This window comes from Hwanghaeella sp. 1Z406 (assembly GCF_048892425.1).
In the GTDB taxonomy this organism is placed as follows: Bacteria; Pseudomonadota; Alphaproteobacteria; order UBA8366; family Aestuariispiraceae; genus Pacificispira.
Genome location: NZ_JBLZHU010000005.1, coordinates 57,672 through 173,014 on the forward strand (window position 1 = coordinate 57,672; position 115,343 = coordinate 173,014).

108 protein-coding genes, 1 tRNA gene and 1 pseudogene (2 of these 110 cut by a window edge) are annotated in these 115,343 nt (G+C 54.9%); 54 read left to right on the top strand and 56 right to left on the bottom strand.

Features of this window, described 5'->3' with window-relative positions; genetic code table 11:
* The 9 genes from ACOSDR_RS11395 to ACOSDR_RS11435 all read left to right on the top strand — a co-directional run.
* Positions 1-298 carry the 3' portion of an alpha/beta fold hydrolase gene (locus ACOSDR_RS11395; protein ID WP_420731327.1) on the top strand. It extends 482 nt beyond the left edge of the window, so the window shows 298 of its 780 coding nt (coding positions 483-780); its start codon lies off the left edge, out of view; its stop codon occupies positions 296-298.
* 35 nt (positions 299-333) lie between these two features.
* Positions 334-1,689 (top strand): amidohydrolase family protein, encoded by a 1,356-nt coding sequence (locus ACOSDR_RS11400; protein ID WP_420731329.1) that lies wholly within the window; start codon positions 334-336, stop codon positions 1,687-1,689.
* Positions 1,690-1,940: 251 nt separating this feature from the next.
* On the top strand, positions 1,941-2,453 hold the full coding sequence (locus tag ACOSDR_RS11405; protein WP_420724934.1) for a sigma-70 family RNA polymerase sigma factor: 513 nt from the start codon (positions 1,941-1,943) through the stop codon (positions 2,451-2,453).
* Positions 2,454-2,579: 126 nt separating this feature from the next.
* Complete coding sequence (locus ACOSDR_RS11410; protein ID WP_420731331.1) at positions 2,580-3,599, top strand: FecR family protein; 1,020 nt, start codon at positions 2,580-2,582, stop codon at positions 3,597-3,599.
* 171 nt (positions 3,600-3,770) lie between these two features.
* Positions 3,771-4,583 (top strand): secretin and TonB N-terminal domain-containing protein, encoded by an 813-nt coding sequence (locus ACOSDR_RS11415; RefSeq protein WP_420731332.1) that lies wholly within the window; start codon positions 3,771-3,773, stop codon positions 4,581-4,583.
* Between the two features lie 9 nt (positions 4,584-4,592).
* Positions 4,593-6,308, top strand: a complete 1,716-nt coding sequence (locus tag ACOSDR_RS11420; protein ID WP_420731500.1) for a TonB-dependent receptor — start codon at positions 4,593-4,595, stop codon at positions 6,306-6,308.
* 31 nt (positions 6,309-6,339) lie between these two features.
* Positions 6,340-7,563: a PepSY-associated TM helix domain-containing protein gene (locus ACOSDR_RS11425; protein ID WP_420731334.1), complete on the top strand. Its 1,224-nt coding sequence runs from the start codon at positions 6,340-6,342 to the stop codon at positions 7,561-7,563.
* Positions 7,560-7,772 carry a hypothetical protein gene (locus ACOSDR_RS11430; protein ID WP_420731335.1) on the top strand — a complete coding sequence of 71 codons (213 nt, stop codon included), beginning with the start codon at positions 7,560-7,562 and terminating at the stop codon, positions 7,770-7,772. The genes ACOSDR_RS11425 and ACOSDR_RS11430 overlap by 4 nt, the downstream gene beginning before the upstream one ends.
* A gap of 245 nt (positions 7,773-8,017) precedes the next feature.
* Positions 8,018-9,190: an acyl-CoA dehydrogenase family protein gene (locus ACOSDR_RS11435; RefSeq protein ID WP_420731336.1), complete on the top strand. Its 1,173-nt coding sequence runs from the start codon at positions 8,018-8,020 to the stop codon at positions 9,188-9,190.
* Between the two features lie 44 nt (positions 9,191-9,234).
* On the opposite strand, the gene ACOSDR_RS11440 is transcribed toward ACOSDR_RS11435, so the two are convergent.
* From ACOSDR_RS11440 to ACOSDR_RS11475, 8 genes are all read right to left on the bottom strand, one after another.
* Complete coding sequence (locus ACOSDR_RS11440) at positions 9,235-9,594, bottom strand: cupin domain-containing protein (RefSeq protein ID WP_420731338.1); 360 nt, start codon at positions 9,592-9,594, stop codon at positions 9,235-9,237.
* Positions 9,595-9,679: 85 nt separating this feature from the next.
* Complete coding sequence (locus ACOSDR_RS11445; RefSeq protein ID WP_420731339.1) at positions 9,680-10,786, bottom strand: mandelate racemase/muconate lactonizing enzyme family protein; 1,107 nt, start codon at positions 10,784-10,786, stop codon at positions 9,680-9,682.
* Entirely contained in the window at positions 10,783-12,420 is a 1,638-nt protein-coding gene (locus ACOSDR_RS11450) for a GMC family oxidoreductase (protein WP_420731341.1), read from the bottom strand. The genes ACOSDR_RS11445 and ACOSDR_RS11450 overlap by 4 nt, the downstream gene beginning before the upstream one ends.
* On the bottom strand, positions 12,417-13,247 hold the full coding sequence (locus ACOSDR_RS11455; protein WP_420724925.1) for an ABC transporter permease: 831 nt from the start codon (positions 13,245-13,247) through the stop codon (positions 12,417-12,419). The genes ACOSDR_RS11450 and ACOSDR_RS11455 overlap by 4 nt, the downstream gene beginning before the upstream one ends.
* Positions 13,244-14,161, bottom strand: a complete 918-nt coding sequence (locus tag ACOSDR_RS11460; protein WP_420724924.1) for an ABC transporter permease — start codon at positions 14,159-14,161, stop codon at positions 13,244-13,246. Before ACOSDR_RS11460 ends, ACOSDR_RS11455 begins: the two co-directional genes overlap by 4 nt.
* A gap of 2 nt (positions 14,162-14,163) precedes the next feature.
* A complete protein-coding gene (locus ACOSDR_RS11465) occupies positions 14,164-15,249 on the bottom strand; it encodes an ABC transporter ATP-binding protein (protein ID WP_420731343.1) in 1,086 nt (361 codons plus the stop codon).
* Positions 15,250-15,369: 120 nt separating this feature from the next.
* Entirely contained in the window at positions 15,370-16,428 is a 1,059-nt protein-coding gene (locus tag ACOSDR_RS11470; RefSeq protein ID WP_420724922.1) for an ABC transporter substrate-binding protein, read from the bottom strand.
* A gap of 137 nt (positions 16,429-16,565) precedes the next feature.
* Entirely contained in the window at positions 16,566-17,975 is a 1,410-nt protein-coding gene (locus ACOSDR_RS11475) for an NAD(P)/FAD-dependent oxidoreductase (RefSeq protein ID WP_420724921.1), read from the bottom strand.
* A gap of 206 nt (positions 17,976-18,181) precedes the next feature.
* Here ACOSDR_RS11475 and ACOSDR_RS11480 point away from each other — a divergent pair, with 206 nt between their 5' ends.
* From ACOSDR_RS11480 to ACOSDR_RS11510, 7 genes are all read left to right on the top strand, one after another.
* Positions 18,182-19,081, top strand: a complete 900-nt coding sequence (locus tag ACOSDR_RS11480) for a LysR family transcriptional regulator (RefSeq protein ID WP_420724920.1) — start codon at positions 18,182-18,184, stop codon at positions 19,079-19,081.
* A 168-nt stretch (positions 19,082-19,249) separates the two neighbouring features.
* Positions 19,250-19,768, top strand: coding sequence for an RNA polymerase sigma factor (locus tag ACOSDR_RS11485; protein WP_420731344.1), 519 nt, complete (start codon positions 19,250-19,252; stop codon positions 19,766-19,768).
* Positions 19,769-19,881: 113 nt separating this feature from the next.
* A complete protein-coding gene (locus ACOSDR_RS11490) occupies positions 19,882-20,871 on the top strand; it encodes a FecR family protein (protein ID WP_420724918.1) in 990 nt (329 codons plus the stop codon).
* A gap of 117 nt (positions 20,872-20,988) precedes the next feature.
* Complete coding sequence (locus ACOSDR_RS11495; RefSeq protein WP_420724917.1) at positions 20,989-23,403, top strand: TonB-dependent receptor domain-containing protein; 2,415 nt, start codon at positions 20,989-20,991, stop codon at positions 23,401-23,403.
* Positions 23,404-23,471: 68 nt separating this feature from the next.
* A complete protein-coding gene (locus ACOSDR_RS11500) occupies positions 23,472-24,194 on the top strand; it encodes a ferredoxin--NADP reductase (protein WP_420724916.1) in 723 nt (240 codons plus the stop codon).
* A gap of 12 nt (positions 24,195-24,206) precedes the next feature.
* A complete protein-coding gene (locus ACOSDR_RS11505) occupies positions 24,207-25,568 on the top strand; it encodes an MATE family efflux transporter (protein ID WP_420724915.1) in 1,362 nt (453 codons plus the stop codon).
* Between the two features lie 255 nt (positions 25,569-25,823).
* Positions 25,824-27,323, top strand: a complete 1,500-nt coding sequence (locus ACOSDR_RS11510; RefSeq protein WP_420724914.1) for a CoA-acylating methylmalonate-semialdehyde dehydrogenase — start codon at positions 25,824-25,826, stop codon at positions 27,321-27,323.
* A 56-nt stretch (positions 27,324-27,379) separates the two neighbouring features.
* Here ACOSDR_RS11510 and ACOSDR_RS11515 read toward each other — a convergent pair whose 3' ends face one another.
* Positions 27,380-28,231 (bottom strand): helix-turn-helix domain-containing protein, encoded by an 852-nt coding sequence (locus tag ACOSDR_RS11515; RefSeq protein ID WP_420731346.1) that lies wholly within the window; start codon positions 28,229-28,231, stop codon positions 27,380-27,382.
* A 195-nt stretch (positions 28,232-28,426) separates the two neighbouring features.
* Here ACOSDR_RS11515 and ACOSDR_RS11520 point away from each other — a divergent pair, with 195 nt between their 5' ends.
* From ACOSDR_RS11520 to ACOSDR_RS11530, 3 genes are read left to right on the top strand one after another with little or no spacing between them, the layout of a single operon-like run.
* Positions 28,427-29,938 (top strand): glutamine synthetase family protein, encoded by a 1,512-nt coding sequence (locus ACOSDR_RS11520; protein ID WP_420731348.1) that lies wholly within the window; start codon positions 28,427-28,429, stop codon positions 29,936-29,938.
* A 25-nt stretch (positions 29,939-29,963) separates the two neighbouring features.
* A complete protein-coding gene (locus tag ACOSDR_RS11525; protein WP_420731350.1) occupies positions 29,964-31,301 on the top strand; it encodes an aromatic ring-hydroxylating oxygenase subunit alpha in 1,338 nt (445 codons plus the stop codon).
* The gene (locus ACOSDR_RS11530; RefSeq protein ID WP_420731352.1) at positions 31,301-31,894 is read left to right on the top strand and encodes an aromatic-ring-hydroxylating dioxygenase subunit beta; all 594 of its coding nucleotides are present in this window, start codon (positions 31,301-31,303) and stop codon (positions 31,892-31,894) included. The genes ACOSDR_RS11525 and ACOSDR_RS11530 overlap by 1 nt, the downstream gene beginning before the upstream one ends.
* A gap of 133 nt (positions 31,895-32,027) precedes the next feature.
* Here the strand turns inward: ACOSDR_RS11530 and ACOSDR_RS11535 are convergent, their stop codons facing one another.
* The gene (locus ACOSDR_RS11535) at positions 32,028-33,011 is read right to left on the bottom strand and encodes an AraC family transcriptional regulator (protein ID WP_420731354.1); all 984 of its coding nucleotides are present in this window, start codon (positions 33,009-33,011) and stop codon (positions 32,028-32,030) included.
* Between the two features lie 138 nt (positions 33,012-33,149).
* On the opposite strand from ACOSDR_RS11535, the gene ACOSDR_RS11540 reads away from it, so the two are divergent.
* A complete protein-coding gene (locus ACOSDR_RS11540; RefSeq protein WP_420731355.1) occupies positions 33,150-34,034 on the top strand; it encodes an NmrA family NAD(P)-binding protein in 885 nt (294 codons plus the stop codon).
* 308 nt (positions 34,035-34,342) lie between these two features.
* On the opposite strand, the gene ACOSDR_RS11545 is transcribed toward ACOSDR_RS11540, so the two are convergent.
* Positions 34,343-35,449, bottom strand: coding sequence for an ABC transporter substrate-binding protein (locus ACOSDR_RS11545; RefSeq protein ID WP_420724907.1), 1,107 nt, complete (start codon positions 35,447-35,449; stop codon positions 34,343-34,345).
* Between the two features lie 129 nt (positions 35,450-35,578).
* Complete coding sequence (locus tag ACOSDR_RS11550) at positions 35,579-36,394, bottom strand: HalD/BesD family halogenase (protein WP_420731356.1); 816 nt, start codon at positions 36,392-36,394, stop codon at positions 35,579-35,581.
* 260 nt (positions 36,395-36,654) lie between these two features.
* On the opposite strand from ACOSDR_RS11550, the gene ACOSDR_RS11555 reads away from it, so the two are divergent.
* From ACOSDR_RS11555 to ACOSDR_RS11575, 5 genes are all read left to right on the top strand, one after another.
* Positions 36,655-37,509, top strand: a complete 855-nt coding sequence (locus ACOSDR_RS11555; RefSeq protein ID WP_420724904.1) for an ABC transporter permease — start codon at positions 36,655-36,657, stop codon at positions 37,507-37,509.
* A 3-nt stretch (positions 37,510-37,512) separates the two neighbouring features.
* Complete coding sequence (locus ACOSDR_RS11560; protein ID WP_420724903.1) at positions 37,513-38,283, top strand: ABC transporter permease; 771 nt, start codon at positions 37,513-37,515, stop codon at positions 38,281-38,283.
* Between the two features lie 18 nt (positions 38,284-38,301).
* Entirely contained in the window at positions 38,302-39,387 is a 1,086-nt protein-coding gene (locus tag ACOSDR_RS11565) for an ABC transporter ATP-binding protein (protein ID WP_420731357.1), read from the top strand.
* Positions 39,388-39,442: 55 nt separating this feature from the next.
* Positions 39,443-40,354 (top strand): NAD(P)-dependent oxidoreductase, encoded by a 912-nt coding sequence (locus tag ACOSDR_RS11570; protein WP_420731359.1) that lies wholly within the window; start codon positions 39,443-39,445, stop codon positions 40,352-40,354.
* Between the two features lie 180 nt (positions 40,355-40,534).
* Positions 40,535-41,176, top strand: a complete 642-nt coding sequence (locus tag ACOSDR_RS11575) for a TetR family transcriptional regulator C-terminal domain-containing protein (protein WP_420731361.1) — start codon at positions 40,535-40,537, stop codon at positions 41,174-41,176.
* 65 nt (positions 41,177-41,241) lie between these two features.
* Here the strand turns inward: ACOSDR_RS11575 and ACOSDR_RS11580 are convergent, their stop codons facing one another.
* From ACOSDR_RS11580 to ACOSDR_RS11590, 3 genes are all read right to left on the bottom strand, one after another.
* Entirely contained in the window at positions 41,242-42,759 is a 1,518-nt protein-coding gene (locus ACOSDR_RS11580) for a tripartite tricarboxylate transporter permease (protein ID WP_420731363.1), read from the bottom strand.
* Between the two features lie 3 nt (positions 42,760-42,762).
* On the bottom strand, positions 42,763-43,236 hold the full coding sequence (locus tag ACOSDR_RS11585; RefSeq protein WP_420731364.1) for a tripartite tricarboxylate transporter TctB family protein: 474 nt from the start codon (positions 43,234-43,236) through the stop codon (positions 42,763-42,765).
* Between the two features lie 131 nt (positions 43,237-43,367).
* On the bottom strand, positions 43,368-44,339 hold the full coding sequence (locus ACOSDR_RS11590) for a Bug family tripartite tricarboxylate transporter substrate binding protein (RefSeq protein ID WP_420724897.1): 972 nt from the start codon (positions 44,337-44,339) through the stop codon (positions 43,368-43,370).
* 248 nt (positions 44,340-44,587) lie between these two features.
* On the opposite strand from ACOSDR_RS11590, the gene ACOSDR_RS11595 reads away from it, so the two are divergent.
* From ACOSDR_RS11595 to ACOSDR_RS11605, 3 genes are all read left to right on the top strand, one after another.
* Entirely contained in the window at positions 44,588-45,457 is an 870-nt protein-coding gene (locus tag ACOSDR_RS11595; protein ID WP_420731365.1) for a fumarylacetoacetate hydrolase family protein, read from the top strand.
* An 80-nt stretch (positions 45,458-45,537) separates the two neighbouring features.
* Positions 45,538-46,239 (top strand): GntR family transcriptional regulator, encoded by a 702-nt coding sequence (locus ACOSDR_RS11600; RefSeq protein WP_420724895.1) that lies wholly within the window; start codon positions 45,538-45,540, stop codon positions 46,237-46,239.
* 12 nt (positions 46,240-46,251) lie between these two features.
* Positions 46,252-46,902, top strand: a complete 651-nt coding sequence (locus ACOSDR_RS11605; RefSeq protein ID WP_420731366.1) for a polysaccharide deacetylase family protein — start codon at positions 46,252-46,254, stop codon at positions 46,900-46,902.
* 274 nt (positions 46,903-47,176) lie between these two features.
* Here ACOSDR_RS11605 and ACOSDR_RS11610 read toward each other — a convergent pair whose 3' ends face one another.
* A complete protein-coding gene (locus ACOSDR_RS11610) occupies positions 47,177-48,748 on the bottom strand; it encodes an FMN-binding glutamate synthase family protein (protein ID WP_420731367.1) in 1,572 nt (523 codons plus the stop codon).
* Between the two features lie 278 nt (positions 48,749-49,026).
* Between ACOSDR_RS11610 and ACOSDR_RS11615 the strand changes: the two genes are divergently transcribed.
* Entirely contained in the window at positions 49,027-49,527 is a 501-nt protein-coding gene (locus ACOSDR_RS11615; protein WP_420731368.1) for a hypothetical protein, read from the top strand.
* 381 nt (positions 49,528-49,908) lie between these two features.
* Here the strand turns inward: ACOSDR_RS11615 and ACOSDR_RS11620 are convergent, their stop codons facing one another.
* The 4 genes from ACOSDR_RS11620 to ACOSDR_RS11635 all read right to left on the bottom strand — a co-directional run bounded on the left by ACOSDR_RS11620 (position 49,909) and on the right by ACOSDR_RS11635 (position 55,206).
* Entirely contained in the window at positions 49,909-51,540 is a 1,632-nt protein-coding gene (locus ACOSDR_RS11620) for an ABC transporter ATP-binding protein (protein ID WP_420731369.1), read from the bottom strand.
* Positions 51,541-51,554: 14 nt separating this feature from the next.
* A complete protein-coding gene (locus tag ACOSDR_RS11625; protein WP_420731370.1) occupies positions 51,555-52,430 on the bottom strand; it encodes an ABC transporter permease in 876 nt (291 codons plus the stop codon).
* 10 nt (positions 52,431-52,440) lie between these two features.
* Entirely contained in the window at positions 52,441-53,406 is a 966-nt protein-coding gene (locus ACOSDR_RS11630) for an ABC transporter permease (RefSeq protein WP_420724890.1), read from the bottom strand.
* Between the two features lie 183 nt (positions 53,407-53,589).
* On the bottom strand, positions 53,590-55,206 hold the full coding sequence (locus ACOSDR_RS11635; protein ID WP_420731371.1) for an ABC transporter substrate-binding protein: 1,617 nt from the start codon (positions 55,204-55,206) through the stop codon (positions 53,590-53,592).
* 205 nt (positions 55,207-55,411) lie between these two features.
* Between ACOSDR_RS11635 and ACOSDR_RS11640 the strand changes: the two genes are divergently transcribed.
* Positions 55,412-56,848, top strand: a complete 1,437-nt coding sequence (locus tag ACOSDR_RS11640) for an amidase (protein WP_420731372.1) — start codon at positions 55,412-55,414, stop codon at positions 56,846-56,848.
* A complete protein-coding gene (locus ACOSDR_RS11645; protein WP_420731373.1) occupies positions 56,845-57,882 on the top strand; it encodes a histone deacetylase family protein in 1,038 nt (345 codons plus the stop codon). Before ACOSDR_RS11640 ends, ACOSDR_RS11645 begins: the two co-directional genes overlap by 4 nt.
* A 69-nt stretch (positions 57,883-57,951) precedes the next feature.
* Here the strand turns inward: ACOSDR_RS11645 and ACOSDR_RS11650 are convergent, their stop codons facing one another.
* The 17 genes and pseudogenes from ACOSDR_RS11650 to ACOSDR_RS11730 form a co-directional block, all read right to left on the bottom strand.
* Positions 57,952-58,605, bottom strand: coding sequence for a TetR family transcriptional regulator C-terminal domain-containing protein (locus tag ACOSDR_RS11650; RefSeq protein WP_420731374.1), 654 nt, complete (start codon positions 58,603-58,605; stop codon positions 57,952-57,954).
* A 150-nt stretch (positions 58,606-58,755) separates the two neighbouring features.
* The gene (locus ACOSDR_RS11655; RefSeq protein WP_420724885.1) at positions 58,756-59,607 is read right to left on the bottom strand and encodes an amidohydrolase family protein; all 852 of its coding nucleotides are present in this window, start codon (positions 59,605-59,607) and stop codon (positions 58,756-58,758) included.
* 11 nt (positions 59,608-59,618) lie between these two features.
* Positions 59,619-61,214, bottom strand: a complete 1,596-nt coding sequence (locus ACOSDR_RS11660; protein ID WP_420724884.1) for a phytoene desaturase family protein — start codon at positions 61,212-61,214, stop codon at positions 59,619-59,621.
* Positions 61,204-62,868: a class I adenylate-forming enzyme family protein gene (locus ACOSDR_RS11665; RefSeq protein ID WP_420731375.1), complete on the bottom strand. Its 1,665-nt coding sequence runs from the start codon at positions 62,866-62,868 to the stop codon at positions 61,204-61,206. The genes ACOSDR_RS11660 and ACOSDR_RS11665 overlap by 11 nt, the downstream gene beginning before the upstream one ends.
* A 69-nt stretch (positions 62,869-62,937) precedes the next feature.
* Positions 62,938-64,428: an aldehyde dehydrogenase gene (locus ACOSDR_RS11670; RefSeq protein ID WP_420731376.1), complete on the bottom strand. Its 1,491-nt coding sequence runs from the start codon at positions 64,426-64,428 to the stop codon at positions 62,938-62,940.
* A gap of 34 nt (positions 64,429-64,462) precedes the next feature.
* A complete protein-coding gene (locus tag ACOSDR_RS11675) occupies positions 64,463-65,854 on the bottom strand; it encodes an aminotransferase (RefSeq protein WP_420731377.1) in 1,392 nt (463 codons plus the stop codon).
* Positions 65,855-66,689: 835 nt separating this feature from the next.
* Positions 66,690-67,580, bottom strand: a complete 891-nt coding sequence (locus tag ACOSDR_RS11680) for a DUF5677 domain-containing protein (RefSeq protein ID WP_420731378.1) — start codon at positions 67,578-67,580, stop codon at positions 66,690-66,692.
* Positions 67,581-68,339 (bottom strand): DUF6339 family protein, encoded by a 759-nt coding sequence (locus ACOSDR_RS11685; RefSeq protein ID WP_420731379.1) that lies wholly within the window; start codon positions 68,337-68,339, stop codon positions 67,581-67,583.
* A complete protein-coding gene (locus tag ACOSDR_RS11690) occupies positions 68,336-69,169 on the bottom strand; it encodes a hypothetical protein (protein WP_420731380.1) in 834 nt (277 codons plus the stop codon). Before ACOSDR_RS11690 ends, ACOSDR_RS11685 begins: the two co-directional genes overlap by 4 nt.
* A complete protein-coding gene (locus ACOSDR_RS11695; protein WP_420731381.1) occupies positions 69,166-71,064 on the bottom strand; it encodes a hypothetical protein in 1,899 nt (632 codons plus the stop codon). Before ACOSDR_RS11695 ends, ACOSDR_RS11690 begins: the two co-directional genes overlap by 4 nt.
* Before the next feature lie 8 nt (positions 71,065-71,072).
* Positions 71,073-71,303: a hypothetical protein gene (locus ACOSDR_RS11700; RefSeq protein ID WP_420731382.1), complete on the bottom strand. Its 231-nt coding sequence runs from the start codon at positions 71,301-71,303 to the stop codon at positions 71,073-71,075.
* A gap of 107 nt (positions 71,304-71,410) precedes the next feature.
* Positions 71,411-71,830: a very short patch repair endonuclease gene (locus tag ACOSDR_RS11705; RefSeq protein WP_420731383.1), complete on the bottom strand. Its 420-nt coding sequence runs from the start codon at positions 71,828-71,830 to the stop codon at positions 71,411-71,413.
* The gene (locus ACOSDR_RS11710) at positions 71,827-73,380 is read right to left on the bottom strand and encodes a DNA cytosine methyltransferase (RefSeq protein ID WP_420731384.1); all 1,554 of its coding nucleotides are present in this window, start codon (positions 73,378-73,380) and stop codon (positions 71,827-71,829) included. Before ACOSDR_RS11710 ends, ACOSDR_RS11705 begins: the two co-directional genes overlap by 4 nt.
* Entirely contained in the window at positions 73,377-73,556 is a 180-nt protein-coding gene (locus ACOSDR_RS11715) for a type II toxin-antitoxin system Phd/YefM family antitoxin (protein WP_420731385.1), read from the bottom strand. The genes ACOSDR_RS11710 and ACOSDR_RS11715 overlap by 4 nt, the downstream gene beginning before the upstream one ends.
* Before the next feature lie 364 nt (positions 73,557-73,920).
* The gene (locus ACOSDR_RS11720) at positions 73,921-74,055 is read right to left on the bottom strand and encodes a hypothetical protein (protein ID WP_420731386.1); all 135 of its coding nucleotides are present in this window, start codon (positions 74,053-74,055) and stop codon (positions 73,921-73,923) included.
* A gap of 15 nt (positions 74,056-74,070) precedes the next feature.
* Positions 74,071-74,343, bottom strand: coding sequence for a conjugal transfer protein TraD (locus ACOSDR_RS11725; protein ID WP_420731387.1), 273 nt, complete (start codon positions 74,341-74,343; stop codon positions 74,071-74,073).
* A 10-nt stretch (positions 74,344-74,353) separates the two neighbouring features.
* A pseudogene (locus ACOSDR_RS11730) lies at positions 74,354-74,422 on the bottom strand (hypothetical protein); the annotation flags it as partial.
* 346 nt (positions 74,423-74,768) lie between these two features.
* On the opposite strand from ACOSDR_RS11730, the gene ACOSDR_RS11735 reads away from it, so the two are divergent.
* The 3 genes from ACOSDR_RS11735 (at position 74,769) to ACOSDR_RS11745 (ending at position 78,491) form a co-directional block, all read left to right on the top strand.
* The gene (locus ACOSDR_RS11735; RefSeq protein ID WP_420731388.1) at positions 74,769-75,659 is read left to right on the top strand and encodes a MobA/MobL family protein; all 891 of its coding nucleotides are present in this window, start codon (positions 74,769-74,771) and stop codon (positions 75,657-75,659) included.
* A 115-nt stretch (positions 75,660-75,774) separates the two neighbouring features.
* A complete protein-coding gene (locus ACOSDR_RS11740; protein ID WP_420731501.1) occupies positions 75,775-77,532 on the top strand; it encodes an AAA family ATPase in 1,758 nt (585 codons plus the stop codon).
* Entirely contained in the window at positions 77,523-78,491 is a 969-nt protein-coding gene (locus ACOSDR_RS11745) for a recombinase family protein (protein ID WP_420731389.1), read from the top strand. Before ACOSDR_RS11740 ends, ACOSDR_RS11745 begins: the two co-directional genes overlap by 10 nt.
* 51 nt (positions 78,492-78,542) lie before the next feature.
* Here ACOSDR_RS11745 and ACOSDR_RS11750 read toward each other — a convergent pair.
* Positions 78,543-78,632, bottom strand: a tRNA-Ser gene (locus tag ACOSDR_RS11750).
* 358 nt (positions 78,633-78,990) lie between these two features.
* Here ACOSDR_RS11750 and rplU point away from each other — a divergent pair.
* The 8 genes from rplU to rlmH all read left to right on the top strand — a co-directional run bounded on the left by rplU (position 78,991) and on the right by rlmH (position 85,096).
* Positions 78,991-79,494: a 50S ribosomal protein L21 gene (gene rplU / locus ACOSDR_RS11755; RefSeq protein ID WP_420731390.1), complete on the top strand. Its 504-nt coding sequence runs from the start codon at positions 78,991-78,993 to the stop codon at positions 79,492-79,494.
* 26 nt (positions 79,495-79,520) lie between these two features.
* Positions 79,521-79,787, top strand: a complete 267-nt coding sequence (gene rpmA / locus ACOSDR_RS11760; protein WP_420724879.1) for a 50S ribosomal protein L27 — start codon at positions 79,521-79,523, stop codon at positions 79,785-79,787.
* Between the two features lie 138 nt (positions 79,788-79,925).
* Positions 79,926-81,014 carry a GTPase ObgE gene (obgE, locus tag ACOSDR_RS11765; RefSeq protein ID WP_420731391.1) on the top strand — a complete coding sequence of 363 codons (1,089 nt, stop codon included), beginning with the start codon at positions 79,926-79,928 and terminating at the stop codon, positions 81,012-81,014.
* 24 nt (positions 81,015-81,038) lie between these two features.
* A complete protein-coding gene (proB, locus tag ACOSDR_RS11770) occupies positions 81,039-82,199 on the top strand; it encodes a glutamate 5-kinase (RefSeq protein WP_420731392.1) in 1,161 nt (386 codons plus the stop codon).
* Positions 82,200-82,207: 8 nt separating this feature from the next.
* Positions 82,208-83,491 carry a glutamate-5-semialdehyde dehydrogenase gene (locus ACOSDR_RS11775; RefSeq protein WP_420731393.1) on the top strand — a complete coding sequence of 428 codons (1,284 nt, stop codon included), beginning with the start codon at positions 82,208-82,210 and terminating at the stop codon, positions 83,489-83,491.
* A 39-nt stretch (positions 83,492-83,530) separates the two neighbouring features.
* Positions 83,531-84,175 carry a nicotinate-nucleotide adenylyltransferase gene (locus ACOSDR_RS11780; protein ID WP_420731394.1) on the top strand — a complete coding sequence of 215 codons (645 nt, stop codon included), beginning with the start codon at positions 83,531-83,533 and terminating at the stop codon, positions 84,173-84,175.
* On the top strand, positions 84,168-84,599 hold the full coding sequence (gene rsfS / locus ACOSDR_RS11785) for a ribosome silencing factor (RefSeq protein ID WP_420724874.1): 432 nt from the start codon (positions 84,168-84,170) through the stop codon (positions 84,597-84,599). The genes ACOSDR_RS11780 and rsfS overlap by 8 nt, the downstream gene beginning before the upstream one ends.
* A gap of 38 nt (positions 84,600-84,637) precedes the next feature.
* The gene (rlmH, locus tag ACOSDR_RS11790) at positions 84,638-85,096 is read left to right on the top strand and encodes a 23S rRNA (pseudouridine(1915)-N(3))-methyltransferase RlmH (protein ID WP_420724873.1); all 459 of its coding nucleotides are present in this window, start codon (positions 84,638-84,640) and stop codon (positions 85,094-85,096) included.
* Between the two features lie 25 nt (positions 85,097-85,121).
* Here the strand turns inward: rlmH and ACOSDR_RS11795 are convergent, their stop codons facing one another.
* The 3 genes from ACOSDR_RS11795 to ettA all read right to left on the bottom strand — a co-directional run bounded on the left by ACOSDR_RS11795 (position 85,122) and on the right by ettA (position 87,561).
* Positions 85,122-85,463 carry a HigA family addiction module antitoxin gene (locus tag ACOSDR_RS11795; protein ID WP_420724872.1) on the bottom strand — a complete coding sequence of 114 codons (342 nt, stop codon included), beginning with the start codon at positions 85,461-85,463 and terminating at the stop codon, positions 85,122-85,124.
* A gap of 9 nt (positions 85,464-85,472) precedes the next feature.
* Positions 85,473-85,811, bottom strand: coding sequence for a type II toxin-antitoxin system RelE/ParE family toxin (locus ACOSDR_RS11800; protein WP_420731395.1), 339 nt, complete (start codon positions 85,809-85,811; stop codon positions 85,473-85,475).
* 64 nt (positions 85,812-85,875) lie between these two features.
* Entirely contained in the window at positions 85,876-87,561 is a 1,686-nt protein-coding gene (ettA, locus tag ACOSDR_RS11805) for an energy-dependent translational throttle protein EttA (RefSeq protein WP_420724871.1), read from the bottom strand.
* Positions 87,562-87,801: 240 nt separating this feature from the next.
* Between ettA and ACOSDR_RS11810 the strand changes: the two genes are divergently transcribed.
* The 3 genes from ACOSDR_RS11810 (at position 87,802) to ACOSDR_RS11820 (ending at position 90,299) form a co-directional block, all read left to right on the top strand.
* Complete coding sequence (locus ACOSDR_RS11810) at positions 87,802-88,452, top strand: hypothetical protein (protein ID WP_420724870.1); 651 nt, start codon at positions 87,802-87,804, stop codon at positions 88,450-88,452.
* A complete protein-coding gene (locus ACOSDR_RS11815) occupies positions 88,449-89,198 on the top strand; it encodes a hypothetical protein (RefSeq protein WP_420724869.1) in 750 nt (249 codons plus the stop codon). Before ACOSDR_RS11810 ends, ACOSDR_RS11815 begins: the two co-directional genes overlap by 4 nt.
* A gap of 108 nt (positions 89,199-89,306) precedes the next feature.
* On the top strand, positions 89,307-90,299 hold the full coding sequence (locus tag ACOSDR_RS11820; RefSeq protein WP_420731396.1) for a DMT family transporter: 993 nt from the start codon (positions 89,307-89,309) through the stop codon (positions 90,297-90,299).
* Here the strand turns inward: ACOSDR_RS11820 and ACOSDR_RS11825 are convergent.
* The gene (locus ACOSDR_RS11825; protein WP_420731397.1) at positions 90,267-90,836 is read right to left on the bottom strand and encodes a DinB family protein; all 570 of its coding nucleotides are present in this window, start codon (positions 90,834-90,836) and stop codon (positions 90,267-90,269) included. The genes ACOSDR_RS11820 and ACOSDR_RS11825 overlap by 33 nt on opposite strands.
* 78 nt (positions 90,837-90,914) lie before the next feature.
* On the opposite strand from ACOSDR_RS11825, the gene hspQ reads away from it, so the two are divergent.
* The 7 genes from hspQ to ACOSDR_RS11860 all read left to right on the top strand — a co-directional run bounded on the left by hspQ (position 90,915) and on the right by ACOSDR_RS11860 (position 96,889).
* Positions 90,915-91,334, top strand: a complete 420-nt coding sequence (gene hspQ, locus ACOSDR_RS11830) for a heat shock protein HspQ (protein WP_420724866.1) — start codon at positions 90,915-90,917, stop codon at positions 91,332-91,334.
* A 19-nt stretch (positions 91,335-91,353) separates the two neighbouring features.
* Positions 91,354-92,967 (top strand): acyl-CoA synthetase, encoded by a 1,614-nt coding sequence (locus ACOSDR_RS11835; RefSeq protein ID WP_420731398.1) that lies wholly within the window; start codon positions 91,354-91,356, stop codon positions 92,965-92,967.
* Positions 92,968-93,048: 81 nt separating this feature from the next.
* Positions 93,049-93,783, top strand: a complete 735-nt coding sequence (locus ACOSDR_RS11840) for a tetratricopeptide repeat protein (RefSeq protein ID WP_420731399.1) — start codon at positions 93,049-93,051, stop codon at positions 93,781-93,783.
* A gap of 258 nt (positions 93,784-94,041) precedes the next feature.
* A complete protein-coding gene (locus tag ACOSDR_RS11845) occupies positions 94,042-94,731 on the top strand; it encodes a corrinoid protein (protein ID WP_420724863.1) in 690 nt (229 codons plus the stop codon).
* 77 nt (positions 94,732-94,808) lie between these two features.
* A complete protein-coding gene (locus tag ACOSDR_RS11850) occupies positions 94,809-95,477 on the top strand; it encodes a DUF1638 domain-containing protein (RefSeq protein WP_420724862.1) in 669 nt (222 codons plus the stop codon).
* Between the two features lie 12 nt (positions 95,478-95,489).
* Positions 95,490-95,792, top strand: coding sequence for a virulence factor (locus ACOSDR_RS11855; protein WP_420724861.1), 303 nt, complete (start codon positions 95,490-95,492; stop codon positions 95,790-95,792).
* Positions 95,793-96,118: 326 nt separating this feature from the next.
* Entirely contained in the window at positions 96,119-96,889 is a 771-nt protein-coding gene (locus tag ACOSDR_RS11860) for a hypothetical protein (RefSeq protein ID WP_420731400.1), read from the top strand.
* A 1-nt stretch (position 96,890) separates the two neighbouring features.
* Here ACOSDR_RS11860 and ACOSDR_RS11865 read toward each other — a convergent pair whose 3' ends face one another.
* The 3 genes from ACOSDR_RS11865 to ACOSDR_RS11875 all read right to left on the bottom strand — a co-directional run bounded on the left by ACOSDR_RS11865 (position 96,891) and on the right by ACOSDR_RS11875 (position 101,846).
* Positions 96,891-97,745, bottom strand: a complete 855-nt coding sequence (locus tag ACOSDR_RS11865) for a D-amino-acid transaminase (RefSeq protein ID WP_420724859.1) — start codon at positions 97,743-97,745, stop codon at positions 96,891-96,893.
* Positions 97,746-97,812: 67 nt separating this feature from the next.
* Positions 97,813-98,301 (bottom strand): GNAT family N-acetyltransferase, encoded by a 489-nt coding sequence (locus tag ACOSDR_RS11870; protein WP_420731401.1) that lies wholly within the window; start codon positions 98,299-98,301, stop codon positions 97,813-97,815.
* Complete coding sequence (locus tag ACOSDR_RS11875; protein WP_420731402.1) at positions 98,298-101,846, bottom strand: indolepyruvate ferredoxin oxidoreductase family protein; 3,549 nt, start codon at positions 101,844-101,846, stop codon at positions 98,298-98,300. The genes ACOSDR_RS11870 and ACOSDR_RS11875 overlap by 4 nt, the downstream gene beginning before the upstream one ends.
* 231 nt (positions 101,847-102,077) lie before the next feature.
* Here ACOSDR_RS11875 and dcd point away from each other — a divergent pair, with 231 nt between their 5' ends.
* Complete coding sequence (gene dcd, locus ACOSDR_RS11880; RefSeq protein WP_420724856.1) at positions 102,078-102,656, top strand: dCTP deaminase; 579 nt, start codon at positions 102,078-102,080, stop codon at positions 102,654-102,656.
* Positions 102,657-102,741: 85 nt separating this feature from the next.
* Positions 102,742-103,722: an NAD-dependent epimerase/dehydratase family protein gene (locus ACOSDR_RS11885; RefSeq protein ID WP_420731403.1), complete on the top strand. Its 981-nt coding sequence runs from the start codon at positions 102,742-102,744 to the stop codon at positions 103,720-103,722.
* A 29-nt stretch (positions 103,723-103,751) separates the two neighbouring features.
* Here ACOSDR_RS11885 and ACOSDR_RS11890 read toward each other — a convergent pair whose 3' ends face one another.
* From ACOSDR_RS11890 to ACOSDR_RS11940, 11 genes are all read right to left on the bottom strand, one after another.
* On the bottom strand, positions 103,752-104,060 hold the full coding sequence (locus ACOSDR_RS11890) for a hypothetical protein (protein WP_420731404.1): 309 nt from the start codon (positions 104,058-104,060) through the stop codon (positions 103,752-103,754).
* 399 nt (positions 104,061-104,459) lie between these two features.
* A complete protein-coding gene (locus tag ACOSDR_RS11895) occupies positions 104,460-105,317 on the bottom strand; it encodes a helix-turn-helix domain-containing protein (RefSeq protein WP_420731405.1) in 858 nt (285 codons plus the stop codon).
* Between the two features lie 52 nt (positions 105,318-105,369).
* Positions 105,370-106,290, bottom strand: coding sequence for a methylenetetrahydrofolate reductase (locus tag ACOSDR_RS11900; RefSeq protein WP_420731406.1), 921 nt, complete (start codon positions 106,288-106,290; stop codon positions 105,370-105,372).
* A 38-nt stretch (positions 106,291-106,328) separates the two neighbouring features.
* A complete protein-coding gene (locus ACOSDR_RS11905; protein ID WP_420731407.1) occupies positions 106,329-108,395 on the bottom strand; it encodes an ASKHA domain-containing protein in 2,067 nt (688 codons plus the stop codon).
* A gap of 44 nt (positions 108,396-108,439) precedes the next feature.
* Positions 108,440-109,348, bottom strand: coding sequence for a dihydropteroate synthase (locus ACOSDR_RS11910; protein WP_420724851.1), 909 nt, complete (start codon positions 109,346-109,348; stop codon positions 108,440-108,442).
* 209 nt (positions 109,349-109,557) lie between these two features.
* Positions 109,558-110,442 (bottom strand): homocysteine S-methyltransferase family protein, encoded by an 885-nt coding sequence (locus tag ACOSDR_RS11915; RefSeq protein ID WP_420731408.1) that lies wholly within the window; start codon positions 110,440-110,442, stop codon positions 109,558-109,560.
* 4 nt (positions 110,443-110,446) lie between these two features.
* Complete coding sequence (locus ACOSDR_RS11920; protein WP_420731409.1) at positions 110,447-111,313, bottom strand: methylenetetrahydrofolate reductase; 867 nt, start codon at positions 111,311-111,313, stop codon at positions 110,447-110,449.
* Entirely contained in the window at positions 111,310-112,275 is a 966-nt protein-coding gene (locus ACOSDR_RS11925; protein WP_420731410.1) for an ArsR/SmtB family transcription factor, read from the bottom strand. The genes ACOSDR_RS11920 and ACOSDR_RS11925 overlap by 4 nt, the downstream gene beginning before the upstream one ends.
* Positions 112,276-112,450: 175 nt before the next feature.
* The gene (locus ACOSDR_RS11930) at positions 112,451-113,191 is read right to left on the bottom strand and encodes a hypothetical protein (RefSeq protein ID WP_420724847.1); all 741 of its coding nucleotides are present in this window, start codon (positions 113,189-113,191) and stop codon (positions 112,451-112,453) included.
* 98 nt (positions 113,192-113,289) lie between these two features.
* A complete protein-coding gene (locus ACOSDR_RS11935) occupies positions 113,290-113,883 on the bottom strand; it encodes a sarcosine oxidase subunit gamma (RefSeq protein WP_420724846.1) in 594 nt (197 codons plus the stop codon).
* A protein-coding gene (locus tag ACOSDR_RS11940) for a sarcosine oxidase subunit alpha family protein (protein WP_420731411.1) crosses the window boundary here: on the bottom strand, positions 113,876-115,343 show its 3' portion. The gene runs 1,565 nt beyond the window's last position; only the last 1,468 of its 3,033 coding nucleotides appear in the window; the start codon falls outside the window, past its right edge; it ends in the stop codon at positions 113,876-113,878. Before ACOSDR_RS11940 ends, ACOSDR_RS11935 begins: the two co-directional genes overlap by 8 nt.

Sequence of the window (115,343 nt, forward strand, 5' to 3'; positions counted from 1 at the left end):
TACGACAGCCTTCGTGCGCGAGAGTTTGATGCGCCAGGATGCGGCGGGATATGCCCATCATTGTGAGGCTTTGTCGACTATGGAGCCTGCAGATCACAGCGCCATCCGCTGCCCGACCCTTCTGATCGCTGGTGATGCAGATCCGGTTGCCCCTGTTGCAATGGGAACGGCGCTGAAGAACCGGATTGCGGGCGCACGGTTGGAAGTGCTGCCCAATGTTGGGCATTGGATGATGATTGAGGCGCCGGCGCGGTCATCCGCCCTGTTGCTGGAAACATTGGAGGCCGCCCAGGCCTGAGCCTGAGGGGACCCCGTTAGAAAGGGAGAGAAATCATGGCAGAGAACCGGTTCAGTGGCTGGGGCGGCAGGGGTGGCGATGCTGCTGCAGGTCCCTCTGATATAGTCTTCGGCAATGTTCAGATCCTGGATGGATCGGGTGAGCCACCCTTTTCAGGGGAGGTCACGGTATCGGGCAATCGCATCAAATCCATCACCCGGACGGGCAGTGGCTTTGGCGGCAGCCTGAACAGTTGGTCGACCACTGGCAGCACCCGGATCGACGGGCGTGGCATGACCCTGATGCCAGGGCTGATAGACGCGCATCTGCATCTCAGCTGGAACAATGCGCCGGGGATCAATCCCATTCAGATGATGCCGATTGAAGAGCATATGCTCAATTGCGTCTATATGTCCAAAATTGTGCTGGATGCCGGTTTTACGGCTGGCTGCGGGGCGGCGGCAGCTAAGCCACGTTTGGATGTGGTGATCCGTGACGCCATTCGGTCCGGCAAGGTGCCGGGCCCACGCTATACCGCCGCCGGGCCGGAGCTTACTTCTGTCGGGGGCCTGGGGGATGCATCCCTGCCGCATATTGATCATGAAGGCCTTAACCTGGGCATTGTGGTATCGGGCGTTGAAGACATGCGCCGCAATGTAAGAATTTTGATGAAATGGGGCGTTGATACGATCAAGCTGAACCTGTCGGGGGAAGAGATTACCGGCATGGGGGCTGAAGAAAATCAGTTCACCGATGACGAAATCAAGGTCGCCTGTGATGAGGCCCGCAGCCGGGGACGCCGCCTTGCCGCCCATGCCAGGTCCAAGGAATCAATCAAGAAATGCGTTCAGTTTGGTATTCACAATATCTATCACGCCTCGTTCACCGATGAAGAAGCGCTGGATATGCTGGAAGCCAATAAGGACAAACATTTCGTCGCGCCGGGCCTGGCCTGGTTGTTGAATACAGCCCGCAATGCAGGGGAATTTGGCATTAAACCCGGTACACCGATTACCGATGCCTATGAGCGTGAGTTGGAACATGCCGTCGAGTCCATGCAGAAAATGCGCAAGCGGGGTATCCGGGTTCTGATCGGCGGTGATTATGGCTTCGCCTGGACGCCGCATGGCACGAATGCCAAGGATATTGAATATTTTGTCGATCTGATTGGCATGACCCCGATGGAGGCGATTCAGTCTGCCACCCAGCTGGGCGGCCAGATCATGGGCATGGGCAACGAGCTGGGTCAGATCAAGGAAGGTTATCTGGCAGACATGCTTCTGGTCGATGGGGACCCGTTGCGCGATGTTCGGATATTGCAGGACAAGAAGCGTATTGTGGCGATCATGCAGGATGGAAAATTTCATCGTGCGCCCAGTAATCAGGCCCAGGGAATGTTACTCTCAGCCTAAACGCGTTCCTAAACTGAATTCTTCCGGTCGGCACGACAGATATCGGTGTGCCGTGCGGTGTCCCAATGTTCAATCGCCGGACGCGGTGCGGATGGTCCGTCCGTATATAGGGCTGTTGCATTGCGAGATATGTACCGCTACAAGATTAATTTGCGAATGATTATTAGTATTAATACGCTCGATTTCTATCAGGCTGACAGTTGGGTCACAGGCTGTCCGTCGCGTTCAGGATCGATAAAGGATCGTTCAGTTTGGGACAGAATGCCAATATACAGGACCTTTTTCTAACGCATAGGGCGGCACTGGTCGATTATGCGTCTGGATTAACCGGCAATCGCGCCAATGCGGAAGATCTGGTCCAGGAAGCCTGGATGCGCCTGTCCCAGGCGACCGACCGGCGGCGGCTGGATGAACCCCGAAATTATCTGTATCGGATCGTGCGTAACCTGGCGATTGATGGTCATCGTAAAACCGCGCGGGAACAGCGGACCCTGTTAAACCAGCGCGACGATGGTCAGGGGGGGCACGACGCACCGTCAACGGCAACGCCAGAAACGATTGCCCTGTATCGGGATCAGCTTTCGCAGGTTCAGGATGCGATGGCGGAATTGCCCAGGCGAACCCGCATTGCGCTGGAAATGCACCGTATTGGTGGGTTCAAACTGCGCGAGATTGCTGCCACCTTGAACATATCCCTGCCAATGGCGCATATATTGGTTGCAGAGGGTGTAGACCATTGCAAGCGACGCTTGGGGTGGCCTTGATCCTGTAACTCAATTATTTTCTAGAAAATACCGCATGGTAACCGTCCTTTATCAATGGATGGCTTCATTTATCACAGGGTCGGCGCTCGCCCGGCTTCCGTCAATTGCCGCAGTTTGAGGAACAGCATGACCGACGACCCGCCCCAAGCACTGGAAACCGCGTCACGGGAGGCGACAAACTGGTTGATCCTGTTGCAGGACGACCCGGACGACCCCGATTTGCAGAAAGCGTTTTCGGCCTGGTTAAATGCCTCTCCTCTTCATTCCAAGGCCTGGCAGGCGAGCGGACAGGTCGACATTATGATTCGTGACACCCCACCGGTATTCAAGGAAGTTTGGGGACACCAGAAGACCCTGGCAAAATCAGCGACCGATGCAACGGTTGGCAGGCCTATGAGATCCGTCAGAAACCAAAACCGCCCGCACCGTGGCTGGGGGTCCTTGGTGGGGCTTGCGGTGGCGGCCTGTCTGTTGCTCGCATTTCTGCCAACCATTTCAAGGGAGCTTCAATCTGATTACGTGACTGGTACGGCTGAAACACGCATCGTCACATTGCAGGATGGCAGCACGGTCACGATGGCACCGGAAACATCCCTTGCCATTGATTTTACGACAAAGGAGCGCCGTATAGATCTGCTTTCCGGCAGTGCTTACTTCTCGGTCGAAAAGAATTCTGACTGGCCATTCCGCGTTCTCAGTGGTGACCTCGTCACGACGGTCACGGGAACGCAATTTTCGGTTCGCTTGAATGATTACGGGAATACGGTCGCGGTAAGTGAAGGCAGTGTGCGGATTGACTATCACTCAGCCACCCAAACGGTTTCTGAAACCCTGATTGCGGGCCAATCTGCGTCTATTGACCGATTGGGGGCGGTTGCGTTGCGGGTAATTTCCCCGTCTCAGGTCGCGGCATGGCGGGAAGACCGACTTGTTGTTCAGGACGAACCGTTGGGCGCGGTCCTTGATCAATTACAGGATTATCTTCCCGGCGCTGTGATCCTGGCCAATCCGGGTCTGGCAGATCGACCGATCACAGGATACTACAGTCTTACCGACCCGGAAAATGCGGTTCGGGCGGTCGCCCTGGCGCATAACCTGACGCTGTGGCGTGTCACGCCCTGGTTTCTGATTTTATCCGAAAAATAAAAGAATCTTTTAAAATCAACAGTATATAAATTTTCCAAAAGTTTTTTTTAGAAAGGCGCTCTCGGCCATCGTCTCTGCAGGAGAACAATGGAAATAAGACGCATTCGCACAGCCATCGCCATGCGAAGACGATCTGTTTCTGCCAATCAGAATTAAGACCGGAGAGATACAATGGCGATAAACTGTGCGTGCAATATCCGCAAAAACCGGAGTTTGAGAGTCAGCGCCCTATTGGTGACGACGGCGCTGGTTGCCGTGCTGAGCCATGGCCCAGTGGCAGCACAAGAAGCCCGACCGCAGGGTTTACAGACTCAAAAACAGTCATTTGCCGCTTCTCAGGCCCCGTTGTGGGGCATGACACCGTTGCAGTTGGCCCAGGCCGACACCGGATCTGTTCAGAACTATGATATTCCGGCACAGCCTTTGGCCAGTGCGCTGGCCGTATTCGGGCAACAATCCGGGCTTCAGGTGACGGTGGATGGAGCCCTTGTGCGCGGTATTCAATCCCCTGCTGTGACGGGCGAAATGACCTCAGACGAGGCCGTGGCGACGCTTTTGGCCGGCAGCGATCTGACCTATCGCATGGTCGATGGATCGACCATCGCCATCGAAAAGCGTGCCGAACAAACGGGATCAACGATCTTGCTGGATCCCGTTACGGTAGCGGGAACTGGAACCTCCCCCCTATCCGACATCGAGAATCTGCCCAGCCCTTATGCCGGTGGCCAGGTGGCGCGGGGCGCCCGGATCGGGGTGCTGGGAAATCAGGACATGATGGAAACGCCGTTCAGCGCGACCGGGTATACAGAGCAGGCAATCCGCAATCAGCAGGCGGAATCAATTGCGGATGTGATGGCCAATGATCCATCGGTTCGAAGCGGGTATGGTTTTGGGAACTTTTCAGAACTTTTTGTGGTGCGTGGTTTCCCATTGGCCATGGAAGATGTGTCGATGGACGGGCTGTACGGGACGACACCTCGGTAGATCGCCAATATCGACGCCTATGAACGGGTGGAAGTGTTTCGGGGGGCCAGTGCCTTTGTGAACGGTATCCCGCCGGGAAGCACCGGGACGGGGGGCACTATTAATCTGGTGCCAAAGCGTGCTGAAGACACACCGATAACCTCTCTGACCGGTAAATATGGAATGACGTCAGAATTTGGCGGGCATGCAGATGTTGGTCGCCGGTTTGGGGCTGACAATGCGTTTGGCATGCGCGTCAATCTTTCTTCACGACAAGGCGAAACTGCAATTGACGACGAGGAACGCACCTCTCGCCTTGCCTCTGCGGCCTTGGATTATCGCGGTGAAAAGGTGCGATTGACCCTGGATACGCTGCTGCAATCACAGCGGATCGACAAGGGGCGCCCGGTCGTCAATGTCAGTTCGTCGGTCATTCCCGACGCGCCTGATGCGAATACCAATTATGGGACAGACTATTCCTTTTCTAACCTGGAAGATCGCTTCATCCAGATGCGGGGTGAATATGATGTGCTGGACTCGCTGACCCTGTATGGCGCGGTTGGCTATCGCTTTATGCGAGAGGACGGAATTTATGCCAGCCCAACGGTGACGAATGTTGCCGGGGATGCCACAATCGGGCGATTGGACGTTCCGCGTGAGGATCAGACCTTAAGCGGTCAGTTTGGGGGGCGTGCTCAGGCGGAAACCGGTGATGTCACCCATCAGATGAATGCGGGCATGTCCGCTTTCCACACGGTCAATCGCAACTCCTTCGTTTTCGGGTCAAGTCAAAATACGAACATCTATAATCCAGTCAGCGTGTCCATTCCCAACGCGACATCCACCGGTGGGGACCTGCAGGACCTGCCAAAAGTCAGTGAATCCTGGCTCAGAAGCTATTTCGTCTCGGACACGCTGGGATTTGTTGACGATCAAGTGCTGGTCACGCTGGGCGCGCGACACCAGACCGTCAAGGTGAAGGGCTATAACCGGACCAGCCTTCGGGAAACGTCGAATTACAATGAATCCAAATTATCCCCAGTTGTCGGCCTGGTGATCCGTCCAACGGAACAGATTTCACTCTATGCCAACAGGATCGAAGGTTTGGCCCAGGGACCAACCGCACCGACCACGGCGGCAAATACTGGCGAGGTCTTCCCCCCCTATGTCTCTGTACAATATGAAGCTGGGGTGAAATTGGATTATGGGACAATCGGTGGGTCAGCGGCTGTGTTCCAGACCAGCCAACCCAGCGGGATCACCGATCCGACCACAAATGTCTTTGGCATTGATGGTGAACAGCGAAACCGAGGCATCGAACTATTAGCCTTTGGGGACCTGACCCCGGATATCCATCTTCTAGGCGGCGTGACCTATACCCAGGCCGAATTGTCCAAAACGGCGGGTGGCACCAATGATGGCAATTTCGCAGTCGGTGCGCCACAATATCAGGCCAATATGGGTGTCGAATGGGACCTTCCCTATCTCAGCGCAACCACACTAAGCGCCCGGATGATCTATACCGGAACGCAATATCAGGATACGGCGAATACAAAGCGGGTTCCCGAATGGTCGCGGTTGGATATCGGCGCGCGCACGACCCAGACCTTTGACGGTCAGGACGTTACGTTCCGGGCGAATATCGAAAACGTGACGAACAATGCCTACTGGGCTTCCGTGCAGGGTGGATATCTAACGCAAGGGGCGCCGCTGACAGGGAAACTCTCGGTCTCCACCAATTTCTGATGGGGTAAGAGGGAAGCCGGAGCAGCCGCCAATGTCTAACCGTTCGCTTAAAGTCTGGATCTGGTTGCATAAATGGACCAGCCTTGTCTGCACAGTATTCATGTTGATGCTGTGCCTGACAGGCCTGCCGCTGATCTTTCATGACGAGATCGAAAGTCTTCTGGAAGAGGATCAGGCCCTGCCTGAAATGCCGGCCGGAACGCCTTTGAAGTCTTTGGACGAGGCTTTGCAGACAGCATTGGATACTTATCCGGGAGAGCGTGGCCTGTTCATGAGTTTTGATGTTGATCGACCGGTCGTGAATGTCACGACCGGTCCGGTGGCGCGATCGACGTTGGAACAGATGCACATCACCTCAATCGATTTGCGCAGCGCGGAAATCGTCGGTGCGATTACCGATGACGGGATCATGCACTTCATTCTGGACCTGCATACCGATATGTTCCTTGGGCCCTGGGGGGAATATTTCCTGGGCCTGATGGGGTTCCTTATGATCCTGGCGATTGTTTCTGGCGTGGTTGTCTATACACCCTTCATGCGGCGGCTGGATTTTGGGACGCTGCGCGTTCGCGGTAGGCGGGATTCCGCAGCACTGGCTGGCGATGTAAAGACGACATCCCCGACAGGTGGCACATCAGTTAAGCGTGTGGCCCGAAAGACATGGTTGGACCTTCATAACCTCTTGGGCATCGTGACCATGATGTGGCTGACTGTTGTTACGGTGACTGGAATAATCCAGACGATATCAACGCCCCTGGTTGATCTGTGGCGTTGGCAACAGCTTTCAGAACTAACACAGATCTATGGCGGTAAAGAAACGCCAGACACTTTTTCTTCACTGCATGAGGCGGTTGAGACCGCAAAATCTGCAAGTCCCGGCATGCGCCCGCAATTCGTCGCTTTTCCAGGCGTCCGGTTCAGCAGTGACCACCATTACGCGGTCTGGCTGCGTGGCGCGACGCCAGCAACCAGCCAATTGCTGACACCGGCCCTGATAGATGCGGAAACGGGCGAATTCACCGCGATGCGCACAATGCCCTGGTATATGACGGCGCTTCGATTGTCCTCTCCGCTGCATTTCGGGGATTATGGTGGGATGCCGATGAAGGTCCTGTGGGCCATATTGGATATCCTGGCCGTCGTCATTCTGGTCAGCGGATTGTATCTGTGGTTGGGAAAAATGAAGACGGTGCGCCCCGAAACAGAGACCAAATCATCTGCTCATTCCGCCCAGTTTTCCGGAAGTCGGTCATGAAGCACCGTCGCATTACCGCCAAAACCAATTGGCAGATTTTCGCAATCCCGTTGCTCTTAGCGATTTTGACACTGGTTGGTCTCATCGCGGGATTGCTGGATGATGGGCTGTTTGACGTATTGTCCTGGGCGGGCCTTTTCTTTCCAGTTGCCGCCATTTTATGGGCTTTCAAATATCGTCGCATAACGAGCGAGAAAGACGGCAGTTAAGGTTAAAATCGCGACGGTTTCTGAGCACCGGGGCAACGGGGCCATGCCGAAGGTCGGTCTGTTATCTGGCCGGTGCTTCATTCATTCTGTCCAATGTTACACGATACAAGTGCAACCAGAATTTTAAATGCACCATAAGGGTTTAGCTTTTTGTCCTATATGATGGTCTGCCTTGTTTCGGCTTTTCTTGAGCTTTCTGTAACCGCATGATGCGTGGGAACCGTTCCAAGAGGTAAGAGGATTCCATGCAGTTTAAATCCCTCAATGAGAATGAAGAGATTGTTCAGATCCGAGAGAGCATCGGTAGGCTGTGCCAAGAGTTTCCGCCTGAATATTGGCGCGCGCTGGACAGGGAGTCGGCTTATCCCAGCGATTTTGTTAAGGCGCTGTCTGACGCTGGATATCTGTCGGTTTTGATTCCTGAAGAATATGGTGGTTCTGGCATGGCGCTGTCCGGGGCCGTTGCAATCCTCGAGGAGATTCAGAGGCAAGGGGGCAATGGCGCCGCCTGTCATGCTCAGATCTATATGATGGGGGCGGTCCTGCGGCATGGAAATGACGAGCAGAAGCAGCGCTATCTCCCTCAGATTGCGTCTGGAGAGTTGCGCCTTCAGGCATTCGGGGTCACGGAACCGACCAGTGGCACCGATACGCTATCCCTGCGCACCTTTGCGCGTCGTGAGGGGGATCATTACATCGTCAATGGTCAGAAGGTTTGGACCAGCCGCGCTGAACATTCAGATCTTATGCTGCTGTTGGTGCGGACAACCCCGAAAGAGGACGTTAAGAAACGCTCTGACGGATTGTCCGTCCTGATCGTCGATATGCGTGAGGCAAAGAAGGATGGCATGACCATTAAGCCGATCCGCACGATGATGAATCACTCAACGACAGAAGTCTTTTTTGAAAATGTTAAGGTCCCTGTCGAAAACCTGCTGGGCGAAGAGGGGAAGGGGTTTCGCTATATCCTGTCTGGCATGAATGCTGAACGCATCTTAATCGCGGCGGAATGCATTGGGGATGCGAAATGGTTCCTGGAAAAGGCATCGGCCTATGCCTGCGAACGGGTCGTGTTCGGGCGCCCAATCGGCCAGAATCAGGGCATCCAGTTTCCTTTGGCAAAGGCCTATGCGCATATGCGAACCGCCGAATTGATGGTCCATCACGCCGCTGGTCTGTATGAGGCTGGCGCAGACTGTGGCGAAGAGGCGAATATCGCCAAGATGCTGGCCGCAGAGGCGTCCTGGATGGCAGCAGAAGCCTGTGTTCAGACACATGGCGGCTTTGGCTTTGCCGAGGAATATGACATTGAGCGCAAGTTCCGGGAGACGCGTCTGTATCAGGTCGCGCCGATATCCTCGAATTTGATCCTAAGTTACCTGGCGGAGCATGTGCTTGGCATGCCCCGTTCCTACTAGGTGGGATCGATTGAGCCCGGCGGTCTTTCAGGCTGAACCGAAACTTATGCCACCGCGTTGATCACATACAGTTTCCGGATATGGGTATGGATCGTCCATTCGCCGGTCCAGCCCAGCGGAAGGATCAGCAGGTCACCTGGGCCAAGGTCGCGCTGACCGCTGCCGTCACTATTCTTGACGGTCGCAGTCCCCGAAATGATGTGACAGTATTCTGCTGATTTCGTGCGATCCGCGGTAAAGACACCTGGCGTGCATTCCCATACGCCAATATGCGTCAACCCATCGGCGGAGGTCCAAAGCGGGGCGGAAGCTTCCTTTTGGCCAGGCGTTATAGTCGTCGGCTTCGGGGAGAATTCACCAACTGGCTGACCGGCCAAATCGGCAAATGTTTTCAAATCGATCATGATGGGTCCTTGAAGTATGCGAAGAAGGTGAGACGGACGTCCAACGCTATTTCTACAGTTTTTCGGTATTACAACAATGCTTAATCTAGGCCTCCAACTTGGTGACCTGATAGGTTGCGCGGGCCAGCCAGTCCGGGTTGATTTCAACACCCCAGCCCGGCGCGTCAGTAACCGTCGCCTTGCCATCCGTGATGGTATAGGGGGATTCCACGAACAGGTCGTATTGCCAGGGATAGTAATCCGCTTCCTCAATGGAGAATTCCAGATATTTTCCGGCATTGGGAATGGCCCGTAACAAATGCATGGTAAACAAGGTCACCAGGGACAGATTGGCGCAATGGGGCGTGCAGGGCAGGCCAGCTTCCGCCCCCATGGCGGCAACTTTCAGAATGCGTTCCATCCCACCCATATACATGACGTCTGGTTGGATGATGTCGACGGCGCGCATGGCGATCATGCGCTTCCAATGGTGCAGGTCCCAATCCTGTTCCCCACCGGTCACATCGATAGACAGGGCCTTTGTGACCTCGGCAGTTTGTTCCATTTCCCAATAAGGGCAGGGTTCTTCAAAATGGCTGACGCCATTGTCTTCCAGCATCGCGCCCAGCTCTATCGCGCGGGCGGGGGAATAGCAGGAATTGGCATCGACCAACAGGGTTGCGGACTCGCCCAAGGCTTTGCGGACCGTTGGCACAATTTCTTCGCTGCGTCCTGGCCATTCATCCTTGTCATGACCGCATTCTGACCCCACCCGGAATTTGAACGCATCAAAGCCATGGGCATCCTGAAGGCGCTTGAACCGTGCGGCCTCATCCTTGGGCGTGATGTCGCGCTTCATAGAGGATGCATAGGCGCGGATTGTCCCGGCACTGCCGCCCAGCAATTCAACGACCGGCTTACCCGCCTGCTTGCCGCGCCAATCCCAGATCGCCGTGTCCAAGCCACCAATTGCGCGATAAATATAGGAACCTGGAAATTTATGTTCCCGTTCTGGAATCTCTGACACCAGAACGCCCAGATCGCCGGTGTCGCGCCCTATGGCCCACCGTGCAACCTGTCGATGGAAGACCTGGGCTGTGATATCGGCATTATAGGTCGATACCTGTCCCCATCCGGTCGATCCGTCTTCTGTAGTCAGCCGCGTGAAGGCGACGGCTGGAATGCTGAAGGTTTCCAGTTTGGTGATTTTCATGATCGGACATCCTCTAAGATCATCGCAGCCCCCTTAGCCCCAATCATCATGGCCGATGCATTGGTGTTGCCAGAGACAATATTGGGAAAAATTGATGTATCAACAACGTGAAGGCCTGACAGGCCATGGACGCGTAATCTTGAATCAACGACGGCACTGGCAGCATCCGGGCCCATGCGACAGGTGCCGCTGGGATGATAGACGGTTCCACTGCGTCGTCTGATATCTGCAATCATGTCCTCATCGCTCTGACAGTCTGGGCCCGGCAAAAGCTCTTCCTCAATCAAGGACGCCATGGCGGGCTGGGCTGCAATTTCCCTGACAAGTTTGACGGCCTTCAGCATCTCCTGCACGTCGCGCTCATCATCATAGGGATTTGCGACTATGCGCGGTGGGACTGTCGGATCGGCGGATGTAATCTCAAGATATCCCCGACTATAGGGATGGCAATTCGACAGGCCGATGGAAAAGCCGGGATAGGGATCAGGCGTCAGTAAGGGACGCTCCCCCTGTTTTGGCTTCAGGGTTGAAAGTGCTTGCAGGTACAGCTGCATGTTCGGTCTCGGTTTGGCTGGATCGGTTTTAAAAAAACCGCCTGCTTGATTGATGCTTCGGCTCAGGGGGCCGGTGCGTGTCAGTATATATTGCAGACCAACCCACAGTTTGCCCCACCAGGGTCGCAGAATAGTATTCAATGTGGGGATGTTTGCGCGGTAGGTATAGTTTATGCCGACATGGTCCATCAGGTTGGCGCCGACATGGGGCTGGTCCAGCACTGGTGTAATGCCGTGTTTACGCAGCAGTTCTGCCGGTCCGACCCCAGATAATTGTAGCAATTGCGGGGAATTGATCGCGCCTGCCGATAGGATGACGGATCGCCCGGCCCGCAGTGTACAATCCGTGCCGTTCTTGCGATAGGTCACGCCGACCGCATGGGTGCCGTCAAAATCAATGCGTGTCGTCAAGGCCCCGGTGATCACGGTTAAATTCTTGCGGCCCATAGCGGGTCGCAGAAACGCTTTCGCAGCGGAATGCCGGCGACCGTTCTTTGTCGTTACCTGGTAAAAGCCCACCCCTTCCTGGTTGGCGGCGTTAAAATCCGGATTGAATGGTAATCCGACGCCATCCGCCGCCTGGAAATAAGCAGCACATAGAGGGTGTGCTTTATGATCCGCCCGGGAAACAGATAGTGGCCCCGCCGCACCGCGATAAGCATCGCCGCCAGCCTCGAAGGTTTCCAGTCCTTTAAAGAAGGGCAAGACCGACTGCCAATCCCAACCGGGATTTCCAGCGGATGCCCAATCATCATAGTCTTCCTTTTGCCCACGGATGAAGACCATTGCATTGATGGAACTGGACCCGCCCAACAGCTTGCCACGGGGCCAGTAATCCGAACGTCCGGCAAATCCGTCGCTCGGCTCTGTCCTGTAACACCAGTTGACGGTCTGGTCATAGAACAACTTGCCATATCCCAAAGGAACAGCGACCCAGAATCTGCGATCCGTTCCGCCCGCCTCCAGAATACAAACTGAATATTTCCCATTCTCCGACAGGCGATTGGCCAGCACGCATCCTGCTGAACCCGCCCCGACTATGATAAAGTCATAGTCTGCTGCACTTGTTTCTGGGATCACTTTGAACTCTTTGTATCGGTTTTGCCAAACAGCAGCGCAATGGTCATCAGCAGGGATGTTACGACGATCATTATCGTGGAAATCGAGGCAATGGTCGGATCGATCTGATCGCGCAAGGCGTTGAACATGTTTCGAGTCAGCGTCGGATTGTCCCCGCCAGAGATGAACATCGCGATCACCACTTCATCGAAAGATGTCAGAAAGGACAGCAATGCCGACGTGATCACGGCGAACCGGATTTGTGGCAGCGTGATGGTCAGGAAGGCCCACCAGCGCGCGGCCCCCAAACTGCGCGCCGCCATTTCCAAATTCATGTCGTAACTTTTCAGGGCAGACGCTGTGACGATCAGCACCAGCGGCAATGCCAATAAGGAATGCGCCAATACCAGCCCCGTCAGCGTGTACAGGATTTGCAGTTTCACATAGATGTAGAAGGTGCCAATCGCGATCAGGATCAGGGGCACCATCATCGGTGTGATCAGCAGGATGAACACGATCTTGCTGACCTTTTTGCTGGAATTGTGCAGACCATAGGCGGCCAGCACCCCAATGGGGGTTGCCACCAGCATTGTCAGAAAGGCGGTCAGAAAGGACGTTACTGTCGCAGACATCCATTCTGGAGACCCAAAGTAGTTTTCATACCATCGGCTGGAAAGGACCCTGGGCGGGAATTCCAGATACTGAGAATCTGAAAATGACATCGGGATAACAATCAGCGTCGGCGCCACCAGAAGGATCATGATGATGGTGGAGAAGACATAGAGCCACAGGCGCTGTCTTACCGTAATTTGAGTGTCTGAGACCGAACGGTTTAACCAGTTTCTCATCCGACGCCACTCCCCGCCATTCTGTCAAATCCCAGGAAGCGACCGGCAAACCACAGGATCAACATTGTCAGCAGCAGCAAGATGACGCCCAGCGCACTTGCCGCTCCCCAATTCACAAAAAGCTCAATATTGGATGCGATTTTCATGGAGACCATGATGACTTTCCCGCCACCTAATACCGCTGGTGTCACAAAGAAACCAAGGCACAGGACAAAAACGATCAGCGCGCCTGCAAAAAGCCCGGGTGTCGATAAGGGGAAGAACACGGTCCAGAAAATTCGAACAGGGGATGCCCCCAGATTGGACGCGGCATTCAAATAGCTGCGATCAATTGCTTTCATGGAATTGTACAGGGGCAGGACCAGAAACGGCAGCATGATATGGACCATGCCAATCAGCGTTCCCGTCATGTTATGCACCAGTTTGATCGGCTCTTCCCACAACCCCAACTGGATCGCCCAATCATTGACCAGGCCTTTGCGCTGTAACAGGACCAGCCAGGCATAGGTGCGCACCAGCAGGGATGTCCAGAATGGCAGTAAAACCGTGATCAGACACAGGGATGCAAGGCGGCTTGGCAGTTGCGATAGAAAATATGAAAACGGATATCCGATCAGGATACACAATCCTGTGCTGAGCAGGCTGACCTGGAATGTGGTGATGAAGATGCGATAATAGGATTTGCTCTCTATCATGCGCGAATAATTCTCAAGCGAGAATTCACCACTTGCACCAATGAAAGAGACGGAGAACAGCCATCCGACTGGCAGGACCAAAATAATCAGAACCAACAGCAGGGCGGGGGAGCATAATCCAAATTGGGTGAATTGCTCCCACCATGCATTCCGTTTCAGAACGCCTGCGTTCAGGTCCTGACCTTGTGGGGATGTGTCTGAAATGCTGCTGGCTGTCATCGTTACGCCTCCGCCGCAGAAATCAGGATAGTATCTTCACGCTCCAGATATAACTTTATGGGCGCGCCGACTTTCGGTAAGGCAGATAGGGTGGATGATCGAATGACACCCCGTAAACTGACGGATTGTCCATCGGGCAGGGTTGCGTATAGGGCGAAACTGTCGCCCTGATAGACAACATCACTGACAATGCCTTCAAAACTGTTGCTGCCATCCGACATGGTTCCGGTTTGAATTTTCAGGCGTTCCGGGCGGATCATCAGCAGCAGGTCGCCGTCCGGCAGGGCGTGATCAATCTTAAGAACCGTTCCTGCGTAAGAGGCTGTATTGCCCGACCGCGTGACCGGCAGAAAGGCAGAATCCCCAATGAAATCTGCGACAAAGCGATTGGCGGGCTGGTCATAGATCCGGTCCGGGGTGTCGACCTGCATCAGCTTGCCATGGTTCACAACCGCAATACGGTCGGACATGGTCAGCGCTTCCCGTTGATCATGGGTAACATACACTGTCGTCATGCCCAATTTTTCATGCAGGCGGCGCAGTTCAATTTGCATATGATCGCGCAGCTTCTTGTCCAGTGCGGACAGCGGTTCATCCATCAACAGAATTTGGGGTTCAAAAACGATGGCCCGGGCAAGCGCGACACGCTGCTTTTGTCCGCCCGACAGCTGTTCGACACGGCGTTCGCCGTAACCACCCAACTGAACCGTTTCCAGCGCCCATTCACAGCGCTTCTCAATCTCGTCCTTTGATATACCGCGCACACGCAGCGGATACCCGATATTGCCTGCAACCGTCATATGCGGAAACAGGGCATAGCTTTGGAAAACCATTCCGACATCGCGCAGATGCGGGGGCATGTGGATGACTTCCTTATCCCCAAACAAAACGCTGCCGCAATCGGGTCTGGTGAAGCCGGCCAGGACCATCAACAATGTTGTCTTGCCGGATCCAGACGGTCCCAACAGGGTCAGGAACTCGCCCTCTTTAATATCCAGATCAACCGCATCCAGGGCCTTTGTGCGACCATAGGCTTTGGTCACGCCGCGGATCGTGATGGGCAGAGCTTCTCTGTCTTGATTGGTCACACGCAAACTCCCTTTAGGCGAAATGGTCTCTTAAACGCGCAGTCTTTAAGCGGTGCGTTTATGCAGGAAAAGGGGGTGCGGATGTCCAACCAGACAGCCGCACCCTAATCCATGCTTACCTTATTCTGTCAGCATTTCTTGATATTTTTCAGCCGCAATGGTTTCCCATTTTTCGTACCATTCCAGGCTGATTGGCAGCTGTTTGGCCGCATTGTCTGGATGTGACGGCAGCGCCATAGCAACATCCGCATCGATTGTACCCAGATCATAGGCGGCCTTGTTGGTTGGGCCGTAGGTGATGTATTTGGGCAGGTTGGCCTGATATTCCGGTTTGGAGATTTCAGCCAGGAACTTCATCGCCAGATCTTTGTTTGGCGCACCTTTGGGGATGGCGAAACAATCGTAATCCAGCAATGCCTGATTAAAGGTATAGGATACTTTGGCGCCATCCGCTTTCGCGACATCAAAGCGACCATTCCAACCGGTGGTCATGTCGACTTCACCGTCTTTCATCAACTGTGCCTGTTGCGCACCAGAGGACCAGAAGACCGCGATGTGATCCTTGATGGTGCGGATCTTGTTAATGGCGCGTTCGATCCCTTCTTCTGAATCCAGGACCTTATAGACATCTTCCATAGGCACCCCATCGGCCATCAAGGCGGGCTCAAGAGCACCGGCAACCTTGCCACGATAGGCGCGTTTGCCAGGGAATTTTTCAGTGTCAAAAAAGTCGGCCCAGCTCTTGGGACCATCTTCGCCATAAGTTTCCGTGTTCCAGGCGGCTACCACGGAGAAGACATCACCGCCGACGCAATATTTGTCATAAGTTCCCGGATAGAAGGAGGAAACGTCGATCACGGAGTAATCCAGTGGCTCTAACAGGCCTTCCACGCCAGCGCGCGCAGCACTGCCGGACCCGCTGACAACGATATCCAGCGTAACTGCGCCGGTTCCGACTTGCAGGCGCACATCGGACATACCGCCGTAGGTTTCTTCCTTGACCGTAACGCCCATCGCTTCACTTGCCGGAACGAACAGCGCCTTGCTCTGGGATTCCTGATATGACCCACCCCATGACGCGATCGTCACTGTGTCCTCAGCATAAACGCTGCCGGTGATTGCCGAACTGGCCAGCAGAGCCGCTGCCGCACTGGCCAAAATAATCTTGTGTTTCATCATACTACTCCTCTGTGTTAGATCGGCGGTACGACAGCCGTCCCCCGATTTCTTATTCGCCGCCGCTTGTTCAGATCCCGAAAGATTGGTGCGTCGACTTCCTTAAATCCCAATCCCGCATTTTGCAGACTGGGAGACTTTTACCGACCCAAAGGGGCCGCGTGACGTTTGGCCTTTTCACTGGCGCGTGTATCGCACCAACGATACCAGGCGACTGTCGCTGGCAGAAACCAAGGCGTTCCATAGTAAAGGGGGCGTGTCGGGAATGGCAGATCATCAAACGCAGTTTTGCCAGACTCTAGACCCAGAATCCGCTTGCCGGTCCGCATGCCCAGATAGCTGGCCATGGAAACACCGGACCCGCAGTAACTGGCCGCGTAATACATCCCGTCATGCCGCCCGCAATGGGCCAATGTATCAAAACTATACGCAACTGTTCCCGCCCAGCTGTGCGAAATCCTGTAATTCCGCAGTTCCGGGAATATGCGGGTCATATCCTTGTACAAAGCCGGTGCGCTGAGTTTTGGATCGGTTTCCCGCGCACTGACGCGACCGCCAAAGACAATTCTGCGACGGTCTGGCGACGCGCGATAATAATAGACAACGCGGCACGTGTCGCTGGCAATCCTGTTTTTAGGGAATAATTCATTGACCAGCGATTCTGGAAGGACGTCTGTCGCGATGATATAGCTGCCAATCGGTATAATACGACGCCGCAGCCAGGGTAGAACTTTTCCAGAATAGCCATTGGTTGCGACGACAACATCGCGGGCCATCAGGGTGCCGCGGTTTGTTGTTAAAACAAAACCATCTTTGGATTTTTCAATTTGCAATACGGGCGTATGGGCAAGCACTTGCGCCCCGGCATCCAGCACCCGCTTCAGCAGTTCTGAATGATACTTTGCAGGGTGCAAAGAGGCATGGTTTGGATACAAAGCACCACCGAAATAGGCGTCCGATCCAAGCTCTTTGCGCTGTTCGCTGCGCGGTATCATTTCGACTTCAGCCATATCGGCAGTCTTTTGCTTCGCGTCCTGGGCCAGCATTTCGTAATGCGCAGGCGTGTGGGCGGCATGGAAACGGCCGACATGATTGAAATCGCATTCAATGGCTTCGTTGCGGATGAAGTCGCCGATCCATTCCAGGGCAGATTGACCCTCACGGTGAATGGCAATCGCGCGCTCCACACCAAATTTTTTTGCCAGTTTTTCGATGCTGGGCTTTATGCTTGTGCTGATCTGCCCACCATTGCGCGAACTGCACCCCCATCCGGCCTGCTCTGCATCCAGGACCAGTGTGCTGCGGCCCCCGCGGACCGTTTCCAGCGCTGCATTCAACCCGGTATAGCCTGACCCGATAACGGCGACATCGACGCGATTGGGCAGAATGCTGTGCACATCCCCATTGTCGTTGCGGGGCGACAAGTCCAGCGGTTGCGCATCATCCCACCAAACCGGTGTTTCCTTAAAGTTATTTGTAAACAGCCCATCCGATTGTGATCGCGCTGAAAAATTATTCGCAGCACCCGTAGCAATAGTTTCCGTAATCAAAATACCCCATTCCCCCTTGAATGCGCATCAACTGCGCTGCACGAACCACTGTGAATTCCCTTCGGATCCTGATGGTGTCGCTCACTATCAATGGCCTTTTCCCATATCGTCAATTTAATTATTGTGTCGTATAATTTCGATTAATTTAACAAGCGTCTGGGTGTAACGGCCCCAAACAGGCGGCAACGGCGCCGGTCAGGATGGAAATGCATATCTCTTTAAGGTCTTTAGAAGTCTTCCATGCGGTTATGGAGATGGGGTCTGTTTCCAGGGCGGCGGAAATGCTGAACCTTACCCGCCCGGCGGTCAGTATTGCATTGTCCAAGTTTGAACAGGATTTAGGTTTTCAACTGTTTCATCGCTCCAAAGGATATTTTGAACCAACCGATGAAGCACAATTGCTGCACCATGAGACGGAGCAGGGATTGCTGTCGATTGAGCGAATCAAGACCCGTGCGGCCCAAATCAGGGGCGGAGGGGTTGGTGTTATCAATATTTCCAGCAACGGGGCATGCGCCATCAATCTTCTGCCCTGGGTTATTGCGGACTTCCAAAAGGTTCATACCCGTGTCCGGGTTGACTTGCTGGTTCGCAGTTCCCGCAAGATCGCGTCCTGGGTTGCCGGGCGACAGTCGGATATCGGTCTGATCGATGCACCTGTTCCAATTCCCGGTCTGACAACAGAAATTATTCGCTCACGGTGTGTCGCCGTGCTTCCCCAGGGGCATCCACTGGCCCGGGAATCAGTGCTATACCCACATCATCTGCGGGATCAGTCCATCATTGCAATTACCGGCGACCACAGCATAGATCGCCAGGTGGATGGGATCTGTGCGGCCGAACATGTGACCATTTACCGGCGCGTATCTGCATCCTATTTTGCAATCGCGCGCAATATGGTGCGCGCGGGTGCAGGGCTGGCGATTATCGATGCGGTCAATGGGATGGCGGATTTAGGGGACGGAATCGTCTGGCGTCCATTTCAGCCGGCAATCTATTTCGAATTGGCGATCCTGACCAATCCTGAACAGGAACTGCCGCAACCCGCCCAAGCCTTCTTGTCAGACCTGCGGCGCGCTTTACCAAATACACAACCGGATGCGTAAGGTTATGTAATTTCATACCTGGAGAATTCCCCTGTGCTTGATGATTACCTGGGGTGCGGGTCATCACCGCCCGGTCAGTACCCTTGCCATCAGTTAGGGTAGCGCGTCATTGCAATTAAGAACTATTCGCGATATCAAGTAATAATCATTCACTTATTTTTGGCCCTCATGCATTCGCACAACGAGCTTTTGTCAATCTATGACCGGAACAGAGATGAGCTTGTGCGCTTTTCCATGTCTATTGTTGGCGATATGGCTGCGGCGGAAGATGTCCTGCAAGAGGCTTGGATGAAGTTCGTTCGGGCGGCCCGAAAGCAACATATTGAAGAGCCTCTGGCCTATTTGCGGACCATCGTCCGCACCCTGTCGCTGGACGCAAGACGGAAAATTGCCCGCGATACACTGCGCGTGGTCCAGGATTCCACAGCCCTGGCGGAAGTGGTCGATCCATTGCGCCCGGGTCCAGAGCAGATTGCAATTGACCGGAATGAGATTGCGTTGTTGCGCCAGGCCATTGCGGAATTGCCAGATCGCACGCAACGTGCCCTGAAGCTTTACTGGCAAGAGGAAAGGACGCTTCGTGACGTCGCAGCTGCGCTGGATGTCTCTCTTGGACAGGCTCATGCCCTGGTCAAGCATGGTGTTGAGCATTGTCGGCAGCGATTGAATCGACCAAAGATGCACTGAAACAAATATGCAGGCGGGCGTTGTTTAGATTTGGATTTGAACATTCGGGCGGGTTTGTACGTCTACCTAACAGCCCTTCCGTTCTGGCTGGGTAAAGATAATATTTGAGAACAATGATCGATATTTCCAAAGATATTGGCGACCCTGAATCAGCATCTGATTGGCTGATAGCCCTGCGTGAGCAGCCGGACGATCCAGCGCTTGAGCAGAGGTTTCAGGCATGGCTGAGCGCTGATCCAGGCAATCGCGTGGAATGGGATCAGACAAAACGCACCGCAATGATGCTGTCAGCGATTTACGACCAGGAAGCGGAAGATATGGACGATCCCGCGCAGAAGTCTGGCGACCCATCAAATGCCCCGCGACGGTCCGCCGGCTCCCGACACCGGAGCAGGGCTGTTGGCTTTGGCCTGGGCTTCGCCTTTGCTCTTTTACTGGCTATTGTAGCTGTTGATCCATTCTCATCGTCAGGCGATTACGAAACCCATACGGCGGAATCGCGGGAGGTCCTGCTTCAGGATTGGTCAGAAATTGTTCTGGCACCAAATTCATCGATGTCAGTGTCCTTCACATCTGACGCGCGCACTGTTTCGCTGTATCAGGGGCGTGCTTATTTCAGCGTCACGTCGGACCAATCGCGCCCCTTTGTCGTGAAGGCCGGTGCGATGGAAGTAACAGTGCATGGAACTGCCTTTGAGGTCGATCTGGATGAGGGTGGATATGCGGTGTCGGTTGCCGATGGGCTGGTATCCGTCGCTGCGCCAGGCCTTCGAGATTCTCCAAATCCTCTCCGGCCAGGGGAACAACTGGTGCTTCAGGCGTCGGGTGCTTGGCAACACAGTACTCTATCCCCTGAGAGAATTGCGTCCTGGCGCCGGAACCAGTTGATTGCAGAAAATGATCGACTGGATTGGGTACTCGATGAACTGTCGCACTATTTCAAGGGATATATTCTGGTTGCCGATGATACGCTGGCAGATCAAATGGTGACGGGCGTCTTTGACTTGCAGCATCCAGAAAGGGCTTTGAATGTCATGGCGCGCTCGCATGGCTTTCACGTACGGAAACTCTCCCCCTGGATTTTGGTCGTCAGTCGCGACTGATCAAAAAACTTTCAAATTTTTCTGAACATCACCGCCCCCTCAGCGTCAACGAAGCAGTAGTAATTGAGATTGATTCTCATAATCAATCCATTGTCTGTTTCCAGGAGGGGTTTTCTCATGACGATTTTCACCACCGCCATTCGGTTGGCCGGTCAGTTCTGCGCAGTCCCAATCAGGGTGTCTGTCCTAACCGCAGCACTTCTATGCACGACGGGTATCGCCAACCTGCAACAGGCAAGTGCTCAGACAGAAGTGCAGGCGCGCAAAAATTTCACCATCGCGGCCCAGCCCCTTGCTGACGCGATCACGGCTTTTGGGATGCAGGCCAATATTCAGATTTCGGTCAGCCCATCCCTGGTGGAAGGCGCGCAAACGGAGGGTGTGAATGGTACAATGTCAATCGAAGAGGGGCTTACCGCACTGCTCAGTGGTACTGATTTCGTTTGGCGCAGCGATGAAAATGGTATCGCTATCGTGCAAAATCTTGCAACGGGTCCCCTGATCCTGTCGCCCCTGACGATTCAGGGCGAAAAGTTCAACCGCAGTTACTTGGACACCACGACCAGCGTGGGGGTCGCCACGGCAGACGATATCGACAAATACAAGCTGGATGAATTGTCGGATATCTTTAACACAATGGCCAATGTTCGGCATTTTCCCAGCAGCCAGGGCAACAAGGGAATGCAGATTCGCGGTGTCAGTGCCGATGGGGTTTCTGAGCCGGAGAATTCTGCACCGACTATCTCTGTCATCATAGACGGTGTTGCTCAGTCATCGGAAGCCTTGCGGCGCGGATCTCGCGGCACCTGGGACATGGAACAGGTCGAAGTACTGCGGGGGCCGCAATCAACGGTTCACGGTCCAAATGCGATGGCTGGTGCCATCGTCATGGAAAGCAGCGATCCCACCTATGACTGGGAGGCTGCGGCCAAAGGCGTCTATGGAACCAACGAACGCCGGGATGGTGCCTTGATGGTCAACGCCCCGCTTGTTGAAGATCAGCTTGCTATTCGTTTGGCGGCGGAAAGCAGAAGTCAGTTCAAGGATATTGAACCGGCCAATGAAGACGATCGCGTTCTGAACGATGATGACTATCGATCCTTGCGCGGCAAGGTGCTGATTGAACCGCGCCGGTTGGATGGCCTTAGCGTGACGCTGATGGCCAATGATGTTTATGACAAACCGTCATCGTCGACGGTGAATGGCAGCGATCTGTTCGAGCGGAAGTACGATTCGGGGGCGTCTGGTTTTTCCACCGCCGAAACCCGCGAGATGAATGCCAATAACTACAGCGCCGAAATGGTTTACGATTTTGACAACAGCCTGTCATTGACGTCTGTGACAACTTTTCACGATGCTGCCCTGTCGATCAATACCGCACCAGGTAACACCGCCTATGTCCGATCCGATACGCGCGATGACGAGAACATCACACAGGATCTGCGACTGACACTTGACGGCGCGAATGCCCTGACAGGGACAGTTGGGATGTATCTCGCCCGGCAGGACAAAGAATCCATCAGCAGCATATTCGTCGGTCTCGGGGCCGGTCTCGGGGTGACAGTTGATGTTAAGTCTGAGGCCCGGAATACGATTGATACAAGGGCAATATACAGTGACCTGCGCTACGATCTGGGAAGCGGCTTTTCACTGCTGGGGGGCGGTCGCATTCAGCAGGATACAGTCGCCAATTTTATTGACAGGGACGTAACCTCTCTTGCAGCAAATACGGCCGGTCAGGACATAACCTTTGCAAAGGATATGGACGCTGAAAGAACCGATGTCGCCATACTGCCAAAGCTGGGGGTAACTTATGATGTGACCAACAGTCAGGTTGCCGGCCTGACCGTCTCTCGGGGGTATCGACAGGGGTTTAGCCAGGTTGCCGACGAAACCAATTCCACCATCCGGGAGGTTGAGCCGGAATATGTCTGGACCACTGAACTATCGTGGCGTGACGAGAGTGCAAAGTCACTGAGCTGGGGCGCGAACCTGTTCTATAACTCCTATGAGAATCAGCAGGTCACGATCTCCAACAACAATGTCCTATCGTCGTTTAATGCCAAGGGATCGTATTCCTACGGCGCAGAAATTGAGGGCCGCGCAACGGTTTGGGATGGTTTCAGCGCCTTTGGGGCCCTTGGATTGTTGAAGACGCAGTTGGGGGAAATCAATGCGTCATCCTGCGCGAGTAACAGTTGTGAAGGAAATGATTTTCCTGAAGCTCCTGCGGTTACGGCATCGCTTGGGGGAGCCTGGGAAAGCAAATCGGGACTGTTCGCTGCTGCGGATGTGAATTATGCGGGGGAGTACTATTCAAACTCAGCCCTGACCAATAACGATACACAGCGGCTGAATGACTTCTTCCTGACAAACGTTCGGGCGGGGTATCAGTTTGAGGGGGTTCGGCTGATCGCCTATGTCGATAATCTGTTCGACAAGGAATATCTGACAAGCAGCACAAACAACCGAACCCAGGCAACCATTGGCGATGGACGGACGGTTGGCCTGCAATTGAATGCCAAATTCTGAAAATACTGTTGCGGCAAACAACAAGGTGGGGGTGCGCTCCCACCTTGTTGTCATGACGGGAGAATTGCATGCCTGAATGGCTGAAACGGCTTCTGCGTCCGGCTTATTTCCGTATCAATCATTGGCGCGGAAATCCTGGACAGGAAATTTACACGCTGGCGATTAGGGAGATTATTCATGAATATGATGATGTCTGTACATTCATCCTAGATCGCCCGGCAAACCTGAATTTTCAGGCGGGTCAGTATTGTCACGTCATTGCCCCCGGTGCGATCCTGGACAATCATCATGTTCAGCATATCTCATTTGCCAACGCGCCCCATGAGGATCGGATCATGATCAGCATGGATCTGGCGTCTGGATCCCGATTCAAGCGGCGGTTTCAGAAAGCGGCGATTAACGACACGCTGGGCCTGTTTTCCATCAGGGGTGAGTTCATACTGGACGCGGATGCGCAAGGCAGGCCGGTGCTGTTCATCGCGGGTGGAATCGGCATTGCCCCTATCCGTTCCTTAATCAGTCACATAGAAGCGCAGGGCACCCCCGAATGGTCTCTTGTCTATGCCGGTCGGAATCACCTCTACAAGGATTTCTGGTCGCCCTTTACGGGCCGGGTTTCGCTAGCCAATCGACAGACGGTTTTCACATCGATTGAAGCGTCCCTGCAAAGATGTGCGGCCCCCCTGGTTTATGTCTGCGGAAGTGGTGAATTCCTACGTGATATTAACACATTCCTGGTTGCACAGGGAATTCCAGTCGAATCCATCCATACAGAAAACTTCACCGATTGAGGGAGACCAGATATGGGTGAGGCTTTCCAGCGCAAATCCCTGTTCCAATTGACCCTGCCCCTGTTTTTGTTTGGCATCATGTCGGTCGGGGTGACATTCGCGGACACGATGTTATTGGCGAATTATTCTGATGACCTGGCAGCCTCGGTCAGTATGGCAAATCAGGTTCTTGGCATTGGCTATGATCTGTCCGGATTGATGTCGGTCGGGGTTTTAATTCTGATTGCACAATTTCTCGGCCGAAACGACGTTGCTCGTGCCCGCGAAATCGCCCAGATCGGATTTATCGCCAGCGCTTGTTTCGGCGTGCTGATTGCAGCGGGTGTGGCAGGAGGCGCTACCTTCTATACAGACTGGATCAATACGCCGCCGGAGATTCGCGATGGCGTCCTGCTTTATATCTATAGCATCTCGGTGACGCTGATTCTGTATGGCTTTATCAACACGGCAATTGCCACCTTGCGTGGCTTTGGTCGGACGATGGAGATACTGTGGTACGGCGTGATCGGTAATGTTGTTTATCTTGGGGCGAAATATGTCTGCGTCTATGGAGTCTGGATTGTCCCAGAAATGGGAATCCATGGTGCAGCGCTGTCAACTGTCATCATTCGCGGCGTTAACTTATGCATGTTGATCTGGTTTATGAAGGCCAAGCTGGGACTGACCATTCTTCGCATTCCAAAGGATATCTGGCCCAATTCTATTCGAATATTGAAACTTTCCTATCCCAGTGTCGGGGAGGCGCTGGGCTATCAATTCTATCAATTGTTCCTGGTGTCCCTGATTGCGGGGTTGGGGGTGACGGCGATTCTGACGCGATCCTATGCACTGACCATTACCCAGCTTCTGGCGATGATTATCGTGGTGATGTCTTACGGGAACGAAGTGCTGGTCGGCTATGACAAGGGGGCATCGGATAACGAAACAGCCTTTCGGCGTGGCCTGAAAACCGCTTTGATGACAGCAGGGGGTGTAATGACCATCGCTGGTCTGCTTTGGTTCTTCAGTGATTTCCTGGTGGCATTGTTCACGCAGGATGCTGCTGTTATCGCATCCGTACATTCTATTCTGTTGCTGCATATAATCGTGACGCCATTCCAGGCGATAAATCTGATCCTGTTTAATTCTTTGAAAGCCACGGGTGATGTTAATCGTCCGGTCATCCTGAATCTGACGATCACCCTTGCCTTTGCCCTACCTTTGGCCTGGCTTTTCACAGGGGTGTTGGACCTTGGGGTTCAGGGCCTTTGGTATGCTTTCATCCTAGAGGAGATATTCAAGGCAACAGCCATGCTTTTGCGATGGGGCTATCGATCATGGCAAAAGCTGAAGCTCTTGGAGGATACAGACGGAGAGACATCACTTGCTGTTTAATCGCTGCGGTTTGCGCTTGGCTATGCGCAGGGTTGAATGTTGTCGGTTTCAGGGCTATTGAAAAGATGGTGATGTCAAATATTCCCGCTGTGTCGTCGCTGGATTTAGCATAATCTTCAACAGTTTATTCTCGTTTGATTGTGTTCTGCTGGGCCAGGGGGAGAGTGATTGCTGCGCGCTGAATCGGGGCGTGCAATCATGATATCGAGCATAATCGGGTAAAACTTAGCAGCACTGAAAAAGGAAGAGTTCAACATGCAGGATATTGGGCATTTTATTAATGGGCAGCGTGTCGCCGGGAAAAGTGGACGGACCACGGATGTCTTTAATCCGGCAACCGGTGAGGTTCAGGCCAAAGTCGCCCTGGCTAATGCGGATGAGCTGAATGCCGCGATTGAGAATGCGAAAGCTGCACAGCCTGCCTGGGCGGCTCAGAACCCGCAAAAGCGTGCCCGTGTCATGATGGAATTTGTACGCCTGTTGCACCGGGATATGGATAAACTGGCAGAGGCCCTGTCGCGGGAACACGGCAAGACCATTCCTGATGCCAAAGGCGATGTGATCCGGGGCCTGGAAGTTGCGGAATTCTGCATCGGCGCGCCGCATCTGCTGAAGGGTGAATTCTCTGAAGGTGCGGGTCCTGGCATTGATATTCATTCTGTGCGCCAGCCCTTGGGTGTGGTCGCCGGGATCACACCGTTCAACTTCCCTGCCATGATCCCGATGTGGAAATTCTGCCCGGCAATCGCCTGTGGCAACGCCTTTATTCTGAAACCATCAGAACGGGATCCAAGTGTTCCCCTGATGCTGGCGGAACTGCTGATGGAAGCCGGGCTGCCGGCCGGGATTCTAAATGTCGTCAATGGCGACAAAGAGGCCGTTGATGGTATTCTGGATCATCCTGATGTCATGGCGGTTGGCTTCGTTGGTTCTACACCGATTGCCGAATATGTTTACTCACGCGGATGCGCCAATGGTAAACGGGTGCAGTGCTTCGGCGGGGCGAAGAATCACATGCTGATCATGCCTGATGCCGATATGGACCAGGCTGTCGATGCCCTGATCGGGGCCGGCTATGGTGCCGCCGGGGAACGCTGCATGGCGGTATCGGTTGCTGTGCCGATTGGTCAGGAAACGGCGGATCGTTTGGTTGAGAAATTGAAACCCCGCGTTGAGGCCCTTAAAATTGCGCCCTATACCGCTGGCGACGATGTTGATTTCGGCCCATTGGTAACACGCGAAGCCTATGACCGCGTCCGCAATTATGTGGATATCGGGGTGAAAGAAGGCGCTGAACTTGTCGTCGATGGCCGTGATTTCAAATTGCAGGGCTATGAGAACGGCAATTTCATGGGCGGCTGTCTGTTCGATCACGTCACCAAGGAAATGCGGATTTATAAAGAGGAAATCTTTGGTCCGGTTCTGGCCGTTGCGCGCACCGATACCTATGAAGAAGCGCTGGACCTGGCGATGACCCACGAATATGGCAATGGCGTTGCCCTGTTCACACGGGACGGTGATGCGGCCCGGGACTTCTCCAGCCGTATCAATGTCGGCATGGTGGGGATCAATGTGCCGATCCCGGTTCCAATCGCCTATTACACCTTCGGTGGCTGGAAGCGGTCCGGCTTTGGTGATTTGAACCAGCATGGACCGGATGCGTTCCGCTTCTATACGCGGACCAAGACCATCACATCCCGCTGGCCGTCAGGCATTAAAGATGGGTCGGAATTTACCATCCCACTTATGGGATAAAACAGTACCTAGTGATTGGGGGCGTGCAGTTGGATTCACTGCCGCCCCCGGTTGCTCTAACGATGCAATCCGTCCGCAATCATTGTGCGGCGAAAGGCATTCGGGTTGATCCCGATCTGAGATTTGAAAAATCTGGAAAAATTTCCTGGCGTTGCGAAATGGAGGTCTTCGGCCAGATCCGCCATTGGATCTGACGATTGCGTCAACAGGGTGATGGCCCGCTCCATCCGGATGGCATTGCTGACGCGGTTTGGCGTTACACCGGTGCATTTCTTGAACAGATCAAAGAAGTGAGGGCGCGACAGGCCAACTTCTTCAGCGACTTCGTCCAGTTGGGTTGGCGCATTGGAACTGTACAACAGGTGCATCGCGCGCCGGATGCGATAGTCATAAGCAAACCGTCTCCCCTCTGGTGATAGGGACCGCAGGGTCCCTTTCTGTAGGGCCTGCACCAGATCCACCAACAGGCCAGAAAGATCGCCTGTAATGGACACGGGGTGGATGGATTGGGTCGAAGACAGGATCAGATCATGCAGATGATCTGTGATGCAATTGGCCCAATCAGATCGATCCGCGATAGGGGAGGGAAAGAATCGCCCGAAACTGTCCAGGCCATTTCCCAAGCCCATATCACGCAGCCATTCCGGTTCCAGATACAATGTCAGAAACCGTGTTGGGGCCTGTCCTGGGACCGGCGACCAGGCATGGGGTTCCCAGCGATTGATCAGAATGGCGGTGGAGTGTGTCGCGGGGTACAGGCGTCCCTTGACCGCAAATCCGGTGTTAGATCCCCCGACTTTCAGAATGATATGCAGATGATGGTGCACATGGATTGCCAGCGGCGCATCCATATCCATGACGCCGATACGCCCAAAGGGGCCAAATGCAGTTGCGATAGGGTCGGACATTCTTCCGTCTTGCCTGTTGGGATCTGAGGGTAGCCTAGCATACCGGCGGCCGGGCACAATGCGTCTTGGGTTTCCAGTCTCGCGGATTAATCCAGAAAATCAGACTTTTTGCTAATTTTGCCGGGCTTGGGCTCTAGGATACAGGATCAAGCGCCCGTATTCTGCCAGCGGTGTTTGGTAAGGAGCCGCTCAATCATGGGGAATGAAAAGGGGCCGTCAGAGGCGGATGGTTTTATCGCATGTCACGGGTTATGGGATGCGCAACAACACAGTCTGGTTCAGGACTGTTTGGATCGAATTCAGCACGAACAGATCACGCTGATCCGGTTAATCTGGTGCGATACCCATGGCATAACCCGGGCAAAGGCGGTAACGCCGCAGGCATTCAAATCGGTGCTGGTCAATGGCTATAGCATCGGGGCGGGCAGTTGGAGTCTGGATGCGTCTGGTGGGCGTGTGTTTCAGACGTTCACTGCAGGCGGCGGCATGGGCCTGTCTGAGATGACAGGATCGCCCAATCTGATTTTGGTGCCCGACCTGACCAGCTTCCGCCTGGCAACCTGGGCACCGGGTGTCGCCCTGGTGGTTTGTGATGATTACTTCCGCGATGGACGGCCGTTTTATTTCTCCCCCCGCCACATCCTGCGCAAGGCGCTGGCACCATTGGTTGATCGCGGGATTACGCCTCTGATCGGGCTTGAAATTGAATGGACGCTGATGCGTCTGTCTGACCCGGGCGCGATCACAGCACCGGAAATCAATGGTCCGGGACAGCGCGGCGCACCCCCTGCCTGCCTGCCCGCAGAGCCTGGATTTTCCTATGATTCTGAAACAAACCTGGATCGGGTCCAGTCACTTTTGACCACCTTGACGACGCATTATTCTGATCTGGACCTTGGGTTGCGGTCCCTGGACAATGAATTGGGGGCGGGTCAAATCGAGTGCACATTCTTTCCGAAACCAGCCTGGGAAGCGGCGACGGACGCCTTGATCTTTCGCAGTGCGACGCGTCAGATCTGTCGCCGTCATGGTCATCTGGCCAGCTTTATGACCTTCCCGGATGGGGCGGGCCTGTTCCCTAGCGGATGGCATTTGCACCTGTCCCTGACCGATACGAAGACCGGTCAAAACCTGTTCATGCCAATGGAGGGGGAGGCCTGCCTATCGACAATGGGGATGAATTTTCTGGCCGGGCAATTGGCCCATGCGCAGGAGGGGATTGCCTTTGCAACGCCCAGCGTCAACGGATATCGGCGGTTTCGGATGAATTCTCTGGCCCCTGATCGGGTCTCCTGGAATGTGCAGCATCGCGGGGTAATGTTACGGGTTCTAGGCGGCGCGCAGGATCCCGCCAGCAGGATTGAAAACCGCGTGGGGGAACCTTGCGCGAACCCCTATCTGTTCATCGCGGCCCAGATCGCAGCGGGATTGGACGGTATGGATCGGAACCTGACCCCCTGGGCCGCGGATGACAATCCCTATCAATCGGACCGCCCGATGCTGCCGACATCTCTGAAGGACGCACTGGATGGGCTGCAGCAATCCAGTTTTTATCGGCAGACCTTCGGGGAGATCTATATCGACTATTTCCTGCGGATGAAACGGGCCGAAGTGGCGCGATATGAGGCGTTTTTAAATGCGGATCGGGTGGATCCGACCAAAGGTGTCACCGCATGGGAAATGCGGGAGTATTTCGATGCCTTCTAAATCCAGAACCGGGGAGGATGACAGGATGCCTGATTTTGATTTTGAGGCGCTTATCCATGAAGAAAAGGTGCATCGCAGCCTGTACACCGATCCAGATATATTTGCCCTGGAATTGACGCGGATATTCGGCGCGACATGGGTTTATCTGGCCCATGAAAGTCAGATTGCCAACCCGTATGATTTCTTTCAGACGAAGCTGGGGTTGCGCCCGATCATCGTCACGCGGGATGGGGATAACCAGATCCATGCCCTGTACAATCGCTGTACCCATCGCGGGGCGACAGTATGCCGTCAGGCGAAAGGGTCAACACGATCCTTTCGGTGCCCCTATCACGGATGGTCCTACAGCATTGCAGGCGATCTGGCCGGGGTGCCGTGGCGTGAAGGCTATGCCCACAATCACAAGGAAGACAACCGGTTTAATCTGGCCCGAATTCCCCGCGTCGAGTCTTATCGCGGTTTCATTTTTGGCACTTTGAATTTGGAGGCAGCGCCGTTGGTTGAGCATCTGGCCGGTATACGGAAACCGATCGATGATTGGCTTGACCGTCATCCAGGCGGCAAAATCGCCGTCTGTGAGGCGAACCGGATGAAGTTCAAGGGCAATTGGAAGCTGGCCTATGACAACAGCGCCGATGGCTATCATGTGATCTTTTCCCATCGGTCCCTGCTGATGATGGAAAACCGCTTTTCCCCCGATGATGAAAAGGGGATGTCATTCTATAAGCAGCATCCCGATGATGGCCCGATCCGCGTGCATTACTATGGCAATGGGCATCATTTCAAAGACAAGCGCCCGACGCTGGCGAACCATCCAGGGGCGCTGTGGCAGATTGAGGGGAAACATCCGGGCATGGAAGGGTATGAGGCCGACCTGCGAGAGAAGTATGGCAAGGAAGCAGACTATTATCTGGACCTTGCGGCGGGCATTCCCATGAACATCAATGTGTTTCCAAACCTTCTGATCCTGGGAAATCACATCCAGGTTCTGGAACCACTCTCCTATACGGAAACGGCAACGACCTGGTACGGGACCGCCGTGGTGGATGAGGAGAATGAGTTGAACGGTGCGGCGGACGCTATCAATGCCTTGCGCATGCGCACACAGGAACAATTTCCCCTGTTCGGAGAAGTTGATGACCTGACCAATTTTGAAGAAATTCAGGTTGGTCTGGGTGCCGAAGAAGACCCCTGGGTCTATATGGACCGTGGCTTGGGACTGCCAGGCCGGTTTACGGAACAGGACGGTGTGATTTCCGGCCCCGCGACAGACGAAGTCTTCATGCGGGAATACATGAAGCATTATAAAAAGCTGATGATGGACGATCCAACTCTGTCAATCTCACGGGGAGGAGCGCAGTAATGGTAACCGCTCCTTTCAATCCTTCCGAGACATCTCATTACGTCACAGATGTTTACTACGCGGATCTGGTCTCTGCTTTTGCTGGCTGGGATGACAGCGCCGTGCTGTGTCATGAACCCCTGGTGTTGGCTGGTGCTGAAAGCCTGCTATATCGGGAGGCGCGCTATCTGGACCAAGCACAGTTCAAGCAATGGTTGGACCTGTTCGCCCCGGAATGTATCTATTGGATTCCAGGGACCTGGAATCGGGGGGATCCAAGGCGGGAAATCACCTTCGCCTTTCATGATCGGCGGCAATTGGAAGATCGGGTGTACAGACTGGAAACCGGCTATGCTTGGTCGCAACAACCAGCCAGCCGCACCAGCCGCCTGATTTCGAATATCGAGGTGTTCCAGACCGACCAACCCAATGTCTTCATGATCCGGTCAAACTTCAATATGACAGAGTTCTGGAATGGCGAGTTGCGTCCCTGGGTTGGCTATGCCGTCCATCGCGTTGAGCAGTTAAAGGCAGGTGGATTCCAAATTCTGGCAAAGCAGGTGAACCTGCTGAATTGCGACCAGAATATACGAAACCCCAGCGTGACCCTCTAATCACTCGCCCTTACGACATGTATAAAAGATACACCCTGCCAAACTGTTCAAACAAACGGGGCCATCTCTCTGTACTGAAGACGCCAGCGATTGACGGAGGGCGGCTAATTGCCCTGTAAACCAGGGCTGATACTCAATTAATGAAATGATCGCGACCATGAAGGAGCAGGTTGTTTGGAGACGACCGGCGTCGTTGATCCGTGGTGCCGTCTTTGCCATGGCGACTGTATTGCCGGGGTGAACATCCCATCACCCGCTTGAAGGCTGTGCCGAACGCGCTTTCGGATTCGTAGCCGAGCGCCGAAGCAATTGTGGGGATTTTGTCTCTCGACGTTGCCAGTCTTTCACTGGCGAGCAGCATGCGCCAGCGTGTCAGATAGTTCATGGGCGTCAGTCCAACGGTCTCCTTGAACCTAAGTGCGAACGCTGTCCTGGACATGCCAATATTTTGAGCCAGTTCCTGTAGAGTCCAGCGGCGTGCGGGATCAGCATGTATGAGGTCGATCGCTTTTCCCATCTGCTTGTCGGCCAGGGCAAAGAGCCATCCCACGCGGCCCTCAACCGCTTCACTTAGATACAGCCGTAACGCTTGGACGAGCATTAGATGCGCCAGGTGCTCCGCCACTAGGCTGCTTCCCGGTTGTGCATCCCGTACCTCTTGTCGCATGCGCTTAAGAATCCAGCGCAGGAAAGCCTGATCCGCTTCATTGCGAATGTGTATGATCGGCGGGAGTATGCCGAGCAAAATATCGGTGTGATCTCCGACCAATGTGAAGCGGCTGCCGGCAAGAAAAAAGTCGCCCCCGCCATTGCATTTCGCAATTCCGCCACGCCGTGCCGGCTCAAAGACTGTATTCGCATCGATAGACGGCACGCTGAGGTCACTTGCGAGCTGGAATGGCCTTCCTTTTGTCAAAAGAAAACAATCCCCCGTCTGAAGATGCACAGGGTCGGATACGCCTTCCATGGCCAACCAACACTGACCGGAAATTAAGGCGTTGCACTTGATGCCTTCGTAGCTGGGAAATTGGACTGACCAATCGCCGCCCGCTTCAAAGCCAGCGGAAACATAACTATGGGGTTTCAACAGAGCGAGAATATCTGAAAGGGGATCCATTTGATCATTCTGAACGATTGCGATTAAAAATAGAACTGTAAAGCATAGACCGTTCATTTTCCAGAGGTAATTATAAGATACCTAAGGGCAATCGAGCCCATTACTAAGACCAAATTCTGAAATCATTAGGAGATTCCCTTGATTGTCATTACTGCGCCCACGGGCAATATCGGTAGCCAGGTTCTTGCAAATATTCTCGATAGCGAGGAGCGTATTCGTGTGATTGCGCGAGATCCTTCCAAACTGGCTCCGCAAGCGCTGAATCGTGTCGAAGTGATCGAAGGTTCTCACCGTGACTCTGCTGTTGTTGCGCAGGCTTTCGAAGGCGCCGACCGTGTTTTCTGGCTCGTGCCAGCCGACTTGCGTGCGCCAAGTGCCGAAGCGGCCTATTTGGACTTCTCGCGAGCGGGCTGTGATGCGCTTAAGGCATTCGGCGTCAAGCATGTGGTTGGCATCTCAGCGCTTGGGCGCGGATGGTCGAAGGATGCGGGCCATGTTACGGCAACTTTGAAGATGGACGATCTAATTGCAAGCACCGGCGTTAATTATAGAGCCTTGGCCTGCGCCAGTCTCATGGAGAATGTCATGCGGCAATCTGCGTTGATCAAGGATCATAGCGCATTCTACTGGCCAACTCCTGTTGATCTTAAAGAGCCAGCATGTGCCACCCGCGATGTCGCCGCAGTAGCAGCACGCTTGCTGCTTGATCCGTCCTGGACCGGCGTTGATAGCATTCCGATGCTTGGTCCAGAGGATATCTCCTATCATGAAATGATGGGGATCATTTCGAAAATGACAGGCAAAACGGTGCAGTATCACTTCATGAAAATGGACGATCTGAAATCAATGATGATCAATCGGGGGGCGTCGGAAGGTATGGCGCAATCCATGGTCAACATGATGACAGCCAAGAACGAGGGTATGGATCATTTGGAAGAACGCACGCCGTCTTCTTCTTACGATACACCGACCGGCTTCCGCCAATGGTGTGAAGAAGTGCTAAGGCCTGCGTTATTTGGGTAAATTGTAAAAATGGTTGGGCTTCAATGAAGCGTTCGCCCTGATGATCTGTGGTTCTGTGAACGGACTGTGCTTCATAAATCCGTTTCCACGTGAAAAATAGCGAGGTTTAAAATCTTTTCACTAGAATGGAACAAATAAGGCGTGTGAGGCTATATGCGCAAACTTTGACACTTCATTGTGAAAACAGTCAACGTCTCCGCTTAGTCCACCTGCCCGAGTTTTATGACAGTGAGGCGAGGCAATCAGGTATTTAAGCAACCAGGGTGAGGCGCGCGCGTCAGCCCCTCCCTCTGACGCGCGCGGCCTCGTTACGACAGCTTCACTTCATCAAACACGGCCTGATATTTTTGGCGAATGTCTGATGAAATTTCACGCTGGAACTTAGAAGTTGAGATGACGACGTCCGGATCGGTGATCCCCAATTCGGCGAGTCGTTCATCGGTTACGGACTCATATGCTTTGGCATTGCCGCTGCCATAGCCATAGGAGTTGATCAGGAAAGCGCCAACTTCTGGTGACATATAGGCGTTGATGAATTCATAGGCCAGGTCTTCCGACCCGCTGCCACCATTCATCATGACAAGACCGTCCGTCCAGGTGACAATGCCTTCCTTGCATTTCATCAGGGCCATATCGATACCCTGCTTGCGCAACATGGCGACAGACGCATTCCAGCCATAGGCAGCAACGATCTCTCCATTCGCAAAGGCCTGTTCCATATCGGTCTGGCTGGACCAATAGAAGCGGACCAGTTCCTTTTGCGCCAACAGGGCTGCTTTCGCTTTCGCCAGTTCCGCATCACTCATCGCCCAGGGATCTGCCGCACCGGTATAAAGTCCCCCGACAATCAACAGGCCTTCCAGAGAATCGCGTGACGCGATGCGCCCCTTATAGCGTTCATCCCACAACAAGCCCCAGGATTCCTCCGTCACTTCTACCTTGTCGCGGCGATAGATGACCGAGGAATTCCCCCAGCTCAGTGGGGCCTCCCACAATTGACCATCCATCGTAACGATCTGTGATAATTCAGGAAAATAGTCATCAATATGGGTCAGGCGAGACCGATCAATTGGCTTTAACAGCCCGGCATCGCGATACTTTCCGACGATAAAACTGGTATGGTGACCAAGATCCGGACGGAAGCCCGCATGGACCTTCTGGAAGCCTTCTTCATCGGACCCCATCAATGTGAAGTTTGGCGCAGGATGGGCATCGAAATAGGCCGGGGCCATTTCTGGAATGTCATATCCAGACCAGGACAGGATGGTCAAAGACCCATCTGCAAGTGCGCTGCCGGACCGTGTTGTCGTCGCAAGACCAACACCGACGGCCCCCATCATCTGAAGTAAACGCCGACGTGTAACGCGCCCGCATTCCAATTCGTCAATCAACCAACGCTGTAGACCACCTTTCATGTCATCCTCCCTTGCTTCATGTATCTCCCAGTCAAACCATAAGATAAAGTTTGACGGATGTTCAACAAATTTATTTTCTAACGCCTGTAGAGCGATTAATTTCCGGCGCCGGAAGAGGCTGTCCGAAAGTTACGCCGTCGCAGTGCTTTCGCGTCCATAAACGGTTGCATTGACTTCCGGATCGCCAATTACACCGGGTTCGAATTCATAGACAAATACGCCCATGATCCGCATTTTATCGCCCTTCACTTCAGAGACGCGGTGCAGGGAATTACAGCCCCGGAATATACACAGGGACCCCGCATGACGGGCGACAGAGACTGCGTCCTGTGGGCATTCACCCATCACAACCTTGCGCACATAATCATAGTTTTGATCGTTATCACTGCGCGTATTGGGCACCAGTTGGAAGTCGCCACCAGCGTCCGGGGCCTGAAGCATCAGGGTCATCGTGAACGCATTCACGGAATCGAAGTGCCAGGATGATCGATCCCCATTTTCATAACATAACAGGTTTACGGGTTGGCAGGGATCTTCATTGTCGTACAGCTTTTCAGCCCCGACGATGTCTGCGATGAAGGATCGCGCAACATCCCAGTGATACAGTGTCTTGACCGGGGAGTCTTGGGGGATCAGATCATAGGCGATCATCCGTGTGCTGGCATCCATCATCAGGTTTTGAGGGTGGTCTTCCGGTAAAGACGGATCCCCTTTGCGATGCAGATAACAATTGCGGCGCGATTTGTTGTGATGGGCGTTCACCCTGGCGGCCTTTGCATCCGCAACGGCTCGTTCCAAAGCCGCAGGGCGAATGAAATCAGGCAGCGATACATATTGATTTGCGTCCAGTTCCCGCTTCAACCGGGCCACAATTTCAGCACGCGCCGGGCTGGCCGGGTCTTGAATGGGATAGGCATCAAGATTGATGACATCTTCTGGGCGCATAAAGGCATTTCCTTTTCATATCGCTTAATAGTGAGGCAGAGCGTTACAGAAAATGCTGCAACATTCAATATAAATTTGTTGGACGTCCGACAAAGAAAATTAAATAGCCATTGGAACAATTAATCCTAACAGCAAGCTATAAAATATGTTGGACGACTGACAAATTTTTTAATAAAGTCGTTGTTGCGTTACGCCAAATGAATAGCCCAAGATACAAAAACTAAGGACGGAAGTGAATTTCGTCAGGATGGGGACAGCGCATGTCACGGCGTTCCAATAGCCCGTATTTCTTATTGACGCCAGCAATGTTGACGACCGTTGCGACGCTGGCAATTTGTATGGTGGTGCTGATGGTGCTGGCAGTGGCGCGCCAGAGTTACCTTGATATCGATCTGACATTCTCCACGCATAATGTTGAATTGGCCCTGACCAGCCCGTTGATTTTGAAATTGATGGTAAAGTCAGCATTGATCTCCTTTGGGGTGACACTTCTGTCTCTGGTGCTGGCCTATCCCATTGCGTATCTGCTGGCCTTTGATCTGACCCGCAACAAGCTGCTGTGGCTGATGCTGTTCACCCTGCCGTGTTGGATCAGTTATCTTTTGCGTGTCCTGTCTTGGAAGCTGATTCTTGGCTATCAGGGGATGATAAACACCAGTCTGATCGGGTTGGGGATTGTGGATCAGCCGATAGAGGCCCTGCTGTATAATTCAACATCCGTGGTGATCGCATTGACCCATGCCTGGGCGCCATTTGCGATCCTGCCAATATATGTCAGCCTGGAGAAAATAGACCGGTCCCTGATCCGCGCATCGGGGGATTTAAGCGACACACCGATGCAGACCTTCTTTCGGGTGATCCTGCCGCTTTCCCTGCCAGGGGTAACAGCGGCCTTTGTCTTGGTGTTTATCCCGACTTTCGGAGATTACGTGACGCCCCATTTATTGGGGGGACCGACCGGGGTTATGATCGGAAACTTTATCGCCATGCAGTTTGGCGCTTCTAACAATTGGCCTTTGGGCGCGGCTGTCGCGCTGCTTGCCATGCTGGTCGCAACGCTGCTGGTTTGCATTTTCATCGCAGGTTCCAGGCAAGCCATTAAGGCAATTCGGTAGGTCATGATGCGCAAAGTAAGACTCTTCTATGCAATGATTTATTTCATTGTGCTGTATTTACCGATCGTCTTGATCATCGCCTTTTCGTTCAATGATTCTGTTTATATCGCCTTTCCATTGAAGGCGTTCACACTGCGCTGGTATCAGGCGGCAATGGAGAACCAACAGCTGTTGTCGGCGTTTTCCAACAGCATGATCATCGCGGTGACAACGGCGATTCTTGCGACATTCAGCGGCATGCTGGCTGCCATGGCGACCACCCGCTATCGGTTTCGGGGGCGGTCTTTGGCGACGGTTTCACTTTTTGTGCCTTTGGCTTTGCCGACGGTGGTGACGGGTGTCGCATTATTGTCGATCTTCATGATGACGGGGCTAGGTCTGTCGCTGGCGACCGTCATTTTGGGGCATCTGATGATCTGCACGCCGTTTTCCTATGGCGTTCTGGTTTCCCGGTTTGACGGGTTAAGCCCGGATTTTGAGCGTGCCTCCATGGATTTGGGGGAACCGCCCCTAGCAACCTTCTTCCGTGTCACATTGCCCCTGGCCATGCCCGGCATTGTGTCCAGCCTTTTGCTGACATTCACGATCTCCTTTGATGAGTTCATTCTGGCCTTCTTTCTGTCCAGTAATTCACCAACCTTGCCGGTCTTTATGTGGAGCCAGATGCGGTTCCCGGACCGTCTGCCGCTTGTCCTCGCATTGGCCAGTGTCGTGATCATTGTGTCTAGTATTCTGATTGTGATCTCGCAGCGGCTAAGATCGAAACAGGCTTAATTTTTTAAGGACTTTACTATGACGGATGATTTCATCTCCTTACGGTCGATCCGAAAGACTTATGGGCCTGTGATCGCGGTGGACAATGTCGATCTGGATATCGCCAAAGGATCCTTCTTTTCCCTGTTGGGGCCGTCTGGCTGTGGCAAGACGACATTGCTGACCATGCTGGGCGGCCTGGACAGGCCAACGTCGGGGCGGATTATGATCGATGGCGTCGATGTCACGTCGGTTCCATCCTATCGACGCCCGACCAACATGGTGTTTCAAAGCTATGCAATTTTTCCGCATCTCAGTGTTGCGGATAATGTGGGGTATGGCCTGCGTCGCCAAAAGCTGGCCCGGCCGGAATGGCAGCGCAGAGTCGATGCAATGCTGGAATTGGTGCATTTGGAAGGATATGGCGACCGCAGTCCTTCGCAATTATCGGGCGGGCAGATGCAGCGTATCGCCCTGGCGAGGGCCCTTATTGTACAGCCTAAAGTCTTGTTACTGGATGAACCATTATCGGCGCTGGACAAGCGCCTGCGTCAAAGCATGCAGATAGAATTGCGGGCGATCCAGCGAGAAGTCGGTATTACTTTCGTCTTCGTAACCCATGATCAGGAAGAGGCGCTGACCCTGTCCGATAAAATTGCGGTCATGTCCAAAGGAAAGGTTCTGCAATGCTGTCCGCCAACCGATCTGTATGATCTGCCCGTCAATCGAGAGGTCGCAGAATTTGTGGGCGAAATGAACCTGATCCCTGGCATCGTAGAAGCGCAGGAGCCCGGATTTGTTTCCATCACCATGCCGTGTTTCGGAGACCTGCAATTTCCCTCCGGCGGTCGACGATTTGCGAAGGGGGATAAGGTGTTGGTCGCCATCCGACCGGAGAATTTTATGATCGCCAAGGATTCGAACGGGTTGAGCCTGAAGATCATCAACCGCGCTTATTTCGGGACACATCTGCACTTCATGATGACCGGGGATGGCCTGGAAACACCTTTGACCGTATCTGTCCCCTCTGCAGTGGCCCGGGCGCATGGCAAGGCCGTGGACAGCGATCAAATGACCGTTCAACTGGTGCCTGAATCGGCCGTGATTCTGCCCCAGATGGGGTGAGTTTCTCTCGACCCAGGCTCGTTTTCACACACACATCACAACAGGACACATATTCATGCGTATTGGCTTTATCGGACTTGGGACAATGGGCGGCGCGGCCTCTTTGAACCTAATCAAGGGCGGGCATGAGCTGACCGTCTGTGATTTGGATCGTAATCGTGGCAAGGCGCATTTGGAACTGGGTGCACAATGGGCGGACACACCGGCCCTGGCCGCTGCGGGTGCCGATGTAATATTCACCATGGTGTTTGGCCCGAAACAGATTGAATCCGTGTTGCGCAGTGAGAATGGACTGCTTTCTGCGATCCAGCCGGGGCAGGTCTGGATTGATATGACCACCAATGAACCCACTCTCAGCCGGGCGTTGGCAGCCGAAATTCATGCCAAGGGGGCCATCGCGATTGATGCGCCTGTAACAGGCGCAGTAGATGGTGCGCGCAATGGCAATATGACGCAATTTGCAGGCGGGGATGAGGCGACGATTGAGCACCTGCGCCCGATGATGGAACTGATGGGACCCGTGCATTTTATGGGGCCGAATGGATCCGGGGCGATCACCAAGCTGGCCAGCAATCAACTGTGGGCCATTCATGCGACCGCAATGGGCGAAGCCCTGGTCATGGCCGTAAAGTCCGGCGTGGACCTGAAGCGCGCCTGGGAAGCACTAAAGATTGGGGCGTCGGAAAGCTGGTGCATGCATCACGACGCGCCCTCTGTCTTTCAAGGGCATTATGATCCGTCCTTCACATTGGATCTATGCATGAAGGACCTGAATTTGATCGTAGGGGCCTGTGATGCCGCCGGGACGGAAGCCAGTGTCACGCGCTTGGTACGGGATCGCTTCCTGAAGGCGCAAACCACCTATGGCGGGGACAAGGGGGAATTGCATGTTGTAAAACTGGAGGAAGATGCCGCGGGCATTTCCTTGCAAATGGAGGGAGATTGGGTCCCGCATTGGCAAAAATAACCAGGCGGCTAGAACAGGCGGGCAGCACGTTCTCTCTTCTAGGCAAGCTGGCCCATACCAGCTTCTGGAATTGCCATAGTCCGGCGGAACAGGGTACTGTTAACCTTGGTTGAAAATATGCCGGACATCCAGCTTATCAAAATGACTAAAGTGCTGGTGTTTCGTTGCTGGGAGAAGAATATGCTGGAAAAGCGCAAGGCGAAAGAGCGGCCCCGGACGCATCCTGAGATTAATGAATATCGGCGCAATGCATTGATTGAAGGCACAATCCGATCATTGGCCGAACATGGCGTCGCCGGTACAACGGTCCGTTCAATCTGTGCCGAGGCAGACAGTTCCCGTGGCTTGATGAGCCATTATTTTGAAAGCAAGGAACACCTGCTGGAGATTGCGTTTCGGCACCTTTATGACACGGCGGCGAATTATGTTGCTAAGTGTCAAGCGGCTGTCGGGGATGATCCGGAAAAGCAATTGCGTGCCCTGCCAATGGCTGTTTTTTCACCCAAGGTTAATACGCCCTTGATACGCAATGCCTTTATCACCTTCTGGCATGAAATTCGGTTTAATCCGCTGGTCCGGGAAGCGAACAGTGAAAGCTATCGTGCCTATCAGGATCGAACGGAAACATTGTTTGCTGCTGCAGCCAAACAGCACGGCGTTACCATCGATGCCCGCCAAGCGTCGATTGGTTTGATTACCATGATCGATGGGCACTGGTTGGTGTTATCCACCTATGAACGCATGACATCGCGTGACCGCGCCATTAAGTGCTGCCAGAATTACATCGATTTGCAATTGGGCATTCCTGTCGCAACTGCATAGAACACCCCGCCTCACGGTAAGTGCGGCGCGGGTTTGCGGTCATTGGCTTTGGTTCCCGGCCTTTGTTACCGTTGGCTGGCCATCCGAATGTAACGCATCAAAGGCTTCCGCAGCGGCATCAACAGCAGCAGCAGGCAGACAAGCAACAGGCCCACACTGACTGGTCGATCCAAAAAGACCGTCAGGTCGCCGCGTGATATGACAAGCGAGCGCCGCAGGTTTTCTTCCATCATCGGGCCCAGAATAAAGCCCAGCAGAACCGGTGCGGCATTGTAGTTCAGGCGCATTAACAGATAGCCGACCAATCCAAATACCAAGGTTACAAAGACGTCCAGCACATTATTGGCGACGCTGTAGGACCCGATGCAGATAAAGAAGATCACAACAGGATACAGGATGCGCGCAGGCACGGTGATGATCTTTACCAGCAACCCGATCAAGGGCAAATTCAGGATCAGCAGCATAACATTGCCAATCCAGAAGCTGACAATCAGGCCCCAGAACATGGCAGGTTGCGCAGAAATGAACTGTGGCCCGGGAATGATACCGTGCATGATCATGGCACCCAACAGGATCGCCATGACCACATCCCCTGGAATTCCCAGGCTGAGTGTCGGGATAAAAGCCGCCTGGACGGAGGCATTATTTGCGGCTTCGGGCGCAGCGACGCCTTCAAGCGCGCCAGTGCCAAACTTTTCCGGCGTGCGGCTGACCTTCTTTTCCATGGCATAGGCCATGAAGGCCGCAACGGTCGGCCCGGACCCTGGCAATGCCCCAATGATGGATCCAATCCCCGTACCACGCAGGATGGGTCCCCAAAGCCTGCGTAATTCATTGCCTCTAGGTAACATATCGCGGAAGGAAACATGCCTGACTTCGGGGTCAGGCGCGCGCGCCCCGTTCTTGGCTTCGGCCAGTTTGGTGACAATTTCGGCGATACCAAACAGGCCCATCGCGATGGATATCAAACTGACACCCTCGGTCAGGCCCAGAAATCCAAAGGTAAAGCGGGGGACGCCGGAATTTAAATCCAGCCCGACAATGCCCAGTACCAGACCAAAGGCCACCATAACCAGCGCTTTAAGGGTAGACCCATTCGACATGGTACAGGCCGCGATAAGGCCCAGCAGCATCACGGAAAAATATTCCGTTGAATTAAATCCTAGGGCGAAATCGGCGATGGTGGGGGCAAATCCCATAACCAGCAGCACCGCCAGCGAACTGCCGCAAAAGGACGCGACTGCATTGATGAAAAGGGCCAGCCCGGCGCGCCCGTTCTTTGTCATCGGATAGCCGTCCAGGGCCGTCACGGCGGTCGATGCTGTGCCCGGGAGGTTCAGCAGGATTGAGGTAATAGAGCCCCCATATTGCGCGCCATAGAATATTCCCGCCAGCATGATAAGGGCGACTGTTGGGTCCAGGCCAAATGTCAAAGGAAGGGCCACGGAAATGGTGACCATTGGCCCAATGCCCGGCAGGGCCCCGACAAAGGTGCCAATCGACACGCCGATAAAACAATACAACAACGCGTCATAGGAAAACGCGGTTTCCATTCCAAGCGCGAGATTTGACAACAGTTCCATGATTTAACTCGTTCCCGTGAACCAGGAGATAAGATCTGGTGAAATAGGCTTGAACGGAAGTTGCAGGGCGGCAACAAACAACAGATATCCAACAACACACAGCCCGATGATCGTGCCCAACATTGTCAGGGGACGAATGCGTTCGTGATTGGCCAGTGCCGTCAGTATCACCAGGGCCGCCGTAGCGGGGAACAGGCCGGTCGTTTCGACCAGCGCCGCAAACGCCCCGATCGCCAATGTGATCAATGCCAATCCGCGCAGATTTGGTGGTCCATCATCGCGTTTTTCCTGGCGTTCGAACAGGATTCCAATACCAAGAACGGTAATGATCACACCCAGAGACAGCGGTAGAAATCCGGGTCCAATGCGGCTCATTTTTCCAATAGACAGATCGATTCCGCTGTAGACCAGAAACAGCCCAAAAGCGATGATCACGAATGCGAATAGCACCTCGGAAAGATCGTTCTTACGGATCATCAGATGCTCCAATGGGGTGAGAGATCGATGCCAGAGCATCCTGTGTTTGCCAAGGCGTACACAGAATACTCTAGCATGATATTGGTGTGCCGTGTGAACCAGCCACAGTTATTGACTGTTGGCGCGTTCTATCAATCGGCCTTTGCCTTCGCGGCATCTGCAATTCCGCCCCATTTCTGAACTTCAGCAGAAATGAAACTCTTCAAGCCGTCCAGAGGGACATCACCTTCAGTGATACCGCTGCGGGCAAAATGTTCGCGCACTTCATCGGCATTGAGTGCTGCTGTAACAGCCGCACTCAGCTTATTGGTGACATCGTCAGGCATGTTCGCCGGACCATGGATCAGCCACCATGCAATCAGGTCGAAACCGTCATAGCTATCGTTGATCGGTGGAACTTCGGGGGCGACAACGGATCCCTTGGCACCGCTTACGCCCAAGGCACGCAACTTGCCAGCTTCAACATTCTTCTTGGCGGAAACCGGATGGTTGAACATGAAATCCACTTCGCCGGACATCACAGCAGCCAGTCCGACAGCCCCGGATTTATAGGGGACATGGATCATTTGGCCACCAGTCAGCACCTTAAGCAGTTCACCTGCCAGATGAGTGGATGTGCCATTACCGGTCGATGCGAAGGTAATGCCATCACCGGATTTGGAGCCCGCAACTAGGTCTTCCAGTGTTTGGAATTTCGATTCTGCTCCGACAACAAGCAGTGTTGGCGTATATCCGACGAAGGAAATAGGCGTTACATCTGCTTCTGGATCATAGGGCAGATCCTTGAAGATTGACTTGTTGATAGCAAGCGTACCGACCGTGCCCATGGCAATTGTGTAACCGTCTGGGTCCGCTTTCACAACTTCACTTGTGCCAACGCTGCCCCCGGCCCCAGCACGGTTCTCAACGACGATGGGCTGGCCCAGATTTTCCGACATAACCTTGGCGATCAGGCGGCTGACAGTATCCGTAGACGTACCGGCAGAAAATGGCACAACCATGGTGATGGGGCGATCCGGAAATTCTGCGAATGCTGCATTCCCGACAAAGCTGGCGGACGCTATTGCGGCCACAGCAAGGACTTTCTTAAATACGTGTTTCATATTTCCTCCCTTTGGAATCCCCAACATGTTTGAAAAACCAATTGGTGACTTCCTTGTTGGCACTGTTGTTTTACGGCCAAACCGAAGCCCGCCGCTGATGCAAACAATATTGGAGGCATTGCGGGAGTCAATAAAAAATCGATATTTTGTTTTATATTGATTTTATTGTGTTCATCGTTATTTTCAAATACCTCAGTTCCAGGTTGGCAAGTGCCTTGTCGACTTTATTCAAATTTCAGTGAGGGCAAATGCGCTACGTAACGTATAAAAAAGAGGGAGCGCCACGGCTTGGCGCACTTACAGATAATGGAATCATCGACATTCAGACACTGGTGCCAGAGGCCCCGGCAACCTTGCGCGGATTGATTGCTGCCGATGCATCCATGCGGGACCGGGTTGCCAGCGCCGTTGCCGGCGCGCCGAACGGGGATTGCCTGCCCTTGGCGGATTGTCTCCTGCTGCCCCCTGTTACGGACCCGGGTAAGATCATCTGTCTTGGATTGAATTATGCAGATCACGCCAAGGAAGGCGGCCATGCCATTCCCGACTATCCTGCCATGTTCCTGCGGTGTACCACGTCCATGATTGGTCCCAATGACCCTATGATCCTGCCTGTCTGTTCTGAACAACTGGACTGGGAAGCAGAATTAACAATCGTGATTGGCAAACGATGCCGTCATGTCAAGAAAAGCGACGCAGCATCGGTTATCTTTGGATATACTGCGATGAATGATGGCAGTATCCGTGAATATCAGCGTAAATCAGCACAATGGACGGCGGGCAAGAATTTTGATGGTACCGGCGCATTGGGTCCCTGTGTGGTCACGGCAGATGAATTGCCGGCCGCTGCCAGTGGCCTTAAAATTCAGACGCGCCTGAATGGGACTGTGATGCAAAGCTCTAACACCGATCAAATGATCTTTGATGCTTTCCGAACCGTTGAGATTCTGTCTGAAATCATGACACTGGAGCCAGGCGATCTGATTGCCATGGGAACGCCCAGTGGCGTCGGGCATGCAAGGCGCCCCCAGGTTTGGATGAAGGCTGGTGACCGGGTTGAAGTTGAGATTGAAAATATCGGCCTGCTGTCCAACCCGATTGTTGCAGAGCAGGTTTAGACCAAACCAGTTTATCGCATAAGGGTAAGAGTGAGTGAGAGTATCGCGGTGGTATCAACCAGGCTGAAAGGATAGGCCTTATGGCTACGACGACGGATGAAAGCCGGTTCCGCTCCAGGACCAGTGAGACGTTCACGCGTATCCGAGAGGATGTCATCAGCGGTAAATTTGCGCCGGGTACCAAGCTGAAGATTGAGGAAATAGCCCGTGCGCTGGATGTCGGTGCGACACCGGTGCGCGAGGCCCTCAGTTCACTGTCTTCCGATGGTCTTGTGGTGCGACAGGATCAGCGCGGCTTTCGGGTCGCAGAAATCAGCGCCAGCGAATTTGGAGAGTTGTTGGATATTCGCTGTCTGGTCGAAGAACGGGCGTTGCGACTGGCAATTGAACGCGGTGAGGCGGATTGGGTGGAAGGCATCGTGCTGGCGCGGCATCGTCTGAAATCCTCGTCACGCAGCGGTGAATTCGACCTGGAATGGGAGCGGTGTCACAAAAGCTTTCACATAGCGCTGATTGCTGCTTGCGGTTCCAGCATCTTGCTGCGGCTGTGCAATCAATTCTTTGATGAAAACAACCGCTATCGCAGCATTGCCCGCACCAGCAGTTCAGACAGTCGTGATGTCGGCTGTGAACATGAAGCAATCACGGACGCCGTTCTGGCGCGTGATGCGGATCTGGCTGTAACGCTGCTGCTGCAGCATTACCGGCGCACCGGCAAGATGTTGCAGGACGCCCTGATTAGCAAAGCCCAATCGAGCCTGTCGGATGCGGGCACCTCATAAGGGAGAGTATGAATGGCCCGTCGCCTGACCTATACGTTTGACAATGGACCCTGGCCGGGAACGACCGAACGCTTGCTGGATTTCCTTGCTGAGCGGGAGATCAAGGCGACTTTCTTTGTGGTCGGGGAGCGCTTGCAGGACCCCGAGTCCCGACGCCTGACGGTGCGGGCCTGGCAGGAAGGCCATTGGATTGGCAATCACACATTGACCCATACAACGCCGCTGGGTCGCGATGGCGACAGGGCGCGGGTTGAACGCGAAATTGGTGAAACCGAGAAATTGCTGGGCGATATGGCACATCCCAGAAAGTTCTTTCGCCCGAATGGCAGCGGGTCCCTGGGATCCCATATCCTAAGCCCCGATGCGCGGGATTTTCTGGTCGAAAACAAATATACGATGGTCACCTGGAACAGTGTTCCCAAGGATTGGATCGACCCGCATCGCGACTGGCTGGACCGGGCTAAACAGGATCTTGAGACCCTGGACTGGCCGTTGCTGGTGCTGCATGACAAATTCATTGGCGATATGGTGGATACCCTCGCACAGTTCCATGATCACCTTTTGGATCAGGGGGTAGAGGTCACACAGGATTTCGATCCCACCTATCTGCCGATCGATCAGGGCGTCACCCGACCCGACCTTGCAGACCTGGTCAGCGCCTAGTGTGGTGCGCGATTATTTGGAATCACCAGGATCTCTTTATCGGCCTGTCGGCTAGAAGAGAGCGTGCAGGCGATGTGGTTCATCGTCCAGCGCTCTCGACGCCGTCCGACGGGCCGATAAAGGGACCAAAGGCGCTGTTTGCGGCGCTCCGGGCCGCGTCGCCTTCCGCTTGCGATGCCCCGCATCGCTTCGCGAAACGCTCCTAACCGGAGCACCGCAAACAGCGTCCTGGTCGATCCCAAATAACCGCGCACCACACTGGAGCAAATTTGCTCTAGCGAAAGCTTTCCGGATTGGCGGCGCGCCAGGGCTTTGCATAGTCTTCGGGGCAACCCTCTTTCAGCAACTGGCCTTTTTCCAGTCGGGCCAGCAATGCGCCGCTGAAATGGGCTTCGCGGAAATTGATCATGGTAAAGGTGATTTCATGGGGGCTTTTTAGACCCATGGCGCCGATCATTTCGGCAAATCCATACAGCGTATTGCGGTGGAAATTTGCCACACGCACTGATTTGTCACCGACATTCAGACCGGCCTGGCGCAACTTATCCTGCGTTGCGACGCCCGTTGGGCATTTATTTGTGTGACAGGCGCGCGCCTGGATACAGCCAATTGCAAACATGAAGCCGCGCGCGGAATTGCACCAATCCGCCCCCAATGCCATGGCTTGCGTCATATCGGCACCCGATACGATCTTGCCGCTGGCCCCAACGCGGATCTTGTCGCGAATGCCCGCCCCGATCAGGGTCATATTCGCGAAATGAAGGCCATCGCGCAGGGGCAGGCCAACACTGTTTGCAAATTCAACAGGGGCGGCCCCAGTGCCGCCTTCCTTGCCATCGATAACGATGAAATCAGGATAGACATCACTTTTGATCATCGCCTTCACGATGGCCATGAATTCATGCTTGTGGCCAATGCACAATTTGAACCCGACCGGCTTTCCGCCAGACAAGTCCCTCAGCCGGGCCACGAAAGCAATCAGCCCCATCGGGGTGTCAAAGGCCGAATGCGATGCGGGGGAGATACAGTCCACCCCCTCCGGCACGCCGCGGGCCTCGGCAATCTCTGCATTGACCTTGGGGCCGGGCAACATGCCGCCATGCCCTGGCTTTGCGCCCTGGGATAGCTTGATTTCTATCATCTTGACCTGGGGATCCTGGGCCACTGTCTGAAACTTGGCCGGGTCGAAATGCCCGTCATCGGTGCGACAGCCAAAATAGCCCGACCCGATCTCCCAGATGATATCACCGCCATTCTGTCGGTGATAGCGCGACAGTCCACCCTCACCGGTATCATGGGCGAATGAGCCCAGCTTGGCCCCGCGGTTCAGGGCGGAAATGGCATTGCCGCTCAGCGACCCGAAGCTCATCGCGGATATGTTCAGGATGGAACTGCTATAGGGCTGAAGACACCGATCCCCCCCGATGCGGACCCGCAAGGTGCTGACATCGACATGCTCTGGTTTCAGGGAATGGCTGAAAAAGGAATATCCTGAACTATACACATCCTGCTGCGTCCCAAAGGGGATGGTTTGCAGTTGGTTCTTTGCGCGCTGATAAACCAGCGACCGTTGTTCGCGGCTGAAGGGAAAGGAATCGCCATCGCTTTCAATAAGATACTGGCGAATTTCCGGGCGTATCCCTTCAAACAGCCAGCGCATATGGGAAATGATCGGATAGTTCCGCCACAAAGTGTGGCGCGTCTGCAGCAGGTCAAATATCCCCAGCGCCAGCAGCGGCAGGGAAACGGCGGCGATCCAATATCCGGGAAACCAATCCCCCAGAACCATACCCACCCCGACCATCGCGCCGCTCAAGGACACAAACAACGTAAAAAATCTGCTCATCCTGAAATGCTTTCTAAAAAAGGAAGATGTTCAAAAAAACGCCCCTTATGCATAGCGCACAAGCCCGCACCCCCAGGCCCGCACCCCCAGGCCCGCACCCCTACGCCAAACCGTACGACAGTCGGCTGACCCTCAGCAAGATGGATTCTAAGCGGCGAGGAGGGGCGAGTGGAGGTCGTTCTAGGACAAATATTCTATTGGTGTGAAGCAAAAACACATTGAATATTATAAATTTTCTTATAATACTCTAAGTATAGATATGATAAGAAAGAATAAACATGATGATTCAATCTACAGATATTATTGCGGGCGTTGCGATTGTAACGTCCGTCATTACATTTCTTTGGGGGTTTAAAAAAAGCAAAATACTGAACTCTCAAACTGAATGGTATCGTATTTGGGCCTCGGACTTTCTTCAGCAAGCTAACAGTTTTAACCGACTTGCGAACGAAATTACCGTTGGTATAAGTTTATGGAATAACTTGAACAATGAAGGTAAATCGGACGATGCCGAGAAGAAACTTGAAGAGATAACACGCTCTATAACTGAGATCAGTTTTTATGAGTGGGAGTTAAGAAAGTATAGCCAGTTTGCTCCCCGAAATGCAGATAAATTTTGTCAGTGTGCAGATAAACTTTTTAAATCATTAAGTGAATTGATTAATTATTGTAAAAATCCGAAACGTGAGGGGTCATTTAATTTGGAAGAAATAAGAACAGCTCAATTTTTATATAGCAAAGCTTCGCGTGATCTACATAAAGAGCTTTTGGGATTGTAACTTGCAAATTTATGAACTTTCTAGAAGTTTCGGCAAATAAACACGCATCAAAGTTTTTGGTATCACTCGAGCTTATCAAGTGTTTGATTTCAATAATAAAGTTGTTTGTCGGTAAGAATTAGCGGAGAGGGTGGTATATGACTCAGCCCTATAAAAATAATGCGATTCCGATTTACTAAGTAACCCGTGAACAGAGAAAAGGTACTGATCGCTGGTCCAGGAAAGCAACGGATTTCGTGCAACGTTTGCCGCCGCCTATATAACACAAATTCCTAGTCTAGGGGGCTGACCTTTTTAAGGAACGATGCTCCAGAAGGATCATGCAAGCACCCAATTGGTCGAATGAACGCCAAGCCTAAAACAGGATTGGATTGCTTGATCTTACTTTCCACGCTCTTTCACTACATGGTCTAACCAGCCAGTCGCCATCTCCGGCACCGACTCCAGTAAAAGCTTTGTATAATCCTTATGTGGGGGCGCGAAGATCTCGTCCTTTGTCCCTTCCTCCACGATTTGGCCTTGATGCATAACCACAACGCGGTCCGCGATTGCGCGTACGACTTCCAGATCATGTGTGATGAACAGGAAGGAGACGTCCAGCCGTTCCTGAAGATCAAGCAGCATGCGCAGAATTTCGGCCTGCACCACCTGATCAAGCGCCGAGGTCACCTCGTCACAGACGATCAGTTCGGGTTCCGCCGCAAGCGCCCGCGCAATGGCAATTCGCTGCCGCTGTCCGCCGGACAACTGCGCGGGATATCGGTCCATAAAGCTTGCATCCATTTCAACCATCTGCAACAGCTCGAGACAGCGTTTTTCCTGCGCCCGGCCCCGGAGGTTGTGGTAAAATGTCAGCGGTCGCCCCAGAATCTTGCGAACCTTATGCCGAGGGTTTAGCGCGGTTTCCGCCGATTGGTAGATGATTTGGACCCGGCGGAGCATGTCGATCGACCGGGTTTTAACCGAAGCGCCGAGCGTTTCACCCTCGTAGTCAATCATGCCGCTCGCCGGTGCCTTCAAGCCGACGATTACCCGTCCCAGGGTCGACTTTCCGGAACCAGACTCCCCCACCAGTGCCACGGTTTGGCGTTTCGGTATGGCGAAAGAGATATTCTGCAATACCGTATGTTCGCCATAGGCGGCAGAGATGTTGGAAACCTTCATCAGCGGCTCTGGCACGCCGTCGTGCCCGACGCCATCCAACTCCCGAACCGCCCACAGTGTTTTCGTGTAGGGATGTTCGGGATGGTCCAGGATCCTGTCGATGGGCGCCTCCTCGACGACCTCGCCATAGCGCAGCACCGCGACACGATTGGCTAGTTGGGCCACAACAGCGAGATCGTGTGAGATATAGAGCGCGGCGGCGTTGTGTTCCTTGATTACATTACGAATGGCGGTCAGCACCTCGACCTGCGTCGTGACGTCCAGCGCCGTTGTCGGCTCGTCAAAGACAATTAAGGCTGGCTGGCAGATCATAGCCATGGCCGTCATGGCGCGTTGGAGCTGACCGCCCGAAACCTGGTGCGGATAGCGTTGTCCGAACTGTTCCGGCTCGGGCAGCATTAGAGACCGGAAAAGCTCAACCGCGCGTGTTTCTGCTTCCTCGCGCGTCAGCCCGCCTCGGCTGATCGCGGCGGCGATCACCTGATCGATCAGCCGCATGGCTGGATTGAACGCCGCGGCCGCACTTTGCGCCACATAGGCGATGCGCGTGCCGCGAAGCCGGCGACGTTTGCTTTCCGGCATCGCCAGAAGGTCCGCTCCTTCAAATCTCACCTGTCCTCCGGCAACCTGGCACCCTGAGCGCAGGAAGCCCAGCGCGGCAAGGCCTACAGTGGATTTCCCCGCACCGGATTCTCCGACAAGCCCCAGCACCTCACCGGATTGAACAGTCAGGCTGATACCTTTAACGATCTCAGACCATTGGTCATTCGCCTGCGCCTTGACGCGCAAATCCCGGATTTCGATTACCGGCGTGCTGGAAGCTGTCATTTCTTTACTTTCGGTTGTCATGCTACCCGCCACCTCTATGCGTCGTCTTGCAGACCGGATGCCCGGTTGAGCATCCAATCGACGACGAAATTTATTGCGACGGTCAACAAAGCAATAGAGGCTGCGGGAATCAGTGGCGTGATATCCCCCATGTTGATCAGCGCCGCATTTTCACGGACCATTGATCCCCATTCTGCGGTGGGCGGTTGAATGCCGACCCCTAGGAAGGAAAGCGCCGCGACCGAAAGAAAAACAAAGCAAAACCGCATGCCGAGTTCGGAAATCAGGATCGGCAGGATATTTGGCAGCACTTCATGCACGATAAGCCACCACAGCCGCTCGCCGCGAACATAGGCTGCCTCCACAAAATCAAGGCTGACGACGTTGAGCGCGGCTGCGCGTGCGATGCGGTAGATGCGGGTTGAGGTCAGCACGGCGATGATAAGTATCAGGTTCGGAATGGATGCGCCGAAAATCGACAAGATCATCAGAATGAAAATCAGGTCTGGCACCGCCATCATGGCATCAACGATCCGGCTGAACACTTGATCCAGGAAACCACCGAGCATTGCCGCCATAATGCCGAAGAAACAGCCAATTGTGAAGGCAATCAGGGTTGTAACGAATGCCACAGAGATGGAATTTCGGGCGCCAAAGATCAAACGACTGAAGAAATCCCGCCCGAGCTGATCGGTACCAAGCCAGAACTCGCTGCTCCACTGATCAAAGGGGATGCGCGACACAACTTCATATTCGCCATAGGGCGCAATCAGAGGCGCGAAAAGCGCAATCAGTGCATAGGCGGCAACGATCACCATGCCAATTTTTGCACTGACCGGAGCCCGCCGCAGGTCGCGCAGTAGGATACTGAAACGTCTAGGCAGGGGGCTGTCATTTACTGAACTGCTCATGCCTTCTCTCCTAACGAGGGTGCAGCAATCGGGGATTGCTGACGATTGAGATGATGTCTGCGATCATATTCAGGCCGATATAGGTAACGGCGAAGATCAGGGCACAGGCTTGAATAACCGGAACGTCTCGGTTCCGAACCGCGTCCACCATGGTTTGGCCGACGCCCGGATAGACGAAAACCACCTCGATCACGACCACGCCGGAAATTAGATAGGCGAGGTTGATGGCGAGCACACTGGCGATCGGCCCGATGGCGTTCGGTAGGGCATGACGCAGAACCACGCGCTTTTCCGGCTCGCCATTCAACCGTGCCATTTCTACATAGGGGCTGGCCATGACACCCAGGATCGCTGCCCGGGTGTTGCGGATCATATGCGCCAGCACCACCAGCATTAGCGTTAGGATTGGCAGCACCATGCGGATCATTTGCTCGCCGAGGCTCATCCCCATTCGGATCGAGGACATCGACGGCAGCAGGTGCAGATTGACTGATAAGAGCATCATCAGGATATAGGCCAGAAAAAATTCTGGTACGGAAATCGCCGCCAGCGAACTCGTGCTGAAGAATTTGTCAATGAAACGGCCACGAAATCGGGCGCAGACGATACCAAGACCCACGGCCAGCGGAACCGCGAAAATCGCCGTGCTGGCCGCCAGCAGTAGCGTGTTGTAGAGTCTGGGGCCGATCACGTCGATCACCGGGCGACCGGAGAACGAATCTCCAAGATCGCCGCGCACCGCATCCATCAGCCAGACCACGTATCGCTGTGGCCAGGGCAAATCCAGCCCTAACTTGTGTTGTAGGGCCGTGACCGCCTCGGGCGTTGCCGTCTGCCCAAGGATGGCGGAAGCAAAGTCGCCCGGCAACATGCTCACGGCCGAGAAGATGACGATCGAAACGATCAGCAGACTAAGGAGTCCCAGTCCGATCCGGTTAACGAGCATGGCCAGGACAGGATGGGAATGGCTTTCCATAAACTGTTTCCTCTATCCGACGAGATTTTCAAAAGTCGGCCAAACACGGCGACGGGATAAATGAAGGAAATTGTGGGATTTTGACAATCCCCACTGTATCGCCGCGGCGGAATCGCTTCCCGTCCCCGCCGCGACGATACATCTGTGAGAGCAATTCGAAGTCGGCTTAACGCCAACTTCAAATCAATCCTTGAACCACCAACGCTCGCTCATGCGCATGTTGTCGGCAGGAAGGATGCCGCCAATCTCTCCATGACCTATGCGACCAGACATCCCATAGAGATAGTTCACGAAGGCGACGGTCATCACGCCACCATCATCATGAAGCATTTGCTGCATTTCCTTGTAGATGACGGCGCGCTTGCTATGATCCGTCTCGACACGGGCTAACGCGTGCAACTCATCGAAATGTGCGTTTTTCCAGCCGGTGTTGTTCCAAGGCGAATCCGACGTGTAAGATGTGGCAAACAGCCAATCAAGCGTCGCACGACCGAACCAGTCACAGCCGTTGAACGGCTTCTTCAACCACACATTTTCCCAATACCCATCGTCGGCTTCCCGAACCACATTGATTGTGATGCCGGCCGGCGCCGCGTGCTCCTTAAAGAGCACCGCCGCTTCGACCGCGCCCGGGAATGCCGCTTCTGCCGCTGACAGATCAATGGTCAAGGAGTCGAGGCCGGCTTTGGCCAGATGTTCCTTTGCCTTTTCGATATTGTATTCGTATTGCGGAGGGGTGTCGGCATAGTACTCCATGACGTTGGAGACCGGATTGTCATTGCCCTTCAGCGCCTCGCCGAGAAACACTTTATCGATGATGTCGTCACGGTCTATGGCATATTTCAGAGCCAGTCGCACATCCGGATTGTCAAACGGTGCTACGGAGGTGTTCATGTCGAAAGTAAAGTGCCGGAGGCTTGGCGTCCGGGTAATGGCGAAATCCGGATTCCGTTCGATCAGCGGCACGTTCCTGACATCGACATCGTTGATCACGTGGACTTCGCCCGTTAGCAACGCATTCAGACGCGCAGTCGGCTCGGTGACTGAGACGAATTCTACTTCGTCGAAATATGGCTTGTTGTTCTTGTGGTAGTTAGGGTTGCGCTTCATACGCACGCCAATCCCCGGCTCAAAACTTTCCAGCGTGAAGGCCCCGGTTCCCGCACCCCGTGCGAAATCAATTCCGGTACCGTCGGCATTGGCCGGGAAGATCGACAGGTGATAGTCAGTCACCAGATAGGGAAAATCCGCGTTGCCGGTCTTTAAGGTAAAGATCGCCTTGTCGCCATCGGCTTCGATGCTTTCGACTTGCGCGACGATGGCTCGCGCGCCGGAGCTTGAATCTTCCGCCATGTGATGCAGGAAGGACTGCTTCACGTCTTCTGCTTTCAAGCTCTTCCCATCGTGGAAGGTAACGCCATCACGCAGTTTGAACACCCAGCGCTTCGCCCCATCTTCAGGTTCGAAGCTTTCAGCCAAGTCACCGGTGATCGATCCATCAGGCAGAATCTCAGTCAGGTTGTTGCACAGCGATCCGTTGAAGGCCGCTCCGGTAAAGCTGGTCACCCATGTGCCAGGATCCAATGTGTCGTTCTGCGATGCATCGCTCAATCCAAAGCGGGCGAAACCGCCAGCTTTTGGTTGCACGTCGTCTGCTCGACCGATTGATGGCATCGATCCGATAGCAGTGCCCGCAGCCAAAAGCATAGTGGTGCGCGCCAAAAACTCGCGACGCGATACCGCACCCTTACGGAATTGGGCAATCCAATGTTCCATTTGCTTGGACTCAGATTCAGTCATGACCTTCCCCTTTCAAGTGATAGCCTCAGTGCTGCCTCGATACGTCTTCGGAGCAGTTTTTATTCGAAATATTTTGATCGTGCTTCTTTCTGACGTAATGAAGCCTAGTCGAAAAATTTCCCTATCGTCAACTTTTTTGATTGACTGATCAATCATTAGTTTCGCTAAAGTGCATCAATAATCTTTGAACCAGCAGGATATCCCGATGACCGACAGTGACCTTTGCTACCTCAGCGCGACAGAGGCTTTGCGCCATTTCGCGGCGCGTAAGGTATCGCCAACAGAACTGGTTGAAGCCTATCTCGATCAGGCCGCGGCGACCGCTGAATCCTGCAACGCTTTTTCCTTTATCTATGCCCAAGACGCGCTTGCTGCTGCGCGCGCCTCGGAACAGCGGTATGCCGCTGGCACCGCGCGTCCGCTGGAAGGTCTGCCCACCGCGGTAAAGGACGAGAATATGATAAAAGGGCGCGTCACGACCTTCGGCTCTCTTCTTTATCGCGATACCGTCGCGACCTCGACCACGCCGGTCGTGCAGCGGCTAATCGATGCTGGCGTTGTTGTGCATGGGCGCACCACAACGCCGGAGTTTTCTTGCACCGGGTTCACGCATTCACGACTTTGGGGTGTGACGCGCAACCCCTGGAATCCTGCTTATACGCCGGGTGGATCTTCTGGCGGGTCGGGCGCGGCGTTGGCGGGCGGTATGGCATCACTCGCCACTGGTTCAGACATCGGGGGATCGATTCGTATTCCGGCCTCGGCCTGTGGCGTGGTGGGATACAAACCACCATATGGCCGTAATCCGTCGACACCCCCATTCAATCTCGATTTCTACAACCATCCTGGTCCGATGGCGCGCACGGTCGAGGACTGTCTGTTGATGCAAAACGTCATGTGTGGCCCCCATCCGAAAGATGTCGCCTCCCTTCGGCCGAAACTGGAACTAAAGCCCGATCATGGCGGCATCAAGGGTTGGAAAGTGGCTTGGTCTCTGGACCTTGGATACTATGAATTGGACGAAGATGTTCGCCGCAACACAATGGCTGCCCTTGAGGTTTTTCAAGACCTTGGCGCGGAACTGGTAGAAGTCGATATCGGCTGGACGCAACAGAGCGAAAAGGCTGCGAACGACTATCTGGCGACCCTGTTCGGTACCTGGATTTCGGAGTATCTTGATGACCGCGCGTCGCAGTTGACCGACTATGCCCGTGCTTTCGGCGAAATGTCACAGTCTGTCACCAAGCAAGACTTCCTAGCATCGCTTTATACGGTCGGCACTATGTATGATACGTTCGGACCAATCATGGAAGACTGCAATGTTTTTATATGCCCAACCCTTGCCGTTCCGGCCGTGCCAGCGGATTTCAACCCTCTGGATGGCTATTCGATCAATGGCAAGCCCGTTGATCCCTTCAACGGTTGGGTGATGACCTATCCCTTCAATATGCTGAGCCGTTGCCCGGTGCTGAGCGTGCCGTCGGGAAAAGCTGCCAACAATGTTCCCACCGGCATTCAGATCGTCGGCCGAACCTATAGCGACGCCGATGTCTTCCGTGCCGGTCTTGCTTATGAGAAGGCTATCGGTGGCTGGTATACCAAGCGCGAAACCCGACCGAGCTTATCAGGAGACCGGACATGAAGACCATTTACACGCCGCTTCACGAAAATCAGGATGCCCCCTACGAATACATTCGCGGGCGGCAGGTTGCTAGTTTCGAAATGCCCAGGCGCGCTCAGCTGGTTTTGGATTGCGTGACCAGTTCCGCGCTTGGCCCGGTGATCGCACCGATTGCCCATGACATGGCACCAATCCTGCGGGTTCACAGCCCTGATTTTGTGACCTTCCTATCGACGTTCTGGGAAGAGTGGCATGTTGAGAATGGCGATATATGTGCCCTTCCGAATACCTGGGTGCCGCCGCGCGCCCGCAGGCTTGCAACCAAACGTCCTGGCGCCGAATTGGGACGGTACTGTATTGATATGAGCAGTCCAATCTTATCTGGAACCTGGACGGCAGCACGGGCTGCGGTCGATGCAGCGCTGACCGGGGCCGACATGATCTTGGAGGGAGGGGAAAGAGCAATCTTCGCCTTGTGTCGTCCCCCTGGACACCATGCCGGTCGTGACTATTTCGGGGGCTATTGCTTCCTGAACAATGCGGCCATTGCCGCGCAGTCTTTGCGAGATTCCGGAAAGGCCAAGGTCGCGGTGCTGGACGTGGACTATCACCACGGCAATGGCACGCAGGACATTTTTTATGATCGAGACGACGTGCTGACCGTTTCGATCCATGCCGACCCGTCCGCCGAATATCCGTATTACAGCGGCTACCCAGATGAGACGGGGGAGGGTGAGGGGGCAGGGTTTTGCCTTAATTTGCCACTGCCTTTTGGTGCAACCTATGCTCAATACTCTGGGGCGTTGTCTACGGCCGTCGCTCGCATCGCAGATTTCGGCGCGGACGCGCTCGTTGTTTCGCTGGGTGTGGATACGTTCGCCGACGATCCGATCTCACATTTCAAGCTCTTCGCCGATGACTATTCCGCCATGGGCGCGGCCATCGCAGTGCTTGGTCTGCCAACACTGTTTGTGATGGAGGGCGGCTATGCTGTTGAGGATATCGGCGTCAACGTCGTCAATGTTCTAACCGGGTTTGAAACAGCGGTTGTCTGACTGGGACAGGACTCATTTTTGATTTTCTCGCTTGCGCTGTGCACCTGGGGGCGCGGCGAGACGTCCTGATCAGAAATCCTTGGGAAACAGGGTCCGCATATAGGCCAGGCAAGCCTCTTTTGCCGCCTCCCGGCCTTCCGGTCCGGCATCGGACAGCACCAGATTGGCGATCCAGAAGCCATCGACCATGGCGTTGAGGGAACGCGCCACCTGACGTGTGTCGATATTGATGCCGCGATCGGCTGCCAAGGCGGCCACATCCTCTTGCGTCATCTCGTTGTAATGTTCTTTGAGTTGAGCACAACGCCGCCGGAATTTTGCGACGCGCGCGGCCTCAGCCCAGAAGGCGACCCAAACGGCGATCTTTTTCGCATTGGTCACCTTACCATCGAAGTCACTTTCGATCATCTTGCGGATACGTTCAGCCGGGGACAGGTCCAATTGGCTGCTGCGTTTCAGAAAGGTTTCATACTCGTCGGCGATGTAGTCCAGTGCGGCGAAGATGATTCCGTCCTTGGACTTGAAATGGAAAGCCACCACACCGTAACTGCACTTCGCCTCACTAGCGATGGTGTTGATGGTAATGCCGGTCAACCCACGTTTGGCGATCACCGTCACCGCCGCATCTAGCAGGCTCTGACGTCGCTCCTGCACCTGATGCTCACGAGACATCCCCCCTTTGACCGAAGACTTCTTTTGTTCGGTTTTCAATTGCGTGCCCATCGTTTTCTCCGAGCCGGAACGGCTTGTAATTGTTTTTTCATATCCTCGGAGGATACCTTACTCAATCTCCCCGCATTTGTTTGAAATTCTGCACCCGTAATGTCAATTGGCGAAAGCTGTTTCCGCAATCCACAGTCTCAAGATTCGTTCTTAAAGGCCCAGAAAGGAGGATGCGTTTTCTAAAACCCATTTCTGACGGATTTCGGAATCCAACCCTAACGCGTCCAATTCTGCAATCGCCGCACTGGGTGGCATCATTGGGAAACTGGACCCGAAAATCATTTTGTCTTTCAACAATGTGCGGCCGTATTGCAGCAGCGGCTCATAACCGGAATGGGCCTTGCCCAACAATTTCGGACGGATCGCCAACACACCGATATAGAGATTGGGATGCCGCCAGGCCACGCCGATTAGTTCCGTGACCCAGGGCCAACCAGGCGGTGACGCGCAAACGCGCAATTCTGGATAACGCACCATGACCTCGTCGATGTATTCTGGCTTGCCGAAGGACATCGGCACAGCGGTCGAAAAGTTGATGCCACAATGGATGTTGACCGGAACCTTCAGGTCTATTGCCTTTTCATAGAGCGGAAACAGAATCGGATCATTCGGACATAGCTTAAGCTCGAAGCATTGCAGGTTCAGCCCACGCAGCCCCAACACGGTCACAGCATGTTCAAATTCTGCGATCGCCTCTGCGCCTTTGTGCGGATCAACCCCGGCAAATCCCAGGAAGCGCGGCCCGTGTTCCTGGCAGAATGCGGCGACGGTTTCGTTGGAAATTTTGAAATCAAACATACTGGTCAGATCCCGCGCCTTCAGGAGGACATGGCGCGCGTCTAACTCTTCGTACATGTTCAGGTAAGCATCTAACTCCTGCGTCGCCGATGTCGCGGCGGCTTCCCGCTCGCTGCCCTGGTAGACGCGGCGATAGTTGCCGAGATGCGGTGCCGGCGGATTGAATTCCGGCAAAGGCGGACGGCTGGAAAAATCGATCCACATGGTATTTCCCCTTACATCCAGTGTTTGCGGTCTGCGAGAATAACGCGGGCCGCATTATGGCCCGGCATCCCGGTCACGCCACCACCAGGATGGGTTGAGGCGCCGCATTGATACAAACGGTCGATCGGGCTGGTATAGTCTGCGAAATGCGGGGCAGGTCGCCGGAAAAACATCTGGTCGGCGCTGATTTCTCCGTGATGCACGTGACCGTTTGGTAAGTCAAAGATCCGTTCCAGGTCCAATGGTGTCAACACTTGCCGATGAAGGATATGGTTCTCAATATCGGGGAAGTGTCTCTTGAGGATCGACAGGACATTGCGCCACAGTTCTTCGCGCTTGTTGTCCCAACTCCCCTCCCGCAGCGTATAGGGTGCGTGACCGCCGAAGATCGACAGAATGTGATGGCCTTCCGGTGCAAGGGTCGGATCGACCCGCGTGGGAATTTTGACGATCAAGAAGGGTTCGCGTGACATCTCGCCCAGGCTCGATTGTTGGAACGCGGTTTCCATGTAATCGACTGAGTAAGCGAGGTTGATTTGCGTCGGATAGTCGAAATCTGGCGCCATGGTTGGAAAGTCAGGACAATCCGGCAGGCCGTCCAGCGCAAGATTAACCCGGAAGACTGTCGATTCCGTGCGAATGGCGCGAATATCCTGAACAAACTCTTCCGGCAGAGTCTTAGGGTCCAGTAGTTTCAGAAAGGTCGTTTTGGCATTCGCGTTGGCGATCACAGCCTTCGCCCGGATTACCTCGCCGGTGACAAGGCGAACACCCGTAGCCGTGCGCCCCTCCGTGAGAATCTCTTCGACCTCCGCATTGGTACGCACGACCATGCCATGCGCTTCGCCCGACTTTCTGATCGCATCGGAGATTGCCCCCATACCCCCCTTAATGAACCCCGACGGACCCGCCGCCGTTTTCTGGTCACGCACGATGCCGCGTGCCAACATATAGGCGGACCCTGGGGTCTTAAGGCTTGAATTCGCCCCGCCGCCGCCTGCGAAGAAGCCCAGAATAAGTTTCACGTCCTCTGATTCAAACCAGCGGCTAAGATAGTCGTAGGCGCTCAATGTCAGTAAATTGTAGATATCATAGAAATGTCCGCCGATCTTGCGGAAGCGCCAGACGAAGCCAGCAAGCCGTTTGAGGTCACGAAACCTGCGCGAGCCCGGATCGACAGGTGTTTCAAAGATAAGCTGCTTCATGAAGGGTGCCAGTTTTTGCATATGCGCTACATAGGCTGGATAGACATCCGCGTCTCGATTGGACAGCCTGGCCAGTTCACCCCGGAACCGGTCTGGATCTTCCCACATTGTTACGAAACGGTCGCCTTGCAGCGCGTAGACGATCGGGTCGGGTGACAGGACCTCATAGCCGTATTTTTGCAGTTCAAGATCCAGGATCACCTTGGGCTGTAGCAATCCCATGTAATAAGAGGCGGTGGAAAGACGGTAGCCGGGCCAAACCTCCTCGGTCACCGCCGCCCCGCCGCTGATCGACCGTCGTTCCAACACCAGCACTCGGACCCCGGCCTTCGCCAGATAAGTGCCGCAGACCAAACCGTTGTGGCCACCGCCGACAATGACGGCATCGAAATCAGTCTTCATGACCGGAGTCTCCTAACCAGACGTTTTCCTGCCGATCAAAGCTGCCGGCCCGCAGGTCGGACACCCCTTCGGTTATTTTTGGCTTGGCGATCTTCAGAGAGGCGGTCCGTGGAAACTCCTCAATAAAGGTATAGAAACGCGGCACCTTAAATGGTGCCAGACCGCTCTGCGCAGTTTCGATAACCTCGGCGATAACGGCGTCGCTCTCTTCCACGTTGGGTTTCAGCCGCAGATAGGCCTTCACCTCCTCCCCGCGCAAGGCATCGGGTACGCCGACCACGGCGCTTTCTGCGACTGAAGGCGCCGTGTTTAGTATGGTTTCGACCTCACGGGCCGCTATATTCTCCGCGCTGCGCCGGATCATGTCCTTCTTGCGGCCAACAATATAGTAGAAGCCTTCACCATCCTGTTTGAACAGGTCGCCGGTTCTGAACCAATCCCCATCGAATACGGCATTGGTTGCTTCGGGATTGTTGTAGTAGCCCAGCATGATGCCAGGCCCGCGAACCTGCAATTCACCGACCTCACCCTGCGCAACAAGAGCGCCATTGTCATCAACGATCCGGCATTCCCGAAATGGGCATGGCCACCCGCAGGAGCCCGACCCAACCATGTCCACGCGTTCGATCGGCATGAACATTGCCGGCCCCAGCTCCGTCATGCCGAAGGCTTCGCGTGCGTTCAGTTTGAACCGTGCTTCTAGCTTGCTGTGCAGATCCTTGGCGACGCCGTAGACGTTGCCCCGGATTACCTCGATATCGCCGTCGTCGGGTTGTTCCGGCTGGTTCAGCAGCACCCAGGGGAATAGGCAGAATTGAATGCGGTAGTCTCGCAGCCAGGACAGAAAGCGGCTGGTGCTTTGACGGGCCGCGACGAACAGCGTGCCGCGATGATAGATCGTCATCAGCAGCAGCCATTGCGGGTCCATGTAAAAGAACGGCGTGGAGGCTAGGATGCGGTCGTATTTCCGGCCGTCGCGGAAGGCGTTCACTTTGCCAGAGCTGATCCAGTAGCGTTGCGTCAGCATGCAACCCTTCGGAAAACCGCTGGTTCCAGAGGTGAACTGGATGTTCATCAAGTCGTCGTGCCCGACCGGCTCTGGCGGCGTAAAGCTTTCCAGCGGCTTATCTGCAAGTTCTTCCCAGTGTCGGAACGGCTCATCCCCATCATGACCGTGCGTGATCACCCGTTCCGGCCTCACATCGATCAGGCCTTCTGATATCGCTTTTTTTACAACCTCCAGGCAGGCCGAGTCTGCGACGATCCAGCGCGCGTCGCCGGTTGTCATGACGTGACCCAGTTCGCGGGCGCGATAGGCGATGTTGATCGGCACCATCACCGCGCCAATTCGGGCCAAAGCAAACCAAGTCAGCGGCATGGCCGCGACATTGGGCAGCATGACCCCGACATGGGTGCCCTTGCCGATCCCTAAAGCGACAAGACGCGCGGCCAATCCGTTTACGCGCTGTCGCATCTCCTCATAGGTGATCGTCTCGCCGGATTCGAAGAAATTCCAGAGCATTTTGTCACCGGCCTCGGCCGCCGCTTGATCCAACAGCGCGCCGATATTCTCCGGCAATGGGTCTGCCTCGATGCGCTGTCGGCGCACGGAATACTCGGGAACAGTTTCGGCCAATAAGGCATCGGTGCCCATAGAAACAATTGCCTCCTTGCGGGAGTTGAAAGAAAAGGCGCGGGCCCCAGGAACCCGCGCCTTATCGGATCAGTGAGCGAACCAAACCGCCTTGAGATCCGTGTATTTATCCATCGCGTGCAGTGACTTGTCACGGCCAAAGCCAGATTGCTTGAATCCCCCAAAGGGCGCATTGAATTGCCCGCGATCAAAGCAGTTGACCCAGACGACACCGGCACGTATCGCCTGCGCCGCACGATGTGCATTCTTAAGGCTGCCGGTCCAAACCGAAGCCGTAAGGCCGTAAGTGCTGTCGTTTGCAACTGTCATAGCGTCGTCGAAATTCTTGACGGTGATGGTCGACAGAACTGGACCGAAGATTTCCTCCTGCGCGATTTTCATGCTGTTGTCGACAGCATCAAAGACCGTTGGCTCGACGAAGTAACCGCCGCTTTCCTTCAGCGCCTGATTGCCGCCCGCGACAATCGAAGCACCGGCGTCGCGGCCTGCATCGATATAGCCGAGAACCCGGGTCAATTGCTCCTGCGTCACGATTGATCCAAGCTTGGTCGACGGATCCAACGGATCCCCAGGCTTCAGCGCCGTGGCATGAGCGATGACCTTCTCAAGCAGCTTGTCCTTAATCTTGTCCTCAACCACTAGGCGAGAGCCGGCATTGCAGACCTGCCCAGCATTGGAAAAGATGCCCGCGGCAATGCTCTTGGCGGCTTGATCCAGATCCTCGCAGTCCGCAAGGACGACTTGGGGTGACTTGCCGCCCAGCTCAAGGCCAATGCGCTTCATGTTTGATTGACCGGAATATTGCATGAAATAGCCACCGACCTCGGTCGAGCCGGTGAAGCCGATGCAATCGACATCCATGTGCAGGCCAAGCGCCTTGCCAGCAATATGGCCGAGACCCGGTACAATGTTCAGCACACCCCTAGGCAGGCCTGCTTCGATTGCCAATTCGCCGATGCGCAGTGCGCTGAAGGGCGACTGTTCCGCTGGTTTCAGGATAACGGAGTTGCCCGTCGCCAATGCCGGGCCCAGTTTCCATGCTGCCATTGACAGCGGATAGTTCCATGGCACGACTGCAGCGACAACGCCCACTGGCTCGCGCACAATCATGGTGGTGACGTCTGATGGGGTTGCTGCGACTTCACCATAGACTTTATCAATCGCCTCGGCATACCAGGCAATGCAGCTTGCGGCGCTGGGGATGTCGCCATTCAAAGCGTTTGTGATGGGTTTGCCGACATTCAGGGTTTCAAGCAGCGCCAGTTCTGCACGGTGCTCTAACAGCAACTCGGAGAAACGCAGCAGAATCTTACGGCGATCCAACGGCGACATGCGGGACCAGACACCGGATTCAAAGGCGGCCCGGGCCGACCGAACTGCTGCGTCTACATCCCGCCCATCGCAGGACGCGACCTTGGCGATGACGCGTCCATCTGCCGGGAAGACACAGTCGAAGGTTTCCTCTGAAATCGGGTCCATGAAGGCGCCGTCGATAAAGGGTTTTGTTGGCAGAGGTGCAATACGGGCGCGTTCATGCCACTCAGCGGTCGTTAAATCCATTTTCTGTTCTCCTATGTCCTGTTCGTAGAAAGACTTACGCCGCCGAACGTTGTGCAGCGCCTTTTTCTTCACCCGCACGCAGGATGCCTTCGCGCAGTATTTCGCACATGCTGTCGATTTCCTGACGCGTGATGATCAGGGGCGGCGACAAGACGCACATATTCCCGATCGGCCGTACAATAAGGCCAAGGGAAAAGCAGATTTCGTCAATCCGTAAGCCGAGCGCTTTGTCTGCGTCGGTCACTTCGGAGCGGCCCGGGTCCACCATGCATTCGACACAGCCGACGAGGCCTTTCGAGCGAATGTCCGCGACTCCCGGCAGATCTTCCAGAGCCTTCAGCGCCGCCGCGAAATGCACCGACACTTCGTTCACATGCGCCAGGATACCGTCGCGCTCAATCACCTCAATATTCGCGAGCGCCGCTGCGCAGCTTACGGGATGACCGGAATAGGTGTAGCCGTTGGTAAAGCTGCCGCCTTTGGCATTTTCCCCGCTGACCCGGTCCAGCAGCTTTTCGGAAATAGCGAGACCACCGAGCGGCACGTAACCTGATGTCACACCCTTGGCGAAGGTGATGATGTCCGGCACGACGCCGAAAACCTTCTCGGATGCGAACCATTCTCCGCAACGGCCGAAGCCTGTCACGACCTCGTCAGAGATATAAATGATATCATTGGCCTCGCAGACCGCCTTGAACCGGGCATGGTATCCCGTTGGCGGTATGATCACGCCGCCTGATGCCAATAGCGGCTCCGCCAAGAAGGCCGCGATGGTATCAGCGCCTTTCTCTTCGATAAGCGTCTCGAATTCCGCCACCAGATCGTCCAGAAATTCGGCTTCTGTCCGATTGCCGGCCAGCCGGACATTTGGGCTGGAGAGAAAATTGATCCGATCCTGCGCGACATCGAAATTCGGCCAGTTGCCGGTCCGGCCCGAACATGCGGCCGTAAGGCTGGTGGATCCGTGATAGCCGTCCATGCGTACGACGATCTTCTTCTTTTGGGGGCGGCCCAGAATATTGTTGTAAAACTCTGTGAAACGCAGCGCCGTGTCGACGGCCGTTGACCCCCCCGTCGTGAAGAATATCCGCGTCAGATCACCAGGCGTCATTTCCGCAATCCGTGCGGCAAGCTTGGCGGCAGGCGAATTCGAAGTGTACCAAGGCGAGTTATAGGAAAGGTGCATTGACTGATCGGCCAGCGCGTCGGCGATTTCCCGACGACCGTAACCGATCTGTGTGCACCACATGCCAGCAGGCCCATCAATCAGTCTGCGCCCTTCGGAATCAATGACATAGATTCCCTCACCACCCTTCAACATGGGCAGTCCCTTGCGACCAAGCGTCGACATTTCCTGTGCTGGTGCAAATAGGTTTGTACGGACAGCTTCGGCTAGAGTCTCCGTTTCGGTGTTGAATTCGGCCATTGGGGGCTCCCCTAAAAAATCACATTGCGTTTAGCGACTGAGTGTTTGGCGGAGTCCGCCAATGTCGTGGTCGCACCTTGTCTGAAAACAGTGCGTTCCTGTTTGCAATTTGCCTAATAATTGATTGCTTAGTCAATCAATTATTTTGTCGAAATCATATTGATCTGCTCCATATTTCTGGTTCAGCTTGATTGATCGTATTGCGCATATTCGTGACTCATGGGTGTTGCACCTCTCCTGATTCCGGCTTCGACTATGGTATCTGCCTCAGCACAAGAGTGGCGGGATGGGGCTGGGTCATCTTGACCACCTCCTGTCCCATTTGGTCCCCGACCATACGATTTAGCCCCGCGACGGCAGAGGTCGGACAGGTGGTCTTGTTGCTGCGGTGTCTTCGTCTACAGATGCTTTAGCGGTTTTCAATCGGCGCCGAAGCCCAGCAACGCCTGTTCAGACAGTCTACCGGCGTCTCGAAGGTTGCCCGTCTGGAAGGATCTCTCGCTCCCTTCTTGCCGAAGGCATTGACTCAATCGGTCGGGACACGTGCATAAAAATGTAATGTATCAATGGTGTTTAGAGGGTGATTTCTGGATATATCGACAATAATCCGCGCGTGCCAGATGGTCGATTGCCAAGCTAGCGCATGCCTCTAAAATCGCTGGATGTTTTCGATATCAATGCCTTGCGGCATGGTTGGCGGGCCGAAGCCGATGAAACCGAGAACTACGTCTACGCTATAGCCCTCTAAATGATCAACGGGCGGGCCTGACAACCGCGGGATTTCTTCGAACTATTTTTTAGTTCTCCGAAAATACCGCGATAATTATCCAAGTTATCAACTTGCATATGTGTCATAGAAATTCCGTTGTGTATCGAAGAACTGATCGAACAGGACTTCTGACTGCTTCGTTTGGGCAGTCCACAACTCCGCTACCTCCAAAGGGATCAGTTTCTCAGCGCCGTGCATATGCCTGAGAGCCGCAAGGGAAAACACCCAGAGACTGCCTTGGTCAGACATGATCCTCGCGGCGTGTGATGCCTCCAGAATCGGCAGTTCGTCTTTGCGTCGTAGCGCGCGATCCAGCATGAGATCGAGTGCAGCGTCGTCAGCATGTATCAGGTGGCTTTGCTGGCCGTACATGTGCAACAAAACATCAGCATCAGGGACCTTTGCCTTCTCATCTTTTGAGTCGGAGAGTGCGTTGATGATCTCCGAGAATGACCACTTCTGTTCAAGGTCCTTGCGTATGCGCTTGTTTGTCGGTGTCGATGGGAAAAGGGCTTCGTTCACGAGTCCGTCGAAAATCGCGGCGCTTCCCTCTCGTCCGTCAGCTTTACTCAGATTTCGGACAGGACCGACGCGGTGTTTACGCTTGTGGTCGTGTGTGGCCGCGTAAAGGCCCCAAAATTCCTGAACAAGCGCACTACGCTCGGACTCGGCTTCAAAGCAGATAAACCAGATTTTTGCTGATGCCTCATAGAATGATCGGAGAATGATCTCGGCGTCCCACGGAAAGCCGGAAGAAACAAGGTACGAAACAGCCTGGCTCCTTGAGGACATGTAGTGAAACAGCTGCTTCAATGTCTGGAGAACCTGTTCTTCTTTGTCGCTCTCCTGAAAGGTGTGGTCTATTAGGTCTCTGACAGTGCTGATGAGCTGCAGCTTTGCATCCTGCAGTTCGTTCAGGTCCTTGGCAAAGGGATGTGCGGGTTCTCTTTCCGTCATCTACGCTGCTTCACTGACCTCTGCGACACGATCACAGCATTCGCCTACGAATTTGTCGGCTTCCGCATCGCTGAGTGCCTCGAACACGATGCCACCGCCGTATCTGTTGATGATCTTCATGAAAGCGCGGAATCTGACCTCAGTCGCGGTAATCTCAGCTTTTTCATCAATTGCCCGCAGAATTGCCCCCGCTATCTGCCTTCTGCTGCTCATCCAGATTCTTTCGACAAAGTTCGATCTGATGTCGGCTGTTTTCAGGATCAGGCCAAGTGCCTTCTCCACATCATCCGGCATGCAGCTTCTTGCGATGTGATAGTTCCACCAGAGGCGGGATACGGAATGATCATCCCTGATCGCGGTCTGTGTTGGAGCGAAGATGTGAGCCTGAATAGAGGCAACCAGTGCATCATCTTCATCCGTTTCGCTCAGCCACCTGGCCTTTGAATACTCAAAGGCATCAAGGTGAGAGATCCGCACCCAGACAAGTTCTTCGTTTGCAAGAGACGGCGTCAGTCCGGACAGCGCCTGACCGACGATCAGCGAATTTTTTCGGTCGATATCAACGATATTCTGCTGCTGTGTAAGGTCCAGTGTGCCAAGAAGCGCCTGATCATAGTCGATCTTCAGATCGATATCCCAAGACGGTTCATCTTCAAGGTGGTGGAACCCCGATCCCCGATAAAGTTCTAGGTTCGAACGGATATTCGTCCGCAGATCAGTGAGTGCCGCTTCAGAAATGTATTTGAGCTCGGTGTTCATGATGCAGCCTCCATCGCTTTTGTCGTTTGTTTTAAGGGGGCTTTCAGCAACAGCTGCGCCACCCTGAGCGGGGAGACTGAGGGGTCGTTAGGCTGAATTCCGAGGTCATCGCATTTTGCAGAGAACACCTGAAACCAGCGCTGTGCTTCAAAGCTTTTGTCCCCAAGCTGCATTCTGGAGACAATGTCGGCGATTACCGGCATGTAGACGGCACTGAGCATCACGGAGCGGGTGGCTGGTAGGTTTCGCATACTGTCGAGTGCCGTGTGCGTCGCGGACTCTGCGAGAATTCCGATCTTGTCGTCATCAGTATCCACTTCAATCATTCCGGGTTCCACGGTGTCATCAACGGCAAGCTTGAAGATAGTTTCGAAGGGCTTGAACTTCCTCGGATCGATTGAGAACCGAAACTCCGGCCCCATTGCGATGATCGACCCCTTCCCGATACTGATTTCCTCGCCGAATTCTGCATCGATCATAGGGCTGGAGAAACCGTCGAGGTCCTTTAGTGTCCAGACAACCGGACGGATCGTCACCAGCCCGTGAAGCTGCGACAGATCAAAGAACTTTTCGGATGTTCCGGGAGGTGCCTCCTGAAGGTGGTTGAAGTAGGTCCGTCTACACACCAGAAAGTAGCCTGATGCCGCTTGCTGCGAGGAGATAAGAGAGGAAAGGTCATCGTTCCCGATAGTGATCTCGGAGATGATCTTCAGCTGATTGTCATCAGTCTGCTGCTGCAGGAACTCGGCACACATTTCGCCTGTGGAGTAATCAGAAGAGAATTCACTGAGGACCGGGTGCGGATAGCGCATACGCTCGTTGATCTTCATGACGCAACCTCCTCTTCGTCTTCAACAACCTCATAGGCTGAAATCTCAATCGGGCCGCCATATGGGACGTCGAATTCAACATCGACACTCTGCCGCTTCCCGGCTTCGCAGGTGATCTCAAGAGTGTCATTGCTGACGCTCCCTATGGAGGCGCTGATGATCGTTAGGCGCTCTTCCGCATTCAGACCGCTCGCATCAGTAGAGATGACAACGTGTGAACTCACCGGCGAGGTGAAGATCAGCCGCCGTTTTTTCAGTTCTCTCCTGTCCGGGATAAGAGCGCGCTCGGAGATCAGTTCGATTGGACGCATTTCTTTGCGCGGCCTTGGCTTTGGTCCCGGTCCCGGACCTGGTCCCGGACTTGGTTCCGGGCCAGGATTTGGCCCCGGACCGGGAGGATCATCCGGGGAACCGAATTTCTGCGCGGCAGGCGGTGTGCGCTTTGGGTTGCTGCGCTTCATCGTGGTCGGTACTTTTGCGCGCGGATCAGTCTCGGTGCCCGCTTCGTCCTCGGTGCGGAACCCTTCTGTCACGAAGAACTCGTTCATCTCGTCGAGATCGACGCTGTCAACAGGTTGAGAACGAGCGACTTCTCTGATCCTGTTGCGGATTTCCTTTGCAAGCAGGGTAAACGCCCGCTCCCCCTGCGCCCGTAGAGTGGGGTCAGTGATGCGTTCTGCCGACAGCGTATCGTGCCGGGGATTTTCGAGACGTTTGAACCATTCGCCTTCTGCGGCGCTTTCCGGTTCGATGATGACGGCAAATTCCTTGTGGAGCGGAAAGCGCTTAAAGGGCTCATTGAAGTAGGCGAGATTGTCCGTGATATACATGCCGTTCCGGACGATCCCGACCGTGTACCGAAGACCGTCACGCAGAAGCATGTGCATCCTGACTTTGCCGAGTTCAGATACCTCGATAGTCTGAGTCACGGTCTGCGGATCAATAAGGCAATCATGCAGTGTGCGGGCGGCGTCGAATGAGTGCCGGGCATTCAGTTGATCGACGGCTTCGTTGACCTCTGGACTCTTGAAGAGGGTCTGAATGGTGTTCCGGTTGATCAGGATCGAACCGTTATCCAGCTCAAACTCCATCTCACGACGTTCAATAGCACAGAAAAAGTTGATAAGGATTGCTGCGGTCATCTCATAGCGCCAGTCCGTCCGGGTTTCCCTTAAACAAACTGAGAAGAGAGAGGTGCCTTGCTCCTTTCTGCGCAACCACTGCGGAATGTTTTCCGCAGCATCGACCGGCATGTATCCTTCGGTCTTACCCCAGTAGCCCTTGCGTCGTCGTTCAACTCCAGCGCTGTCCGAATGCGAAATGAACTGGGTCTTCCCCATACAAAGTGAGTGCGCCTGACCACCGGTTTCGTACATCGTTGAGACAAAAACGGTCTGAATGTCCGAAAGCGCAAAGGTTGCATTCTTGCCGATGCCGAAAGAGCCGCCGGAACTGACATCCTCCTTAACGCTCATCCCGTCGGTTTTTGCCAGTGTGTGGAACGGCCTGCCCTCAACGCAAGGTCCGCGAACGCCCTTTGTGTTGAAGTCTGCTATCCTGAGAATTTGCAATTCATCAGCTTTTAGCGCGCTGACCGCGTTACGGAAAAATCCGGTTTCTTTCTCCCTCGAAGCCGCCTCCGACTTCTTCAGGCACAGGTCTGCTGCCTCACGATATTCTTCGATTGACGGAAACGCATCGGCAGGAAGGGAGATGACATCAAATCGCAAGACAACAGGTTTTGTCGCATCAGCGCGTGCGTCACGACTGTTCTGGCCCGTTTCGCGCGCAACGGCCGCAAAAGGATTTTCGCGGAATGTTTCGATCCCTGCGTCACTGAGGCCTTCGGCCTCACCACCGTTGTTCGGCAAAAATGCCAGTCCGATCTTACTCATGCTTGCCCCTATTTCTGACTAAGGCGGAACGAGTCATCGCCAGTTTTGCCGTTTCCTGAGAATCTGCTTTTTGCGGCATCCAGCTCTCTCTGGAGTGCCCTGAAAATCTCCTTGGCATCTTCATCTTCGTATTCGTAGGACGCTTTGTTCGCCAGATTCCCGATCAGGCGAATGTCCTTGATGGCACGGTTGACCCTCGCTTCAGCCAGGTCGACGAACTTCTTCCTTTTGTCCCGCATTGCAGCCTTCCTTATGCGCTACATATATGACAGATTTTTCAGTTATTAGGAATATATTTCCACTATGTCGTCGACACATATCATAAATATATGAGATATGTATCGCCTTATATCGAATTAACCACCTGATTTTCAATGGTTTTTATGACATCTTGCGGGTCTGCGAACAGTTCACATTCCCAAACAGTCAGTATCTGCCAGCCGAGTGCCTCCAACTCAGTCTTCTTGCGGGCGTCCCGCTCTACTGTCCTGTGAAACTTCTCGGTCCAGAACTCTGTGCGCGTCTTAGGCATCGTCGCATTCGAACACCCTTCATGACGGTGCCAGAAGCACCCGTGAACGAAGATGACGGTGCGGTACTTCGGGAGAACGATGTCAGGCTTTCCAGGCAGGCCGGGCGCATGCAGCCGAAAGCGAAAGCCTCTCCGGTGGAGAAGGCTACGAAGAAGAACTTCGAGTTTAGTGTCTTTGCCCCGGATTCGGGACATGTTCCAGCTGCGGTGCTCTTTCGAAATCCGATCCGTCACGCATCATCATCTTTCATCTGATCCAGAACGTCGGCGATAATTGCAGCGATCTGCCTGGCCAGATATGGCGGCACGGCATTGCCCACCTGATGATACTGGGCGGTGCGCGGCCCCTCAAATCTGTAGTTGTCCGGGAAAGTCTGAAGGCGCGCGGCTTCTCTGACTGTCAGACTCCGGCACTGTACGGGGTCGTAGTGGATGAAGTAGTGCCCGTCCTTGGAGATGTGGGACGTGACGGTTGTCGAAGGCTGATCGGGCAGCTGGACCCGGAAACGGTCAGAGAACATCTTTCCTGCGCGACCAAGTTCTACATTGTCGTGGTTCGGGAGGAGACTCTCGGGAAAATCCGCCAGTTTTGGGCTTTTCCCTGTCACAGACGCAAACGATGCCGCGAAAGCATACCGGCGAAGATCGGAGGGCATATGTCCGCGTGCTTCGTGACCGTCCAGGCGGTCGAGAAGCGGATCGTGAATGCCGTCAAACACGGCGTGCTGCAGCCTCGATCTGGCCGGGTAGTGTGTTGAACGCCGCTCCAGCTTCCTGCGTGTGCGATCCAGGTTGATGCTCATCAGATCAACCAGATCACCAGCATATTCGTGACCGTTCAGCTCATGCCTGATCGCTACCGGATCAATTCCGGCGATCTCTCTTTGCCAGGCTTCAGGAGTGTCTCCACCTTTTGAAAGTCCGCTGCGGATGGCCGGGAGATTTCCGATGGCCTGCTTCAGTGTTGGCGGCTTATGCGGTTTGAGGCGCCCGGGCCGAACGTTGATGTCATTGCGGATTCCTACAATGAACATACGATGTCTTGCCTGCGGCACACCATACTCTTCCGCCCGGACAAGAAAGAGACGCGGATCGGCCTCCAGCCCGGGCAGCTCATCCGCAGACAGGGAGTACAGGCGGTAACCAAGTCCATTGGAAGACATGCCGAGGGCATCTTTCGGCGCGGTCAGGTCGGCTAGAATCCGATTGATGACCAGTTTGCCTTCAACCTTCGCCGACAGCAGTCCCTTGACGTTTTCCATCACGAAGACTGGCGGAGCATGATCTATAATGATCCGAAGATACTCGCGGTACAGAAAGTGCCGGATGTCCTTTTGAAACTCCGGGTCACCCATCATCCGTGACCGACCCACAAGTGAGTACGCCTGACAGGGCGGTCCGCCAACCAGTGCCCACCTCTTTTGCTTCTGAAGCCTGTCCGAAATCAGATTGTGCACGCGCTTATGGTTGTCAGTTCCAAGCGAAATACGGATAGCTGACCGGTCGGCATGCGCCTTCTCGTTCGGATGAAGATCGTACAGTGCCCCAAGCGTAATATCGTCTTTCAGGTACCGGTAGTAGTCTTCAGTAAGCCCATCATCTTTGAAGGCTTTCAGGAAGTGTCGCAGCAGCAATGTCCGGTGTGCAAACTCGTCCTGTTCAATTGATATTGCGCTTCGGAAACAGGCATCTTTTGCACCGCGCGTCAGGGAGGCGAACCCCTCACCAAGGCCGCCCGGCCCCGCGAAAACGTCAACCAAAGGATAAGCGATCTTCCTGGTCATTCCGGTTCCCCAGCGCTGCCGCGAGGAGCCGCATTTGTCAGTCGCTCGTAGTCTTCAATACTGAGAACCACGACGACTGGCCTACCATGTTTTTCGACTGATACAGGTTCTTGGCGCGCGGTATCAATCAGGTAGCCAAAGCGGTTTTTTGCATCACGGGCAGAGAGTGTTTTCATGCAATATTGATCCAAAATGGACATTTTGGCCATTGTGCATCAGGTACCGGTCGGATGCAATGCGATTGATTGTGCTCCATCCTTGATAGGACGACAGTATCCGATTCGCGCAGAGCTGATCGCGGAGTACAAGGATCCTGCTAACCCTTATCCGGCAGGTTCGGTGGAGGGGGGACTGCTTCTCCATCATGTCACGGGGGTATCTCCGTCCTCCTCCAACCGCCACGGGTCTGGCCCACCTTTAGGACCCTTGGCGCCTCGAGACCGGACTGACGGTCAATGGCGGTCCGTCACGACATAGGCGTGAGAGCGTTTCACGCGGCGGTACCGAGATATGTGGGTTCTCCGCGCTTCTTGGCATCGATTACGCCCGATCCTGCGGTGGTTGAGTTCTGTCATGCACGTCTGGCGAACGATCCTTCTCAAATGCCATCTTTCCCAGCTTTGTCCGGACAACACGAGCACGCTCGCCGTCCTCGCCTTTGAGCTTGTCGGCCATCCAAAGCAGCGCCCCTTAGATCATGGCGCGATCATCGCCGGTCAGGTCCACGATACCCGCCTTGATGACGAGACAACCGAGTTCGATCAGATGCCGTGTTCTCCTGCGGCGCTCCACCTGCCATGTGCGCATGTCATGTCGCGCTCGTTGTGCCTGATGCCGGTTGCGCGCCGCCCGGTTGCGTTTGAGCGCCGCCAGTGTCGCGGTCAGGCGCTGATGCAGTTCGCCGTGACCGACCCTGTAAGAACGCGGCGCCGCGCTTGGCCCACGCCTCCTTCTTTCCTGCATCTCTGGTTTCGGCCAATGCGACGAGCGCGCCCGCCAGTTCCTCGGCCGAAAGTGTATAGGCTCCTGTGGCAATTACCAGGTCGCCGAGCTGCTACACCTTGCGAGTCTTCAGTTCCCGCGCCTTGTCTTCCAGCGCCTTCAGTTCTGCATCATAGTCCCGTGGCTTGCGCATGATCATCTCCATAAGCTTTTGATGGAACGATGATAGTTGCGTAACCTGCTGAACGCAGTAATGTTGCCGGGACGGTCTGGCACGGGCCGGTCCACCCCGAGATTTTTTCGAGGGGGGGCGCACTTATACGTCGTTCCGACGTGCGCTTGGCCGTGCCAATGCTTGATCGCGATGGCGATCTATCATCTTCACCTCAAGGTCATCGGCCGGAAGCAGTGCGGTGGCGTCGTCCGCTTATCGCTCGGCTTCGCGGATGCGCGACGACCGGCTTGAAGGCAGCCACGACTTTTCCAACAAGCGCGGCGTCGTCCATTCCGAGGTCATGCTGCCGAAGGATGCGCCCGAACAATGGAGGGACCGCGAACAGGTCTGGAACGATGTTGAAGCGTTCGAGGTCAGGAAGGACGCCCAGCTTGCCCGCGAGGTCGAGTTCGCCCCTCCGCGCGAGATGACGCAAGCCCAGGGCATCGAACTCGCCCGCGGCTTCGTGCAGGAGGAGTTTGTCGATGAGGGCATGATCGCCGACCTCAATGTGCATTGGGACATGGCCGAGGAATGGACGCCCAAGCCCCACGCCCATGTCATGCTCACCATGCGCAGCGTGGATGAGAGCGGTTTCGGCCAGAAGGTGCGGGACTGGAACCGCACGGAGATGGTGGAGCGGTGGCGGGAACGATGGGCGGAACACGTCAACGAGCGCCTTGCCGAACTCGACATTGACGCCCGCATCGACCATCGCAGCCTGGAGACGCAGGGCATCGGCCTTGAGCCACAAACGCAGATCGGCGCGCCCGCCCAACGCATCGAGGGCGAAGGGTTAGAGGCCGCTGACCGCGCGGAAATGCACCGCGAGATTGCGCACAACAACGACGCACGCATCATCGTCGATCCTTCGGTGGCGTTCGACCCATCACTCACCAGCAATCGACATTCACGCGGCGCGACATGGCGGTGTTTGCGCATCGGCACAGCGACGGAATTGAGCAGTTCAACGCGGTCATGGGCGCGTGCGGAACGCGCCCGAGCTGTTCGAACTCGGCTCGGACGAACGTGGCGAGGACCGCTTCACCACCCGCGAGATGGTCGAGGCCGAACAGCGCTTGCACCGCGCCGCCGAACTCATAGCCGAGAAGGAACGGCATGAGGTCGGTGACAGAGAACGCGAAGCGGCGCTGGCGCGTGCGGAAGCGCGCGGCCTTGTCCTGTCCGGCGAGCAGGCCGATGCACTGGCGCATGTCACGGACGGGCGCGATCTTGGCATGGTCGTCGGTTATGCCGGGACGGGAAAGAGCGCCATGCTGGGCGTGGCGCGCGAGGCATGGGAGGTGTCAGGCTTTGAGGTGCGTGGCGTGGCGCTGTCAGATGAGAATCTGGAAAGCGGATCAGGCATCGCGTCGCGCACCATCGCCAGCATGGAACATGGCTGGGGACAGGGCCGCGACATGCTTACGTCCCATGATGTGCTGGTGATCGACGAAGCCGGCGCCAAAGTGGTGCTGGTCGGCGATCCGCAGCAGTTGCAATCCATTGAGGCGGGCGCGGCCTTCCGCTCCATTCACGAACGCCACGGTGGCGCGGAAATCGGTGAGGTCCGCCGCCAGCGCGAGGACTGGCAGCGTGACGCCACCCGCGATCTGGCGACCGGCAGGACCGGCGCGGCGATCCATGTTTATGACCGTCACGACATGGTCCATGAGGCACAGACGCGGGAGCAGGCGCGGGACGAGCTGATCGACCGCTGGGATCGTGACCGGCAGGCAGCACCGGACAGCAGCCGCATCATCCTTACCCATACCAATGCCGAGGTGCGGGAGTTGAACGAAGCCGCCCGCGACCGGATGCGGGAGGCGGGCGATCTTGGCGAGGACGTGCGTGTCACAGTCGAGCGCGGCGACCGAAACTTTGCCACCGGGGATCGCGTCATGTTCTTGCAAAACGAACGCGGCCTTGGGTTCAAGAACGGCACGCACGGGACCATCGAGCAGGTCAGCACGCAGAGCATAACCGTGCAGACCGACGATGGGCGCTCCATTGCCTTCGACCTGAAAGACTATGACCGCATCGACCACGGCTATGCGGCCACCATCCACAAGGCCCAGGGCATGACCGTGTACCGGACGCATGTTCTGGCGACGCCGGGCCTGGACGCCCACGGCAGCTATGTCGCCCTGTCCCGTCACCGCGGCGGCATGGACCTGCACTACGGCCGCGACGACTTCGCCGGTCAGGACCGGCTCGTCCGCACCCTGTCTCGCGACCGGGTCAAAGACATGGCGACAGATTACGTACCAGCGCAGGACTATGCCGAACGGCGCGGGATCACCTTCCGCGAGCGGATGGAGCGGGTTGTTAAGATCGCCAGTCAGGTGCCGGAGAAGGTGCGCAGCATGTTCGACGGCCTGTGCCTCCCCGCAGACGGCGCGCCCGGTGCAAACGCTGGAGAGCGGCCGGAAAGGGGAAGAGCGGATGCGGATGGTCCGCAGCGTGAACCGGCATCGCCTGCGAGGGCGGATGCCGATGACCTGGAATTGGCGATGCGCCGTGCCCGAACTGATGCGCTCAAGCGTCATGCCCGGGCGGTGGACGGGATGTTCAGTACCGAGGACACGGGCGGCAAGGCCAGCCCTGAGCAGGTGCGCGAATTGACCGATGCCTGCAAAGCCTTTGAGGAAGTGCGGCCGCATGGCTGGCGCGATGCCGAGGCCGCGTATGTCAAAGACCCGGAGCTTGCCCGAGAGGCAGGCAGTGGCCGTGTCAATCGCGCTATCCGCGCCCTCCAGCTCGAAACGGAAACTCGAACCGATCCGCAGCGCCGCGCCGACCGCTTCGTGGAGCGCTGGCAGAAACTCGACCGCGCCAGTCAGCATCAGTACCAGGCGGGAGACATGTCCGGCAAGGCTTCTGGAACGGCTCGCTTCCCCCTATCGGCTATCGCACAGTCGCCGCCGAGCAGCGCGGAGCCAAGACCAAGAAGAAGCTGGAAATCAACCCGCTCCACGCCGACACGGTGCGGCTGATCTATCGCCTTGCCCTGGAAGGCGACGGCACCACCGGCCAGATGGGCGTCAAGAACATCGTCTCCTATCTCAACAGTCGCCGCATCTTCAACCGCGACAGCGGACGTTGGGGCATCGGTCAGGTTCACCGCATCCTGACCCGCCGCACCTATATGGACGAGCATGAGTTCAACAAGCGCAGCAAGACCAAGGAACTGAAACCCAAGACCGAGGTCGTTGTGGTTCCGGTTCCGCCGATCATCGACCACGAGACCTTCGACGCGGTTCAGAAGCTGCTTAAGGCCCGTAACCCCAAGGTCATGCCAGCCCGCGTCATCAGCGGCCCGACCATGCTGACCGGCCTGATCCATTGCGCCAAGTGCGGCGGGGCCATGACCATCCGCACCGGCAAGGGTGGGCGCTACCGCTATTATGCCTGCTCGATGAAGGCGCGGCAGGGACCGACCGCCTGCGAGGGCATGGCCGTGCCGATGCAGAAGCTGGACGATCTGGTTGCCGATCACCTTGAGAAGCAGTTGCTTCAGCCCGAACGTCTGGAAACCATCCTTACCGCCGTTCTCGACCGGCGAGAGGAATGCTCGAAGCGCCACCGCGAGCATATCGCCGAACTCAACAAGCGCGCCACGGAATCGGAATTGCGCCTCAAGCGGCTGTACGCCGCCATCGAGGCGGGCGTGGTCAATCTGGACGACCCGGCGCTGAAAAACCGCATCGACGGCCTCAAGGCCATCCGCGATCAGGCCAGGGCCGATGCCGACCGGGCGCAGGCGATGCTCCAGAACTCGGGACAAAAGGCGGTGACGCCGCGGATGCTGCGCAAATTCGCCGCAACCGCCCGCGAACGCATCCGGCTCGAAGGCGGCGGCTATCGCCGCGACCACCTGCGTGCGCTCGCTCAGCGCGTCGAGGTCGCCGAGGGCGAGGTTCGCATCATGAGATCGAAGTCCCGGCTGCTATAGACGCTTGTGGCGGGAAGTGGCGTAAACTCAGTGCCCACTCAGGGATTGAAGTGGCGGAGAGGGTGGGATTCGAACCCACGGTACCCGTGAAGGCACAACGGTTTTCGAGACCGTCCCGTTCGACCACTCCGGCACCTCTCCGCAATAGGCCCTGCACCTTGAACATCTGAGCCTGGATCGAAACGTGCGGTTTCCTACACGATGGCGTTTGGCCTGCCAAGCCCTGAAAACGGGGGGAGGGGTTTGGGACCGCCTGTTGCAGATGTTATTGCAGATGCGTTACTTATCCATTGACTTGGGGCCGTGCATCCGTATATTCCGCCCGTTCTTGCAGCCCTTTCGGGGTTGCGACGCATTTTGCGTGACTGCGCAGTTCGAGGTTTTGGGTCCGGTTCCGGCCGCATCCTACCGCATGGCGGAAAGATTGCCCTGATCAAAGACCGTTTCGGTTTTCAGGGTGACACCACAGAACGCGTGAAGCGATTGAAGGAAGAGACCCATGTTCGCAGTAGTGAAGACGGGCGGCAAACAGTATCGTGTCGCCAAAGACGATGTTATCCGCGTTGAAAAGCTGGAAGCAGAAGCAGGCGATACCGTCCTGTTGAATGAAGTTCTGATGATTTCTGACGAGAATGGCGCGCAGACCGGTACGCCGATGCTGCCAGGCGCTGTTGTCGAAGCAGAAGTTGTGGAGCAGACCCGCAACAAAAAAATCATCATCTTCAAAAAGAAGCGCCGCCAAAACTATCGCCGCAAGCGCGGTCATCGCCAGCACGTCACCGTGTTGCGCGTGATCGACATCGCCCTGGATGGCTCTAACAAGAAAGCCACCACCAAGGCGAAGGTTGCTGCGGCTCCGGCAGGCGATGCGGACGGCGATGCGCCGAAAGCTGCTGCCAAGAAGGCAACGGCAAAGACCGCTGCGAAGAAAGCGGCAGGCAAGACAACCGCGAAGAAGGCAACGGCCAAAAAGGCTGCTGCTAAGAAATCTGACGCCGAATAAGGCATTAACGCTGGAGGGCTTACATCATGGCTCATAAAAAAGCAGGCGGTAGTTCACGCAACGGCCGCGATACAATTGGTAAACGCCTTGGCGTCAAGAAATTTGGCGGCGAAGCTGTTGTGGCCGGGAATATCCTGGTCCGTCAGCGTGGCAACAAATGGCATGCTGGCGACAATGTCGGCACGGGCCGTGACTATACGCTGTTTGCGCTGGTCGATGGGAATGTCGAATTCAAAAAGACCCGCGAACGCACCATTATTGGCATACGACCGCTGGCCGAGGCTGCCGAGTAAGGCTGTCCCGGTTGGTCCTGAACACGATACTGCGTTAAACGCCGCATATCATCAGGTAGAGGAGAGGGGAACGGCCGCGCCGTTCCCCTTTTTCCGTTTCCCCCATTTTGGGGTCCCGTTGATCGGAAGTGACGAGACATGAAATTTCTGGATGAAGCCAAAATTTTTATACGCTCCGGCAATGGTGGCGCGGGCTGCGTATCGTTTCGGCGCGAGAAATTCGTTGAATTCGGCGGTCCCGATGGCGGGGATGGCGGTCGCGGTGCCGATGTTATTGCCGAGGCGGTGGATGGCCTGAACACGCTGATCGATTATCGCTATCAACAGCATTTCAAGGGCAAGACGGGCCAGCACGGCATGGGCGACAATCGCACCGGACGCAGCGCTGATGCGGTCATCATGCGCCTGCCCGTGGGAACGCAGGTTTTTGCGGAAGATAAGGAAACCCTGTTGGCGGATCTGACAGAGGTGGGCCAGAAAGCCATCCTGGCGCGGGGCGGCATGGGCGGGCGGGGCAATGCCACCTTCAAATCCTCCACCAATCAGGCCCCCCGGCGCTCTGATCCGGGTGAAGAGGGTGAGGAACGATGGGTCTGGCTGCGCCTGAAGCTGATCGCGGATGCCGGTCTGGTCGGGCTGCCCAATGCGGGTAAGTCTACGTTTTTAAGTGCCGTCAGTCGGGCGCGCCCAAAGATTGCGGACTATCCCTTCACCACCCTGCATCCTCAACTGGGCGTGGTCGGCGTGGATTCCCATGAATTCGTGATCGCTGATATTCCGGGCCTGATCGAAGGGGCCCATGAAGGACAGGGGCTGGGGGATCGCTTTCTGGGCCATATAGAGCGGTGTCGGGTCTTATTGCATCTGATCGACGGGGTTGAGGATAAGGTCGTAGACTCCTATCAGACGATCCGGGGTGAATTGGAAGCCTATGGCAATGGCCTGGCTGACAAGCCGGAAATCGTTGCGATCAATAAGGCGGATGCCTCGATCCCTGAATTGATGGATGAACAGGTTGCGGCTTTGCGTAAAGTGACAAAATCCCCGATCCTGATCTTGTCGGGTGCAGCGGGAATGGGTGTTGTGCCGGCCTTGCGGGCAATCTGGAAAGTGGTTGAGCCGTATCGCCTGGAAGAGGCTGCCCGGCGGGAACGGGAGGCGGAGGCCGCTGCGGCGAAGATGGAACAGACCACGCGCCATATTACCGATGAATGGACCCCTGTTTGAGGTCAGAAACAAGCGAGTAAGGCCATGGCATTCGCCGATTCGAAACGGGTGATTATCAAGATCGGGTCCGCCTTGCTGGTCGATGGGACGGGGGCGATCCGTCAATCCTGGCTAGAAACACTGGCATCCGATATCGCGGAATTTCGCCGCGCCGGGCAAGAGGTGCTGATCGTATCGTCCGGCTCTATCGCGGTGGGACGTCATTTGCTGGGCCTTAAGAATGGCACTTTGAAACTGGAGGAAAAGCAGGCAGCCGCCGCGACCGGGCAAATCCGCCTGGCCCATGCCTATCAGGAAGCACTGGCGCGGTTTGACATCAAGGTCGCGCAGATCCTGTTGACGCCATCCGATACCGAGGAACGCCGCCGACATCTCAATGCCCGTGCAACCCTGCTGCAATTGTTGAAACTAGGCGTTGTGCCGGTCATCAATGAGAACGACACCGTGGCCACCAGCGAAATTCGCTATGGTGACAATGATCGGTTGGCCGCCCGGGTGGCGACCATGGCCAGTGCGGATCTGCTGGTGCTGTTGTCGGATATTGACGGGCTTTACACTGCCGATCCCAGGAAGACAAAGACGGCGCAACATATCCCGGAAATCCGTGCTATTACGCCAGAGATTGAAGCGATGGCGGGGGATGCGGTTCCCGGCGTGTCGACCGGTGGCATGATTACCAAGCTGGATGCGGCCAAAATCGCGCTGGCGGGGGGATGCCGCATGGCAATTGCTCTGGGGCATAAGGATCATGCACTGAAAGCCCTGGCAGAAGGCGCGCGGGCAAGCTGGTTCATTCCATCCGACCAACCGGTCACGGCCCGGAAGCGCTGGATTTCGGGTACATTGAAACCGGTGGGCGCGGTTATCGTCGATGCAGGTGCCCTGGCGGCACTGGGGCGGGGCAAGAGTTTGCTTCCCGCAGGGGTGCGCACCGTGTCCGGCACTTTCGAGCGGGGCGACGCGGTGTTGATCAAAGGACCGGATGGTCGGATCGTGGGTAAGGGGCTGTCGGCCTATTCCTCAGACGATGCCGCCCGGATCGCTGGCTTGCAGTCATCGGAAATTCGCACAGTGCTGGATTTTGATGGACGACCGGAGCTGATTCACCGGGATGACATGTCCCTGGATCAATCAGAATTACCGGTTGCGGGGAATCAAGCGCCAGGCTTAGAGTCGATTGGATAGGATGTGAGATGATGGACGGTGTAGACATCATAGACGGCGATGCCAGCGCAGAATTGAAGGCCATGGCACAGCGTGCCCGTACGGCCTGTCACGCCTTGGGTCTTGCCTCATCGGATGCGCGCAGGAACGGTCTGCGTCAGGGCGCTGGGGTCATCCGCGCGCGCATGGATGACATTGCCCAGGCGAATGACAGGGATATGGCCTATGGGGCAGAAAAGAACCTGAGCCCGGCAATGATGGATCGCCTGCTGCTGACGCAAGACCGGATCGAGGCAATGGCGGCAGGTGTGGAGGCCGTTGCGGATTTGCCCGATCCAGTCGGCCAGGTTCTTCAGTCATGGGATCGCCCCAATGGCTTACAGATCGATCGTGTGCGAACACCACTGGGCGTGATCGGGGTGATTTATGAAAGCCGCCCGAATGTCACGGCGGATGCTGGCGCCTTGTGCGTTAAGGCCGGTAATGCGGTGATCTTGCGGGGTGGATCAGAAAGCTTTCATTCCGCAGGGGTCATTGCAGACTGTCTGCGCCAGGGGCTTGCGGCGGCGGGCCTGCCACAGGATGCGGTGCAGATTGCGCAAAGCCGCGACCGCGCCTTTGTCGGTGCCATGCTGGGGGCCAGTGGCCTGATCGATGTCATCATCCCACGCGGTGGGCGCAATTTGATTGAACGGGTGATGGCGGATGCCCGCGTGCCGGTCTTTGCCCATCTGGAAGGGCTGGTTCATCTGTATATCCATGCCAGTGCTGATCCTGATAAGGCCGTGGCAATTGCGGTGAATGGTAAAATGCGGCGTACCGGGATATGCGGCGCGACGGAAACGCTGCTGATTGATCGGGCGATCGCCCCGACCTTGCTGCCGCGCCTGACCGAGGCCCTGACCAAGGCTGGTTGTGCCTTGCGCGGGGATGCAGAGGCAATTGCCCTGATGCCGGTTATTGTGCCTGCCACGGAGGAAGATTGGTCGACGGAATATTTGGACGCGATCCTGTCGATCCGTGTGGTCGATGGGTTGGATGCGGCAATGGCGCATATTGCGCAATATGGATCCAATCACACTGATTGTATTGTGACAGAAGATGCCCAGGCGGCAGAACGGTTCTTGCGAGAGGTTGATTCCGCGATTGTGATGCATAATGCCTCAACCCAATTTGCCGATGGGGGGGAATTTGGCATGGGGGCTGAAATCGGCATTTCCACCGGGCGCATGCATGCCAGGGGGCCTGTGGGGGCGGAACAGTTGACCAGTTTCAAATACCAGGTACGGGGCACCGGGCAGGTTCGCCCGTGACGGTGCGGGCTATTGCGAAATCCTCGGTGCAGATGTGCCATGGGTAAATTCCGCACCACCAGTCTGGTCAGCCGCAATCGGCGCATGACCGTTGGTCTTCTGGGTGGGTCTTTCAATCCCGCGCATGAAGGTCATTTGCATATCTCCCGCGAGGCGCTGAAACGTCTGAACCTGGATCAAGTCTGGTGGATGGTGTCGCCCCAGAACCCACTGAAATCCGAATCAGGCATGGCCGGATTTGAAGACAGGCTTCAATCTGCCAAGACGATGGCGCGTGATCCCCGGATTCGCGTGACAGATATCGAACGAAGGTTGGGGACACGTCAAACCGCCGATACGCTGGGTAAGCTTACCAAAATGCTGCCGGAAATCCGGTTTGTGTGGCTGATGGGTGCAGACAACCTGTTGCAAATTCATCGCTGGTATCGATGGACTAAAATCTTCACAACGGTTCCCCTTGCCGTTTTTGCAAGACCTACGTATGATTCAAGGGCGTTGGCTGGGCAGGCGGCGGCTCGGTTTGCGCGGGCGTATCTACCGGATCGGTTTGCGCCCGGATTGGCGTATAGAGCGCCGCCAGCTTGGGTGTTTTTGGCGATACGCCGACATGCGGCCTCTGCGACCGCTATTCGGGAGTCTGGCGGGTTCCCTTCTTCGAACCAACCGGGTGAACCTGATGAATAGTCGACAGAGCAACCAAATCGTTGGCGGGCAACAGAAGGAGAAACCGAAGATCGCTAGTCTCATTGCGCAGGAACCGTATTCCGACCTCATGTTGGGATTAATCGAAACCTCATTGGATGACGACAAGGCTCAGGCCGTGACGGTCATCGAATTGCGCGGCAAATCGTCCATCGCTGATCACATGGTGATCGCCAGTGGTACATCCAGCCGCCAAGTGGTCTCCATGGCAGACCATCTTCTGGAAAAGTTGAAATCGTCTGGCGTCGAAGGTGCGCGGGTCGAAGGCATGAATCAGGGCGATTGGGTCCTGATCGATGCCGGCGACATTATTGTGCATCTGTTCCGTCCAGAAGTTCGCAGCTTCTATAATCTTGAGAAGATGTGGGGCGTGGAGATGCCGGAACCCATGAGCGCGAACGCCTGATCGGGCGCATCGCACAGGGGTAGGCAGAAAGGGGTCCGATGCGGATACGCATCATCGCGGTCGGCCGCGCAAAGCGCGGTCCCGAGACGAGTCTTTTTGATGTCTATCGATCCCGGATCACCTGGCCCCTTGAACTCATAGAGGTTGAGGAAAAACGCCCGCTTCCTACTGATCAGCGGATCGCACGGGAAGACGAACTGATCCGGGCGAAAATCCCGGACGGGGCAACGATTGTAGCCCTGGATGAAACCGGCGATGACCTGACAAGCCGAAAACTCGCCGCAAAATTCCAGACATGGCAGGACAGCGGCACCAGCGATCTGGTGTTTCTGATCGGCGGGGCGGACGGCCTGTCAGACGGGTTACGCCAATCGGCCAGCCTGCTGATCCGCTTTGGCCGCGTCACCTGGCCCCATATGCTGGTCCGCCCCATGCTGGCCGAACAAATCTACCGCTGCCGCCAAATCCTGGACGGCCATCCCTATCATCGGGATTGAAAGAAAATCCGTCAAAAGGTGTCGATCAGCGCGGGGCCAGATACGCGTCAGGCAATGATTTCAATGATTGCTTATAAGGTGCGACAACAATGTTGGCTTCGCGTTTTCTCGCCTGCGCAATATCATAGCTGTTCTGCATTCTCATTAAAGTATCCATAGATATCCCAAAGGCTTTTTCGAAGCGTAATGCCATCTCAGGAGACAGATGAGCGCGCTCGTTCAACAGGGCAGATAAGGTCGGACGGGTTACCCCCAAAATATGCGATGCCGTCGTAACAGACAGCTCTAATGGCTCCAGCACTTCATGTTTAAGAAATCCGCCTGGATGGGATGGTGCTTTCAGTCGGATGCTTTCAGAAGTCGTCATGGTGCTCTCCTAGTGATAATCTTCATAATCAAGGTCGATGATTTCGACTTCGAATTGATCAATTTTGAATGTCAGTCGCCAATTTCTTGTGACGGTCAAACTCCAGGTGCCTTTTCGAGCACCTGTGAGTATGTGCGCACGCCAGCTTGGGATCGCTTTAAGTTCTTCAACGCTGTCCATATCTTGCAGAAAGGAAATCATGCGTCGGAGCTTTGGAACGATGTCATTTGGCAGACCAGACAAATCATCCTTTAGAATGAACCGACGTAATCCTTTATGCAGAACGTTTCTGATCTTCATACCGAAGTATAGCAGCCAATCTGTATGCCGTAAAGTTACACGCGACATTATGGTGTCAAACTTTAACTTCACCGTTGAAACGATGTGATGCGGTTGAGGTTAAACCTGCAGTTTAACGCTCCATTCGGCGGTATTTGATGCGGTGGGGCTGGTCGGCCTCGACGCCCAGGCGGCGTTTGCGGTCGGCTTCGTAGTCTTCATAGTTGCCTTCGAAGAACACGATTTCGCTGTCGCCTTCATAGGCCAGGATATGGGTGCACAGGCGATCCAGGAACCAGCGATCGTGGCTGATGACCACGGCACAGCCGGGGAAGGTCATCAGGGCGTCTTCCAATGCGCGCAGAGTATCAACGTCCAGATCGTTCGTCGGCTCATCGAGCAGCAGGACATTCGCGCCGGTCTTTAACATGCGGGCCAGATGGACGCGGTTGCGCTCCCCACCCGACAATTGACCAACCTTCTTCTGCTGATCGGCGCCTTTGAAGTTGAACGACCCGACATAACCACGGGAGGCGACCTTGCGCTTACCCAGTTCGATCATATCCATGCCGTCGGAGATTTCTTCCCAGACATTCTTATTGTCGTGCAGCACGTCGCGGTTCTGATCGACATAGCCCAGTTTCACGGTCTCCCCCAAACGGATAGAACCCGCATCGGGTTTTTCCTGGCCGGTGATCATGCGGAACAGGGTGGTTTTACCCGCCCCGTTTGGCCCGACGATCCCGACGATCCCGCCCGGTGGCAGTTTGAAGCTGAGGCCATCCATCAGGACCTTGCCGTCATAGGATTTGCACAGACCTTCCGCTTCAATCACGACACCGCCCAGGCGTGGGCCCGGCGGGATGATGATCTGGGCCGTGGTATTGGCCTTTTCGGCCTCTTCCGCTTCGCGCACCAAATCGTCATAGGCGGAGATACGCGCCTTGGATTTCGTCTGGCGACCCCGGGCAGAGGCGCTGACCCATTCCCGCTCTTGCGCGATGTTGCGCAGGCGGGCTTCCTGTTCCCGGCCTTCCTGTTGCAGACGCTTTTGCTTCTGTTCCAGCCAGGAGGAATAGTTGCCTTCATAAGGAATGCCGCGACCGCGATCCAATTCCAGGATCCAGCCGGTGACATTGTCCAGGAAGTAGCGATCGTGGGTGACCATCACCACGGTGCCTGCATAGTCCGCCAGGAAGCGCTGCAGCCAGGCAACGCTTTCCGCATCCAGGTGGTTGGTCGGTTCGTCCAGCAGCAGCATATCAGGCCCGCTGAGCAACAGGCGACAAAGCGCAACGCGGCGGCGTTCCCCCCCGGACAGATTCTTGACCCCCCAATCGCCCGGCGGGCAGCGCAGCGCGTCCATCGCGACCTCAACCCGCGCATCCAGGTCCCAGGCATCAGCGGCGTCGATCTTTTCCTGTAATTCTGACTGTTCACCGATCAGCGTCATCATCTCATCATCGTCGGTGACTTCGCCCAATTTCATGGAGACTTCGTTAAAGCGATCCACCACAGCCTTTAGCTCAGCCAGGCCTTCCATGGCGTTTTCTGCGACGGTCTTGTTCTCGTCCAGATGCGGTTCCTGTGCCAAGTAACCGATCTTGACCCCATCGGCGCACCAGGCTTCGCCGGTATATTCCGTATCAACGCCGGCCATGATCTTCAGCAGCGTGGATTTCCCAGCCCCGTTATAGCCCAGTACCCCGATCTTCGCGCCTGGCAGAAACTGTAGCGTGATTTCGCGCAGCACTTCTTTGCCACCCGGATAGGCCTTGCCCAGATTGTGCATGCCGAAAACATATTGGTACGAGGCCATGGCGGTCCTGCTCCTTAAGCAAATGATGCAACGAAATACCGCCAGCCGGGGCGGCGAGAGGGTTTTAGCGGAGTTGAGCCGGTAGGGCAATGACGGCATCAGGCAATCCTGATGCAATCTGGTTTATGTAAAAAAATATAACTATTAATGGTTTCAAGCAAAAAATTCGCCTTTTTACTGCAAAACCGTCCCGTCTCGATATACAACTCTTGGTCTATCCTGGTTTTTCGGAATGGCCGAATGACCAGAACTCTACAGGAGGGCATTATTATGAGTAACCGTATAAATAGTTCCGATGATTCTATTACAATCAAGGTTGCCTCAACGATTGAGGACCTGATCGCCTGTCAACGAATTCGATCAGCGTGCTTTATGAGTGGCGACGAACCGGAACCATATTCGGAACAGTTCGATGGGAATGACTTTTCGGCGGCAACGCATTTATTGGCTTGTCGAAATGGCGCACCCGTCGGTAGTATGCGTATACGCATCCTGAATGGGGGTGAAGGAACTGAGGCAACCTGGGAAAAGCTTTCTGTGCTGCCCAGTGAAAGAGGTGCCCTGGCCATCCTGAACTCAATCGCTCAGGCCGCGGTGCAGTATTCGGTGTTTAAAGGAATTACGACCATTAGAGGTTTGGTGCGAGACCCACGGATCATGAAGTTCTGGAAGCGCACTGTGAATGGCGTAATCACCAATGAGCCGCCGGTTGTTTATGAGGGACGGGAATATCGTCATATCCTCATCGACCTGCGTCCTTATTGGACACCATGCGAACGATTGACATTGGAGAAGATCGAACATGAGATTTTCGCCAAACATTTGTCAGAACGTCGCCGCGCATTGGCATCAGAGCGCGTGGAAGAAAGAATGAGGCAACGCGTCGCATGATACGTTCGGAACAACTCTTAAGAGAGTTGGAAAAGACAGTCGACCCGTCTGACGTAGAACTTGTTCTGCGTCGGGCGGGGGCGACCCATATGTTCTGGCAAACCTGGGATCCAGATACGGTCTATACGTGGGAACGTGTGCCGCCTGGATTCTTTTCCATGTATTATGGTCTGGACTCCGACCGCTTTTGCGCCATTGCCAACGCCATGCGGGCGGGCTGGATATGCTATACATTTGGTCAGGCCCGCGCAGAGCTGGGCAACAGTTCCGATAGCAAAGACGCTGAAAAGATCTGGAATAACTTCAATATGTATGACGGCATCTGCATTTTGCAGGGTTTTGGCGGCCGTCGTTCCTTGTTGACGATGGCGGTTACCGGCAATGCGGAACGACTGTTGCGTCAGTATCATGTTGTATTTTCGGCGGCCGCCGCGCGGCTGGATGAATTGTTGGCGGCAGATCTGGACTCCCTGTTCCGGGCACCACGGGCGCGGGGCCTGCTGTCTCCGGCAGAAGAGGCCACCGTACAGGCGCAGATTGATCACCCGCATTTAACCGTTCGCCAACAGGCCGGTCTTTTAAACGTCTCGGTTCGGACATTGGAAAAGCGGCACGCGGATATCGCCAAGAAGCTGGGCGTTTCATCCTTCCCCGGCGCTATTGTCATCGCCCTGGATCATGGCCGGATTGGTGCACTATCATCCGATACCCTTGATGAGGCAGACAAGCGTGGAAATACTGTTTAGATATTTTTGTTTTAATACTGTAGTGTCTTCCCATCCGATTTATCCTTGTTATCCACCGCACTGAAAACCTCTCTCCTTAAGACGCATCATTTCCAGGATCATGTACTCATGCCTAACGTCGAACCGCCAGCCACGGCAGGGCGCAATATTGGCCTAGCGGCGCCACGAGCCGAACAAGGCAATGTTCTGTTTGCCGCTGCCTGGATGATGGGGGCTTTGGCTTCGTTTGCAGCCATGGCGATTGCGGGGCGCGAAATATCGCGGGAATTGGATACGTTCCAGTTGATGTTTTTCCGCAGTATGATCGGACTTTTGCTGGTTGTTGGGATCAGTGGCTTCTTGCCCGGCGGATTGCGTAGCTTCAAAACACAACGCTTCAAACTGCATGTTGTCCGGAATCTGTTCCATTTCGCGGGTCAGTTTGCCTGGTTTTATTCTATCACCATGATTTCTCTGGCAGAGGTCTTTGCTCTGGAGTTCACGTCACCGATCTGGGTCGCAATTCTGGCACCTCTTGCTTTAAAGGAACACATGACCAAGGGTCGTGCTTTGGCCGTTTTTCTTGGGTTTGTGGGTGTAATGATTGTGTTGCGACCCGGTTTGGCGGAGTTCGGTCCAGGCCATATCGCGATGCTGGTTGGGGCATTGGCATTTGCCACAAGCATGCTAACGACAAAGAAGCTCAGTGCGACGGAATCCCCGCTGACCATTCTGTTCTGGATGGTGGTTATCCAGGCCCCTATGGGATTGATCGGATCCCTTAGTCATTTTGTCCTCCCAAGCATGACGACAACAATATGGCTATTTGTCGTGGGGCTTTGCGGGTTTAGCGCGCATTACTGTATCGCTCAGTCGTTTCGGTGGGCCGACGCGACCGTGGTGGCGCCGATGGATTTTTTCCGCTTACCGCTCATCGCGGTGGTGGGCATGTTGTTTTACAATGAGGTTTTTGATCCGTTTGTCTTGTTGGGGGGCGTAGTGATCCTGACCGGCAATTACCTAAACATCCGTCATGAGCAAAAAAGGGTCGCCCTGGCAGGCGCGGCCCCGGTGCTTGACCCGACGGCATCAGTTGATGGCGTCGATCATCCACCCCGATAGGTTCTGTGCATCGACTTCCGCCATTCGGCTTTCACGATCCATTCGCAGGATAAATTCATCCAATTGCGGAGGTGCGATGGATGTCTGGCTCAACATATCGTGAATCTGCCCACGGTGATGCGTGCCATGGGCCAGAACATGCTGAAGGATCGCCCAGATCGGCTCCACAACCCGCCCCCAACGCTGTGTCTCATGCAACAGGATTTCCTGCTCCAGATCGTCATCCGATAACCCGCCGATATAGGCGCGCATCGCATCATCAGTTTCGCGTTGTGCCTTAATCAGGGCGTCCCTAGTGCCATAGGTTACGCCATCATCCCCAGTCGGGGGAAGGGGGGTGCCCCCCAGCCGTGACAGATAGCGCTGGTCGGTTGTGACAATGTGATCAAAGGTCCCGTGGATTGACCCGAAAAAGCTGGGGCGTGCGGCGAAATATTCGGAGTCATCCAGGCGCAGACAGGCCTGCATCAGGCGTTGATTCGCCAGAAAATGATTGGCTGCCTGCACATGCAGCAATCCCAACACATTTATCGCCATTTGTTGTCCCTATCGGCCATTCACTTGATTTGATTTATCCTAGTGCGAATGTAATATGACATCAAAGGATGCCATGACATGCAAAAAAGTGACGACGATATGAGGACTGGTTCAGATAGGATGGGACCGCCGCCGGGACCACAGAATGAGTCTGAAAGCTCTGTTTATAAAGGGGTTGCACTCTTTCGGATCGGGGATGCGGTTCAGCACCGGAAATTCGGTTTCCAGGGTGTTATTTTTGATGTCGACCCGCAATTTGCAAATTCAGACGAGTGGTATGAGTCCATCCCGGAAGAGTCACGTCCGCGGAAAGATCAGCCATTCTACCATCTCTTTGCGGTGAATCCTGCGGATATGTCGCCCTATATTGCCTATGTCTCCCAACAGAATCTAGTTCCTCTGCCTGATGGGCAGGAAGTCGCTCATCCCCAGTTGGAAGATTACTTTGCGGGCCGCCAGAATGGTCGCTGGGTCGTTCGCAACGATCGTATAAATTGACCCGCAGGGTGGATCTTCTATGCTGAGCCCAGCGACACGGTATGAAGATGTCGTGGCTAAGTTCTCTTGGCAAATCCCGCAGTATTATAACATCGGGGTCGATATATCCGATCGGCAGAATCCAAATGATTTAGCGATTCTGTTCCGTGATTATGATGATCAGGTGCGGGAATACACGTTCGGGGACTTATCCCGGCTCAGCAACCGCTTTGCGAATGTCCTGATCGCTCATGGCCTGAAGCGGGAAGATCGTGTCGGTATCTTGCTGCCACAAGCTCCAGAAACGGCTGTTTCGCACATTGCCGCCTATAAGGCCGCGCTTATAGCGGTACCACTGTTTATCTTATTCGGGGAAGAGGCGTTGGAATATCGCCTGGTCAGTTGTGGCGCGCGGGCTGTGGTCACGGATGCAACAGGTTTGCCGAAAATTCTGGCAATCCGGGATCAGTTGCCGGAATTGCGGGTGGTATTCTGTGTCGATGGCCCCTTGGAGGGGGCTGTGGATTTTCATGATGCATTGGCCCGAGCCTCTGATCGGTTCACACCGGTCAAGACGGCAGCGGATGACCCGGCGATCATTATTTTTACCTCTGGTACGACCGGTCAGCCCAAAGGGGCCTTGCATGCGCACCGTGTCCTGCTGGGGCATCTGCCGGGCGTTGAATTTCCCCATGATTTCTTTCCCCAGAAAGGCGATCGCTTCTGGACTCCGGCGGATTGGGCCTGGATTGGGGGGCTGATCGATGTGCTGTTGCCCAGTCTGCATCACGGCATCCCCGTATTGGCGTATCGGGCGCGTAAATTTGATCCGGAAGAAGCGTTTCATATTCTGGCGCGGTTTGGCATTCGCAATGCCTTTATGCCACCGACGGCCCTGAAGATGATGCGCCAGGTTGAAACGCCGCGAGACCGATTCCGCTATAAAATACGCTCCATTGGATCAGGGGGTGAAACGCTGGGGGCGGAACTGCTGGAATGGGGCCGCGAGACGTTCGATCTGACAATCAACGAATTCTATGGTCAGACAGAATGTAATCTGGTGATCGGCAATTGCGGGGCCTGTATGCCGGTGCGTCCTGGCTATATGGGGCGTGCCGTGCCGGGACATGATGTCGGAATTGTTGATGATTCGGGCAATCCGGTGCCGGTGGGAGAGGTTGGTAATATCGCGGTTCGAAGCCCGGACCCTGTTATGTTTCTGCGTTATTGGGACAATCCCAAGGCAACGACGGAGAAATTTGCAGGAGATTGGTTGCTGACCGGGGATACCGGCAGTTTGGATGATCAGGGATATTTTCGCTATATCGGGCGCAATGATGATGTGATCACCACGTCAGGTTATCGTGTCGGTCCGGGTGAAATAGAAGATTGCCTGATGCGCCATCCCGCCGTTGCGCTGGCTGCCGCTGTTGGGATACCAGATCCTTTGCGCACCGAGGTCGTTAAGGCATTTATCGTATTGCGCAGTGGGTATGTGCAAAGCGATTCTTTGATTGAAGAGATACAGGCCTTTGTGAAGACCCGTCTGGCGGCGCATGAATATCCACGGCATGTCGCTTTTGTCGACAGTTTGCCCATGACTACGACGGGCAAGATCATGCGCCGGGAATTAAGAAAACAGGTGGGACAATGACAACACTGTTTGTCTCATACGGTATCGACGTATTCTTGGAATCCGCATAGGGTCATCGTCTTGCAACGGGGGCAATTTAGTATGGCGGTTGGTTTTGGGGAAAGAATGGCGATATCCGCAGGCTTACTGGGCCTGTGCCTGATCATGCCCTTGGCGATGGTTGGCTTCCAATCCGGGCAGGCTTTCGCGCAATCTGAAACAGCGCAGCAAGATGTCGCGCCGACCTTTATTGTGGATCGATATCGCGCAAAGGCGGACGCCGGGGATACGGGCGCACAATTCCGCCTGGCCATTTTGTTTGAGCGTGGTGCTGTGACCGGTTCGCCCGATTATGATCAGGCCGCAGTCTGGTTCGAACGTGCGGCTGCGGCGGGACATGGCCCCGCCCAGTTTAAGCGCGCACTGTATTATCAGGAAGGCTTGGGCGGGCAAAAAGATTTATCCGCTGCCGCCGCGCTCTATCGGCAGGCGGCAGAGCAGGGTCTGGGGGAGGCACAGTTTAATCTTGCCCTCCTCCTGGCGGAAGGTCAGGGAGTTGCAAAGGACGTTTCAGGCGCAATTCGTTGGTACGAACAGGCGGCCTTTCGGGGTGTAACGCCGGCCATGCGCGCGCTTGGGCTGTTGTATATGGGCGGCGTCGCAAATACCCCTCAAGACCGGATAGAAGCCTGGGCATGGCTGACTTTGGCAACCGAAAACGGGGATACTAAAGCGGCAGGTCTGTTACCGGATGTGACAGATGGTATGGATAAGACGTCTCTGGAAGAAGCATCCCGTCTGGCGGATGCCTATCGCCAATTGCGTCTGCGCCCTTGATTGACGCCCCTGATTAACCCCCTGATTAATTCCCCGGCTCGAACGTCGCAAATACACGGATTTTGGCGCTATTTCAGCAACTGATCTTGTTCAGTGGCGTTGGCAGGTCGGTCCATTTTTTGTATTGTCGTCGCAAGGATAAATCTTGTCGCGCGGGTGTGAGCCTGGAATCTGGCTGGATTTAGCGTATGGCGAATGAAAACCAGTAATGGGGCGAGACGAAATTCGCCCCATTTGCCTTAAAAGGGATAGATCAAAATGGCCGATGATGGGGATCTAGATCTTCGTTCTCTGGACGATCAGGAATTGGTCGAGCAGATGTGGGACGATTTGTATGATGGTCTTGCGGACGAAATCACAGACGCAACAAACATCCTGCTGGAACGCGGATGGGCACCTTATAAGATCCTGACCGAGGCTTTGGTCGAAGGGATGCGGATTGTTGGGATTGATTTCCGCGATGGTATCCTGTTCGTACCAGAAGTGCTGATGGCGGCCAATTCCATGAAGGCCGGGATGAATATCCTGCGCCCCTTATTGGCGGAAACAGGCGCTCCTCCGCAGGGTAAAATGGTGATTGGCACGGTGAAGGGCGATATTCATGATATCGGCAAGAACCTTGTGTCGATGATGATGGAAGGTGCGGGCTTTGAAGTGATCGATTTGGGTATCAACAATCCAGTAGAAAAATACCTCGCTGCCCTGGAAGAGCATAAGCCCGACATTCTGGGCATGTCCGCCCTGTTGACCACGACGATGCCCTATATGAAGGTCGTGATCGATACGATGAAGGAACAGGGCATTCGCGACGATTACAAAATCCTCGTCGGCGGGGCGCCCTTGAATGAAGAATTCGCGCGGGAAATTGGCGCTGATTCCTATTGCCGGGATGCCGCCGTGGCGGTGGAGACGGCAAAGGAAGTGATGGTTCGCAAGAACAATCAGTAGATTCATCAGCCGCCTCCCCTAGGACGCCTGTTACTGTTGATTCGTTTTGGCGGCAGAATGGGCAAGGAATGGACCGGATGAATCAAACACTGGATCAAAATATTCCGGCGCCCGATGCGGCGCCGGAATATGGTCTGGAAAAGGCCAATATTCTGATCATTGCCTGCGGCGCTCTGGCGCGGGAGATTCTGGATATTATCCGCCTGAACGATTGGCGGCATGTCGCCGTCACATGTCTTCCCGCCAAATTGCATAATACACCGCAGAAGATACCCGACCTCCTGAGGGCGAAAATTCGGGAACATCACAATGATTATCAGGCGATCTTTGTTGCCTATGCGGATTGTGGAACGGGCGGAAAATTAGACGATGTTGTCCGCCAGGAAGGGGCGACCCGGATTCCTGGACCTCATTGTTATTCCTTCTTTGCCGGGGCCGATGCTTTCGATGCCATGGCAGATGCGGAATTGGGGACGTTTTACCTGACGGACTATCTGGCGCGGCATTTTGAAACTTTGATTCTGGAGGGGATGGGCCTGCGCAAGTATCCACAAATGCGTGACATGTTGTTTGCGAATTATACACGCCTGATGTATCTGGCTCAGACGGAGGATCCGATTCTGGAGGATAAGGCGCGCCAGGCGGCGCAGGCTCTGTCCCTGAAGTTTGAGATGCGCCGGACCGGCTATGGAGAATTGGCGGATTTTATGATGGCATCCGTAAATGATGCCCCGATTAAACAATAAAGGATGGTATAGATGGCCCAGTTAATTGTTGTGTATTGGCGTGATATTCCTGCCCAGGTGATCGCGAAAAAGGGCCGTCGCGATCAGGTGAAAATCGTCCTGGCCGAACGGTTTGAAAAGGCGATTGATCGTGCCGCCATGCGGGGCGGTGCCCGGTCCACAGACGATTATCTGGCAGAATGGCGCAAGGCTGACCCGGTTGAAGTATCAGATGATCTGGAAGCGGAGGCGCGTAAGGTTGCAGATGCGCTGGAAGCGGAATTTGACGAGGCACGCCTGAAAGAATTGGTCGAAAAAGGCGGTATGGCGGAATGATAGCACTGCGCCGGGTGAAGGTGCAGGACAAGGCCATTTGGTTATTTTCCGATGAGATTTAAGTAAAATATAGGTAAAAAGAATAAAAAGTTTAACAGTATTTGAATCTATATTCGGAAACCTTACTCAATATAACGAAATAATATCAATGGTTTAGGTCTCTGGCAGGATTCGGTTTTTGCCTATGTTTATCTTATCTTGTTGAGATTCTTGATTTTCATCCCGATTCGACCAATCTTTAAAGGATGAAATATTCGTTGTCTCAATTTTGCGCAGACCGTGCGCCTGTAATCCTCGCCGGAATGTTTCTGGTGGGAGCGTTGGTCTTGTACGCGCGCCCGGCTGTTTCGGAGTCGGTGTTTGAGGCTCCGTTTGAACCCGCACAATGTGGCGAACGCCTAAATCGCTTGTATGACGGCGACTTCGAACAGTTTTGGAACTATATACTGCGTCAGGGTTATACTGGCGCACCGGAATTTGCATGGTCTACACCTGAATTGGCTGGAGAGACACCGGAAGCATGGCGCCAGCGCGCCTATCAATGTGTCTTGGAAGTCGAACGCGCCAATCATCATGATGACAGCCCGGAAACACGATATGCGGTAGGTTATTTCCTATGGTTCGGTACGACCTCCCTGGGGTATGAGAAAGATCCTGACGGACAGCCGGGCGTGCGGGAGCGGGGTTATCGCCTGTTGTCGAATACTGCGGCCGAAGGCTACAGGCCCGCAATGGAAACCATCATTCAGGTTCATCTGGAAATGGTACAATCTGTTGATCAGCGCATCGCCTATGCCGCCCGCGCGGGCAAGACAGTTACCTTGCCGGATTGGTGGCCGGATCGGGATCGACTTATCCTGTCCCTGGACCGGGCTGCGAAATCGGGTTTCAGTTCGGCCTATCTGGCGATATCGTCAATTTATTCAGAGCGCGCCCTGTTGGTCGGTGCAACAGGCCATGACCATAATGGAAAGCGCGCGACGTCTCCGGATCCGCGTTTGATCTCTGCCGCGAAGGCCTATCGTAAGGCATGGGAGGAGAACCGAACCGCGCCGGTTACGCCAGCGCCCACCCCGGCCCCCAGCCCAGCGTCCTAGCCTAGCTGGCGCTTGCTTTCGCAGCCTCGATATACATCTTGCGCAGTTTAAGGGCGATTGGACCCGGAACGCCCGTACCAATCTTATGGTCGTCGATTTTTACCACTGGCATAACAAAGCTGGAAGCAGATGTGATGAACGCCTCTGTGGCCTCATAGGCTTCCTGCTGTGTGAAGGGGCGAATCTCAACTGTCAGCTTTTCCTTTTCCGCTAGGTCCAGAATAACGCGCCGGGTAATGCCATGCAGAATGTCATTGGACAGATTGCGGGTGATCAGGGTTCCATCCTGGGTAACGATGAAGGCGTTGTTTGAACTTCCTTCCGTCACAAAGCCATTTTCAACCTGCCAGGCATCATTGGCACCGGCGTCGATGGCGGCCATCTTTGCCATGCTGGAGGCCAGCAATTGCACGGTTTTGATATCGCGGCGATGCCAGCGAATATCCGGCACTGTAATGACCGAAATCCCCGTCTTGGCGGTGGGAACATCTACAATTTTCTTTGACTGGCTGAACATCACCAGGGATGGTTTTACCCCCTTCGGAAAAACGAAATCCCGATCTGCCGCGCCGCGCGTGATCTGCCAATAGACGGCCCCTTCCGTCACCTGATTGCGGCGGATGATTTCACGCTGGATTTCCAGAAGTTCTTCCTTGGTACAGGGCCAATCCATCTTAAGTTCGGATAAGGAACGTTCCAGTCGGGCGATATGGGCGGCATTGTCGATCAACTTCCCGTCCAGCACAGATGAAACCTCGTAAACGCCATCACCCATTAGAAAACCACGGTCAAAGACAGAGATTTTAGCTTCTTCTTCGGGGAGATACTCGCCGTTTACATAGACGATCCGGGACATCGACTGCTCCTGTTTTAAGATTGGATACCAACGTCTGCTATAGATAGGACCGGGCAGCGTCAAGCGGTCAGGAAATTTCCCGCTTCATCTGAACTTCATTGGGTCGAAATCCCCGCTTTGCATAGGCTGCACCGGCGCGATCATTTCCAACCAGATAGCTCAACATAAGGATCTTCAGTCCCAGGGCTTTGAAATGCGCCTCGGCCATTGCGATCATATCATCCAGCACGGTTCCACCGCGATGTTCCGGCTCGATCCACAAATCATTGATATAGCCGACCCGGCTTTCTGATGGATACAGGTACTCCCCCGGAAAGGTCTCAACGGAACAAACCATCATCCCAACAGGCAGGCCGCCCTGTGTCTCTGCCAGTGCCACTAGCCCGTCATTCTGTTGCGCATCCAGGATCTGATAGCGCATATGAGGGTCCGCGCCATCGGCAGCCGTTTGACGGGCCGGATCGATGGCGTGTTCCAAATCATGCAGATGACCCATAAACCGTATCAGCGCAGGCAGATCGTCTGGCAGAACGGCCTTTCTAACGATCACCGTCATTCGGCAGCTTGCGGCGCCTGGGCACTGCTGGGATCACGGAATTGCGCCATCAGTTTGGCTTCCGTGTCTTTTGCCAATTTCACGTGGCGTTCCTTGATATGACCATAGCCGCGGATGTGTTCCGGTATCTCCGCCAGTTCAATCGCCGTATCATAATTTGACGCAGATACTCCGGCGATGATGTCACCGATCATGGTTTCATAGTCGGTGATCAGGCGGCGTTCCATTTTACGCTCTTCACTATAGCCGAAGATATCCAAAGGGGTCCCCCGCAAGCCTTTCAGCTTTGCCAACAGGCCAAAGGCAGACATCATCCAGGGGCCATATTCCCGTTTTTTCAATTCGCCCGTATTAGGGTCCCGTTCCGCAAACAGCGGCGGGGCGAGGTGGAACTTCAGCTTAAAGTCCCCTTCAAACCGCTCCCGCACGGATTTCATGAATTTGCCATTGGTAAACAGGCGGGCGACCTCATATTCATCCTTGATCGCCAGCAGTTTATAGTAATAGCGCGCTACCGCTATCGCCAGGCTGCCATCGGCCCGACCAACGCGACCTTCTGCCGTCACGACTTTATCAACCAGGTCCTTATAGCGCCGGGCCAGGCTGTCATTCTGATAATCCTTCAAGGCGGCGATGCGCTTGGCAACGATGTCTTCCAGACTGGTGGCGATAGAGTCATCCTGTTTCGGCGCGGCGGTGGAAGCCTCTGCCTTATCCACCATTTTCAGCACGGCTTTTGGATCGTGGGCCATGCGGCGACCCCATAGAAAGGCGCGCATATTGGCCTTCACGGCCACGCCATTCAGTTCAATTGCTTTCTCCAGTGCCGCACGGGAGACCGGGATTAACCCCATCTGGAAGGCAACGCCCAGCATGAAGGGATTGGTTGCGATACTGTCGCCCATCAAGGCCTCAGCAACCTTTGTGCCTGGCAGGAAATGGGACGCGTCTGCGCCCAGATTATCGCGGATGATCTGTTCCATCTCGCTGGCCGGGAATTGCCAGTCGGGATTGCGGGTGAAATCCCCGGTAATGGAGGCTTGGGTATTCACGACAGCCACAGTTGATCCGCGTTCAGCCTTTGCCATCGCATCAGCGCCAGAGGCGACAACGATATCACAGCCCAGGATCAAATCAGCACCCCCCGCAGCAATGCGAACGGCCTTGATGTCTTCCGGGGATTTCGCCAGTCGGATATGGCTGGTGACCGGGCCACCCTTCTGCGCCAGGCCCGCCATATCCAACACGGAACAGCCGGCGCCTTCTAAATGCGCGGCCATACCCAGCAGGGCCCCAATGGTCACAACCCCTGTGCCGCCAACGCCGGTCAGGAGGATATCCCAGGGTTTATCTGTCAGGGGACGGATGGTGGGTTCGGGTAAGGCCTCAAACACATCGGCGACACCGGCTGCCTGGGCTGATCCAGCATCGGCCCCCTTGCCCTTTCGCAAGCTGCCACCATGCACGGTCACGAAGGAGGGGCAGAAGCCATCGACACAGGAATAGTCTTTGTTGCAACTGGACTGGTCGATCTCTCGTTTGCGGCCGAATTCGGTTTCCTTCGGCACCACCGACAGGCAGTTGGATTTTACGGAGCAATCGCCACAGCCTTCGCATACGGCCTCGTTGATAAAGGCGCGTTTGGCGGGATCAGGATACAGGCCGCGCTTGCGGCGACGGCGCTTTTCTGCGGCACAGGTCTGGTCATAGATAATGACTGTGCATCCGGGGGTTTCACGGAATTCCTTTTGCAGGGTGGTCAATTCGCTGCGGTGATGCACTGTTGTGCCCGGCGGGAAGTAGCCAGGCGTGGTGCCATATTTCTCCGGCTCGTCAGAGACAACAGCCAGGCGCGCGATTTTTTCTGAGGCAACCTGTTGCGCCATGGTTGGGACATCGATGGGCCCATCATGGGGCTGGCCCCCGGTCATGGCGACGGCATCGTTGAACAGGATTTTGTAAGTGATATTGGCACCAGACGATACCGCCGCGCGGATCGCCAGCAGTCCGGAATGGAAATAGGTCCCATCACCAAGATTGACGAAGACGTGTTTTTCGCTGGTGAAGGGGGCCTGACCGATCCAGGTCATGCCTTCGCCCCCCATCTGGGTGAAGCTTTGGGTATTGCGATCCATCCACAGCGCCATGTAGTGACAGCCAATCCCAGCTAAAGCACGGCTGCCTTCTGGCACCTTGGTGGAGGTATTATGGGGACAACCGGAGCAGAAATAAGGAACGCGCTTGGTACCGCCCTTAGTCTCCGACAGGGATTTTTCTTTCGCGGTTAAGAATCCCAAACGATTTTTGAAATGCTCATTGGAATCTACCGTCGCATTGCCGCCGGGCAGTTTCTTAAGGCGGTCCACCAGCACGCGAGCGATTCCAGCAGGAGTTAATTCCCCATATGACGGAAGCTGCAATTCTCGCTGATCGTTAAATTTACCAACCACCCGGGGCCGCACATCTTCGCGCCAGTTATAAAGTTGCTCTTTAAGTTGGTTTTCGATGACGGCGCGCTTTTCTTCGACAACCAGAATTTCTTCCAGTCCTTCGGCGAAATGGCGAATGCCTTCGCGCTCCAGCGGCCAGGGCATACCCACCTTATAAATTACGATCCCCAGCTTCTCGGCGAATGCCTCATCGATATGCAGGTCTTCCAGGGCCTGCATCACGTCCAAATAGCTCTTGCCTGTCGTGACGATACCCAAGCGGCGGTTCTTGCTGGGCCAAACCTGATAGTTCAGCCCATTTGCCCGCACATAGGCCAGCGCGGCATATAGGCGATATTTATGCAGCAGTTCTTCTTCCTGCAGCGGTTGATGGATGGAGGCACGAATGTTCAGGCCGCCTTCCGGCATATCAAAATCTTCAGGGATTTTGCACTGGACGCGATGCGGGTCGACATAGACGGATGCCGATGTATCAACCGTATCAGCCAGTGTTTTGAAGGCGACCCAGACCCCGGCATAGCGCGACATCGCCCAGCCATGCAGGCCCATATCCAGAAATTCTTGCACATTGGCGGGGTGCAGAACGGGGATCATGGCGTCCATGAAGGCATATTCAGTCTGGTGGGCGGTGGTTGACGATTTGCAGGTATGGTCATCCCCCGCCAGGGCCAATACGCCGCCATGGGCAGCGGTCCCAGCCAGATTTGCATGGCGGAAAACATCGCCTGATCGGTCGACGCCGGGCCCCTTGCCATACCAGATGGAAAACACGCCATCGACTTCCGCGCCGGGATACAGGCCAACCTGCTGCGTGCCCCAGACAGCGGTTGCGGCCAGGTCTTCGTTCACGCCCGCTTTGAAATGAATGTTGCTCTTTTCCAGGAATTTCCGGGCCCGCCATAGCTGTTGGTCAAAGCCGCCAAGAGGCGATCCGCGATAGCCGGAGATGAAACAGCCCGTGTTAAGTCCGGCAGCCTGGTCTCGTAAACGCTGCATCAGCGGCAGGCGAACCAGCGCCTGCGTCCCGGTCAGGAAGACCCGACCCTGTTCCAGCGTGTATTTATCGTCCAGTTGTACATCTGCCAATTCGGCCATGGTGAGCCTCTCCCATAAAGAGCCCGGATGCTCATTCTTTATGATGAGTATGGGGCCGGTCTGAATGCATCACAAGACTGCTGTCCTGTGAGTTATTTTATTCTTGATTGGATTTAGGTTAGCATTACTGACCTAAATTTTCAACTGTCTTGCTTTCCCTTGCGGGCTGTTGTCGAATCGCGGCGCATGAAGGACAGAATAAGCATGAAACACGGGGATTGAGGACGCATCATGAAGTTATCCGACCGGGATATCCTGCAACGAATTGCTGATAAGTCGATTGAGATAGAGCCGTCTGAGAATGTTCGGTTCGGCCCGGTTTCCATTGACCTGACGCTGGATGATCGTTTCCTGTATTTCAAGCATGAACAGATCTCTGTCATCGATGTCGATAAAGGATTGGGCGGCAAGGGGTTAGGGGACAAGGACCCGATGACCGAATATGCCGTTCCACAGGGCGATGCCTTTATCCTGCAGCCCAAGGCCTTCGCGCTGGGGGCCACGCGGGAGCGGGTCAAAATTCCAGATGATCTGGTCGGCTGGCTGGATGGTCGGTCCAGTCTGGCGCGCATCGGGTTGATGGTCCATGCCACGGCCCACACGCTTGAGCCAGGGTGGAATGGCGTTATCACGCTGGAATTTTTTAATGCGGGCAATGTGGCGCTGGCGCTGAGACCTGGCATGCGGGTCTGTGCCGTCAGCTTTGAACCTCTGACCTCGCCAGCCCTTAATCCCTATGATCGCAAGGAAGGCGCAAAATACGTCAATCAGTCCGGTCCTGTTGCCAGTCGCGTCGGGTCTGATACCTGATCTAAATTTCAGGGTGCATCGAAGCGCGTAACCCGGTATACGACGCCCACAGTTGAAACCCCTTTTCTTTTGGAAGAACGACACAATGACCGTGCTAGTAACGGGTGCCGCTGGCTTCATCGGAATGACCCTGTCCCAACAGTTATTGGCGCGGGGAGAGATGGTCATTGGTGTCGATGATCTGAATGATTATTACGATCCGGCGCTCAAACAGGCCCGGCTGGCAACCTTGGCGGACAAGCCGGGATTTACGTTCCAGAAGCTGGACATCGCTGATACGGATGCTGTTCTGGCATTGAATGACCCGGCATTGAAGATTGACCGTATCGTCAATCTGGCGGCTCAGGCGGGGGTTCGGTACTCCCTGAAAAATCCCTATGCCTATGTTCGATCAAATCTGCTGGGCCATTTGAATGTGATGGAATTGGCGCGCAACATCGACGGCTTCCGGCATATGGTCTATGCGTCCTCCTCTTCTGTCTATGGCGGCAATACCAAGGTGCCGTTTTCCGTCGATGACCGCACGGATACGCCGGTTTCCCTGTATGCCGCGACCAAGCGCTCCGATGAGTTGATGAGCCATTCTTACAGCCACCTGTATGATATCCCAATGACAGGTCTGCGCTTCTTCACGGTCTATGGTCCCTGGGGTCGCCCCGATATGGCCGCCTGGATCTTTGTGGAGAAGATGCTGCGGGGGGAGAAGATCCCAGTTTTCAACAATGGCGATATGATGCGCGATTTCACCTATGTGGATGATATCGTGGCGGGCGTTATGGCGGTGTTGGACGGACCGCCCGTGCGGGGCAATCAATTGGCCGCGCACCGGGTCTACAATATCGGCAACAATCGCTCAGAACCCTTGATGCGGATGATTTCGGTTCTGGAATCAGCGCTTGGTGTGAAGGCGGATATCGATTTTCAGCCGATGCAGCCCGGTGATGTGCAAAAGACCTATGCCGATATAGACGCCATCGCCAATGATTTCGGTTATGCGCCGACCACGCCGATTGATGTGGGGCTGCCGAAATTCGTCGCTTGGTTTAAGCAGTATCACGGTCTTTAGGGCCTACATAAAAATAGCATGCAGATTATCTAATTCTCTTGGCAATGGGTACTAGACCACCCTTCGCTGTCGAGATTCGCGACATAGTTGTTGAATATGCGATAAATTTCTGGGTATTTTTGTTTGATTTTCGACTGAATTATCGAACATGCTACTGTTTTTTCATGAATCTTTACTATTTGATCAACGCGGTATGCGCGATCAAATGCGTTTTGTGTCTTCGCCTTATATTCGTCGAATTCTGCTCGCGTGACATAGTCGTCTGGCGTAACACATCCAGCCATCGCAAACGCAAAAATTATCGTCGCAAAGGGCATTTTCATTGCAATCCTAGACATAGCTCTACCTCCTATATATAAAGACTCGTTATAATTGATTTTTATATAATATACTATTTTTTATATTGGTGGTGAAAATTCTCAAACAGGTAATCATAGTGCAAATGGATAGGATATTTGCTGACACATTAGGGGCTTAAACTAAGGTCAAATTTGTATATATACATCAGCACATCACGGATGCAGGCTTGTATCAGATCGAAGCGTTTTGGATATAAGCACCCTTAGTCTGAACCTCGCGAAGCTGTAGGCCGGACAAGGACAACTCACACAAATGTTATGGGAAGAACTCGCCGGGGTTTAGGCGTCCCTATCCTAGGGAAATATGCTACCGGTTAGGGATAGAAGAGCCTTTTCAAGCGGCTAGTTCAATCCGATTAAATAGGATGGAAGAGTCGGTTACGTCGAGCCTGGTTCAAGGGTGGTGCTTTGCAATTTCTCGACGATATTTCTCAGCCTGTCCAGCAGCAGAGAAAACAGTTCCGCCTGGGACGAGATCGCCAGTTTGCTGTAGGCTTTCTTGCGGTGGATTTTCACGGTGCCGGGGCTGATGCCCAGATGCAGGGCGATGGATTCTGTGGAATGTCCGCGCAGGATGAAGGCAACGACCTCCGACTCTCGGCGGCTCAACACATCCTGGCCCACCGTATTCATCGCCATTTCGATGGGGTGAACGGGATCGATACCGGGCCTGGTCTCACCTACCCGACGGGACTCAAATTCCTTGTATAGCGGCATCCAGTTATGGGCGCCCAATGTGCGAATGGCGGGGCCAAGATCGCTTAAAAGGGCAATCTCATCGGATGTGAAACGGGAGACTGCGCCGCGCTTGGTCAAGCTCAGCACCGCTGTGACGCCATCGGGCAGCCCCATGAAAAACCCGATCTCATCGACGATTCCAGTGCGGATATAGTGTCGCTTGAAGTACTCGGTTTCAAAGAACCGGTCTGGCGCGATGTCTGACAGGCGCGCTAAACCGGTAAGCCGACCATTCAGAACTTCCGTAAAATAGGGGTCCAGCAGGTAGGGGCCGGTGATGTACCCTTCCATGATGATCCGGGCTTCATCGGATGAGGCGACATCGGTGAAAGCGGCGAGGGGGCGTTCTTCCCCGCGATAGACAAACAGCATGACATTGTCGAAGGGAACCAGAGCACGGATGGCTTGAGTCAGGCGCGGCCCAAAGTCGGGCGTCCCCAATGCTGCAATAGCGCGCGCTTGAACTATGCTCCATTGAGCGAGGATCGTGTCTTCCATTACGACCGGATTAACTCTTTTGCGTGATCAGAATGTCGAAGGCGACGGTCTTCTATTCCACGACATAGTCGGTCTTAAAGCCACCCTTTTTGGACAATTCGATCTTGCCGTCCTGAATGGCATGCAGCCAGGCAGAGGATTTCTTCAGACCGCCCAGAGGGTAAAGGTGGGCCTGGATAATGCCGCAACTAGGATCGGTCGCCTTATAGTGTGCCAGGTCGCGCACAAGCTTATCAGGTTCGCTGACGCTCATCAGTTTGGCGACATTTCGGGCTTGTTTGGCGATGAAGCGCATGGAATTGCCGATGCCGCAGGCTTGGGCATGTTTCATCAGGGTCTTGATCGTCGCCAATCCTGGAATGCCGATATGGATCGGCAATGTGTTGCCCTCTGCGCGGATCTGCCGGTCCCATTGAATCAGCGGTTCTGCCTCAAAACAGAATTGTGTCGCGATATAGAAATCAATCGGGCTTTGGGCGGCATAGGCGTTCTTGTCCAGCAGGGCGCGGATGACTTCGGCGGGCTTAATGTCTGGGCTGCCTTCCGGATGACCGGCAATACCCAGATGTTTGATGCCATATTTCTCAAACAGGCCCAGTCGCAGGATTTCCATGGATTCGCTGAATTCCCCGACAGGGTTGTCGACGCCGCCGCCGATCAGCAGGGCTTCTTCGACACCGGTTTCTTCCGTCAGCATCTTCAGGTTTTCTTCAAAGAATGCTTTCGTGGGGATGGAGCGGGCGGCGAAATGGGGAACCGGCCGCATGCCCTGATCTTTCAGCTTTTTGACCGTGACCACAGTATCGCGGAAGTTTGATCCTGGCAGGAAGGTCACATAGACGATCTGATCCGGGCGCAGGACGGCGCGGAAATCATCAATCTTCGCGGCCCCTCCTGGCGTTACCTCCAGCGTGCAGGTGCTCATGAAGTTTACGATCTGATCAACCTCAGTCATGGTGATGGTCTCCGACATGGCGCGCTCTTTCCTGCGTTTAGTGTATCTGTATGCCGCTAGCAACGGCGTCTCCGGCGACGGCCACCTGTTTCGCCGTCGTCATTGGACGAGTGGGCAGATTTCTTTGGTGGCAGCGTGATGACCTTTTCCAGATTCGGAAAGGGCGCTGTCTTATGCGGGAAGGCCATCGCACCGACGAAATGCTCCTGAAAGCGCGGTTCGACAGCGGTTTCGATTTTCTCAATTCCCGACACGATCTGTTTGATCTCCTCACGGGAATGGCGGTTCAACAGGGCAATACGCGCCCCGGTTCCAGCCGCATTCCCGACAGAGGCGACCATATCCAGCGGACAGTCCGGTATAAGACCCAGAACCATGGCGTATTTTGCATCGATATGGCTGCCAAAGGCACCGGCCAGCACGATGCGTTCCACGGGCTTGCCCAATTTGTCGATCAGCAATTGCGCGCCGGCATACAGCGCCCCTTTTGCCAATTGAATGGCGCGCACATCGGCCTGGGTCACACGGATTTCCGGCTCCCCGCGATGCAGGATATAGGAGAAAGTGCGGCCTTCCCCCAGAATACGGTCTGTGCGCGACGCGGTGCCGCCATCAATAATGCCGTCTTCGGTGATCAGCCCGGCCAGGAACATTTCCGCCAGGACTTCTATAATGCCTGATCCACAGATGCCTGTGACACCGATCTTTTTCGACGCTTCGGCAAAGCCTGCCTCATTGGACCACAGATCTGAGCCGATCACCTTAAAGCGCGGCTCTAGCGTTTCCGGGTCAATGCGCACCCGTTCGATTGCGCCTGGTGCCGCGCGCTGGCCAGAGGAAATCTGTGCGCCTTCCAGGGCCGGGCCTGTCGGGCTGGAACAGGCCAGCAACCGGTCCTTATTGCCCAGAATGATTTCCGCATTGGTCCCAACATCAACGACCAAAGTGACCTCTTCGCGCAATTGCGGGCCTTCTGCCAGGGCGACACCGGCGGCATCGGCTCCGACATGGCCAGCAACACAGGGCAGGAAATAGACCCGCGCGCCTGGATTGGTCTTACCCTTCAAGTCCAATTCGCTGGCCAGGACTTCTAACGATTGATTGGTCGCCAGGGCGAAAGGCGCCCAGCCCAACTCGGTCGGATCAATACCCAGCAACAGATGGTGCATGATTGGGTTTCCAACCATGACAAGTTCCAGAATTTCAGTGGGATGTACTTTTGCCTCAACCGCAGCCTGACCGATCAGATATCCCAGGCTTTCGCGCACGGCCTTGGTCATTTCGACCTCTCCGCCCGGATTCATCATGACATAGCTGACCCGGCTCATCAGGTCTTCGCCAAAGCGGATCTGCGGGTTCATTGCGCCAACAGAGGTAACGACATCACCGGTTTGCAGATTGGTCAAATGCACCGACATCGTGGTGGATCCGACATCAATCGCACAGCCAAAGATCTTGTCGTGGAAACCCGGCCAGACATAAATCAATTCATGTTCATTCCGGACGGCGGCGGTGATCTTCCACTCGCCCTTGCGCAATGCCTTCTGCAAAATCTGTATGACGGACAGATCGGCGTGATCGACGGTCAGTCCCCATTGTTCATACAGGGCCTGTTCCAGCCGCTCTAGATCTCCAGACGGATGGTGCATGTCGGGTTCTTCAACCTCGACATAATGCAGACGCACGACCGGATTGATTTCAATACTCCGGACCTCAGCGCGTTTGCGCACGACTTGTTTATGGACCTGGCTGTCAGCGGGAATATCGATGACCAGGTCACCCTGGATCGTGCTGGAACAGCCCAGCCTGCGATCCGCCTTCATGCTGCGTTTGCTTCGATAGCGTTCCTCCACCGCATTCATGGGGGAGATGTTTTCCGCCTTGCTTTTGATCTGAAACTTGGAAAAATCCCCGACCGAAGGGGTGATTTGGCATCGCCCGCAAATGCCACGACCGCCACAGACAGAATCCAGATCGACGCCCAGATGTCGGGCCGCCTGAAGGATGGGCGTTCCAATCGCAAAATCACCACTGCGGCCCGAAGGGGTGAAAACCACATGGGCGGTTTTCCCTTCGGGGGCAGTGGATTGTGTATCAGTCTTGGTCGGGTCGGCGTCAGCCATAAGGCACTCTTTTTTGTTTACAACAGCGGAACGAAGGGTTGGCGTCAGGCAGAACGGCGGCGGCGCGTGCTGCGACCCCCACGGGCTCCTTGTGCTTCACCTTCTGGGGCGGCCTCGCGGAAGCGCTTGATCCAGGCGGCGCAATCCTTGTCGTGACCGGCGATCACATCTGCGCCCCAAATTGCGTGCATTTCCGGCTCGTGCAGCGGGTTCATGATGGCGCTGGTCATGCCGGCCCCGACCGCCATGGACAGGAAGGCCCCGTTCAGCGAATGCCGGTTTGGCAAACCAAAACTCATGTTTGATGCGCCACAGGTCGTGTTGACCTTCAATTCATCATGCAGGCGACGGATCAGGTTCAAGGCGCCCACACCGGCATTGCCCAGGGCACCGATTGGCATCACCAGGGGATCGATCACAACGTCATGGGCGGGAATACCATAATCCGCGGCATGCTCGACGATCTTTTTGGCAACCTGGAAACGAACGTCAGGATCTTCGGAAATACCGGTTTCGTCGTTGGAAATACCAACCACGGCACAGCCATATTTCTTTACCAGCGGCAGCACAACTTCCAGGCGCTCTTCTTCCCCGGTCACAGAGTTCAGCAACGGGCGGCCTTCATAGGCTGCCAGGCCTTGTTCCAGGGCTTCTACAATAGAACTGTCGATGCACAGGGGAATATCAACCAGGCTTTGCACCAGCTTGATGGTTTTTGCCAGAATGTCGGGCTCGTTGGCCAGTGGAATGCCTGCGTTGACGTCCAGCATATGGGCTCCCGCGGCAGCCTGTGCCAGCGCGTCTGCCGTGACCGTCTCGAAATTGTATTCCTTCATTTCCGCTGCCAGTTTTTTGCGGCCGGTTGGATTGATACGTTCCCCGATTACGGTGAAGGGGCGGTCAAACCCGATAATGTGGGTTTTGGTCTTGGATTCGAGAACAGTCCGGGTCATTGAGCAAATTCCTTGATACGATGTCGTCTCCACAATGTCAGGCGCGACATCGGGTCAGCACGACAGGATTATTGTCCGTCGTCAGATGGACGAAAGTTAACCGAGCGAGCGCAAGGGAACAGCGCGCCCGCGTCTATTAACGTCGGAATCGCGCCGTTCTTGGTTTTCGGTGAACAAAGTCCTGTCTAAAGACCCGTTCACGCGGTCGGTCAGGCTGTTTCGGACACCGATTCCGGTGCCTCGACAGGGTCAGGGAAACGGGTCCAACTGGATACAGGTTCCAGATCATCGACCACACGTTCGTCACGGACCCAACCCAGTACCGGACGGAAGCCATCCTCCGCACGATCCCGCAACAATGTGTCCAGGGCAGCGGTATGCTGCGGCAATGACCCGCCGCCAATCAGATTGACCGTGCCATCGCGCAAGGCGCTGTCCAGCCAGGCCGCGCGGCGGGCATCGCCGGGGCGGAATTGGACAATGCCATCGGCGCTCTCGACGGTGCGCGGACCAAAGCGTGGGCCGCCTTCAATGCGTTGCAGCAGGATCGCAACGCGGCTGTTCAGCTTTTCCCTAGCCTTGTTAGCCCCTTCCAGCATGGCTTGTATGCGTCCAACCCCGGGTAACACGTCCAACAGAATGCCATCGGCTCCTCCGGCAATCAGCCCTTCAACCTGAATGCTGGCGGCGGCTTCCACGTCACCGGGAGGGATATCCCAGCCATCGTCGCGCACAACACCCATGACAAAACGGCGACGGCCTTCACCGGGCACACTGTCGACCGCTTCTGCGGCTGCTTCGGCAGCCTTGAAATTGATCATGAAGGCTTCATCTTCCAGACCATAGGCACGCAGGGTAAGAGGGTTTGCGCGCAGGCTGTTGGTCCGCACGATATCTGCACCGGCCTTCAAGAAGGCCTTATGCACATCAACAACCTTGCTGTAGCGCGTCAGGTTCAGCACTTCCGGGCATTCGGCCGCCCCGAAGAAATCCCGCTCTGCGTCCAGATCCAGTTCCGGCAGCTTAAGCTCTCTGGTGATAGATCCATCGGTCAACAGAACATGATGGGTCAGGGCTTCTGTAATTGTCCGCATTGGTTTACGCAGCCTCCTCTTTTTGAGTAATCACGGCGCTTTCTGTGCCTGTGATGCCAAGCGCCCGGGCGATGGTCAACGCATCCCGCACGCGATTTAATGTATATAGGTGAATATGGTCGACCCCTTCTGCGATCAAACGATCAGACAGGGAAACGGTTGTGGCAACCGATAGCGTGCGCACGGTTTCAGGATCGTCTTCCAACCCGGCGAAACGGGCATCCAGCCATCCAGGCACTTTCGCGCCACACCCGGCGGCGAAACGATGCAATCCTTCCAGGCTGGCAATGGGTAAAAGGCCGGGGATGATGGGTTGATGAATGCCCGCCGCGCGGCAGTCATCCCGAAAGCGCAGATAGTCTTCGATGTTAAAGAAGAATTGGGTGATTGCCTCACTGGCCCCGGCATCGAATTTACGCTTCAGGTGGTCCATCTCTGCCGCCTTTGAAGCGGATTTTGGATGGCCTTCGGGATAGCAGGCAACAGCGATGTCGAAGCCGCCAATCTTGCTCAATCCCTCGGTCAGCGCGGCGGCGCAGGGATATTCATCCCCCGTAACGGCGGGGGCATCGCCCCTTAGGGCTACGATCCGGTGAATGCCTTTTGCCTTCCAGTCGCGGGCCAGTCTGTCGATTTGATCCCTGGATTGACTGGATGCGGTCAAATGGGCGGCGATTTTATTGGCTTGGCCCTTTGCAACCAGGGCATTGATGGCAGTTTCGCTGCGTTCTCTACCAGACCCAGACGCCCCGTAGGTTACCGAAACATAGTCGCCGATGGTGGCCAATGTTGCGACACTGTTTTCAAATGTCTCAGAGCTGCCAGATTTGGGCGGAAACACTTCAAAACCGATTCGGATTGCATGGCTCATGCTGCTTCCTCCGCCTGGGAATGCGCGATCTTCTGCGCGGTCCAAACACAAACGGTCAGGGCACCGCCTTCCAATCGCGTCACAGCAATGTCGCCGAACCCGGCTTCCTGAAGCCAATTTTGAATCTGTTCCTGGGTGAATCCCGGCCAGCGGTGCGCATGTTCTGCCCGCAACTCTGCCAGATTATGCTGTTCAAAATCGACAATCAGAATGCGGCCCGTGTCAGATAATACGCGGGAGGCTTCGGCCAAGGCCTGGGCGGGATCATCGGCGTAATGCAACACCATATGCAAAACGGCCGTGTCGAAATCCTGATCAGCGCTGGGGATTTGATACATATCGGCCTGACGCACCTGACAGTCCGTCAGCCCCTCGCGTTCAATGGCGGCGCGCGCAACACGCAGCATTTCCGCAGACAGATCAATACCAACGGCGGAATTGGCGCGCGGCCCCAATAGTTCCAGCAATTTTCCGGTGCCGGTTCCGATATCCAGCAATCGGCCCAGGGACCAATTTCGCGTTACATCAGATAAAGCATTGGATACGGCTTCTTCATCGACATGCAGCGTGCGGATATGATCCCATTCGGCGGCATTGCGTTTAAAGTAATCCGCAGCCTCCGCATCCCATTTGCGGCGCAACCGGTCCAACCGATCCATGTCGCGCGCCAGAACAGGGTCTTCCTGTGGCAGCAGGTCCAGGACGGCAGACGCAAAGCTGGCAGCGTTATCATCTGCGCGGCGATCGGATGCCAGGCGGTAACGCGCCCAGGATCCTTCCTGATGGCGTTCCAGCACATGGCCTTCGACCAGCAATTTCAAATGACGGGACAGGCGTGGCTGGCTTTGACCCAGCAAGCCGACAAGATCGCTGACCGTCAGTTCTGAATGGGCGCACAGGTTCAGGATCCGAATTCGGGTTGGTTCTGCCACGGCGCGCATTGCCTGAAGAAGTCTGTCCATTTGCTAAGCCTCATAACATGATGCACACATAACAATATCTTTATGTCGTTCTGTCAACAAAAAAGAAGGTGTCACGAACTGTGTGGTCTATTACGGGATCAAAATGCGTCATGCCCGCTTTGCAAAGAAAGCAGGGGCCGATCAGACGCTGGTGGCGGCAGGGCGGAGGCGGTTGCTATCTCAAGAAGGACAGTTCGATCGCGTGCAAGGCTTCATCGCTATGGATGATGCCATCCGCCTCTATCAATGTGCGGATTGACTGTTGCAGGGCTTCCAGGGCCTCTTCACCCTTGGTATCCATGATATCATGGGCGCAGTTCAGCATTGTCCGGGAGTCTGGATACAGGCGCCGGACGATTTCCCAAACCGTATCAGCCGGGCATTCGGTTTTTCCATAATTCTGTTGAATAAAGGACAACACAACCGTTCGTTCGGCCGGATGCAGATATCCATCACAGCGAGAGAAGAACATAAGCACCGATAATTCATCCCGCGCCGCGCACAGCAGGCTGCGGGTTTGATCGCTGACGCTGTCGCCTGTTCCTTCGCAGCGAAACCGTTCCAGAAATGTATAGGGTGAATCATAAGGAAGTGCACCGCCATGTGGATCAATCACCCGCATGGGACGTGTCAGGCGGAACCGCCTGATATCCTGGCGCGTATGGCAAAAGGCAGTGAAGCTGGGATCGTCACCCTCTGTCTTTGCCGACAGCAGGGTGACGCGGCGCACACTCCACTGGTCGTGATCATCCCTGTATTCAAGAATCACGCCAGCTGGCAGGTAGGTACCATCCTTTTCAGGCGTCAGCATGTCCGGGGAATCTTCTATCGGTGTTTCCTCTACAACGCCGCCGGGAAGGGGCGGGCGCGGAGCATTCGCGACTTTCCCGGCGATACGTTCAAAATCCCGCAACATGAAACGGTCCCTTACTTTTATGGGCGTTGTTAAACTTTGAAAGTATTTAACACCCAAAAGGGAGTTGGTGCCACGTAATTGTATGCAGGTATCCGCTATCAGGCGGGTGCCCATTCCCGTGCCCCATCGGCAAGATAGGCCCACAGATAATCAGCAAAACTCCACCGGATCATGATGTCGAATGTATCGGCATCGGTAAGGGTGATGAAGATCGTTGCATGATGGAACCCGGTACCTGTTGCTTGTCCCGGCTTAAAGGCGCGGGGATGTAAATCAACGACACAGCCTTTCGCCAGAAGATCGCGGCTGCGTGTGCCATCAACGCGCAGTATTGTGTAGTAATCACTGACATCAACAACAGATTTGCGAATACCCGAAAGCGCGGCGTTCAAATCGGTGATCAATTGAATTTGCGCATCCTCGTTGGTCCAGATCAGCCATTCGTCGAATGCTTTCCAGAATACTCGAAAGGCGCCGACGCGCAGGGAGGATAGAGGCTGTGTCGGCAGATCTGCCCCCAGGACAGATTTAACCCCCGCCGCGAAGGCTGGGTCGGCTGCATTACCCCGCAAAGTGACCTTCCCCAGAAACGGCAGTTCCGTGATGGTCACACCCTGGGCCTGAATTGGGTCTTTGCCCGACAGCGGCGTTTCAATGGTAACGCCCGGATACAAACTGGATGCCTTAGCCATTGGAGCGTACCCCTTCCTTATCAAAGAAGACTGTATCGGTCAGCGTCACCTTTTCCACATGCCCATTCATCAATGGGACAGAAAGCGTATCGCCTTTGCGCTTGATGCCATCCGCCACTAGGGCAAGGGCAATCGAACGGCCTACATTCGGGCTGTAGTAACTGGATGTGACATGGCCCAATGTCTTCATCGGGGGCTTGGGTTTCACGTCTTCCACCACATGCGCCCCTTCTGGCAGCACGAAATTCGGGTTTTCTGTCAACAGGCCAACCAATTGCTTGCGGCCTTCCCGTTTCGTATCGGTGCGATAGAAGGATCGGCGGCCCAGGAAATCATCTTTCTTCTTGGACACGATCCAGTCCATATTTAGATCCATCGGGGTAACCGTACCATCTGTATCTTGACCAACGATGATGAAGCCCTTTTCCGCGCGCAGGACATGCATGGTTTCCGTTCCATACAGGCACAGGCCATGGGCCTTCCCGGCGTCCTGTAGCGCGCGCCAGACATGCAGGCCATATCGGGCAGGGACGTTGATTTCATAGGCCAGATCACCGGTGAAGCTGATTCGATAGACCCGTGCGGGGGCCCCGGCAACCGTGCCTTCCTGCATCGCCATGAAGGGGAATATTTCCGGATCCAACGGCATGGAAGTGACATCTGCCAGCAATGCCCGCGCATTTGGCCCGGTGATGGTGCAGACCGCCCATTGTTCGGTCACAGAGGTCATATAGACCTCCATCTGGGGCCATTCAGTCTGGGACCAGTTCTCCAGCCAGCCTAGAACCCGCGCAGCGCCGCCGGTTGTTGTGGTCATATGGAAATGATTATCGGCCAGGCGGGTCGTTACACCATCGTCAAACACCATGCCATGTTCGTTCAGCATCAGGCCATATCGGGCGCGCCCAGGCTTCAGCGTGTCCCATTTATTGGTATAGACCCAGTTCAGGAATTCAGCCGCGTCCTTGCCCTGAATATCAATCTTACCCAGGGTGGAGGCATCCAGCATGCCAACTGTCTCGCGTACCTGGCGGCATTCGCGCAGGACAGCCTCATCCATCGTTTCTGTAACGCCGGATTTGCTTGTCTTGGGGAAATACCAGGGGCGTTTCCAGTCACCGACATCTTCAAATACCGCACCATTTTCGACATGGGCCGGATGCATCGCGCTGGTGCGTTCCTGAATGAACAGGTGATTGCGATTCTGTCCTGTAACCGCTCCAAACGTGATAGGCGTGTAGGGCGGACGGAAGGTCGTGGTGCCAACCTCCGGGATCGCGGCATTGCGGATTTCCGCCATGATTGCCAGCGCATTGACGTTGGATGTTTTACCCTGATCGGTGCCCATGCCGGTTGTGGTATAGCGCTTCAAATGCTCGACCGATAGATAGCCTTCGCGGGCGGCCAGATGAATGTCAGAGGCGACAACATCATTCTGATGATCGTGGAAATGCTTGGCC

Excerpts from the sequence above, each read along its gene's own strand:
- ACOSDR_RS11400 (WP_420731329.1), top strand. The coding sequence starts at position 334 with ATGGCAGAGAACCGGTTCAGTGGCTGGGGCGGCAGGGGTGGCGATGCT.
- ACOSDR_RS11410 (WP_420731331.1), top strand. The coding sequence starts at position 2,580 with ATGACCGACGACCCGCCCCAAGCACTGGAAACCGCGTCACGGGAGGCG.
- ACOSDR_RS11415 (WP_420731332.1), top strand. The coding sequence starts at position 3,771 with ATGGCGATAAACTGTGCGTGCAATATCCGCAAAAACCGGAGTTTGAGA.
- ACOSDR_RS11425 (WP_420731334.1), top strand. The coding sequence starts at position 6,340 with ATGTCTAACCGTTCGCTTAAAGTCTGGATCTGGTTGCATAAATGGACC.
- ACOSDR_RS11430 (WP_420731335.1), top strand. The coding sequence starts at position 7,560 with ATGAAGCACCGTCGCATTACCGCCAAAACCAATTGGCAGATTTTCGCA.
- ACOSDR_RS11435 (WP_420731336.1), top strand. The coding sequence starts at position 8,018 with ATGCAGTTTAAATCCCTCAATGAGAATGAAGAGATTGTTCAGATCCGA.
- ACOSDR_RS11440 (WP_420731338.1), bottom strand. The coding sequence starts at position 9,594 with ATGATCGATTTGAAAACATTTGCCGATTTGGCCGGTCAGCCAGTTGGT.
- ACOSDR_RS11445 (WP_420731339.1), bottom strand. The coding sequence starts at position 10,786 with ATGAAAATCACCAAACTGGAAACCTTCAGCATTCCAGCCGTCGCCTTC.
- ACOSDR_RS11455 (WP_420724925.1), bottom strand. The coding sequence starts at position 13,247 with ATGAGAAACTGGTTAAACCGTTCGGTCTCAGACACTCAAATTACGGTA.
- ACOSDR_RS11460 (WP_420724924.1), bottom strand. The coding sequence starts at position 14,161 with ATGACAGCCAGCAGCATTTCAGACACATCCCCACAAGGTCAGGACCTG.
- ACOSDR_RS11470 (WP_420724922.1), bottom strand. The coding sequence starts at position 16,428 with ATGATGAAACACAAGATTATTTTGGCCAGTGCGGCAGCGGCTCTGCTG.
- ACOSDR_RS11480 (WP_420724920.1), top strand. The coding sequence starts at position 18,182 with ATGCATATCTCTTTAAGGTCTTTAGAAGTCTTCCATGCGGTTATGGAG.
- ACOSDR_RS11485 (WP_420731344.1), top strand. The coding sequence starts at position 19,250 with ATGCATTCGCACAACGAGCTTTTGTCAATCTATGACCGGAACAGAGAT.
- ACOSDR_RS11490 (WP_420724918.1), top strand. The coding sequence starts at position 19,882 with ATGATCGATATTTCCAAAGATATTGGCGACCCTGAATCAGCATCTGAT.
- ACOSDR_RS11495 (WP_420724917.1), top strand. The coding sequence starts at position 20,989 with ATGACGATTTTCACCACCGCCATTCGGTTGGCCGGTCAGTTCTGCGCA.
- ACOSDR_RS11500 (WP_420724916.1), top strand. The coding sequence starts at position 23,472 with ATGCCTGAATGGCTGAAACGGCTTCTGCGTCCGGCTTATTTCCGTATC.
- ACOSDR_RS11505 (WP_420724915.1), top strand. The coding sequence starts at position 24,207 with ATGGGTGAGGCTTTCCAGCGCAAATCCCTGTTCCAATTGACCCTGCCC.
- ACOSDR_RS11510 (WP_420724914.1), top strand. The coding sequence starts at position 25,824 with ATGCAGGATATTGGGCATTTTATTAATGGGCAGCGTGTCGCCGGGAAA.
- ACOSDR_RS11515 (WP_420731346.1), bottom strand. The coding sequence starts at position 28,231 with ATGTCCGACCCTATCGCAACTGCATTTGGCCCCTTTGGGCGTATCGGC.
- ACOSDR_RS11520 (WP_420731348.1), top strand. The coding sequence starts at position 28,427 with ATGGGGAATGAAAAGGGGCCGTCAGAGGCGGATGGTTTTATCGCATGT.
- ACOSDR_RS11525 (WP_420731350.1), top strand. The coding sequence starts at position 29,964 with ATGCCTGATTTTGATTTTGAGGCGCTTATCCATGAAGAAAAGGTGCAT.
- ACOSDR_RS11530 (WP_420731352.1), top strand. The coding sequence starts at position 31,301 with ATGGTAACCGCTCCTTTCAATCCTTCCGAGACATCTCATTACGTCACA.
- ACOSDR_RS11535 (WP_420731354.1), bottom strand. The coding sequence starts at position 33,011 with ATGGATCCCCTTTCAGATATTCTCGCTCTGTTGAAACCCCATAGTTAT.
- ACOSDR_RS11545 (WP_420724907.1), bottom strand. The coding sequence starts at position 35,449 with ATGAAAGGTGGTCTACAGCGTTGGTTGATTGACGAATTGGAATGCGGG.
- ACOSDR_RS11550 (WP_420731356.1), bottom strand. The coding sequence starts at position 36,394 with ATGCGCCCAGAAGATGTCATCAATCTTGATGCCTATCCCATTCAAGAC.
- ACOSDR_RS11555 (WP_420724904.1), top strand. The coding sequence starts at position 36,655 with ATGTCACGGCGTTCCAATAGCCCGTATTTCTTATTGACGCCAGCAATG.
- ACOSDR_RS11560 (WP_420724903.1), top strand. The coding sequence starts at position 37,513 with ATGATGCGCAAAGTAAGACTCTTCTATGCAATGATTTATTTCATTGTG.
- ACOSDR_RS11565 (WP_420731357.1), top strand. The coding sequence starts at position 38,302 with ATGACGGATGATTTCATCTCCTTACGGTCGATCCGAAAGACTTATGGG.
- ACOSDR_RS11570 (WP_420731359.1), top strand. The coding sequence starts at position 39,443 with ATGCGTATTGGCTTTATCGGACTTGGGACAATGGGCGGCGCGGCCTCT.
- ACOSDR_RS11575 (WP_420731361.1), top strand. The coding sequence starts at position 40,535 with ATGCTGGAAAAGCGCAAGGCGAAAGAGCGGCCCCGGACGCATCCTGAG.
- ACOSDR_RS11580 (WP_420731363.1), bottom strand. The coding sequence starts at position 42,759 with ATGGAACTGTTGTCAAATCTCGCGCTTGGAATGGAAACCGCGTTTTCC.
- ACOSDR_RS11585 (WP_420731364.1), bottom strand. The coding sequence starts at position 43,236 with ATGATCCGTAAGAACGATCTTTCCGAGGTGCTATTCGCATTCGTGATC.
- ACOSDR_RS11590 (WP_420724897.1), bottom strand. The coding sequence starts at position 44,339 with ATGAAACACGTATTTAAGAAAGTCCTTGCTGTGGCCGCAATAGCGTCC.
- ACOSDR_RS11595 (WP_420731365.1), top strand. The coding sequence starts at position 44,588 with ATGCGCTACGTAACGTATAAAAAAGAGGGAGCGCCACGGCTTGGCGCA.
- ACOSDR_RS11600 (WP_420724895.1), top strand. The coding sequence starts at position 45,538 with ATGGCTACGACGACGGATGAAAGCCGGTTCCGCTCCAGGACCAGTGAG.
- ACOSDR_RS11605 (WP_420731366.1), top strand. The coding sequence starts at position 46,252 with ATGGCCCGTCGCCTGACCTATACGTTTGACAATGGACCCTGGCCGGGA.
- ACOSDR_RS11610 (WP_420731367.1), bottom strand. The coding sequence starts at position 48,748 with ATGAGCAGATTTTTTACGTTGTTTGTGTCCTTGAGCGGCGCGATGGTC.
- ACOSDR_RS11615 (WP_420731368.1), top strand. The coding sequence starts at position 49,027 with ATGATGATTCAATCTACAGATATTATTGCGGGCGTTGCGATTGTAACG.
- ACOSDR_RS11620 (WP_420731369.1), bottom strand. The coding sequence starts at position 51,540 with ATGACAACCGAAAGTAAAGAAATGACAGCTTCCAGCACGCCGGTAATC.
- ACOSDR_RS11625 (WP_420731370.1), bottom strand. The coding sequence starts at position 52,430 with ATGAGCAGTTCAGTAAATGACAGCCCCCTGCCTAGACGTTTCAGTATC.
- ACOSDR_RS11630 (WP_420724890.1), bottom strand. The coding sequence starts at position 53,406 with ATGGAAAGCCATTCCCATCCTGTCCTGGCCATGCTCGTTAACCGGATC.
- ACOSDR_RS11635 (WP_420731371.1), bottom strand. The coding sequence starts at position 55,206 with ATGACTGAATCTGAGTCCAAGCAAATGGAACATTGGATTGCCCAATTC.
- ACOSDR_RS11640 (WP_420731372.1), top strand. The coding sequence starts at position 55,412 with ATGACCGACAGTGACCTTTGCTACCTCAGCGCGACAGAGGCTTTGCGC.
- ACOSDR_RS11645 (WP_420731373.1), top strand. The coding sequence starts at position 56,845 with ATGAAGACCATTTACACGCCGCTTCACGAAAATCAGGATGCCCCCTAC.
- ACOSDR_RS11650 (WP_420731374.1), bottom strand. The coding sequence starts at position 58,605 with ATGGGCACGCAATTGAAAACCGAACAAAAGAAGTCTTCGGTCAAAGGG.
- ACOSDR_RS11655 (WP_420724885.1), bottom strand. The coding sequence starts at position 59,607 with ATGTGGATCGATTTTTCCAGCCGTCCGCCTTTGCCGGAATTCAATCCG.
- ACOSDR_RS11660 (WP_420724884.1), bottom strand. The coding sequence starts at position 61,214 with ATGAAGACTGATTTCGATGCCGTCATTGTCGGCGGTGGCCACAACGGT.
- ACOSDR_RS11665 (WP_420731375.1), bottom strand. The coding sequence starts at position 62,868 with ATGGGCACCGATGCCTTATTGGCCGAAACTGTTCCCGAGTATTCCGTG.
- ACOSDR_RS11670 (WP_420731376.1), bottom strand. The coding sequence starts at position 64,428 with ATGGATTTAACGACCGCTGAGTGGCATGAACGCGCCCGTATTGCACCT.
- ACOSDR_RS11675 (WP_420731377.1), bottom strand. The coding sequence starts at position 65,854 with ATGGCCGAATTCAACACCGAAACGGAGACTCTAGCCGAAGCTGTCCGT.
- ACOSDR_RS11680 (WP_420731378.1), bottom strand. The coding sequence starts at position 67,580 with ATGACGGAAAGAGAACCCGCACATCCCTTTGCCAAGGACCTGAACGAA.
- ACOSDR_RS11685 (WP_420731379.1), bottom strand. The coding sequence starts at position 68,339 with ATGAACACCGAGCTCAAATACATTTCTGAAGCGGCACTCACTGATCTG.
- ACOSDR_RS11690 (WP_420731380.1), bottom strand. The coding sequence starts at position 69,169 with ATGAAGATCAACGAGCGTATGCGCTATCCGCACCCGGTCCTCAGTGAA.
- ACOSDR_RS11695 (WP_420731381.1), bottom strand. The coding sequence starts at position 71,064 with ATGAGTAAGATCGGACTGGCATTTTTGCCGAACAACGGTGGTGAGGCC.
- ACOSDR_RS11700 (WP_420731382.1), bottom strand. The coding sequence starts at position 71,303 with ATGCGGGACAAAAGGAAGAAGTTCGTCGACCTGGCTGAAGCGAGGGTC.
- ACOSDR_RS11710 (WP_420731384.1), bottom strand. The coding sequence starts at position 73,380 with ATGACCAGGAAGATCGCTTATCCTTTGGTTGACGTTTTCGCGGGGCCG.
- ACOSDR_RS11715 (WP_420731385.1), bottom strand. The coding sequence starts at position 73,556 with ATGAAAACACTCTCTGCCCGTGATGCAAAAAACCGCTTTGGCTACCTG.
- ACOSDR_RS11720 (WP_420731386.1), bottom strand. The coding sequence starts at position 74,055 with ATGGCCGACAAGCTCAAAGGCGAGGACGGCGAGCGTGCTCGTGTTGTC.
- ACOSDR_RS11725 (WP_420731387.1), bottom strand. The coding sequence starts at position 74,343 with ATGCAGGAAAGAAGGAGGCGTGGGCCAAGCGCGGCGCCGCGTTCTTAC.
- ACOSDR_RS11735 (WP_420731388.1), top strand. The coding sequence starts at position 74,769 with ATGCGCGACGACCGGCTTGAAGGCAGCCACGACTTTTCCAACAAGCGC.
- ACOSDR_RS11740 (WP_420731501.1), top strand. The coding sequence starts at position 75,775 with ATGGTCGTCGGTTATGCCGGGACGGGAAAGAGCGCCATGCTGGGCGTG.
- rplU (WP_420731390.1), top strand. The coding sequence starts at position 78,991 with ATGTTCGCAGTAGTGAAGACGGGCGGCAAACAGTATCGTGTCGCCAAA.
- rpmA (WP_420724879.1), top strand. The coding sequence starts at position 79,521 with ATGGCTCATAAAAAAGCAGGCGGTAGTTCACGCAACGGCCGCGATACA.
- obgE (WP_420731391.1), top strand. The coding sequence starts at position 79,926 with ATGAAATTTCTGGATGAAGCCAAAATTTTTATACGCTCCGGCAATGGT.
- proB (WP_420731392.1), top strand. The coding sequence starts at position 81,039 with ATGGCATTCGCCGATTCGAAACGGGTGATTATCAAGATCGGGTCCGCC.
- ACOSDR_RS11775 (WP_420731393.1), top strand. The coding sequence starts at position 82,208 with ATGATGGACGGTGTAGACATCATAGACGGCGATGCCAGCGCAGAATTG.
- ACOSDR_RS11780 (WP_420731394.1), top strand. The coding sequence starts at position 83,531 with ATGGGTAAATTCCGCACCACCAGTCTGGTCAGCCGCAATCGGCGCATG.
- rsfS (WP_420724874.1), top strand. The coding sequence starts at position 84,168 with ATGAATAGTCGACAGAGCAACCAAATCGTTGGCGGGCAACAGAAGGAG.
- rlmH (WP_420724873.1), top strand. The coding sequence starts at position 84,638 with ATGCGGATACGCATCATCGCGGTCGGCCGCGCAAAGCGCGGTCCCGAG.
- ACOSDR_RS11795 (WP_420724872.1), bottom strand. The coding sequence starts at position 85,463 with ATGACGACTTCTGAAAGCATCCGACTGAAAGCACCATCCCATCCAGGC.
- ACOSDR_RS11800 (WP_420731395.1), bottom strand. The coding sequence starts at position 85,811 with ATGTCGCGTGTAACTTTACGGCATACAGATTGGCTGCTATACTTCGGT.
- ettA (WP_420724871.1), bottom strand. The coding sequence starts at position 87,561 with ATGGCCTCGTACCAATATGTTTTCGGCATGCACAATCTGGGCAAGGCC.
- ACOSDR_RS11810 (WP_420724870.1), top strand. The coding sequence starts at position 87,802 with ATGACCAGAACTCTACAGGAGGGCATTATTATGAGTAACCGTATAAAT.
- ACOSDR_RS11815 (WP_420724869.1), top strand. The coding sequence starts at position 88,449 with ATGATACGTTCGGAACAACTCTTAAGAGAGTTGGAAAAGACAGTCGAC.
- ACOSDR_RS11820 (WP_420731396.1), top strand. The coding sequence starts at position 89,307 with ATGCCTAACGTCGAACCGCCAGCCACGGCAGGGCGCAATATTGGCCTA.
- ACOSDR_RS11825 (WP_420731397.1), bottom strand. The coding sequence starts at position 90,836 with ATGGCGATAAATGTGTTGGGATTGCTGCATGTGCAGGCAGCCAATCAT.
- hspQ (WP_420724866.1), top strand. The coding sequence starts at position 90,915 with ATGCAAAAAAGTGACGACGATATGAGGACTGGTTCAGATAGGATGGGA.
- ACOSDR_RS11835 (WP_420731398.1), top strand. The coding sequence starts at position 91,354 with ATGCTGAGCCCAGCGACACGGTATGAAGATGTCGTGGCTAAGTTCTCT.
- ACOSDR_RS11840 (WP_420731399.1), top strand. The coding sequence starts at position 93,049 with ATGGCGGTTGGTTTTGGGGAAAGAATGGCGATATCCGCAGGCTTACTG.
- ACOSDR_RS11845 (WP_420724863.1), top strand. The coding sequence starts at position 94,042 with ATGGCCGATGATGGGGATCTAGATCTTCGTTCTCTGGACGATCAGGAA.
- ACOSDR_RS11850 (WP_420724862.1), top strand. The coding sequence starts at position 94,809 with ATGAATCAAACACTGGATCAAAATATTCCGGCGCCCGATGCGGCGCCG.
- ACOSDR_RS11855 (WP_420724861.1), top strand. The coding sequence starts at position 95,490 with ATGGCCCAGTTAATTGTTGTGTATTGGCGTGATATTCCTGCCCAGGTG.
- ACOSDR_RS11865 (WP_420724859.1), bottom strand. The coding sequence starts at position 97,745 with ATGTCCCGGATCGTCTATGTAAACGGCGAGTATCTCCCCGAAGAAGAA.
- ACOSDR_RS11870 (WP_420731401.1), bottom strand. The coding sequence starts at position 98,301 with ATGACGGTGATCGTTAGAAAGGCCGTTCTGCCAGACGATCTGCCTGCG.
- ACOSDR_RS11875 (WP_420731402.1), bottom strand. The coding sequence starts at position 101,846 with ATGGCCGAATTGGCAGATGTACAACTGGACGATAAATACACGCTGGAA.
- dcd (WP_420724856.1), top strand. The coding sequence starts at position 102,078 with ATGAAGTTATCCGACCGGGATATCCTGCAACGAATTGCTGATAAGTCG.
- ACOSDR_RS11885 (WP_420731403.1), top strand. The coding sequence starts at position 102,742 with ATGACCGTGCTAGTAACGGGTGCCGCTGGCTTCATCGGAATGACCCTG.
- ACOSDR_RS11890 (WP_420731404.1), bottom strand. The coding sequence starts at position 104,060 with ATGTCTAGGATTGCAATGAAAATGCCCTTTGCGACGATAATTTTTGCG.
- ACOSDR_RS11895 (WP_420731405.1), bottom strand. The coding sequence starts at position 105,317 with ATGGAAGACACGATCCTCGCTCAATGGAGCATAGTTCAAGCGCGCGCT.
- ACOSDR_RS11900 (WP_420731406.1), bottom strand. The coding sequence starts at position 106,290 with ATGTCGGAGACCATCACCATGACTGAGGTTGATCAGATCGTAAACTTC.
- ACOSDR_RS11905 (WP_420731407.1), bottom strand. The coding sequence starts at position 108,395 with ATGGCTGACGCCGACCCGACCAAGACTGATACACAATCCACTGCCCCC.
- ACOSDR_RS11910 (WP_420724851.1), bottom strand. The coding sequence starts at position 109,348 with ATGACCCGGACTGTTCTCGAATCCAAGACCAAAACCCACATTATCGGG.
- ACOSDR_RS11915 (WP_420731408.1), bottom strand. The coding sequence starts at position 110,442 with ATGCGGACAATTACAGAAGCCCTGACCCATCATGTTCTGTTGACCGAT.
- ACOSDR_RS11920 (WP_420731409.1), bottom strand. The coding sequence starts at position 111,313 with ATGAGCCATGCAATCCGAATCGGTTTTGAAGTGTTTCCGCCCAAATCT.
- ACOSDR_RS11925 (WP_420731410.1), bottom strand. The coding sequence starts at position 112,275 with ATGGACAGACTTCTTCAGGCAATGCGCGCCGTGGCAGAACCAACCCGA.
- ACOSDR_RS11930 (WP_420724847.1), bottom strand. The coding sequence starts at position 113,191 with ATGTTGCGGGATTTTGAACGTATCGCCGGGAAAGTCGCGAATGCTCCG.
- ACOSDR_RS11935 (WP_420724846.1), bottom strand. The coding sequence starts at position 113,883 with ATGGCTAAGGCATCCAGTTTGTATCCGGGCGTTACCATTGAAACGCCG.